Raw genomic sequence first — 111,499 nt, 5'->3', positions numbered from 1 at the left:
GAAGAACATCGCGTCGAGCGAGCCGTCGCGCAGATGGTCGACGGCCACCTCGGGATCGAGGTTCTCGACCTTGATCCTGTCGAGCGGAATGCCCGCTGCAGCCAGCACCAGCCGGGCGTCGACCAGGGTGCCGGATCCGGTGCGGTCGAGCGATACCCGCTTGCCGACCAGATCCTTGAGATCGGTGATGCCGGCGCCGACCCTTGCCACCACATGCAGGCTCTCAGGGTAGAGGCTCGCGATGGCGCGCAGATCCGGCATCGAGGGCGCGCCGATTTCGGCGCCGCGACCGGCCTCGGCCAGAACCGCGATATCGGCCTGGGAGAGGCCGCTGTCGACCTGGCCGTCGTTCAGCAGGTTGAGATTGTCGACCGACCCGCGGGTGGTGACCGCCACGGCGACCAGGTTCGGAATGCCGCAGGCGCCGCCATCCTCGCAGGGGCGGGAACCGGGCGGGTTGCTGACCGCATTGGCGATGATGCCGCCGATCGGGAAATAGGTCCCGCCGGTCGATCCCGTGCCGATGCGGAAGAAGCGCATCGCCTCTTCCTGGGCGGCGGCCTGACCCGATGCCGAGAGCAGGCCGGCGACGACGGTTGCAGCGGCCCATCGTCGCAGCGCCACCAGTCTCATCAACCCCAGGTAGATAATCTGCATGAAGTCCGGGGCGGGGACGGGACAGGCGGACACGGCGGTCCGGGTGCTGCGGGCCATGATGCACGGATCTCCGCTGGCGAGACGAGGCGTCGCAGGGGGCCGCACGACCCTTGTCCGGTGTGTGCGGAGTGCGACTTGCTTGTCCGGTCGATCCTAGCCACACTCGCGGCATCCGTCGAGCCGCCGTGACACACGTCACGGAACGGTCGCAGGCCCTGCCGCAGGATGGCCCGCCCGGCCGCCCGTGCGGCCGTCCGACATGCCGGAGAGAACGCGCCCCATGTCCCTGCTCACCAAGCCCGTCGACCTGATGGCGGCACGCCTGCGTGCCCGTGGGATCGATCCGCTGCTCCCCTTTCTGGGGGCCGCCAGCCTTGCCCTGCTGGCGGGCGCGCTCAGTTTCCAGGTCCTGGGCGGGCTGGAGCCCTGCGTGCTCTGCCTGCAGCAGCGCTGGCCGCATCTGGGCGTGGTGGTGGCGGCAGGTGCGCTGACGGCGCTCGGGCCCTCGCGGCGGGTGCAGGGCTGGGGGCTGCTGCTGATCACGGTGCTGCTGCTGGTGACCGGCGGCATCGGCCTCTATCATGTGGGTGTCGAGCAGGGCTGGGTGGAGGCAAGCGCCGCCTGTACGATGAGCACGGCCCAAGGCGGCGGTGCCCAGGATCTGGCCGCGCTGCGGGCCGCCATTGCCGGCGCACCGCGTGCCGCCTGCACCGATATCGTCTGGTCGTTGCTGGGGATCAGCATGGCGGGGTGGAATGCGCTGCTGTCGATTCTGCTGGCGGGGATTGCCGCGGGCGGCGCGCGGCGTATCTTCAGGCATGGCTGACGAGCCGACCGGAGACCGCCTTGAGATGACAGACGAACCCAGCCCGACCGACCGCCGCCCCACCGCTGCACGCAGCCTGCCCGGCGATCCCGATCCCCGCACCCTGGTCGAGCGGATGATCCGGGTCGATCAGGCGGGGGAATATGGTGCTGCCCGGATCTATGCCGGGCAGCTGGCGGTGATGGGCAAGGGCCCGCACGGTGCCACGATCCGACATATGGCAGATCAGGAACGGGTGCATCTGGAGACCTTCAACCGGATGATGGTGGACCGCCGGGTGCGCCCGACCCTGCTGTCGCCGGTCTGGCATGCCGCGGGTTTTGCGCTGGGGGCGGTGACCGCCGCCATGGGGCCGCGGGCGGCGATGGCCTGCACGGTTGCGGTCGAGGAAGAGATCGACCGCCACTACCGCGCCCAGTCTGCCGCACTTGGCCCCGACGAAGCGCCGCTCCGCGACACGATCGAGCGTTTTCGCGCGGAAGAGCTGGAGCATCGCGATACCGGCCTCGCCCATGGCGCCGAACAGGCGACCGGCTACAAGGCGATGAAGGCGCTGATCGGTGCAGGCTCCCGGCTTGCGATCTGGCTGTCGACCCGACTCTGATCGGCGCTGTTGACACCGCGCCCGGGCGGCGCGCAGTCTGAAGACCTCACCAGGGGTGTCCCGACAAGGGGCTGAGATTCTGCCGGGCCGCAAGGCAGCGCAGGGACCCGAAGAACCTGATCCAGTTCATACTGGCGGAGGGATGGTGCGGATGGCCGGCCCCTGCAACCCATGCGGTGCGGGGGAGACGGCGTTTCGGAACCTCTCCCCTCGCTGCCGGTGCGGGCCGGGTCGATCAAGACCGAGAGAGGGAGGAACCGGAATGACCTCGCAGAAGACCGCCGGTGCCGCTGAACTCCATGCCCGCATGCGGCAGACTGCGCCGCTGGTGCAATGCATTACCAATTACGTGGCGATGAACGTGGCGGCGAATGTCCTGCTCGCCGCCGGCGCCTCTCCGGCCATGGTCCATGCCGAGGAAGAGGCGGGCGAGTTCGCCCGCATCGCCGGTGCGCTGACCGTCAATATCGGCACCCTTTCCCCCGGCTGGGTTGGTGGCATGAAAACGGCGATTGCGGGTGCCATGGCGGCCGGTCGGCCCTGGGTGCTGGACCCCGTCGCCCATTTCGCGACCGGCTACCGGCGGCGTGTGGCCGCTGAGCTGCTGGCCTTGCGGCCGACGGTGGTGCGCGGCAATGCGTCCGAGATCATCGCGCTCGACGGCGGGGTCAGTGCCGGCCAGGGGGCGGATGCCGGCGACCCGGTGGAACAGGCGGAAGAGGCGGCCCGGCGGCTGTCGCGGGCCCATGGCGCGGTGGTGGCGGTGACCGGCCCGGTCGATTTCGTGACCGACGGCAGGCGGGCGGCGCGGATCTCGGGCGGCTCGGCGCTGATGCCGAAGGTGACGGCGCTCGGCTGCTCGCTCACCTGCCTGGTCGGCGCCTTTACGGCCGTGGCTCCCGACGCCCCGTTCGAGGCCACGGTTGCGGCGCTCGCCACCTTTGCGGCGGCGGGGGAGGCGGCGGACCAGGGCGCAGGCGGTCCGGGGTCTTTTGCCGTGCGCTTCCTTGATGCGCTGCATGGTCTTGACTCTCAGGCGCTCGAGGTGGGGGAAAGGATCCGGCCGGCATGAAGCGTTTCGATCTCTCGCTCTATCTTGTTCTCGACCCCGATCTCTGCCGGGCGCGATCGATGGTGGAGACCACCCGCGCCGCCGTTGCCGGCGGGGCCACGATCGTTCAGCTGCGCGACAAGGCGGCCGGCACGGCCGGGCTGATCGAGACGGGCCGGGCGCTCATGTCGGTGCTGGACGGAACCGGCGTGCCGCTGATCGTGAACGACGATGTCGATGCCGCGGTGGCGATCGGTGCCCATGGGCTGCATGTCGGCCAGGGCGACATGCCCGCGGCAGAGGCCCGTCGGCGGGTCGGGCCGGGGATGATCCTGGGCCTGTCGGTCGAGACCGAGGCGGCGGTGCGGGCGGTCGATCCCTCGGTGGTCGACTATGTGGGGGCTGGCCCTGTCTTCGCGACCCAGACCAAGCCGGATCACGAGCCGCCGACCGGTTTCGACGGCCTTGCCCGGCTGGTGGCGCTGTCGCCCGTGCCGGCGGTGGCCATCGGCGGGCTGAAGGCGGAGCATGTGGCGCCGGTGCTGGCATCGGGCGCCAAGGGCCTGGCGGTGGTCTCGGCGATCTGCGGACAGCCCGATCCCGAGGCCGCGGCCCGGCTGATCGCCGACGCCATCCGGGACTGTCGCCGGGGCTAACCCTGCCGGGTGCCGGCAAAGAAGGCGTCGAGCCGCCGGGCCGCCTCGGCGGCGAGCGCCGGATCGATGGCGAAGCACAGGCGCAGATAGCCGCTGCCGCCGGGGCCGAAGGCGGAGCCGGGGGCGAGCCCGACGCCCGCTTCGCGCAGGATGCGCACGGCGGTGGAGAAGGCATCGTTCATGCCGCGCACGCCGAAGAACAGGTAGAAGCCGCCATCGGGCTTCACCACCGTGATCTCGGGGATGCCGGCCAGCGCATCGAGCAGCACGTCGCGGGCGGCCATGGTGCGGGCGACCAGCGCCCTGACGCCGGGATCGCCCTCGTTCAGGGCCGAGATGGCGGCCTGCTGAATGAAGGTGGCGACGCCGGTGGTGTTGTACTGGGACAGGTTCTCGAACACCCGCGACATGCCGTCGGGGAAAATCACCCAGCCGGCACGCCAGCCGGTCATGCACCAGTTCTTGGAGAAGGTGTTGGTGACCAGCAGACGGTCATCGGGCTCCGCTACCTCGAGGAAGGAGGGTGCCGGCCGATCGCCGTCGACGAACAGGCCGTAGACTTCGTCCGACAGGATCCAGAGCCCGCGGGTGCGGGCGATGCGCACCAGCTCGGCCATCTGCTCTCTCGGCATCACCCAGCCGGTCGGGTTGGAGGGCGAGTTGATCGCGATCGCCCGGGTCCGCGGGCCGATCGCCGCCACCAGATCGTCGAGCTCAAGCGAGAAGCGGCCGTCGCTCACCCGGAAGGGCACGGGCACCAGCCGGCCGTGATTGATGCGCACGATCGCGCCCAGGTTGGGCCAGGTCGGCACCGGGGCGATCACCTCGTCCCCCGGCTCCAGGATCGCCTGGAAGGCCTGCATCATCGCCTGAACGCCGCCGGCCGTAACGCTGAACCGCCCGGGATCGACGGCCACGCCCCAATGACGGGCGTGATAGTCGGCGAGCGCCCGGCGCAGCGCCGGCAGGCCATGGCCGTAGGTGTAGCGGGTCTGTCCGGCCTGCATGGCCTGTTCGGCGGCCCCACGGATGAAATCCGGGGTCGGCAGGTCGCCTTCGCCGATCCACAGCCGGATCACCGACGGATCCTCGCGGGCCAGATCGGCGATATCGGCGATCTGGTTGGTCGGCATGGCGGCTATTCGTGTCGACAGTCCAAGCCTGCCGGCCACGCCCGTATTCGCCCCGCTCTCATGCCCGCTCATGACGCCCCACATCTGTCGACACCGTCTCAGGGTGCCGATCCTCGCGGATCGCGGGCATGAACGCAACGGGCGATCAATCGTCTTCCAGCTGGACCCCCCAGTACTCACCCTCGGTCATGTCCCGGGGGAAGGCGCGGCCCTGGGCCTCGCTCTGGATGGCGCGCAAGGTGGTATGCGCGGCCAGAGCCCCGTCGACCGCATCCTCGTCCGAGCGGATCTCGGACAGCCCGGCGAAGTTCAGATAGTCTCGCCAGCTTGGATGCAAATTGCCGGGCGGAAAATGGCGCCCGGCTTCCTGGAGTTCGGTCAGGTCCGGGGCTTTGGGCACCGACCTGAGGGTCAGACCGCACTGCTCGGGCGTTCGGGCACCCTTGGCGGTATTGCAGGCCGTGCAGGCAGTGACGACGTTCTGCCAGGTGGTGGTGCCGCCGCGGGCGCGGGGGACCACATGGTCGAAGGTCAATTCTTCCGTGGCGAAACGCCGGCCGCAATACTGGCAGCGGAAACGGTCGCGCAGGAAGACGTTGAAGCGGGTAAAGGCCGGGCGACGGTTCACCGGCACATAGCTGCGCAGCGAGATCACGCTGGGCAGACGCATCTCCAGGCGCGGGCTGTGCACCACGGAGTCGTATTCGGAAAGGATGTTCACGCGATCGAGGAATACTGCCTTGATCGCGTCCTGCCACGACCACAGGGACAGCGGGAAGTAGCTGAGTGGTCGGTAATCGGCGTTCAGTACCAGCGCCGGACAGGTGCTCGCGGATAGGCCCACAGGCTCCGTCTCCCCCTGAACCGGGCGGGCGTGGAGGACGCCCGCCTCGCGACCATATGGTATCAATGATTTGTGATGCTTGCATGAAAGATCAAGAGCCTGTGCGCGGGCCGGACTGGGGCCGGCACGGCACGGTTTCAACTGCAGGGGGATGCAGTCCGGTCGTTCACCGGGGGAATATCGGCTCAGGCGACGGGGAGTCTGAGGGTGATCGCGGTGCCGATGCGGCGCTGGCGCTCGATCGTCACGCTCCCCTCCATGGCTTCGGCCAGGCGCCGGCTGATCGCGAGGCCGAGCCCGGTGCCTTCAATGCTCCGCCGGATGACGTTGCCGCCACGCTCGAAAGGCTCGAACACCCGGTCGATCGCCTCGGGAGGAATGCCGATGCCGTCATCGGTGACGGTGATCGCGACCATCTGGCGGCCCGGTCCGGACGTCCGGTGTGCGGCGATGGTGATATGGCCGTCCTCGGGCGTGAACTTGACGGCATTGCCGAGAAGATTGTTCAGGATCTGACCGAGCGCGCGATGATCGGCTGCCACGGCCGGCAGGTCCGGGGGCAGGTCGACCCGCAGCGACTGCCGTTTGGCGGCCGCCTGCGGACGAATGGCCGTCAATGCGCCCTCAATCGCCCGGGAGACATCCACTCTGCCGATCTCGACCTCGGTGCGGCCGCTCTCGATCCTGGCGACATCGAGCAGATCCTCGATCAGCGCCTTCAGCATCTGCCCGGACTGGTGAATATAGCCGGCCTGTTCGGAATAACGGCGGAAGGTGGCGGCATCCGACCCGAACATCTGGTCGCGGATGATTTCGGAATAGCCGAGGATCGCGTTCAGCGGCGTCCGCAGCTCGTGGCTGACCTGGGCCAGGAAGCGGCTCTTGGCGTCGTTGGCCGCCTGGGCATCGTGCAGCGAGCGTTCCAGCCGGGTATTGGTGACGGTCAATTCATCGACCAGGGCCCGGATCCGCCCCGCATCGCGGGCCTGGCGTTCCAGCAGCTGCCGGTTTTCGATGTTGAGCCGCAGCATGTCCGCGATCCAGCGGTGATGGCGGCTGGCGAAACTCCCGAAGATGACCAGATAGACGACATAGCACGCGGCCATCGTCAGATCCTGCCCCTCGTGACGGGCGAGCAGGAAGACGATCGGCGGAATGGCCAGCGGTACCATGAAGGCCACCAGCATCGCCCGATCCATCACATAGGCGATGCCCACCGACGAAATCGCAAGCAGGACCACGACGGCAATCGTCGTGGCCCCTGCGGTACCGAGCCCCAGGCCCGCGGCAACCCCAAGCCCCCAGCCGAAGGACGCGACGGCGATGCCGCCGGCGACCATGGTTCTCTGGGCTTCGGTGACGGCGTCGGCTTCGGCTGCGCGCAGGGCCAGAAGGGCGACCGGAATGCGGATCGCCGAGATCGCCCACATCAGCACCACCCAGCCGATCGCCCAGAGATGGTCGACATAGGGCCACATCAAGGCGGTGGCCGCAGCCGCCCCCGGGAAGGTGGCGATCGCGGCGCGCCTTGAGAGTTCGGCCTCCATCGCCACCCGGGCGTTGCGCAGGCCGTCGCGTATGTCCCGCTCTCCCATCCGTCTCCGTCGTCCACCGCCATGATCAGGTGCGTACATCATGGCGACAGCCGGGGATCGAAAGTCAATCGGGACCGGTGGAAACCGCGCAAAGCAGGAGGGGGCGGCCCGGCTCGGGCCGATCGGTCAGGGCCGGGGTTCGACCTTGAGGGCGAAGCGGTTATAGCCGTGGCGGCGGCGTGCCTCGGCCAGGGGGATGCCGGCGCGGACATCGGCGATCACCCGCGCCTCCATCGCCTCCACCTCGCGCACCAGCCCGGCCACTTCCGCGCGCCGGGCCGCCGGCACGGCAACCACGCCCGAATCGTCGCCGACCAGCCAGTCGCCCGGCTCCACCTGCGTGCCGCCCATGGTCACCGGCACCTGGGTCGCCACCATGCGCACCCGGTTCTTGCCCGACTTCATATAGGCGGTCAGCGAGAACATCGGGTAGTCGAGCGCCATGATCTCGGTGGCATCGCGGCAGGCGCCGTCGATGACGGTACCGGCGATGCCACGGCTCTGGGCCAGCGCCGACAGGATATCGCCCCAGACGGTGCACCAGGTGCGGCCGTCATTGGCCAGCGCCACCACATGGCCCGGCGGCACCTGTTCGATATAATCGGCGGCCGGTGCCGGCTCGCCCGGGGCCACCGGTTCGAAGGCCACGGTGAAGGCCGGGCCGCAGACCCGATGGCCAGGCTTCAGCGGGCGGATGCCGAGCAGGCCGTTATTGTAGCCCAGCATGTCGAGCACGTCAGAGACCGCGGCGGTCGAAGCGCGCGAGAGCACGGCATAAACGCCGGCATCGTCGAGCGGCAGGGTTTCGGCAGCGGCGGCGGGGCTCTGGTCGGTCATGGGATGGTTCTTCCGTTGTCGTCGGGTGCGGGGGTGCGGGGCCGGGGGCCGGGGTCGGCTGATCAGGCGGCGTCGGAGGCGAGGCCGGCGGCACGGCGCGGCTCCGCCACCCGGACCGCAAGCTTGCGGCCACCCTGGAATACGTTGACCCGTTCGTTGTTGCTGGCCTTGGCGCCGAAGCCGATGAAACGGCCACCGAAGACGAAGGTGTCGAGGCTGACCTTCATCGGCACGCAGGTGCCCGTCGCCGGGTCGGTCAGGATCGGATAGGTCAACGGCGGCACATAGCGCTGGGCGATATTGCCCTCGGCGAAGCCCTGTTCGATCTTCGCGATCCAGGTGACGTGATCGGTGTCGCGGCCGATGGTGACGCCGTCGCCGCGGATGTCGTAGGGCTCTTTCAGCACCCAGTCCTGCGGGCGTTCCATCAGCAGGTCGCGCAGATCGCGCGCGGTGCCCTCGAACAGCACCTGCTTGCCCGGCTCCAGCTTCGAGGCCCAGGGGAGCAGACGCTCGGCCAGCGCGCGTTCATCCTCGGTGAAGTGATGGGCGAAGCGCGGCTCGCGCACCAACGCCAGAGTGCGCTTGCTTTCGGCCACATAGCGGGCCGGGAAGGGGTTGAGGTGCAGGATGGCGCGCGCCTCGATCGCCGCCACCCAGCGTGGCAGCAGATCGGGATGGTCCGCGGTCAGCCGGCGCCAGTAGACGGTGTTGATCTTGTTCCAGCAGAGATCGATGCGGGTATCGCCCGCCCAGGCGGCGCCATCGCGGAACTCGACCGCCCGCGGATCGACCACCAGGGTCCTTGTGCCGAGCGCCGTATAGGCGGCCGCCATTTCGACCGATTCGACATTGGCCTTGCCGTCTTCCTGCAGCACGGCCAGCACCGGATCCGGATTGGTGCCGCCCCAGAGCCGGTAGTCTTCCAGGAAGCGCTCCAGCAGCGGCGCACCCTTGTCGAGCGGCAGCTTGCAGATGCCGAGCCCGGCGGCGGCGAGCGGCGCCTCGACCAGATCGTCGATCACGGCGTTGATCCGGCCGGTGAACATGGTGCCGGCCGGGCTGTCGGCATTGTTCTCCAGCACCACCACCCGGCCGTCAGGCAGGGCGGGGTAGCCGTCGATCCGGCAGACCCGAACGGTGGAGGGCAGATGATGGGGTGCCAGCGATGCGGCTTCTTCCGCAGGATCGAGCGCGATATAGGCCCGGACCTCGGGGTCGGCGCGATAGGCTTCGACCGCCGATTCCAGCAGCGCCACATAGGCCTCCAGGTCGCGGGCATGAGCCTCCACCCGGTCGGCGCGCACCATCAGCGGCGCCGGGGCCAGGTCGAAGGCCTTGTTCTGGAAACGGGGGGCTGCGGCGACGGCGGCGGAGACGCGCCGGGCGAGGCCGGCCCCCTCGGCGGTCAGCCCGGCGAGGACGGTGGCGGCGGCATGCCAGTCGATCATGGCTCTGGACCCTTCTTCGGGGATGTATCCCTGACGAGGCGTGCGGCGGTCAGGCGACGGCGGCCGCATCGGGAAGCGGCAGGATCAGATCGCCCGCGGCGGCCCGGATGTCGCGCGCGCGCTCGAAATAGCGCGCAATGATCTGCTGCGAGATCGGGGCCGCGTCGGCCCGCTTCAGCACATGGCCGTCGATCTGGCCGATCAGCGCGTATTCAAGCCCGGTGCCGCAGAGGAAGGCTTCGTCCGCCGTCCAGGCATCGGCGCGGGTCAGCCGGGTTTCGACCGCGGGAATGCCGAGTTCGGCGGCAATGTCCAGGGTCAGCGCCCGGGTGATGCTGGGCAGCACGCCTTCCGACAGTGCCGGGGTCATCAGCCGGCCGTTCTTCACCAGGAACAGGATCGCGGTCGGCGCCTCGGACAGATAGCCGTCGGCATTGGCGAGCACGACGTTGTCGAAGCCCTGAGACTTCGCCTCCAGCATCGCGATGCGCGCCCCCGCATAATTGGAGATGTTCTTCGCCGCCGACGGGAAGGCCAGGTCATGGGCGCGCTGCCAGGCCGAAAGCTTGACCTTCATCCGCCTGTCGTCGGCGAGCCAGGTCTTGCGCCCCTGGGCGGTGATGGTGACGGTCAGCAGCGGCTGAGCCGCCTGGCCCAGCTCCCCCGGATTGCCGGCCGAGATCGAGGGACGGACATAGGCGTCGTCGGTGACGACGTTCTGCGCCACCAGTTCGGCGATGATGTCGGGGATGCGGTCGATCCCGGGATCCGGCAGCCACATCATGCCGGCCGAAGCCGCCAGACGGTCGAGATGCGGGTGCAGTTCCAGCACCTTCAGCCCGCGGCCATCGGCCGTGCGGTAGATGCGGATGCCCTCGAAGACCGAGACGGCATAACGCAGCGCAAGGCTGGCGGCATGCAGGGTCGCGGTTTCCCAGGGCACCAGGGCACCGTCGTGATGGCAGAGCGGAAAGGTCTTCGATGAACGCACGGGTGTGGGCATGGAGCGGCTTCCGGGGCGGGGCGTCGGGGTGGGGGCGTCGGGAGTGAAGGGTCCGGGTCCGCCGCATGACGGCGGACCCGGACCCGGTCATCTCAGGCGGCGACGTCCTGGTAGCGGAACGGCGCTTCGGCCGGGTCGTAGAAGTTGCGCAGCATCGCGTCGAAATGGGCGTGGCGCAGATCCAGCGCCCGGCCCAGCATGCGCACGCACTGGTCCTGCAGCTCAGGGGTGTTGGCGTAGCGGCGCAGCAGCTCGCGCGCGACCGTGGCATGCTCGTCCTCGAGCTCGCTCACATGGTCGTCGCCCTCGGTCGACGACGCATGATGAACGAAATAGTCATAGCCCTCGGGCGGCAGCTGATAGACGTCGCGCATCACGTCGAGCATCGAACGCTTCTGCGGGTTCACGATCGGCGGCTGGCCTTCCATCAGCAGCAGCACCGAGGCGACGCCGGCCGTGAAATGGACGGCGGTGTTGTTGCAGACGCCGACATTGTGGTCGATCACCGCCTGGGTCTCGGGCAGCAGCGGGGCGGCCTGAATGTCATCCATGGTGACGCCGACCGAGTTGCCGAAATCGACGAAGGAGAGCAGGTGGCGGCGGCTGTCGGTCAGCCGGCCGGTCTCTTCCTCGTAGATGTTCTCGACCAGCGAGATGCGCAGCTCGTAATCGTCGATCCGCGAGGCGATGCCCAGGATGTTGCGGGTCCAGAAGTTCTTGATCGGCCAGCGGTGGATGACGAAGTTCTGCAGCAGCCGCTGCGTCGCCTTGCCGCTCATGATCAGCTGATAGAGGGGGCTGGTCATCTTCTTGCGCTCGGCAATCATGCGGTCGAGCGTTTCGACGAAGTCCGTCATGTCGAACCTTCCAGTCGTCGCGTGGGTGGATCGTTTGGTGAGAACGGGAAAAGAGCCAGGGCGGTCGAGGCTCAGGCCGCGCCGCGGGCCAGGGTGCCTGCTTCCGCCGGCTGCATCAGACCGGCCAGCCGGCCGGCAAGTACATCCAGGAAGGCACGGCCGTCGCGGGCCGCGTCTTCGCGCAGCGCCCGAAGATCGTCGAGATTGAGGTTCATGGATGCGGCCAGGCAGTTCTCGTAGAGCGCGAAGGCCCGCCGGTCGACCCAGTCGAGCAGATGCTCCGAGATCAGCCGCGCCAGCCGCTCATGGGTGAATGCCCGGCCCTGGCCACGATGCAGATGGACGGCCAGCGCCTCGGTCTGGCAGTTGCCGCCGCCCTTGCCCATGCCGCCGAGAGACCCATCGACGATAACGGCGCCGGCCTCGATGGCAGCCAATGTGTTGGCGAAGCCGAGGCGGAGCCCGTCATGGGCATGAAAACCAATGCCCGGGCCGCCGGGACCTGCCGCTTCCGCGATGTCGGCAATGCGGCGTGAGACCTCGTGCGGATAGAGGCCGCCATTGCTGTCGGCGATGTAGAACCAGTTGGCACCGGCATCCCGGGCACGCCGTGCCACGTCAGGCGCCAGATCCAGCGGCTGTTCCGATGCCCGAATCAGATTGATCGCCGCTTCCATGCCCAGAGAGCGGATGCGCTCGGCATGGGTGAGCGCGGCATCGAGCCGGGCCGGCGTTGCCGGCATGCGCACCAGCCGCACGCCCTGATCGGCGAGGCGGGCATAATCGTCCAGCATCACCTGATGGACATGCGCCATCACCGTCAGACCGGTGCGGTCCGACACCCTGCGCATCTGGTCGACATACCAGGCCGGGCAGCAGGCCGCCGGCCGACCGTCATAAAGGGCCTCGTCATGGGGCCGGTAATAGCCGATCTCCACATAGTCGAGGCCGGATGCCGCAAGGCCCGCCACCAGTGCTGCGGCCTGTTGTGGCGTAAAGCCGTGATCGTTGACATATCCGCCGTCGCGGAGTGTCACGTCGATGACCCTGATCGTCACGATACCACTCCTCAAGCTGGCGCCAGCCATGCGGTCTCCCGGATGAGACCGGCAGGCCCCGAAGGCGGGGCAGGCGCCGCCCGCGTCGCCCGTGATGGACATTCCGCGTCGCCTGGGGGTTTCATGGTCTTTGCTGCAGTCCCTTTGCAGCTTTATTGCAATATGAAACCAAACCCATAACGACTTCTGGTTGATATCCTCTGTCAGGACAGGACCGAGAGTCAATTATCGTTTTCATTAATCGTCCCACGGTTGCATATGCACATGAAAGACCCGGAGAAGGCCGGATGAGCCAGACCATCGATCCCGCGCCCCCGGCCGTGATGCCGGTCACCCGCTTCGCGCCGAGCCCGACGGGGCTGCTGCATCTGGGCCACGCATTATCGGCGATGCTGTCTCACGATTACGCCCGGGCGCATGGCGGACGTTTCATCCTGCGGATCGAAGATATCGACACCACCCGGTGCCGCCCCGAATTCGTCGATGCGATCTTCCGGGACCTGGACTGGCTGGGGCTGAGCTGGGATGGCGAGGTGCGCCGGCAATCGGAGCATTTCGACGTCTATCGCACCGTCCTGGACGAGTTGACGGCACGGGATCTGGTCTATCCCTGCTTCTGCACCCGGTCGGAGATCGAGGTCGAGATTGCGGCCAGTGCCTCGGCGCCCCACGGCCCCCCGCCTGCGGGACCCGACGGCCCGCTCTACCCCGGCACCTGCCGCAGGCTGACGCCTGCCGCGCGTGCGACCAGGCTGACGGCGGGGCACCCGCACGCCCTCAGGCTGGACATGGCGGCAGCGCTGGCCGCCCTGGGGACTGTCGCCTCGGACCTCAGCTGGACCGATATGGATGCGGGGCCGGTGAAGGCGACGCCCGCCATTCACGGCGACGTGGTGCTGGCGCGCAAGGACGTGCCGGCCAGCTATCACCTCGCGGTCACGCATGACGACGCATTGCAGGGCATCACCCACATCATCCGCGGCCGCGACCTTGAGGCGGCGACCCATCTCCACCGCCTGCTGCAGGCGCTGATGGGTTGGCCGGTGCCGGTCTGGCGGCATCATCGCCTGTTGACCGACGATCAGGGGCGGCGGCTGGCCAAGCGCACGCCCGGCGTGCGGCTTGCCGATCTGCGCGAGGCGGGTGTCACGCCGGCCGGCATCCGCCGACGGCTGGGTCTGGCTGATGCCGATTAGACCCGGCCGCCCCGGACGGAAAAGCCCGGCCGCGCGGTGGGGCGCCGCGGGCCGGGCCTCGGGGCCGGCATGTCATGGGGATCAGCGCGCACGATCCGGGGGAAGGGGGCGTGGATCGCGGGCGGAGACATGCCGCCACCATCCCGGGGCATCATCGGAGGGGCGGATGCCGGTCGGGACGGGTGCGGAGAGGGCGGGGCTTCAGTCGGCCACCGCCTTGAAGGTGATCAGCACCTGGCGGACCTCGACCAGCTGGCGGAGCTTGCGCGCCAGCTTTTCGGCCTCGCCCGGCACAACGTCGTCGAGCTGAACGTCGATATGAACCTCGTCCGCACGGCCACCGACCCGCTGGCTGTGCCAGCGCGACGGCAGCAGGCTGCGCAGGGCGAAGACTTCCAGCACCCGCGACATGGTGCCGACCTCGGCGGCGGCGACCACGAAGAAGCAGGCGGTGGCAGGCGCCACCGCTTCGGCTGCCGGGGCGAGATGGGCGGTGGTGGTGCTGAGGGTGGCGGTCAACATGGGGGCGGTCCTCGTCGTCGGTAACCGGGGCCCTGCTGTTGTCGGGGGCCGTTCTCCGGTCACGGTCTCTGTCCCGACATCCGCCTGCCGCAACCGTCACGGGCGGGCAGGGGATATCGCATGCCGTCATCTGGTCTCCCGGTTCTCAGTGGAGAACCGGGCCGATAATTCGAAGACCGGTCCAGCATGCAGTGTGACGCCGGCGGTGTCGGACAGAGACGCAGCTGCGGGGGGAGACGAAGACAGAAACGGTCATCGGGACCAACGCATCGATCTGGTGGCGGACCGCAGGCGCCGCAAGCCGGCAGCGACCCTCATCGCAAGACGGGAAAACCCCCGGCCCCCTCAGAAGAGGGCCGGGCCCGTAATTCGCGCAGAACCGCGCGTATGGCGATGTCCGATCATGCTCATGTCCGCGATGGTATACCGATGCGCCGGGCTGTCAAGCCCCGCGGGCGTTGCGCTACAGGATCTGGCCGGCCGTTGCCGGCCCGTCTAGGATAGGCACCGCATGCCCCGGCCCGTTCGGGCGGTGGCAGATCAAAGAGAGGCGCCCGCATCCCGCGAGGCGCCCGCACCCAGGAGACGCCCTCCCCCATGGCCCGTTCGGATTTCGATTTCCACTTCCCCTTCCGCATCCGCTATTCCGAGGTGGATGGTCAGCGCGTGGTATTCAATGCGCATTATCTGACCTATTTCGACACCGCGATCACGGAATTCCTGCGCTCGCGCGAGATCGGCTATAACGATCACTTCTCGCCGGATACTTTCGACTTCCACCTGGTCAAGGCGACGGTCGAATACAAGCGGCCGATCCGGTTCGACGACGAGATCGATGTCTGCGTGCGCATCGGCGCAGCCGGCCGGTCGAGCGTGACCTTTGCGATTGAAATCCATCCCAAGGGCGAGGACGCGCTGCTCTCCACCGGCGAGATCATCTGGGTCTATACCGATATGAAGGCCGGCCGCTCGGCGCCCGTGCCGGGCTGGTTTCTGGAGCGCATGGGCTGGCAGGGCGCCTGAGACGGAGCGCTGCGCCAGGGATCGGGGCGGTTCAATCCGCCTCGATCCGCTCCATATCCTCGTCGGAGAAGCCGTAATGGTGGCCGATCTCGTGGATCAGCACATGGCGGATCAGCTCGTAGAGCGTCGAGCCGGCGGCCTCGCCCTCTGTCTCGGCCCAGGCGTCGAGCAGCGGGCGGCGGTAGAGGAAGACCATGTCCGGCCAGGCCTGCGGCTGGGTCAGTGACCGCTCGGTCAGCGGCACGCCCCGATAGAGGCCGAGCAGGCCGAACGGGTCTTCGATGCCCATCTCCGCCAGGGTTTCGTCGTCGGGAAAATCCTCGACCCGGATGGCGACCGGGCCGATCGCCTCGCGGAAGGCGGCCGGCAGGCTGCCGAAGGCCTGATCGGCGATCGCATCGAACACATCGAGGCCGGGCGCCACGAGATTGCCATAGCGGCGGGCCGGATCGTCCTCGGCAGCGGTCATCGGGCTTGCGCCTCCGTTGGGATGTCACGTCTCTCGGGTTGACAGGCCCTGCGCCTGCTGGCCCTTCTGGTGGTCAGAGATCCGCGGGCGCCAGAGGCCCGTGGACGCGATATGGGGAGCCCCGACATGGTCGAAAAGCTCGACCCCGCCGCCCGTGCCGAACTTCTTGCCTCGCTCTCCGGCTGGACCGAGGTGGAAGGCCGTGACGCGATCGAGAAGACCTTCCGCTTCACCGACTTCAAGGCCGCCTTCGGCTTCATGACCCGGGTCGCCATTGCGGCCGACGGACAGGACCATCATCCCGAATGGTCGAACGTCTACAACCGGGTCACGATCCTGCTGACCACCCATGATGCCGACGGCCTGTCGGCGCGCGACGCGAAGCTCGCCCGGGTGATCGAAGAGGCGGCGGCCGGCAGCGGCCTGTCCACCTGACCGGTCATAGGGAAAGGGCCGCTCCCCGTCGCGGGGTAGCGGCCCTTTCCCTGTCGTTTTTGCGGCCCTGCCGGGTCCGGCGGCGGTTCAGCGCGCCGACATGCGGATGGCGCCGTCCAGGCGGATGACCTCGCCGTTCAGCATGCTGTTCTCGACGATGTGGCGGGCGAGTGCCGCATATTCCTCGGGCCGGCCGAGGCGCGAGGGGAAGGGCACGCTGGCGCCCAGGCTGTCCTGAACCTGCTGCGGCAGGCCGAAGAGCATCGGCGTGCCGAAGATGCCCGGGGCGATGGTGCACATGCGGATGCCGTGCTGGGCCAGTTCACGCGCAACCGGCAGCAGCAGGCCGACCACACCGCCCTTCGACGCCGAATAGGCCGACTGGCCGACCTGGCCTTCGAAAGCCGCGATCGAGGCGGTGTTGATGATCACGCCGCGCTCGCCGTCCTGGGTCACCGGATCGGCCTTCGCCATCTGGGCGGCGGCCAGGCGGATCATGTTGAAGGTGCCGATCAGGTTGACGTTCACCACCTTTGCGAAGGCGTCGAGCGAGGCCGGGCCTTCCTTGCCGAGCACCTTGAAAGCGGGCGCGATACCGGCGCAGTTGACCAGGATCCGGACCGGGCCGTGGGCCGCGGCGGCCGTCTCGAAGGCGGCCTCGGCGGCAGCCGGGTTGGTCACATCCAGCTTGATCGCCAGGCCGCCGATCTCGCGCGCCAGCTCTTCGATCGCCTCCTCGTTCAGGTCGACGACGGTCACCTTGGCGCCGGCGGCGGCGAGCGCCCGGGCCGTGCCGGCGCCCAGGCCGGAGGCACCACCGGTCACGACTGCGGCAACACCGTTGATCTGCATGGGTCCTGGTCTCCTCGATCGCTGTCGCTGCGGGGCCGGGGCGCGGGGCGGCGACCTCCGGAATGCTCCCCCATCGCCGGGCATTGATCCGCCATTCAGCGGCAGGGGTCAAGCCCGGCCGACCCGCGGGTCACCCTGCGACGGCCGGGTCGCGCCGCAGGCGGGCGCCCGGTTGCCGGATCAGGGCCGAAGCCATCGCGTGGCGTGAGGCCGGCGGTCAGGAGTCGAGGGTGCGGGTGCCGACCGGCGTCCAGCCGGCCCAGCCGGCCAGCCAGTCGATCAGGTCGTGGAAGGCATCGAGGTCGTCGTCGCCCGCAGGCGGCACCACCGTCGGGCGCCCGCCGCGTTCCACCACCCGGCTGAGGGCCAGCCGCCCGCGGCTTCGGTCCACCGCGACCACCGCCAGCCAGCGGGCACCGTCGCCCGCGATCAGTTCCTCGCCTTCGTCATCCTCGTGCTGGATCATCGGCCGCGAGGCGCCACCTGCCGAGGGCGCGCCTTCGAACACGCCCGAGAACACGATCGCGCTCGGGTTGGCCGCGACCGCGATCGCACGGGCGGCACGCTCGTCTTCCGGCCCGTCGCCGGGCAGGTCCAGCTCCAGCACCCGTTCGGCCTCTTCCTCGCCGCGATCCACTTCGGCCAGGAAGTCGGGGAAGTCCTCGCCCAGCGCATCCTGCAGGGCTTCGAGCCCGGCGTCCCCCATGCCGATGCGCGAGGCACCGAACCAGATCAGCCGCCAGAGCGGCCGGCCGTCGCCGGCTTCCACGCGCTCCACCGCCTCACGCTGATTGACGGCGAGAATGGTGGCGAGGGCGGGGCGGCTTGTCTCACGGTCGGTCATTTGTCCTCGGACGTGATTTCGGGGCGGTCGGGCTGTGGTGCCGTCGTGATCTGCCCGGCCGTGGGCCGGCTGGCCAGCCGCGCCTCGCGGCGGGTGATGTAGACGGCCGAGCCGATGATGACGGTTGCGCCGACCAAGGTCCAGGGGTCCGGTACCTCGTCGAAGAAGGCAAGGCCGATCAGCACCGCAAAGGGCAGGCGGGTGAAGTCGAACGGCATCACCGCCGAGGTGGGGGCGGCGGCATAGGCACGGGACAGGAAGATCTGGGCGATGATGGCGGTGGCGCCCACCAGAAGCAGCCAGGCCCAGCCTTCCCAGCCCGGCCAGGTCCAGACGAAGGCGGCCGGGATCAGCGAGATCGGCGTCATCACGATATTGGACCAGAAGGTGATCACCGCCGGCCCGTCATGGGCGGCCATGCGCCGGATCGAGATCGCCGACGAGGCCATGAACAGTGCCGAGGCGAGCGCGGCGATGGTGCCGGCCGACACCTCGGTAAAGCCGGGGCGCAGCACCACCAGCGTGCCGGCGAAACCCACCGCCAGCGCGGTCCAGCGCCGGGCCCGCACCGTTTCGCCCAGGGTGATGACGGCGAGCAGGGTTGCAAAGAGCGGCAGGGTGAAGTTCAGCGCCACCGCATCGGCGAGCGGGATGGTCGCCACGGCAAAGAACCAGGTGGACATCGCCAGGAAGCTGGTCAGTCCGCGCAGCCCGAACAGCGTCCAGCGCCGCCGGAAATCATAGGGCAGCGGCAGCCGGCGCAGCATGGGCACCATCAGCACCACGCCGAACAGGTTGCGGAAGAACACCACCTCCAGCGGGTGGACATGCTGGGCCGCCATGCGGATCTCGGCCGCAAGCAGGGCCAGCATGCCGCAGGCGGCGGTCATCCAGAGCCCGCCCACGATCAGGGCGCGGCCCGGATCGACCGGGGCGGACGGGACAGGACGGACGGGCATCTGGGGAACCTGACGGGCGGATCGCGGCGGGTGACGAGACAATAGACCCCCGATCGGCGGCGATGCCAATGGTCTGCGGATCCCCGCTTGCGCATGGCCGGAATGCAGGCGGCGGCGAACGCCGTATGGATGCGGCCCGCGATCCCGACAGCCGGACGCCCAAAGCCCGGCGGGCCAAGCACTTGCCGGATACCCGCGGTTTCGCCCCGGCCAGGGGCGGCGCTCATTGACAGCGTCGGCCCCGCCGCTTATCAAACGGGGACCGGGGGTATCATCGGGGGGAAACCCTCGCGAGAAAAGGCGGTATGCATGAGCAAGAAAGTCTACCCTGACGCGGTGGCGGCGCTCGCCGGCCTGCTCAGGGACGGCATGACCATCATGTCCGGCGGCTTCGGACTGTGCGGCATTCCGGAAAACCTGATCCTTGCGATCCGCGAGTCCGGCGTTCGCGACCTGACTGTCATCTCGAACAATGCGGGCGTCGACGGCTTCGGCCTCGGCATCCTGCTCGAGACCCGGCAGGTGCGGAAGATGGTCTCGTCCTATGTGGGCGAGAACAAGACCTTCGAGAAGCAGTACCTCGCGGGCGAGCTGGAGCTTGAGTTCAACCCGCAGGGCACGCTGGCCGAGCGCATCCGCGCCGGCGGTGCCGGTATCCCGGCCTTCTTCACCAAGACCGGCGTCGGCACCATCGTCGCCGACGGCAAGGAAGTCCGCGAGTTCGATGGCGAGCAGTACGTCATGGAGCGCGGCCTGGTCGCCGATCTGTCGATCGTGAAGGCCTGGAAGGGCGATACCGAAGGCAATCTGGTCTATCGGATGACCGCCCGGAACTTCAATCCGATGATGGCGACCGCGGGCAAGGTGACCGTGGCCGAGGTCGAGGAACTGGTCGAGCCGGGTGCCCTGGGCGCCGACGCGATCCATACCCCCGGCATCTTCGTCCAGCGGATCCTGGCCGGCAGCAATTACGAGAAGCGCATCGAGCAGCGCACCACTCGTGCCCGTGGGGAGGCGTGACCATGGCCTGGACTCGCGAAGACATGTGCCGTCGCGCGGCGAAGGAGCTGAAGGACGGCTTCTACGCCAATCTCGGCATCGGCATCCCGACGCTGGTCGCGAACTACATCCCCGACGGCGTGCATGTGGTGCTGCATTCCGAGAACGGCATGCTCGGCATGGGGCCCTTCCCCTATGACGACGAGGTCGACCCCGACCTGATCAATGCCGGCAAGCAGACGATCACCGAACTGTCCTATTCCAGCTATTTCGACAGTGCGACCAGCTTCGCCATGGTGCGTGGCGGCCATATCAACCTGTCGATCCTGGGCGCGCTGCAGGTCTCCGAGACCGGCGATCTCGCCAACTGGATGATCCCGGGCAAGATGGTCAAGGGCATGGGCGGCGCCATGGACCTGGTGGCCGGCGTTCAGCGCGTGGTGGTCATCATGGACCACAATGCCAAGGACGGGTCGGCCAAGCTGGTCAAGGAATGCAGCCTGCCGCTGACCGGCAAGGCCTGCGTCGACCTGCTGATCAGCGAGGTCGGCGTGTTCAGCTTCGAAGACGGTCTGACCCTGATCGAGCTGGCCCCGGGCCTGACGGTCGACGAGGTCAAGGCCCGTACCGAGGCCGAATTCAAGGTGGCGCCCGGTCTCGCCTGACTGGACGATCTCGCCTGACCGGACGATCTGCCTGACGACTGACAAGGCCGGCATCGCATCCCGCGGTGCCGGCCTTGTCTCGTTTCAGCCAAAGGCGTCCGATGGCCGGATCACGCCGACCTCGGCACCGGCCCAGCTGGTGATGCCGCGCCGGCTCCAGGGGGCGAGCGCATCCAGATCGGCGGCATCGAACACGCCGAGCCGGGCCAGCGTGGCCAGCAGGGCGGTTTCGGCGGCCCTGACCGCCCCGTCCTCGACCTTGAGCGCCACCCCGAGACCCAGGCCGGGCAGGGCTGCGGCATAGACGCCTTCGGCGCCGACCTTGGCCAGCACCCGGCCCTCGGCCTGACGGGCGATGGCGGAACAGAGCCGGCCTGTGCCGGCGATCATCTCGGGCGCCGACCAGACGGCCCGGCTCAACCGGGCCATGGCATCGCGCCGGGCGGCGGTTTCGCGCGAGGGGTCGGCAATGCGGGCGAAGGCGAGCGCGAGGGACCGAAGCGGCATGGCGATGACCGGGATGCCGCAGCCGTCGATCCCTTCGGGCGCATCATCCAGCGGATGATCGCCCAGCTCCGACAGGGCATCCCGCCAGCGCCGCTGTACCGGGTGGTCGCGATCTCCATAGCCGGTGATGGCCTCGCCCAGATGGCGGGCGGTGGCCAGGAAGCCGCAATGCTTGCCGGAGCAGTTGTTGTGGGCGCGGGAGGGCGCGCCGCCGTCGCGCGCCATGGCGCGGGCGGTTGCGTCGTGCGACGACCAGTGGGCACCGCAGATCAGGTCCTCGGTGCCGAGCCCCATACGATCCAGCCAGGCCGACACCCGGCCGACATGCATCGGCTCACCGTTATGGCTGGCCTGAGAGAGGGCCAGTTCCGCCGCGCTCAACCCCATCGCATCGGCCGCGCCGCTTTCGATCAGCTGCAGGGCCTGGATCGGCTTGGTGGCAGAGCGGGGAAAAACCGGCCGGTCGCCATCGCCCAGCGCCAGGATCACACGGCCCCGTGCATCGCACACCACGACAGCGCCGCGATGGCGGCTTTCGACGAAGCCGCCGCGGACCACTTCGACCAGAACCGGATCGCTCATCATCACCCTCTCCGCCTCCACTGTGCGTCCGGCGGTCAGGATGATGCCGCAATCCCCGCAGTTCAAGGCTTCGGGGTGGCGCTCAGAAGCGGATGAAGGGGTTGAGCAGCCGGCCGACGGTGCCGGTCAGCGAGATCGGGGCGTCGAGCACCGCAAGGCACAGACATTCGCCGTCGTCATGGGCGATGGGGCGATGATCCACCTCACCGGTGGAGATCGCGACATCGCCGGGGAAGAAGTCGCCGCTCTCGTCGCGATAGCCGCCGGCCAGGACCATCAATGCCTCGGTGCCCTTGTGGGTATGCTGGGGCATGGCGCGACCGGCGCCGATCTTCATCAGCACGGTACGGGTGCCCGGATGCCGGCCGACCGCAAGGTCGATGACATGGACGCCGGGACCGTTCCAGCGCCAGGGCAGATCCTGGGGTGCGGTGGGCAGATAGGCGAGCAATGGCCTCGGCAGGCGCAGCGTACCGTCGCCTGCCGGCAGCAGGGCGTCCAGATCCACAGTCTGGTGACCGGGCCGGTGACCGGGCCGCGCCGGCTCGGCCGCGGCATCCTCGGCATCGATCCGGGCAAAGAGTGTGGCCAGCGCGTCATCCGCCAGTGCGACCGGTGCCTGATCCTCGAGCAGGGCCCCGCCCGTCGCGTCGAGCAGGCGCAGCGTCTCGCGGCAGGTCGGGCACAGGGCGGCATGGCAGGCGACCAGCAGGGCGTTCGCCTCGTCCAGCGTGCCGGCCGCGTAATCGACCAGCCACGCCTCCGGCATGTGGTGCTGCGGACCCATCGTCTCGTGATGCTCCATCAGTGTACCGGCCCCAGCGCCGCCCTGAGTTTGGACAGCGCCAGTCTCAACCGTGACTTGACCGTACCGAGGGGAAGGTCTTCGCTCTCTGCAATGGCGCTGTGGGACTTGTCCTCGAAGAACGCCATATGCAGCAGGCGGGCCTGCTCCTCGGGCAGGGTTCCGATGGCCGCCTTCAGCCGTTCGGCCTCCTGGCCGGCGGCATAGGCAGTTTCGGCCGGCTGGGCCAGGCCGTCCCCGACCAGGGTCGGGTCGTCCAGCTCGATCTCCGGCCGCTTCTCGCGGCGCAATTCGTCGATGCTGCGGTTGCGGGCGATGGTGAAGATCCAGGTCGCCACGGATGCCTGGCGCCGGTCGAACCGGTCGGCCTTGCGCCAGACGGTCAGCATGGCTTCCTGGGTGACTTCTTCAGCCCGCTGGGCATCGAGGCCGCGCCGGATCAGGAAACCCTTCACACGGGGCGCGAACCACGCATACAGCTCGGCGAATGCCCGACGATCCCGGTCGTGTGCGACCAGGACCATCAGATCGGCCATGCGTTCAGATACCGTGCGCGATCCGTCGGACGGGCCGCCACGACCACTCACCGTGCTCATGGCGCCATCTAACAGGACTCCTTTCCGCGCCGCAAGGCGCGGACGGATGCAGGTCTCATCGGTCATGGACCGGCCTTTCAGGCCATTGGTTCCTTTGTCCGAGAGATACGCGGACCGGCGCTGAGCGGATCAGTGCAAAACGACGCCCCGCGAAAAAGTTCCGCGGGGCGTGGATGGGCGTGGGTCAGGCGATGGTGGCCCGGCCGGGGTCGGATCAGCGGGCGCTGCGGGTGCGGCGGCCGTCCAGACCTGCCTCGGCGCGGGCGATCAGCCGGCCGATATCCTCGCCCGGCTGCAGGGTCGCGCGCGAGACCGAGAGCGCGATCCGGCCCACCGCTTCCCGGTTGTCGCGACGCACGATCCGCCGGCCCGAGACGATGTTGCGGATCTGCTCGGCGATGGCCCCGGATTCACTTTCGGTGGTGTGGGGCAGGGCAACGGCGAAGCGCTGGGCACCGAAGCGGGCGGCGACGTCACGTCCGCGCACACCGTCGGCGAGCGTCTTGCCCACCAGCCGCAACACCTGGTCGCCGATGCCGGGCCCATGGGCGGCGGCGATGGCGTCGAAGCCTTCGACATCGACCAGCATGACGGTCAGCGGGTCGCCGGTCTCGCGGGCCAGTGCGATCTCCTCGCCCAGGCGCAGCTCGAAATGCCGGCGGTTGGCAAGACCGGTGAGCGGATCGGTGGCGAGTTCGCGCCGGACCTTGTCCAGATCGCGGCGGACACCGCCGATCTGATCGGTGGCGGCATCGAGCGAACGCACCGCGCCCTCGGTCCGCTGGGCCGTGCGCCGGGCCAACAGCGCCAGCCCCCGGGCCGCCTCGGCCAGGCGGCGGGGGTCGATCGTGTCGCCCTGCTCCAGCCGGTCAGCCAGGCGCTGGGCCTCGTCGGCGGCCGTATCGAGAGCCGAACGGGCGCCTTCTGCGGCGCTGAGCGCGCGTTCCGCCTCTGCTGCAAGCCGGGCACCACCTTCGCGGACCGCCTGGGCCTCGCGGGCCATTCCGAAATGCCGCTCGAAGGCTTCCCGCAGGAAATCCGGGGTCAGCTGCCCGCCATCGGTCAACAGCCCGTCGATCGCCCGGCTCAGTTCCGGATCGCGACCGGCCTCGTGGACATAGGCCACCGTATAATTGATCGGATTTGGCGCAACTGCGTGGGATTTGAGAAGTCCGAGGGCAGCCTGTGCGTGGGATTCCGACCGATCGGTCTGCTCCGCGTATTCCACGCGACCCCTCCGACAACTCTGCTGCATACGCGGCGCCGGCATCACCGGCGCAGGGTGCATCCGCCAATTCGGACGCACTCTGTAGCATAAGGGTTCAATTGTTTAAGAGTCGTTAACGCACATCGCAGTGCAAAAAATCGACGCCGGGCCTCAGTCTGCGGCGGTCGCGACGCCGGCCTCGGCAAAGGTGGCCATCCCGTTATGGGTGGCGATGGCCGCCTGGACCAGGGCCGAGGCCAGCACCGCGCCCGACGCCTCGCCGAGTGCCATATCGAGATCGAGCAGCGGCCGCTGGCCGATGGCGGCGGCCAGGCGCTGATGGCCGGGTTCGCGTGAGAGATGGGCGATGCGGCAATGGTCGAGGGCGGTGGGATCGAGCTTCCAGAGCACCGCTGCGGCGGCGGTGCAGGTGAAGCCGTCGAGCAGCACCGGCACACGGAGCATGCGGGCCGCGATCACCGCCCCGACGATGGCCGCCAGTTCGTGACCGCCGAGCCGGCGGAGAACCTGGAGCGGGTCGGCAAGGGCCGGGCCATGGAAGCCCAGAGCCTCGTCGATGACCGCGATCTTGCGGGCGAGGCCGGCGTCGTCGACGCCGGTGCCGCGACCGGCCCAATCGGCGCCCATGCCGCCGAAGAGAGCGGCGGCGATGGCCGAGCCGGCGGTGGTGTTGCCGATGCCCATCTCCCCCAGGCAAAGGATGTCGATGCCGGGCTCCACCGCCCGCATGCCGAAGGCGATGGCGCGCAGCACCTCGGCATCCTCCAGCGCCGGGCCGCGGGTGAAATCCGCCGTCGGCTGGTCGAGGCCCATCTCATAGACCGACAGCCCCGCCCCGAACGAGCGGCAGAGCTGGTTCACCGCCGCCCCGCCTTCGACGAAATTCGCCACCATCTGCCCGGTGACCGAGGCGGGATAGGCCGAGACGCCCCGTTCGGCGATGCCGTGATTGCCCGCGAAGACGCAGGCGAGCGGCCGGGCGGCCCGGGGCGGATGGGCGGCCTGCCAGGCGGCGGTCCAGATCGCCAGCTCTTCCAGCCGGCCGAGCGCTCCGCGTGGCTTGGTCAGTTCCGCGTCGCGGGCGCGGGCGCGCTCCATCGCTTCCTCGTCGGGGCCGGGAAAGGCGCGGACCAGCTCGGCGACGCCGGCGAGATCCGTGAACGGGATGGCGGAATGGTCGGCTGCCACGGCTCGGGGCCTCCTGAGGCGCGGGCCGCCGGCGCCCTCAGGGGCGTCGCGGCCGGTCGATGCGGACGGTCGTCCCGAACGATACCGGGACGCGATGGCCGGAACGATTGCGCGCCCGGCCCCTCCGGTCAAGCCTTCTGGCGTCGCTGACGAGCCGCAGACTGGTCGGGTGGCCGGGCTGCCGCTATCTTCGGGCGAGTTCCCCGTTCCGCAACCGACCTCGCAGGCTCATGACCGATCCGCTGCCCGTCCTGCCGCCGGCGCCACCCCCGCCACCCCCTGCGCCGCCGCCGGCACGACCGCTCGACGGGTTGTGGCTGGCGCTGGGGCTGGTGACCCGTCTGCCGGTTCCGGCGCCGCATGGTCTGCAGCCGGCCGCGCGCTTTGCCGGCTGGCTGGGGCCGGCCGGGCTGATCGCAGGCGGGCTTGCCGGGCTGGTGCTGGCGGGGGCGGCAGAGGTTTTCGCCGATCGCTGGATCGCGGCCCTGCTGGCCCTGATCGCCGCGGCGCTGATCGGCGGGCTGATCCACGAGGACGGCCTTGCCGATGTCGCCGACGGTTTCGGCGGCGGCCGCGACCGGGCGGCGAAGCTGGAGATCATGAAGGACAGCCGTGTCGGCACCTTCGGCGCCGGGGCGCTGATCCTGGGCTTCGGCTTGCGCGCGGCGCTCTATGCGGCGCTGGCTCCGCTGGGCCTCGGGGCGGCCGTGCTGGCCGCGGGGGCAGGCGGGCTGTCCCGCGCCGCCATCGGCCTTGCCATGGCCTGGATGCCACCCGCCCGGCGGGACCGGCCGGGCCTTGCCGATGCGGCGGGCCGCGGCCCCGCGGCCGCAGCCCTTACCGGTCTGGTCGCAACCCTGCTGATCACCGCCGGGTTTGGCTGGTGGGTGCTCGATCTCCAGGCCCTGCCGGCGGTGCTGGGGCTTTTGGCCGGTGCGGCGATCGGCGCGCTGGTGATCCTGCGCCTGGCGCTTCGCCAGATCGGTGGTGCCACGGGCGATGTTTATGGTGCACTTCAGCAGGTGGCCGAAATCGGCGCGCTGCTCCTGGCCTATGGAGGCTTGCTGTGGTGGCCGTGACCCGCTGGTACTGGTTGAGGCATGCCCCGCTTGCGGCATCGGCCCTCGGGCGCATCCATGGCGCGGGCGAGGCGCCGGTCGACCTGCCGGCGCCGATGCGGGCGGCACGGATCGCGCGCGCCCTGCCCGAGGGGATGCTGCTGGTGGCGAGCCCGCTTGCCCGTGCCCGCGACACCGCATCCGTGCTCCGGCCCGACCTGACGGCGCAGATCGAGCCGGGCTTCATCGAGCAGGATTTCGGCCTCTGGGAGGGCCGCGTGCATGCCGAGATCGAGGCGGCGGAGCCCGAGGCCTATGCCGCCTTCTGGCGCCAGCCTGCCCGCGCCCGCCCGCCCGGGGGCGAACGCTATGCTGATGTGATCGCCCGGGTCGCCGCGACCGTCGACCGGATCTCTGCCGAGGCCGACACGCGACCCGTGGTGGTGGTGGCCCATGCCGGGGTGGTGCGGGCCGCCCTTGCCCAGGCGCTGGGGCTGACGCCCGAGCAGAGCATCTCCTTCGTGGTCGATCCGCTGTCGCTCACCCGGATCGACCGGATCCAGATGGATGACGGCGCGGTGCTCTGGCGGGTGGAGACGGTGAACCGGCCGCTGCCGACAGGAGAAGACGAGCCATGCTGACCCTGGTTCTGGGCGGGGCCCGCTCGGGCAAGAGCGCGCTGGCCGAGCGGCTGACGCTGTCCGCAGCGGGAAACGCGCCGCCGCTCTATGTCGCCACGGCCGAAGCCTTCGACGACGAGATGCGGGACCGCATCGCCCGCCATCGCGCGGATCGTGGGCCTGGCTGGAGGACGGTCGAAGCCCCGGCCGACCCGGCGGCGGCGATTGCGGCGGCTGCGGACGCGGGGGCGGTTCTGCTCGACTGTCTGACGATCTGGGCGGCGACCCTGATGCATCTGGAGCGGGATCCGGATACCGAGACGGCACGTCTCGTGGCGGCCGCCCGCGATCTGGGCCGGCCGGTGGTGATGGTGGCGAATGAAGTCGGGCTGGGCATCGTGCCGGACAATGCGCTGGCGCGGCGGTTTCGTGATGTTGCGGGACGGATGAACCAGCAGGTGGCGGCCGCGGCCGACCGGGTGATCTTTGTGGCGGCGGGCCTGCCGCTGGTGCTGAAAGGGCCTTCTTTCGGTGCCGGAGAGGTCGCATCTTGATCGCACCCCTGTCACAGCCGGTCATGGCATAACAGCGGGGAAGAGGACGGCACGGAACCGATCCCCGCCGCTGTGGCTTCAGGGATCGGGGCTTCACAGATCAGGCGGAGCCCGCAGGCTCCCCGCCGCTGCCGTCGGATACGCACCCGCCGAGGAGTTTTCCCCATGTTCCGCATGCGCCTCAACGACCGCCGCCCGCTTGCGCTGACCGTCGCCACCATGGCTGCCATGGCGCCGCTGGCGATCGTGGCGCCCGCCTATGCCAACGATCAGCAGGAGACGGTCTCCAAGGCCGCCGCCACGGTCGAAGCGATCCGCAATTCACCCCAGGGCAAGGATTTCGAGGCCCAGCTGAAAAGCGCGCGGGCCGTGCTGATCGCCCCGAGCCTGGTCAAGGCCGGCTTCATCATCGGCGGCGAGGGCGGCGTCGGCGTGCTGATGGCCCGCGATTCGGGCGGCTGGCGCGGCCCGGTCTTTTACGACATCGCCAAGGGCGGCATCGGCCTGCAGGCCGGCGTGCAGGTGTCGGAGACGGTGCTGGTCGTGCGCACCGAGCGCGGCCTGCAGAAGCTGCTCTCCGACAAGGTTTCGCTGGGCGGTGACGTCTCGATCGCGGTGGCGACCGTCGGTGCCGGCGTCGAGGGCAGCACCACGACCAATATGGATGCCGACATCGTCGCCTTCTCCAACGCCAAGGGCCTGTTCGGCGGCGCCTCGCTCGACGGCACCGTGATCGTGCCCGAAGAGGACTGGAACCGCGCCTATTACGGCCAGTCGCTGACGGCGGAGAACATCCTGCGCACCAATGTTTCGGACGGCAAGGCCGACACGCTGAAGAGCACGCTCTCGGGCCGCTGAGCCGGCAGGCCGCCCCCTGGTCGAGCAGGATGGCCCGGTCGAGCAGGATGGCCTAGTCGAGCAGGGTGGTGAGCAGGGCCAGCAACGGCGCACCGGCCATGCAGGCACGCAGATACAGGGTGAGGGCCCGGTCGATATCGGCCGGGCCCGCTTCCGTGTCGCCGCGGCCCATCCAGGCATCGTCCACCACCCGGTTGCCATAGCGGCGCGGGCCGGCAAGCCGAAGCCCCAGGGCGCCGGCCATCGCCGCTTCCGGCCAGCCGGCATTTGGGGACCGGTGGCGGCGGGCGTCGCGGCGCATGGCGGCCATCGCCTCGCCGGCATCTCCTGGTCCGGGCAGGGCGGCGGCAAGAGCAATCAGCCCGCCGGCGATCCGGGCGGCCGGCCAGTTGACCAGATCGTCCAGCCGCGCCGCGACCCGGCCGAAGGCGGCATGGCGCGGGGTCATATGACCGATCATGCTGTCCATGGTGTTGATCGCCTTATAGGCGGCGATACCGGGCAGCCCCGCCACGGCGAACCAGAACAGCGGCGCCACCACCCCGTCGGAAAAATTCTCGGCCAGACTCTCGATCGCGGCCCGCGACACCCCGGCCTCGTCGAGGCTTTCAGGGTCACGGCCGACGATGCGGGCGACCATGCGCCGGCCGGTGGCGAGCCCGTCGCGGGCAAGCGCATCGGCCACGTCGCGGACATGTTCGTACAGGCTCTTCTGCGCGACGAGGGTCATGGCGATCAGCGCCTCGCCGACCCAGCCGAAGGGGAGGCTGCGCAGCAGCCCCGACAGGGCCCAGGCGATGAGCGCCGTGCCGCCCGCCACCAGGACCACGGTCAGCGCGCCGCGGCGCACCCGCTCCGCTTCGCTGCGCTCCGGGCGGTTCAGCCGGCGGTCGAGTGCTGAAATCGCCCGGCCGATCACCGCCACCGGATGGGGGATGCGCGCCCAGAGTCCGGGCGGGTCACCGATGAAGCCGTCGAGAACCGCGACCACCAGCAGCAGAAGGCCGGGATCGGGCGCGAAGACCGGACCGATGATGGCAGCGAGGGACAGCGTGTCCGCGGGCATGGAAACAGACCCCCCGGGGCGAAAAGGACGGAAGATCGCCGGAGTGTGCGGTGGCGGCAGGGGAGGGTCAATCGTCAGTGGGAGGATGGCGAGCGACGATCGGTCGCAGATGCGGCGGTTGCGGCTCCCGGCCCCGACTGCTATGGGGTGGAGACGTCTCCATCGCCGGCCCCGACCCCTGGTCCCGGCGGTGGTCCCGTCGGGGCTCTCCGGTCTCCCTCACCGGGCGCCCCTCGGCACTTCCCGACCGGTGGCCTTCCAGCCTTGCCGGCCTTCCCCGCGGATTGTGAACATCATGTCGAAGAAGGCCCCCCGCCGCCCGTCCATTCTGGCCGTCATCGCGATCGCCGCGGTGGTCGCGATCGGTGGTGTACTGGCGCTGCGCTGGGTGGAAATGTCGGCGGATCGCGCCGGCGGCGTTTCCTCGGGCCGGGCCCTGATCGGCGGGCCCTTCGCGCTCAACGATCAGACCGGCAAGCCGGTCACCGACCAGGATTTCCGTGGCCGGCTGATGCTGGTCTATTTCGGCTACACCTTCTGCCCGGACGTCTGCCCCACCGACCTTCAGAAGATTTCAGCGGTCATGGAGATGCTGGGCCCGGATGCCGACAAGGTGGCGCCGGTGTTCATCACCGTCGATCCTGAGCGTGATACCACCGATCAGATGGCGCGTTACCTCAGCCTGTTCAATGATCACATCACCGGCCTGACCGGAACGCCCGAGGCCATTGCGGCGGCGGCCAAGGAATATCGCGTCTATTATCAGGCGGTGCGCGACGACGCCAGCGCCACCGACTATCTCGTCGACCACAGCGCCTTCATCTATCTGATGGACCGCGAGGGGGCCTATCTCACCCATTTCAATCGCGGGGACACGCCCGATACGATCGTGGCGGCGATCAAACAGCGTCTTTGATGGCACCTTGCTGCATTTTGCAGCGCATCCAGGTCTGCCGGGTGACCGTTTCGGGTCGTTGTCGTGGATTTTCGGCAACGTCTTCGGAACTCGTTTACTTTTTCGGCGGATAATGCCTAATTGAAACAGATGTTTAACACGGGCGCTCTCCGGAAGCGCGCGAACGGGCCTTTCTGGCCCTCTGCGCAACGGATGCAAAGCCCGGACCGAAGACCGAACCAGCCTCGACCGACCGAGCCGGCGCCCGCGAATGGTGCCGGCCGTATCAAAGATCGACAGTGACAGACGGCATCGGCCACGAGGGAGGTGGACGATGCCGCCGCAGCCGGCGGCTTCCCCAGTTCCGCCGGACAGCGCGTGAGGGGTCATGCTTTACCAGCTCCACGAACTGCATGCCGCGACCGTGACGCCCATCCGTCTGATGGCGAAGGCCGCGCAGCGCATCCACAGTTCGCCGTTCAATCCGATGTCGTACTCGCCCTATGGTCGCATGGTTGCGGCCGCGGCCGAGGTGATCGAGCGCGTCACCGACCGCTACGAGAAACCCGCCTTCGGGCTTGACCACACCATCATCGACGGCCGCACCGTGCCGGTCGTCGAGGAGATCGTCCACGATCTCACCTTCTGCAAACTGCTGCATTTCCGCCGCGATACCGAGGGTCTGAACGACCCGAAGCTGCTGCTGGTGGCGCCGCTGTCAGGGCATTACGCCACGCTGCTGCGTGGCACGGTCGAGGCCCTGCTGCCCGACCACGACGTCTACATCACCGACTGGGTCGATGCCCGGATGGTGCCGGTCTTCGACGGGCCCTTCCATTTCGACGATTATGTCGAATACGTCATCGAATTCCTGCATCTGCTGGGCCCCGGCACCAATGTGATGGCGGTCTGTCAGCCGTCGGTGCCGGTGATGGCGGCAGTGTCGCTGATGAATGCGGCCGACGATCCGTGCGCGCCCGCCACCATGACCCTGATGGGCGGCCCGATCGACACCCGCGAGAGCCCGACCCAGGTCAACCAGCTGGCCATGACCCGGCCGCTGAAGTGGTTCGAAGACAATGTCATCCACTCGGTGCCGGGCATCTATCCGGGCGTGATGCGCCGGGTCTATCCGGGTTTCGTGCAGCTGACCGGCTTCATGACCATGAACCTGGAGCGCCATATCGGCGCCCATGTGAAGCTCTACGAGCATCTGGTCCGCGGCGACGGTGACAGCGCCGAGTCGCACCGGTCGTTCTACGACGAATATCTGTCGGTCATGGACCTGCCGGCGGAATACTACATCGAGACCATCGACCGTGTGTTCCAGCGCCATCTGCTGCCCAAGCGCGAGATGGTCGTGCATGGCAAGCTGGTCGACCCCTCGGCCATCACCCGGACCGCGGTGATGACGGTCGAAGGCGAGTTGGACGACATCTCGGGCATCGGTCAGACCCGGGCGTCGCACAAGCTGTGCGACAGGTTGCCGGAGCACATGCACGCCCATTACGAGCAGGCGGGCGTCGGCCACTACGGCATCTTCAACGGCCGCCGCTGGCGCGAACAGGTGAAGCCGCGCATCGCCGCCTTCATCCGGGCGCACGCCCCGGCCTGATCCGGGTTCCTGGCCTGACAGATCCGACGGCAGAAGGGCCGGCTTCCCCGAAGGAAGCCGGCCTTTCCTTTGCCCCATGTCCGCCCGATCACCCGTCTCCGCCCGATCAGCGGCTCCAGATGTCCTCGTCGATCTCGCCTGCGAGTTCGGGATAATCGGCGGCGTGGAAGACCGGGATCTGGCCGCCACGACGCTGTTCCAGATAGTCGCGGGTGAGCTTCGCGACCGTGCCCGAAAGCAGGACGATGGCGACCAGATTGATCACGGCCATCAGGCCCATGGAAGTATCGGCCGCGTTGAACACGGTCGAGACGCTCTCATAGCTGCCCCAGAGCACCATGGCGAGAGTGCCGCAGCGCAGGATGGTGATGCCGATGGCGCTGTCGGCCTTCACGAAGACCAGGGCGTTCTCGGCATAGGCGTAGTTGCCGATGATCGAGGTGAAGGCGAAGAAAAAGATCGCCACCGCCACGAACCAGGCACCGGCATCGCCGATATGGGCGGTCAGCGCTTCCTGGGTGAGCTGGGTGCCGGTGACGCCCGAGCCGGGCACCAGCCGGTCGGACAGCAGGATCATGATCGCGGTCGCGGTGCAGATCAGCAGGGTGTCGATGAACACGCCCAGCGACTGCACGAAGCCCTGCGAGGAGGGGTGGTGCGGATCGGGTGTTGCGGCGGCGGCGATGTTCGGCGCCGAGCCCATGCCGGCCTCGTTCGAGAACAGGCCCCGCTTCACGCCGTTGAGCATGGCGGCCGCCATGCCGCCGACGATGCCGCCGGCCGCCTGCTCGATACCGAAGGCGCTGCGCAGGATCATGCCGATCGCGGCCGGCACTTCGCTGATGTTGACCACGATGACATAGAGTGCCACGGCCAGATAGATCACCGCCATGAACGGCACCACCAGCTCCGCCACCCGGGCGATCTGGCGGATGCCGCCGAAGATGACGATCGCGGTCAGCACGGCGATGGCGAGGCCGATCCAGATCTTACCCAGGCCGAAGGCCGCCTCGCCGGCCTCGGCGATGGAATTCGCCTGCACCGCATTGAACACCAGGCCGAAGGTCAGGATCAGGAAGATCGAGAACAGCCAGCCCGCCCAGGGCGCCTTCAGTCCCTTGGCCATGTAGAAGGCCGGGCCGCCGCGATACTGGCGATGACCGTCGCGAACCTTGTAGAGCTGGGCGAGGCTGCTTTCGGCATAGGCGGTGGCCATGCCGATCGCCGCCACCACCCACATCCAGAAGATCGCGCCCGGCCCGCCCAGATACAGCGCCACGGCCACACCGGCCAGATTGCCGGTACCGACGCGAGAGGCAAGGCTGGTGCACAGCGCCTGGAAGGGCGAGATGCCCGAGCGGTCGTTATCCCCTGAGCCGATCACCGCCCGGATCATCTCGGGAAAATGCAGGATCTGGACGAAGCGCAGGCGGAGGGTGAAGTAGATGCCCACCCCCAGCAGGCCGTAGATCAGCACATAGCTCCAGAGCAGGGTGTTGAGAAAATCGATGATTGCATCCATACGGGCCGGACCCCTTTCGGCTGGTCGGACCCGTGGTTGGATGTTTCGAATTCAGGCCCGACCCCACCATTTGAACCGATGGCGCGAACTGGCGCCAGTGACACGGCGATCTCCGCCATGCCACCTTCCGGCAATCGGCATACGCAGATCTATAAATTCAGAACAGATTGAAGCTTTCTCCCGTGATCGAGACCGGCCAGCGCCCCCGTTCGTAGAGCCGGAATTTGAGCGCGAAGGGATGCTCGGCCCCCAGCCCCGCCGCCAGGACCAGGGCCGCCTGATGGCAGGCCTGAACCGCATGGCCGGCGGCAGCCCGGGCCAGCGCCTCGTCGTCCAGACCGCCGACCCGCATCGACAGCACGGCGGCCGGGCCGACCAGAGAGGCGGCCTGATGGGCGACATGAGAGAGCGCCACGTCGAGCGCCTCTTCATCGGTGATCTCGAGCGCGGTTTCATGGGCGACCGCGCGGAGATGCTCCTCCTCCTCCCAGGACAGGGAGTGCATGTCCAGTGCCTCGGCGCAGTCCGCCGCCTCGTACCAGTCGCCGACCGGGACCACCGCGGCGCCGGGGAAGCCCAGCGCCGACAGGTAGTCTTCGGCCGCAGCCCGGTCGTCGGCGTCCAGCCGGTCGCCGACGCGCGAGAACCAGGGGATGGTCTCGAGCATGCGGGCGAAGCGGGCGACCGCCGCCAGTGCCGGCTGATCCGCCAGCGGGTGATCGGGGTCGAAACGGTCGTCGTCGTCGTCGAAATCGTCGGGCAGGCGGGGCATGAGGCAGGGTATCCGGCAGGGGGTCAGGCGGCGGCTTCGGCGCGGGCAGCCCATGCGCGGGCGGCCTCTCCGAACGCCTTGAGGATGGCGTCATGGGCGGGATCGATCCGCCACAGGGCCTCGGGATGCCACTGCACGCCCAGGACGAAGCGGCGGCCGGGGATCGAAATCGCCTCGACCAGACCGTCCTCGGCCCGGGCTTCGACGCGCAGCCCCGGGGCCAGCCGGTCGATCGCCTGGTGGTGCAGGGAGTTGACCAGGAAGGGGGCGACACCGCCCTGGATCCGGGCGAGCAGGCCGCCGGCTTCGGGCATCACCGGATGGGCATGGCCGAAGCGCTCTTCCCAGGGCAGGCTGGCATCGTCGCGATGATCCATCATGCCCGGCACTTCGTGGACATGCTGGTGCAGGCTGCCGCCCAGGGCGACGTTCAGTTCCTGATGGCCGCGGCAGATGGCGAGCAGCGGCATGTCGCGCTCGATCGCGGCGCGGATCAGCGGCAGGGTGGTGGCATCGCGCGCCGGATCGCCCTTGTTGCCGGGCCGGGGCGCCGGGCCGCCATAGATCTCGGGCGCGACGTTCGAGGTGCTGCCCGTGACCAGCACGCCGTCGACCAGATCCAGCACCTGATCGATGTCGATGCCGGAGCCCAGCGCCGGCACGATCAGCGGCATGCCGCCGGCACCATCCGCCGCGGCTTCGACGTATTTCATGCCCGCCGCATGGGAGGGGCTGCCCTCGACCAGCTTGATGCAGGCGGTGACGGCGATGACCGGCCGGCGGCCGGAGGAGATGGGCGCGCTCGACAAGGCGATCGGCTCCGATGGCTGGTGCGGCCGCTGCGACAGGCCGCGAGGTGGCGTGCTCAGATGCTGGATCGTTGAGGCTGGGGCGAGAGGCGACGCCGACGGGCCAGATACCAGCCGGCCATCGCCAGGCCACGCGCCGCGAACAGGCCGAGGAAGGCGATCCACAACCCGTCCGCCCCCATCATATCGGGCAGAACCAGCGCCGGTCCAAGATGTATCGCGAAGGCGATGAGCATTGCATCGCGCATGGCGCCCGACCAGGTGACGCCGATGAACACCCCGTCCAGCCAGAAGCAGGCCCAGGCGATAAGCGGCAGGGCGACGACATAGGGCAGAAGATCGCCGGCCACCCGCCGGACCTCGTCGAGATCGGTGAGGGTTTGGATCAGCAGCGGGCCGGCGAGGGCGAAGACCAGAGCCGCCAGCACGCCCAGCGCCGCGGTCCAGATCCCGGTCATGCGCACGGCCCGGTCGAAGCCCGCCAGATCGCCGGCGGCAAGGGCGCGTCCGGCAAGAGATTCGGCCGCATAGGCCATCCCGTCCAGCCCCTGCGAGGCCATGCTGAAGAAGGTGAGCAGCAGGGCGGTGGCGGCAAGCTGGGTGGTGCCGAGCCGGCCGGCCAGGCTCATGAACAGGGCGAAGCCGCCGATCAGCAGCAGGGTGCGGACGAAGATGTCGCCATTGATCCGGGCCATGCGGGCGATGGCCGGCCAGTCGCCCAGGGCCCGTCTGCCGGGGCGGGGCGTGCGCTCGCGGGTCAGGGTGCGAAGCGCGGCCGCAAGGCCGATCAGACAGCCGGTCCAGTCCGCCACGGCACTCGCGATCGCCAGCCCGTCGAGGCCGAGGCCCAGATTCAGGGCCAGCAACAGGTCGAGCCCGGCATTGACCAGATTAGTCGCCAGGATCATGGCGAGCGGCAACCCTGCCTCTCCCCGGCCGACGAACCAGCCGACCAGCACCAGCACGGCCAGGGCGGCCGGCAGGCCGGCCAGGCGGATCAGGACATAGCCGGCCGCCAGGTCCCTGACCGCGGGCGCCGGGCCGAACAGGGCGAGCAGCCAGGGCAGGGTGACGGTAAGTCCCAGGCCGAGCAGAGCGGAGAGCCCGAGTGCCAGCGCCAGCCCGCGGCCCAGTACGGCGGCACCTTCCGGGCGGTCGCCCCGGCCGGCCGCGCCGGCGGAAAGCCCGGTGGTGCCCATGCGCAGGAAGCCGCAGCACCAGACGAAATACGACAGCAGCTGGCCGCCGATCGCCGCGGCGGCCAGGCTGCCCGCCGAGCCCAGATGGCCGGCGACGCCGGTATCGACGGCGCCTAAGGCCGCGACCGACAGGTTGGACAGGATCATCGGCCCGGCGATCCGCCAGATCGCACGGCTGTCGACCGCGGAGCCGGCCTCGGTCACAGGACCATCACTTCCCGGGCCTCGTCACTTCTTCGGGGCGAAGCGATTGAAGACGAAGAGGTCGCTGTCCAGCGTCGGATCCAGCTTCACATCGCTGAGCGTCACCCGGGTGACGCCGCGCTGCGGATCGGTCACCACCCACTGGCGCAGTTGCACCGGGTTGTCGGTGAAGACCAGGGCGAGCGAGCCCAGATCCGGGTTCTTGGCGTCGCGAAGCGTGATCGCAAAGGCATTGGCATCGCGCTCGTAGCCGGCGAATTCGAGCAGCGGATCATCGAAATCGAAAGTCTCGCGGGTCAGCAGCCCGGCGGGCGTCTGGCTGAGCGGGATGTAGGAGGGCTGATCGAGCTTGCGGTCGTAATGGATCAGTTGCGATCCGTTGGCGACCAGAAGCTGATCGACCGGCGGATCGTAATCGACCCTCAGCCGGCCCGGCCGGGACAGGTAGAAGGTGCCTTCCGAGGTCGAGCCATCGGCTGCGACCTGGGTGAAATGCGCCTTCATACGCCGGAAGCCGTTCAGATAGGCTTCGGCGCGGTCCATGTCGCGTCGGGCTTCAGCCGCGGCGACATTGGGTGCCTTCGCAGGAGCGGCAGCCGGCTTCTGCTGCGCGAGGGCGGCCTCGGGCAGGGCCGTGGCGATCACCGCGAGGGCACCCGCAGCGAAAGCGGCACGGCGAAGGGTGCCTGACAGGCGAAGGGACATGGGGGGAAACTCCTCGTATCGGCGCTCAGTCGTCGCGGGGCTCGCCGAGCAGTACCTCCCGGCGGCCGGTGCGATCGGCGCGGCTGACGACGCCTTCGTTCTCCATGCGCTCGATCAGCCGCGCCGCCCGGTTGTAGCCGATCTGCAGGTGGCGCTGGATGAAGCTGGTCGAGGCCCGGCGCTCGCGAAGCACGACGGCAAGGGCTTGATCGTAGAGATCGTCCTCGCCACCGCCGCCTCCGGCCCCACCACCCTGTATGATGTCGGCGGTGCTGCCGGAGGCAAGCTCCGGATCGTCGGTCACCGCTTCGATGTAGGTGGGCGCACCCTGTTCTTTAAGAGCCCGGACCACCTTCTCCACCTCTTCATCCGAGACGAAGGGGCCGTGGACGCGGGTGATCCGTCCGCCGCCTTCCATGTGCAGCATGTCGCCCTGGCCCAGCAGCTGCTCGGCACCCTGCTCGCCCAGAATGGTGCGACTGTCGATCTTGCTGGTGACCTGGAAAGAGATGCGGGTGGGGAAATTGGCCTTGATCGTGCCGGTGATCACGTCGACCGAGGGGCGCTGGGTGGCCATGATCAGATGGATGCCGGCGGCACGGGCCATCTGGGCCAGGCGCTGGATCGCCGCTTCGATGTCCTTGCCGGCCACCAGCATCAGATCGGCCATCTCGTCGACCACGACCACGATATAAGGCATGGGCTCGGTCTCGAGGGTCTGTTCCTCGAAGATCGGCTTGCCGGTTTCGGGGTCGAAGCCGGTCTGAACGGTGCGGGTCAGGATCTCGCCGGCGTCGCGGGCCTCGGCGACGCGCTTGTTGTAGCCGCCGATATTGCGCACGCCCAGGTTCGACATGGCACGGTAGCGGCCTTCCATCTCGCGCACCGCCCATTTCAGCGCCACCACCGCCTTGCCCGGCTCGGTCACCACCGGTGCCAGCAGATGCGGGATGCCCTCATAGACCGACAGCTCCAGCATTTTGGGGTCGATCATGATGAACTTGCACTGGTCGGGCGACAGCCGGTAGAGCAGCGACAGGATCATGGTGTTGATCGCGACCGACTTGCCCGAGCCGGTGGTGCCGGCGACCAGAAGATGGGGCATGCGGGCAAGATCGGCGATCACCGGCGCGCCGCCGATATCCTTGCCGAGCGCCAGCGCCAGCCGCGAGGCGGTGACCTCGTAGGCCTCGCTCGCCAGCAGCTCGCGGAGGAAGACCATCTCGCGCTTCGGGTTGGGCAGCTCGATACCGATGGCGTTGCGCCCCGGAATGACCGCGACGCGGGCCGATATCGCGCTCATCGAGCGGGCGATGTCGTCGGCCAGGCTGATCACGCGCGACGATTTGATGCCGGGCGCCGGTTCCAGCTCGAACAGCGTGACCACCGGGCCGGGGCGGACCTCGACGATGCGGCCCTTGACGCCGAAATCGTCGAGCACGCCTTCCAGCGCCCGGGCCTGTTCGGCCAGAAGCCCGGGATCCTGGCTGCCGGTGCCGCCGCGCGGCGCCAGCGCCAGCAGATCCAGGGCCGGCAGCCGGTAGTTGGACGCCTCGTCCAGGTTGAGCGGGTTGCGGCGGCGGGCCTCGGCGGCGGCCGCCTCGACATTGCGCCGGGGCGCGCCGATCCGCGGACCGCCGGCGGCCGGGGCCTCGGCGGGTTCTGGGGCACGGCGCCGGGGCGGGGCGGCGACCGGTGCTGCATCGTCGTCGAACCGCGGCTCGGCGGTCCGGCGGGCGGCCTGACCGCGCGCGGGGCGCCCGCGGGCCTCTGGTGTGTCGTCTGCCGCAGCATGGCGCCGCCGCAACAGGCCGGCCAGCCGGCTGCCGCCCCGGCCGGCCAGGCCGCCGGCGGAGCCGATGCCCCGGCCGATGCTGCGCCAGTCGCCCAGCCCCATGCCGGCCGCCGCCAGCATGCCGCCGAGCGCCAGCCCCAGGGTGATGACGAGATAGGGGCCGACGCCGGTGACGGCGGTGAGCCGGGCATAGAGCAGCATGCCCACCACCCCGCCGAGCCCGCTTTCCAGCGGCCAGCCTTCCGGCCGGCCAAAGGCGGCCGCAAGGCCCGCGGTCGCGACCAGGGCGACGGGCAGCACGGTCAGGTTCAGCCACAGCATCGGCAGGCCGCGGCCGCGCATCAGCCGCCATGACCAGCCGAGCATCACCATCGGCAGGATCACCGCCCCCAGACCCAGCGCCTGCAGGGACATGTCGGCAAAATAGGCGCCGGCCATGCCCATCACATTGGCGACGATGGGGAATTCCGCCGTGTGGTTCAGCGACGGATCGTTCTGGTCATAGCTCGCCAGGGCCAGGATCAGGCAGATCGCGATCACCGCCAGGACCAGCCCGCCGGCGGCGCGGGTCAGGCGCTGGGCAAGGCCGGCAGCCCCGGCGGGCAGGAAGCGGGTCGTCCGATCGGTTCCGGTCGAGCGTGCGGCCATGGGTCTCGGCTGATCGTGTCTGGAAGACGGGATGTCCACGAGGGAGCGGGACGGTGGCGGAAGGCGGCGGCGGTCAGCCGGCGAGGGTGCGGGCGATGCGGGTCAGCCCCTCCTCGACGACATCCGGTGCGTGGACCAGCGCGATGCGGACATAGCGGGCGCCGGGATTGTCGGGGGCGAAGCCATGGGCCGGATCGCCCTCGCGGGAAAGATAGGCGCCGGGCAGGACCTTGACACCGGCCTCGGCCCACAGCCGGCGCGCGGCCGCCTCGCCATCGCCCACATCGGCCCAGGCGAAGAAGCCGCCGGCCGGCATGGTCCAGCCGAAGGCCGGGCCCAGGATCCGCTCGGCCGCGGCCATCGAGGCTCGATAGCGGGTGCGGTTGATCTCGACATGGGCCTCGTCGGCCCAGAGTGCGGTGGCGGCGGCCATCAGCGGCGGCGACAGGAAGCCGGTCGAATAGGTGCGCATGCGCAGCAGGCCGGCGATCAGCTTCGGATCGCCGGCGATGAAGCCGGCGCGCAACCCCGGCGCGCCCGAGCGCTTGGACAGCGAATTCATGACCAGCAGATTGTCGAGGCCCAGCCCATGTTTCGCCGCCACTTCCAGCAGGCCCGGGGGCGGGGTTTCGACCCAGATTTCGGAATAGCATTCATCGGCGATCAGCACCGCGTCATGCGCACGCGCCAGGCGGATCAGATCCAGCATCGCCGCCTCGCTCAGCACCGTGCCCTGCGGGTTGGCGGGGGAGCAGACGATGGCGGCCGAGGCGCGCCGCCAGAGATCGGGCGAGACCGCCGCCAGATCCGGCTGGAAGCCGGTCTCTGCGGTCGCCGGCACGAAGACCGGCTCGGCCCCCGCCATCACCGCCCCGCCGGCATAGACCTGGTAGAAGGGGTTGGGCATCAGCACCACCGGGCGCACGCCGTCCTTCACCTCGGGTGTCACCGCCTGAAGGGTAGCGAACAGCGCCTCGCGGGTGCCGGCCGCGGCCAGGACCGAGGTTTCGGGGTCGAGAAAGCCGTCGGGCAGGCCGTAGCGGCGGGTGGCCCAGGCGGCGATCGCCCGGCGCAGATCCGGCGTGCCGGCCACGGCCGGATACTTCCCGAAACCCGCCGCCTCTGCCGCCACGATCTCGGCAATCAGGGCCGGGGCGCCACCCTGCGGCTCCCCCAGCGACATCATCAGCCGGGTGATCCCGTCCGGCGGCTCGGCGCCGGCGATCAGCGCGTCCAGGCGCCGGAACGGGTAGTCGGTGAGCGCGGCGAGCCGGGGATTGAGCATGGATGACGCCAGAGGATTGAAGTCGTTCCGAAACCGCCGTCCGTCGGTCGTGCCACCCGGGCGTTGGCCGGGGGCGTCCTGGGTGCGGGCCGCGGGGGTGCCGGGGCACCTTACGGCGCCTGACCGCTCTGCCGCAAGAGCGGACGCCCCGGCCTTCACCAGAAGGCCGGGGCGTCGCAGGCAGGACCGGCTGCCGGGGCAGCCGGGTGTGCGATGAGTGGTGGCGTCAGAGGGTCTGCGACCCGCGGCCGAACTCGGGGTAGGCTTCGAGGCCCAGCTCCGCCTTGTCCAGCCCGCCATGTTCGACCTCTTCCGAGACCCGGACACCGACGGTGAACTTGATCAGCAGCCAGGCGACGGCCGAGAACACCGCGGTGAAGGCGCCGATCGCGACGATGCCGACGATCTGGGTGCCGAAGCTGGCATCGGCATTGGTGATCGGCACGGCGATCGTGCCCCAGATGCCGCCGACGAGATGCACCGGGATGGCACCGACCACGTCGTCGATCTTCAGCTTGTCGAGCAGCGGCACCGTCAGGCTGGCGAGGACGCCGCCGACCGCACCGATCAGGATCGCCCCGCCGACGGAGGGGGTGTCGGGGCCGGCGGTGATCGAGACCAGGCCGGCCAGCGCGCCGTTCAGCGCCAGGGTGAGGTCGACCTTCTTGTAGAGGAGCTGCGAGAGGATCATCGCGGCGACGATGCCGCCGGCAGCCGCCATGCTGGTGTTGGCCACGACATTGGCCATGCCGGTGGCATCCGCGCCGGTGCCGAGCGCCAGCATCGAGCCGCCGTTGAAGCCGAACCAGCCGAGCCAGAGGACGAAGGTGCCGAGGGTGGCCAGCGCCAGGTTGGAGCCGGGCATCGGGTTCACCCGGCCGTCACGGCTGTACTTGCCGATGCGCGGGCCGATGATGATGGCGCCGACCAGGGCCGCCCAGCCGCCGACCGCATGCACCAGGGTGGAGCCGGCGAAATCGACGAAGCCCATCTCGGACAGCCAGCCGCCGCCCCAGACCCACGAGCCGGTGATCGGATAGCTGATGGTGGTCAGCAGCACGACGAAGAGCAGGAACGACCAGAGCTTGCTGCGTTCCGCGACGGTGCCCGACACGACCGACGCAGCGGTGGCGACGAAGACCATCTGGAAGAACCAGTCCGACGCCGAGGCATAGGTGCCGGCCTCGTAGACGATGGCGTCGCCCGTGGCGTCGCTCTGCGACCAGATGGCCAGGCTGCCGATCCAGCCGCCGTCGACGTTCATGTACATCAGGTTGTAGCCGACGAGGTAGAAGGTGATGCCGGCCACGGCGAAGAGCGAGATGTTCTTGAGCAGGATGGTGGCGACGTTCTTCGTCCGGGCCAGGCCGGATTCGAGCATCGCGAAGCCCGCGGCCATCCACATGACCAGGGCGCCGTTGATGATGAACGAGAAGGTGTTGAGGATATACTGAACCTCGGGGTCGACTTCGGCCCGCGCCGGTGCCGCAACGAGGGTGAGAGCGATCGCCGCAAGGGCGGCACGCCGGAAGTTGGTGGCCGTCAGCGCCATCTCTGGTGGGTCTCCTTCCCGTTGGCTCAGAGAGCGTCCTTGTCGGTTTCGCCCGTGCGGATGCGCACCACACGTTCGAGGTCGAACACGAAAATCTTGCCGTCGCCGATCTTGCCGGTCTGGGCATTGGTCTGGATCGCCTCGACCGCTGCTTCCAGCAGATCGTCGTTGAGGGCGATCTCGATCTTCAGCTTCGGCACGAAATTCACTTCGTACTCCGCGCCGCGATAGATTTCGGTCTGACCCTTCTGCCGCCCATATCCCTTCACCTCGGTGACGGTCAGGCCCTGGATGCCCAGATCGGTCAGCGCCTCGCGAACGGCTTGCAGCTTGAAGGGCTTGATGATCGCAGAGATCAGCTTCATGGCGCCCTGTTCCTTTCCCCCGCAGCCTTGATGTCCTGGCGGCCGGCACCCTGGGCGCCGGCGGTCCGGGCGTGACACTTCAAGACCCGTGCCAATTTCGTGTCATTGGCGGGATTCCGCGCTGCAATGCGCGATGGACGGGCAATCCGGCGGGATCGGGCACGCCGCGACGCGGGGGCAGCGAATCATATTGTCTGTTTTTTGTGCAGATCACCCGATGGTGGGCAATTCCTGGTCACGCCACCGAATTGGCGGGCATGGCTGGACTTTCGGAACCGGCGGGCCGATCTTGCGCGGCAGGGCCGGGCTCACCGGCCCGGCATCACCGAGCAGGCGTGGCGGAGCGGAGGCCGATGGAGATGGTGGCGGGCGACCTGGTGATCGTGGGCGGCGGGCTGGTCGGTATGACGCTGGGCGTTGCCGCCGCAGCAGCCGGCCTCGACGTGATCGTCGTCGATCGCGAAGATCCCACGGCGCAGCTCGATCGCGGGTTCGACGGCCGGGCCAGTGCCATCGCCCATGGGTCGAAGCAGGTGCTGGCCGCGATCGGTGTCTGGCCGCTGGTGGCGGAAACCGGCGCGATCGAACATATCCGGGTAACCGACGGGCCCAGCTTGATGCATCTGCATTTCGACCATGCCCAGGTGGGGGAAGAACCGCTGGGCTGGCTGGTCGAGAACCGCCACATGCGGGCTGCCCTGGCGCAGCGTGCCGCGGCACTTGCCGATCGGCTGACCGTGGTGGCCCCGGCAGGCGTGGTCTCGGTCGACCGGCAGGGCGCGCGGGCGACCGTTACCCTGGCGGATGGCCGGGTGCTGCGTGCGCCGCTGGTGGTGGCGGCCGACGGCCGCCGGTCACGGCTGCGCGACGAGGCCGGGATCGCGGTCACCGAATGGGGCTATGGCCAGACCGGCCTGGTCTGCACCGTGGCCCATGAATACCCGCATGAAGGTGTGGCCCATGAACGTTTCCTGACGCCGGGCCCCTTTGCGATCCTGCCGCTGGCCGGCAATCGCTCGTCGATCGTGTGGACCGAACGGCACGAGGATGCCGCCCGCATCCAGGCGCTGGACGATCTGCGATATCTGGAAGAGCTGCGGGCCCGCTTCGGCGATTTTCTGGGGCAGCTCCGGCTGGAAGGTCCGCGCTTCGCCTATCCGCTGGCACTGACCCTGGCGCGGCGCTTCGTCGACCGGCGCCTGGCGCTGGTGGGCGATGCCGCCCATGCCATCCATCCGATCGCGGGGCAGGGCTTCAATCTGGGCATCCGCGACGTGGCGGCCCTGGTCGAGGTGATGGTGCAGGCGCGGCGCCTGGGCGGCGATGTCGGCGCCCCGGATGTGCTTGCGGCATATGAACGCTGGCGCCGCACCGACACCATGGCGCTGGTGGCGGCGACCGACGGGCTGAACCGGCTGTTTTCCAACGATGTGGCGCCGGTACGCCTGGCACGCGATCTGGGGCTTGCGGCGGTGAACCGGCTGGGGCCGGTGAAGAAACTGGCCATGCGCCATGCGATGGGCGAACTGGGCCGCCTGCCGGCCCTGGTTCAGGGACGCATGCCCTGAGACGCATCCTGCGGGAAGATCGCATGTCCCCGGCCGCATTTTCAGGGCGCCCCCCATGATCGGGGGCTGGCCGTGCTTTGCTACCGCTGGTAATCATCACCCGAACTGACAACATGGCGGACCGGGTGGGTGCATCCTGTCGGGCCGATGTTCAAGGAATGCCCCCATGACCATGGTTCGCCCCCCGCGCAACCACGCCCACTCCGGCTCCGCAGCGCCCCGCATGGCTGCGCCGGCCCCCTATCCTGCCGGCCTGCGTGCTACGGCCGATGCGCCGCGGCGCGGCCGCACCTATCGCGGCCCCGGTACCGGCACGGGAACCGGCAGCCGCAACCCGCGTCGCCGCCGGGTTGCCCGCTGAGACCAGCCGGAACCGCAACGCCGCAGATTTCAGAATTAAGAAAGCTCGGGCCCGATCACCCGAAGCCTGGCCGTCGCGACATGCCCCGTCGCGGCGGCCACTTTTTTTTGTCGGCCCCCTGTTCAGCCCCGGCTCTGCTCAGTCCCGCGTCTGGCCGGCGGCGGCAAGGGCGTCGAGATAGCTTTCCCAGCGCCGGTCGTGCTCACGCGCGAGTTCCGCCAGATAGCCCCAGCCATAGATGCCGGTGGAATGGCCGTCGTCGAAGACGAGCCGCACGGCGTAGTTGCCGACCGGCTGAACGTCGACGATCGCCACATTGCGCTTGCCGGCCGGCACCTTCTTCTGCCCGGGGCCGTGGCCCTGCACTTCAGCCGAGGGGCTTTCCACGCGCAGGTACTCCGCCCCCAGCCGGACATGGTTGCCGTCGTCGAAGGTGACCTCCAGAACCCGCGCCGACCGCTTCAGGCGGATCTCGACCGGCCAGGGGGCGGCCGGTGCGGGGGCATGGACATGCTCGTGTTCATGGGCGCCGGCCATCGGATCAGGCTCCGGCCGCGTCGTCGAGCGAGCGGGCTTCGTCGACCAGCATGATCGGGATGCCGTCGCGGATCGGATAGGCAAGCTTCGCCGCATCGCTGATCAGCTCCTGGGCGGCGGCGTCATAGCGCAGCGGCTCGCGGGTCAGCGGGCAGACCAGAATCTCCAGCAGGCGCGGATCGACGCAGGCGGGCGGCACGGTGGGGGTGTCGGACATGGGATATATATCCTTGCGGTCAGTGACGCGGCGCGTCGTCGTCGTCCTCTCCGGTATGCAACGCCATCTCCATCATGTCGAGGATCAAGGCGGCGCGTTCCGGCAGGGAGGGTGCCTCGAGCAGGGCTTGCTTCTCTGCCTCCGAGAAGGGGCAGATCATGGCGAGCGAGGTGATCAGCGCCTGGTCCGAGGCCTGATCGATCGCCTGCCAGTCGGCAGACAGCCCCTGCAGGGCGAAATAGCGCTTCAGCCGGTCGGTCAGCAGGGCGCGGTCCAGCCCGGCCGGCGGCGGTTCGCCACGATCGGCCTCGAAGGCGGCAAAATCGGTGCGGACCTGGCGATAGGGCGTGGTGACGGCCAGTTCCTCGGCCACGCGGAAGCGGGCGACCCCGGTCAGCGTGATCAGATAGCGGCCGTCGCCGCTTTCCTGGAAACTGCTGATCCGGCCCGCACAGCCGACGCCGTAGATTTCGGGCGCACCGGAGACGAGGCCCAGATTGGTGCCGAGCCCGGCGCGGACCGGCTGGACCATGCCGATCAGCCGGTGGCTGCCCAGCGCGTCGTCGATCATCGCCAGATAGCGCGGCTCGAAGATGTTCAGCGGCAGCCGCCCCCCGGGCAGCAGGATGACGCCGCCGAGCGGGAAGACCGGCAGCACTGGCGGCAGGACGTCGTGGGCACGGATCATGGCAGCTTCGGGCTCTGCTCGGTCGGCCGGCGGGTTGCGGGCGCAGGATCCGGAAGGCGGGGGCGCGCCGGTCGCCCACCGCCCCGTCCGGGATCCGGCGGATCGTGTCGGCGGATCAGGCGAACAGGATCGAGGTCAGCTTGCGGCGGCCGCTCTGGGCCACCGGATCCTTGGGGCCCAGCGCATCGAAGATCTCGAACAGCTGAGTGCGGGCGGCATTCTCGTTCCACTCGCGGTCGCGGCGGACGATCTCCAGCAGCTGGTCGATCGCGGCCTTGGCATCGCCTGCGGCATAGAGCGCCATGGCGAGTTCCATGCGGGTGGCATGATCGGCCGGATCGGTGGCGAGCCTGGCTTCCAGCGCCGCGGTCTCTCCGGCACCGGCCGCCTTCTCGGCCAGGTCGATGGCGGTGCGGGCGCGGACCAGATGGGGGTCCTTCGCCATCTCTTCCGGCGCGTGGGCCAGTACCTCGCGCGCCTTCTCCAGGTCACCCATCTTCACATAGACCTGGGAGAGCCCGGCCAGGGCCTCGGTGCGCGACGGATCGGCCTGCAGAACCTGGGTGTAAAGACCGCCGGCCATGCGCACATCGCCGGCCTCCAGCAGCTCGGCCGCCTGGGCCAGTGCCTCGTCGATCATCCGGGTTTCGTCGTCGCCGCCGGCGCGGAGAAGGTTGTCGACGAACTGGCGGATCTGGCTTTCGGGCAGGGCGCCCATGAACCCGTCGATCGGCCGGCCGCCCACGAAGGCATAGACCGCCGGAATCGACTGGATGCGCATCTGCTGCGCCAGTTCCGGGTTCTCGTCGATGTTCATCTTGACCAGCCGCACCTTGCCCTTGGCGGCCAGGACCACCTTTTCGAGCACGGGGGTCAGCTGCTTGCAGGGGCCGCACCAGGGCGCCCAGAAATCGACGATGACCGGCGTTTCACGCGAGGTCTCGATGACGTCGGCCATGAAATGCGCGGTGTCGGTGTCCTTGATCACATCCGCCGGGGCGGTGCCCCCGGCGCCGCCGATGATGGTCTGCATGGCAACGGTCCCGTTCTTTTTTCGAAGCGCGATGGCGAAACTCTGCCGCGCCCGGAAGGCCGGCCGCGGCCTCCCGCTTGTAGCATGAAAGATGGCACGGCGCGCGTCTCCAGCAAGGGGCGCCCCTGCCGGATTACGCCTCGGACGCGATCCGGCCGGTGCGTCGCTGAGGTCGGTGCGTCGCTCAGGCCGGGGTGTCGAGATCGACGATCCGTACGTCGTGGCCGAAGCTCGACACGAAGCGTTTTAACCCCGCGCCCGTCACCACGGTCGAGGCGTCGTTGAACAGGGGATGGGCGTTGATCCGCTCCGCCTCGGCCACCCGGCGGTCGAGCGCAAAGACCACCCGGCGATCGGGATCGTTGATCAGCGCGAAAGGCGTGACGGAGCCCGGGGTGACGCCCAGTACCTCCATCAGCAGATCGGGCTTGCCGAACGAGAAGCGGCCGGCGCCGAGCAGCGCCTGCAGATGTTTCAGATCCACCCGCCGGTCGGCGGCGACGGTGGCCAGCCAGAGATCGCCGCGCTTGTCCTTCAGAAACAGGTTCTTGACGTGCAGCCCCGGCACATGGCCGGTCTCGGCCTCCGCCTCTTCGACGGTGAAAACCGGCGCATGGTCATAGGTCTCGTGCGCGATGCCAAGGGCATCGAGACGGGCGAAGAGGTCGGCGCGGGTGGCGGGCATGACGGATCCGGTGGTCTTTGAACGACATCAGGCGGGGCGAAGACGCGGATCATCGCCGCTTCTCCGCCCCGCCTGCAAGTCCGGATCCCGCGACCGGGACCCCGTCAGGGCTGGGCTGCGTACTTCGCCACCAGCGCCTTGGCTTCCTCGATCAGCGCCGGGCCGTCGATGCCGCGGGCGGTCATCCGCTCGGCCCAGGCCTTTTCGACCTCGGCACCGACGGCGCGGAAGCGGTCGGTTTCTGCGGACGTCAGCGCGATGATCCGGTTGGTCGTGGACTTTTCGATCGCGGCTACCACCGGCGCATCGGCCTGATCCATCACGCGGCCGATCGCGCGGGCCTCGGCGATGCCGGCATTGTCGTCGATGACCTTCTTCAGGTCGGCGGGCAGGCCGTCATATTTCGCCTGGTTCATCGCCACCAGCATCATGGTGGTGTAGAGCGCATTCTCGCCCGCGAACACCATGTGGCGGTGGACCAGTTCCTGCAGGCGCAGCGCATCCAGCCCTTCCATGGGCAGAACCGTGCCGTCGATCACGCCGCGCGACAGCGCCTCGGCCGTCTGGGGCACGGGCATGCCGACCGGCTCGGCGCCCAGCGCCTCGATGAAGGAATTGATCAGCCGCGACGGCCCGCGCAGCTTCAGCCCCTTCATGTCTTCGGGCGTGCGGACCTCGCGATCGCGGGTGTGGATCAGCCCGGGGCTGTGGGTGTGGGCTGCGATCACCTTCACGCCTTCGAAGCGGCTGGTGAGGTGCTTCATGGCGAATTCATGCGCGGCCTGGCTGGTGATCTCGGCCGAGCGCGGCAGGAAGGGCAGGTCGAAGACTTCGGCCTCGGGGAAGCGGTCGGGGGTGTAGCCGACCACCGTCCAGATGATGTCGGCCTGCCCGGTGCGCGCCTGATCGAACAGCGAGGGCGGGGTGCCGCCCAGCTGCATGGCCGGGTAGATCTTGACCTCGATCCGCCCGCCGGACTGGCTCTCCACCCGCTGCTTCCAGTCCGCGAAATACTTCGAATGGACCGCCGAGGTGGGCGGGAAGAAGTGGTGCAGGCGCAGCGTCACCTCGGCTGCGGCCGCCTGGCCGGCCATGCCTGCGGCCACCACCAGGCCCGCCACGCCCGCCGCCATCCGTGTGGCCAGCCGCCGCCAGCCGGTTGCGATATCCGTCATCGGTTTCTCCTCCCTGATCTGCCTGATGTGGGCTGGCTGCCGCTTCTGGGCGGGCGACATGCCTGGTTGATGCGGTCAGCCGACCGCGAAGACCTCGATTTCGACCCGCGCCGCCAGCCGGCGGCCGCGGGCCACGAACAGGGTCCGGTTCATCCAGCCGAGGGCCGGATGGCCGGTGGTGAAGCGTGGGGTGGTCCGGAAGTAATAGAGCGAGGGGTCGACATCCTCGCCCGCCGCCACCCGGGCCAGCACCTCGGCGGGGCCGTGGCGCATGCCGGGATTACGGATGTCGACCAGCGCATCCACGGCCGCGCCGTCGACCTCGGTCAGGGCCAGGGTGTAGCGGGCCTCGATCTCGGCCAGCCCGTCGGGCCGCACGGTCTGCCAGTCGGCCCCGCCCGGCAGCACCCGCCCGGCCAGCCGGGCGCCCGAGACCCGTCCTCCCAGGATCGGGATGATCCGGCGCTGGCCATCGGCCAGTGCGCCCAGTTCCTGCGGGGTGCCGATCTCGGCCTCGATCAGGGCGACCGGGGACAGGACGGGCGGGGTGGCGGGAAAGCCGGTGGTCATGGGCGGCGGACCTTTCCTGAAGATCAGTAGAGCAGGCGCATCAGGCCAAGCGTGATGCCCGGAAAGGCCACCAGCGCCAGGATGCGCAGCACGTCGGAGACGAGGAACGGGATCACGCCTGCGAAGGTGTCACGCATCGGCGTGCCGCCCGACATGGCGTTGATCACGAAGACATTCAGCCCGACCGGCGGCGTGATCATGCCGACCTCCACCACCACCAGGGCCAGAATGCCGAACCAGATGGCGGCTTCTGCGGGCGGCAGGCCGAAATCCAGCGCCATGATCAGCGGGTAGAAGATCGGCACGGTCAGCAGGATCATCGACAGGCTGTCCATGATGCAGCCGAGCGCCAGATAGAGCGCCAGGATCGCCGCCAGCACCACGATCGGCGGCACGTCGAGCCCGCCGATCGTCTCGGCCGCCTGCATCGGAAGGCCGGTGAGCGCCAGGAAGCCGTTGAAGGCGGCGGCCCCCAGCACGATCATGAAGATCATCGCGGTGCCCGAAGCGGTCTCCATCACCACCTCGGTGAAGGCACCGCGGCGGAGCCCGCCACGGACCAGCGCGAACAGCCCGGTGGCCGCGGCCCCCACCGCCGCCCCTTCGGTCGGTGTGAAGACGCCGGCATAGATGCCGCCGATCACCGTCACGAAGATCACGAAGACCGGCCAGGTGCGGGCGAGGCCGCGGAGACGTTCCGACCAGCCGATCCGGGGAACGGCCGGGGCGGCGTCGGGGTTCAGCATCACCTGCACCCGGATCGCCGCCATATAGCCGAGAGCGGCGAGCACGCCCGGCACCAGGGCCGCAATGAACATCCGGTCGATGTTCTGCCCGGTCAGCACCGCATAGATCACCAGCACCACCGAGGGCGGGATAAGGATGCCGAGCGTACCGCCGGCCGCCAGAACGCCGGTCGCCAGCCCGTCGTGATAGCCGTGGCGGCGCATTTCGGGCAGGGCGACCCGGGTCATGGTCGCGGCGGTGGCGAGAGACGAGCCGCAGATCGAGCCGAAGGCGGCGCAGGCGCCGATCGCGGCCATGGCGAGGCCGCCGCGGCGATGGCCCAGCCAGTCGCGGGCGGCATCGAACAGCAGCTGCGAGAGGCCGGCGCGGCCTGCAAAGGCGCCCATCAGCAGGAAGAGCGGCACGATCGAGAGCGCGTGGTTGGAGAACTGCTCCACCGGCAGGGTGGTGAGCCCGGCCATGATGCCCATGGGGCCTGCAACCGCCATGCTGCCCAGAATGCCGGCCACCAGCATGGCGAGCCCCACCGGCACGCGCAGCGCCATGGCGACGAGCAGGCCGGCAATGCCGAGAAGGCCGATGGTGGTATCGCTCATCGCCGGCTCTCCTCGCTGGCCGTTCCGGCCTCTGCGGCGGCAGCCTCGGCCTCGGTCGGCGGCACCGCACCGCGCAGCGTGGCGGTGAGCGTGGTCAGGCAGGCGAGGGCGGTCAGGGCCATGAAGGCCACCCCCGGCACATAGACCCACCATTGCGGCAGGCCCAGGATCATGGTGGTTTCGCCATAGGTCAGGCGCTCTTCAAGGCCGATGGTCAGCCGCCAGGCGAGCAGGGCGGTGGTGGCCGCGAACAGAAGATCGGCGACGACGCCCAGCGCCCGGCGCAGAGCTGGGCCGGCGCGCATGGTGAAGAGATCGACCGTGACATGGGCGCGGGCGAGCTGGGCCTGGGGCAGGAAGCAGAAGACCGCGATGGCGGTGCCCGTCTCGACCAGTTCGAAATCGCCCGGCACGGGCCCGAATTCCAGCCCGCCGATGCTGGTGCCGGCAAACCAGCGGCCGATGATGCTGATCACCGACATCGCGGCGATCGCGACCAGCATCAGCCCGCCGGCCATGGCGACCAGACGGCACAGGACCCCGACGGGGCCGAAACCGGTGCGGAAGGGGCCGCCGGACCGCGACGCCTTCTCACCGCGGCCCTGCACGCTGTGCGGGGCCGGGTCTGCCCTCGACATGGGGCGCCTCTCCTCCCTGGGCGGCGGGATCTTGTCGCCCCGCTCGTCTCCGGCACCCCTGTCTGCGGATGCCGCCTGATGTTGTCTCAAGCCGCGCGAGCAGCTCGCGTATTCAAAACCTCGCGAGCAGATCGCGTATTCAGAACCTCGCGAGCAGATCGCGGAGCGTGACCTTCTCCGCCTCGCTGAGCCGCGCCGAGACCCGGTCGTCATGGGCGCGGATCCGCCGGATCAGCTCGTCGAGCACCTCCTCGCCATGCGGGGTGAGGGCCAGCTGGTTGACCCGCCGGTCGCCGGGGGTGGGGCGGCGTTCGACATAGCCGGCGCGTTCCAGCCGGTCGACCAGGGCCATGGTGCCTGATCGGGCAATGCCCACCACCCGGCCGAGCCGGCTCTGGCTGAGGCCGGGATTGTTCCGGATCAGCACCATCGACGAGAACATCGGCGGCGTGATGTCCAGATCCGCGACGGTGGCGAAGAAATCCTCGTAGATGGCGATCTGGGCCCGGCGCAGCGCATAGCCCATCAGCTCGCGCAGCACCCCGAACTCAACGTCCTCCGGCCATTGCTCGAAAGCGTCACCGCGGCCGGCCGGCCGCGGCAGGACGCTGGAGGTCGTCCGCCGTCCGCGTGTCATTCCTGTCTCCCGATGATCCGGCCCGGGCTGGTCTCGTTCTGATCCCGGGCGGTGCATCGGCCACCATAAACCGGTTTTCTGCCGGTTTCCTCAGATTAGTTCGTAGAGCGGATGATCGTCAATTCGGATTGTAATGACATCGTACATTCTCCGGATATATCCTGACCCGAAACACGCAATGCACCCGGCTCCGAGCCGGTGCCCAGGGTGCGGGATGGGAGGAGAGGATCCGATGAAGGTCATCATTGCAGGCGCCGGCATCGGCGGGCTGACGGCCGCGCTCAGCCTGCATGCCGCGGGGATCGAGACCGTGGTTTACGAAGCGGTGCCCGAGATCCGGCCGCTGGGGGTGGGGATCAACCTGCTGCCCCATGCGGTCCGCGAGCTGACCGAACTGGGCCTGGCCGACGAGCTTGCCCGCACCGGCGTCGCCACCTCGACGCTGATCTATACCAACAAGCTGGGGCAGGAGATCTGGCGCGAGGCGCGCGGCCGCGACGCCGGGTATAACTGGCCCCAGTACTCGATCCATCGCGGTCGCCTGCAGATGCTGCTGTTCGATGCGGCGCGGGCCCGGCTGGGTACCGACCGGGTGCTGACCGATCATGCCGCCGCCCGCGTCGCCACCCAGGCCGACGGCCGGGCGCGGATCGATCTGGTCTCGCGCACCACCGGTGCCTCGCTCGGCCACGACACCGCCGATCTCATCATCGCCGCCGACGGCATCCATTCGGCGGTGCGGGCGCAGTTCCATCCGGACGAGGGCCTGCCCAAATGGAATGGCCGCATCCTCTGGCGCGGCGTCAGCGAGGCCCCGCCCTATCTGGACGGCCGCAGCATGGTCATGGCCGGCCACCAGGATCAGAAATTCGTCTGCTATCCGATCGATCCCGACATCGCGGCGCGCGGGGCGTCGCTGATCAACTGGATCGCCGAACTGAACCTGCCCGAGCGCAAGCTGGAGCGCGAGGACTGGAACCGGCCCGGCGTGCTGGAGGAATTCCTGCCGGCCTTTGAGAGCTGGAATTTCGGCTGGCTGGACGTGCCGGCGATCATTCGGGCCGCGATCCGGGTGTTCGAATTCCCCATGGTCGATCGCGATCCGCTGGAGGCCTGGACCCATGGCCGGGTGACGCTGATGGGCGATGCCGCCCACCCCATGTATCCGATCGGATCCAATGGCGCGTCGCAGGCGATTCTGGATGCCCGCACCCTGGTCTGGCGGCTGGCGACCATGGGCGATGTCGATGCGGCGCTTGCCGCCTACGAGGCGGAGCGGCTGCCTGCCACCGCGCGCATCGTGCTCGCCAACCGTGCCAACGGGCCCGAGAAGGTGATGCAGCTGGTCGAGGAGCGGGCGCCGGACGGGTTCAAGGCGGTCGAAAAGGTGCTGCCGGCGGCGGAACTCAACGGAATCATCGGCGATTATAAGCACATCGCCGGCTTCGATCGCGATGCCCTCAACGCGCGACCGTCGCTGCATCCGGTGCCCCTCGACGCTCCGGTCTGAAAATCGTCGTCAAACTGAAAAAAACCTCTTGCGCCAGCCGCCGCCGTGAATATTATCCCGCACACAGACGGCAGCGACGCTGCCTGACGGAGCGGGCGGGAGTAGCTCAGGGGTAGAGCACAACCTTGCCAAGGTTGGGGTCGAGGGTTCGAATCCCTTCTCCCGCTCCAGAGATTGCGGAAACGCAGATGAAACGGGCTGATCGGTGACGATCAGCCCGTTTTCTTTTGTCCCGTGTCTGGCGGCTTCTGTGGGTGTGACCGGATAATCATCGCGAAGGCTGTCGGCGAACGCGTCTCGCGGAAGCTCTGGCACGCAGTGCACGCTTCGGGATAGAATTTCCGGATCGTATTCCCGCAAGGGTTCCGGGCTCATGGGCGTTACCGCGCTTCTGTTCATCTCCACCGCCCTGCTCTGGGGGGCGGGGCGCTTGCCACCGCCTTTCAGGCGGGGCCCGTACCGGCGGTGGTGTCGGTGGGCTGGCGCATGGTCGCGGCGGGGCTGCTGATGATGGGCTGGGCGCATATCCGCGGCGTCCGGCTCAGGCTGACGGCGACGGACTGGCGATGGACGGTGCTGCAGGGCGTCGCCTTTTACGGTCTGGCCTTCGTCGCCTTCTACAGTGCCGTCCGCCTGATCCCCAGCGGCCCGGCGGCGCTGGTGCTCTCCACCTCGTCGGTCTTCGCCGGGTTGATCGGCCGGGCGCTGCTGGGCACCTCGCTGACCCGCCGTCATCTGGCCGGGCTGGCGCTCGGGATCGGTGGCGTCGCCCTGGTCTTCGCCCCCGATCTCGCCCGGCTGGGCGAGGGGCCGCGGGCGCTGGAAGGGCTGGCCTGGGCAGCGGTATCTGCCGTTGCGGCGGCGCTCGGCACGGTGATCGGCGCCCGACATCAGGCGCGAGGGCTGGCACCCGAGGCGGCCATCGCCTGGGGCGGGCTGATCGGCGGCATCACCGCCCTGACGGTCGCTTTGCTTCAGGGGGCACCCTTCGCCTTCGACTGGTCGTGGCGCTATGGGCTGAGCCTCGCCTATCTGGCCCTGCCGGCCTCGTGCCTCAACTTCCTGATCTATTTCGATCTGGTGCGGCGTGTCGGCCCCGGGCGGGCCGCCTATGCCATGACCCTGGTACCGGTGGTGGCCCTGGCGCTCTCCTGGGGGTTCGAAGGGCTGCTGCTCACACCGGCCATGCTGGCGGGGGCGGGGGTGATCCTGTGCGGCAATCTGCTCGTGCTCCGGCGCTGAGCGGTGCGCCTTGTCCACTCTCGTGGAAAATTCACGGCCTTGCTGCTGATCCGTCACGGGTCGGCGCTTGCGTCGAACGGCGTTCGATACCACCCTTACCCGGGCCGTCGACGTCCCATGACGGGACGTCGTTCCAGCAAGAGCCCGAAGGGGAGGAAACATGCCGGAGGCAAGTCAGGCTGGTGTCCAAGACACCGGAGCCGTGCCGATGGACGCGATCGCAGCGCTGATCGAGGCGCGCTTCGCACCCGAAGACGCCCGAGAGGCGATGGAGTTCGTGAAGGCCTATTACGCCGCGGGGCTCGACGAGCTGCCGGCGGGCGGGCCACGGCGCCTGGCGGGCGCCGCACTCGGCCATCTGGCCTTCGCCCGCAGGCGGGCGGCGGGCGAGACCCTGGTCGACGTCTTCAATCCCGACATCGACCGCCATGGCTGGCAGAGCCGCAACAGCGTGGTGATGGTCACCACCGACGACCGGCCCTTCCTGGTCGACAGCACGGTGGCGGCGCTGAACCAGATGGGGCTGGCCCTGCATGGCCTGATCCATCCGATCCTGACCGTCCGCCGGGATGCCGATGGCCGCTATCTGGGCCTGGGCGGTGCCGGTGACGAAGCGGCGGGTCCGGGCGGCCGGGCGGTACCTGAGAGCTTCATGCTGATCGAGGTCACCCGACGCCCCGACGCGGCGGCGCTGGATCAGGTCAGGCGCCGGCTGGTCGAGGTGCTGGACGATGTGGCGGCGGCCGTCACCGGCTGGCAGGCGATGCGCGACGAGATCGACCGCGCCATCGCCGATGTCGAGAGCCTGCCCGATGCGGTTCTGTCTGAGGATCTGCGCAGCGAGCATGCCGCCTTCCTGCGCTGGATCCGCGACGACAATTTCACCTTCCTGGGTTTCCAGGACTGCCGCTTCTCGGAAGCCGACGGCCAGGGACAGCGCCGGGTGGAGGTGCTGCGCACCCTGGGCGTGATGGAAGGGACCGGCGGCGATGACGGTCGCGAACGGCCCCGCGGCCTTGCCGGCTTCACGCTCCACGGCGACGAGAGCTTCGGCGACGAGCCGGTGACGATCACCAAGTCGCGTTTCCGTGCGACGGTGCATCGCGCGGTGCCGATGGACTATATCGGCGTCAAGATCTACGGCCCCGATGGCCGGGTCGAGGGCGAGCGCCTGTTCCTGGGCCTGTTCACCTCTGCCGCCTATCACAGCAACCCCCGCGCCATTCCGCTGATCCGCCGCAAGGTGCGCGGCATCATAGAGCGGGCAGGTTTTGCGCCCGGCAGCCACGACGCCAAGTCGCTGCTCAACGTGCTGGAGACCTATCCGCGCGACGAACTGCTCCAGATCGGCACCGACGATCTCTATGAGACCGCGATCGGCATCCTGAAGCTGCAGCTGCGCCAGCGTCTCCGGCTGTTCCTGCGCCGCGATGTCTTCGGCCGGTTCTGGAGCGCGCTGGTCTATGTGCCGCGCGACGCCTTCGACAGCCGGCTGCGGCGGCGTGTGCTCGCGGAACTGGAAGCGGCGACCCATGGCACGCTCGCCGAGGAAACCGCCGATCTGGCCGAGGTGCAGCTGTCCGAGGCGCCGCTGGTGCGGCTGCGTTTCGTGCTGATGGTCGACCCCGAGGCCGAGCCGGCGCAGGTCGATGCGGCGGCGCTGGAAGCCCGGCTGGCCCGCATGGTGCGCGGCTGGGCCGACGAACTGCGCGAGGCGCTGATCGATGCGGTGGGCGAAGAGCGGGGCCTGGCCCTCTTGCGCGGCGCCGGCCGCGGCCTGCCGGCGCTGTATGCCGAGCGTTTCGGCCCCGAACAGGCGGTGGCCGATCTGCTGCGGCTCGAGGCGCTGGCCGGCGATCCGCAGGCGATCTCGATTGCCTTCTATACCCCCGTCGGCGGTGGCGCCTCGGTGGCGCTGCGCCTGAAGCTCGGCCGGCCCGGCGGGCCGATCGCGCTGTCGGACGTGCTGCCGATGATCGAGAATCTGGGCTTCCGGGTGATCGACGAGCAGCCCTATGCGATCGAGGACGCGGAAGCCGGCGGCATCCGGGCCTGGCTGCACGATTTCGGCCTGGTCGACCAGCAGGGCGGCGCGGTCGATCCGGCGCGGCTGGGGCCCTTGCTGGAAGACACGCTCGCCCGCGTCTGGCGGGGCGAGGTCGAAAACGACCGGTTCAATGCCTTGGTGCTGCGCGCCGGCGTCACCGCCGATGAGGTGGTGATCCTGCGGGCGCTCTATCGCTATATGCGCCAGATCGGCCTGCCCTTTGCCCAGAACACGGTTGAGCAGACGCTTGCCCGTCATGGCGAGCTTGCCCGGCTGATCGTGCAGCTCTTCCATGCCAGGCTCGATCCTGCCCGCCACGAGACGGCGGAGGCCTCCGCCGCGGCCGAGGCGGAGGCTGACCGGCTGGTCGAGGCCTTCGCCCAGGGGCTGGATGCCGTTACCAATGTGGACGAGGACCGGATTCTCAGCCGGTACCGCGACGTGGTGCTGGCAGTGCTGCGCACCAATGCCTATCTGCGCGAGGCAGATGGCGGCCGCCGGCCGGTGCTGGCGATCAAGCTGGACGGGCAGAGCCTGCCCGACCTGCCGCCGCCCCGGCCGTTCCGCGAGATCTTCGTCTATTCGCCCCGGGTGGAGGCTGTGCATCTGCGCGGCGGCCGTGTCGCCCGTGGCGGCATCCGCTGGTCCGACCGGCTGGAGGATTTCCGCACCGAGATCCTGGGCCTGATGAAGGCGCAGATGGTCAAGAATGCGGTGATCGTGCCGACCGGCGCCAAGGGTGGCTTCATCGTCAAGCGCCCGCCCGCGACCCGGCCCGAACTGCAGGCCGAGGTGGTCGGCTGCTATCGCGCCTTCGTCGGCGGCATGCTGGACATCACCGACGATCTGAAGGCGGGTGAGCCGGTGCCGCCGCGGGGCGTGCACCGGCGGGATGGCGACGATCCGTATCTGGTCGTCGCAGCCGACAAGGGCACGGCGACTTTCTCGGACATCGCCAACGGCATTGCCGAGGAACGCGGCTTCTGGCTGGGCGACGCTTTCGCCTCGGGCGGATCCGCCGGTTATGACCACAAGAAGATGGCGATCACCGCGCGCGGTGCCTGGGTTTCGGTCCGGCGGCACTTCCGCGAGGCCGGCATCGACGTGCAGCGGGACCCGGTGACCGTTATGGGCGTCGGCGACATGGGCGGCGACGTCTTCGGCAACGGGCTGCTGCGCTCGGATTCGGTGAAGCTGGTCGGCGCCTTCAACCATCTGCACATTTTCCTGGACCCCAACCCCGATCCGGCGCGGAGTTTCGCCGAACGGGCCCGGCTCTTCGCCGCCCAGCGCTCGGGCTGGACCGATTACGACCCGGCGGTGCTGTCGCCCGGCGGGCGGATCTATGACCGGGCGGCTAAGACCGTCGAGACCACGCCCGAGATCCGGGCCCTGCTCGGCATAGCCGAAACCCGCATCACGCCCTCGGCCCTGATCCGGGCGATGCTGAAGGCCGAGGTCGACCTGCTCTGGTTCGGCGGCATCGGCACTTTCGTGCGCGCCTCGCAGGAGCGTGACGCCGATGCCGGCGACCGCAGCAACGACGCGCTGCGCATCACCGCCGCGGAGCTGCGGGCCAGGGTGGTGGGCGAGGGCGCCAATCTGGGCTTCACCCAGGCGGCGCGGATCGAGTTCGCGCTGAATGGCGGGCGGATCAACACCGATGCCATCGACAATTCCGGCGGCGTCGACTGCTCCGACCACGAGGTCAACATCAAGATCCTGCTCGGCCGCGTGCTCGAAGCCGGCGACATGACCCGCAAGCAGCGGGATCTGCTGCTGGCCGGGATGACCGAAGAAGTGGCGGCCCTGGTCCTTGCCAATAACGAGCTGCAGAACCAGGCCTTGTCGGTGGAAAGCCGCGAGGCCGGGCGCCGGCTGGACCGTCATGTCCGGCTGCTGCACGGGCTGGAGCGGGCCGGGCGGCTCGATCGGGCGCTCGAACGCCTGCCGGACGAGGCCGAACTCGCCCGGCGCGCGCGCGAGGGGCTGGGGTTGACCCGTCCCGAACTGGCGGTGCTGCTCGCCTATGCCAAGATCGAGCTGACCCATCAGGTGGCGGAAGATCCGCTGCTGGATGATCCGGCGCTGGCCGGTGATCTGGCGGCCTATTTCCCGCGGCCGATCCGGGCGCGCTTCCCCGAGCATATCGCGGCCCATCCGCTCCGGTCCGAAATCCTGGCGACCCATCTGGTCAACGAGATGGTCAATCGCGGCGGGCCCTGTCTTGCCCGCGAACTGGCCGACGAGACCGGCCAGGGACCGGCCGAGATCCTGCGTGCCTATGTCGTCGCCCGCGACGTCCTGGGCCTGCCGGCGCTCTGGTCGGCGCTGGATGCGGCCGAGGCGACGATGCCGGCCGATCGGCGGCTCGATGCGCTCGACCGGGTATCGCGGCGCCTGACCCAGGCCATGCGCTGGCTGCTGGTGCGGGGCGGCCGGGCGGCCACGGTGGGCGAGGTGATCGGCCGCTTCCAGCCGACGGCGGCGGCCCTTCAGGCCGTGCTTCCCCAGGTGCTGCCGACCGAGGTGGCCGAGGCCATCGGTGCTGATGCCGCAAGGCTGACCTCGGGCGGGCTTGAAGAGGGGGCGGCGGTCTGCCTGTCACAGCTGGGCTCGCTGGTCTCGGTCTTCGATCTCACCGCCCTGTCCGAGAACCTGGACCTGCCGGTGGAGAAGGTGGCGCCGGTCTATTATGCCGTCGACCCCCGGCTTCACCTGCATGCCCTGCGCCACGCCGCCCGCACCATCGTGGTCGACGACCCCTGGGAGCGGCTGGCGGTCAGCAGCGTCATCGACGACCTCTACGGCGTCCAGCGTCGGGCCACCCAGTCGATCTTCACCCGCGATGCGGCGGGCGATGTCGATGTCTGGGCCGAGGCGGAAGCGGCAGCCCTGGGCCGCGCTGCGGCGGCGGTCGACGAAGTGCTGTCGGCACCCGACGTGACGCTGGCGATGCTGATCGTCGCGGCCCGGCGATTGACGGCACTGGCCGGCGGCTGATCGGCGCGTCGCCGCACTTGATGTCCTTCTCATGCGAGACCATCTTGAGTCTCGTATGAGAAGGATCATCCCATGACCAGCATGACCGAGGTTGCAGAGGTTCTGGGGCTGCCGACGACGCCCGCCATCGGCTCCGGCTTCGCCCTGATCGCCCGGATCGAGGAGGGGCTGCCCCTCGACACACTCGAGCGCGTGGTGCGGTTGGTCGCGCCCGATGACGCCCGGTTCAAATACCGTCTGGTGCCGAAGGCGACCTATGAACGCCGCAAGGCGTCGCGGGTGCTGTCGCCTGAGCAGGGGACCCGGGTGGCACGGCTGGCCAAGGTGTGGAGCGCGGCCGTCGATGTCTGGCGGGACGAGGCGGCGGCGCGCGACTTCCTGTTTCGCCCGCATCCGATGCTGGAAGACGAACTCCCGGTGGATGTGGTGCTGCGCAGCGAGTTCGGCGCCGAACTGGTGATCGACATTCTGGGGCGGCTCAAATACGGCAGTGCTGCGTGACGGCGCAGATCCTTGACCGAACGCTCCGTGCCTGGCGGATCGGGGATCCGGATGGAACCTGGCCGATCTTCGACGCCACCGGATCGACCATCGCTCCCGGGCGATGGAATACCCGCGGCAGCCCGGTGATCTATGCCTCGGAGCACTATTCCACAGCCCTGCTTGAAAAGCTGGTCCATGGCAGCGGCAGGCTGCCGCCGAACCAGCATTTCATCGAAATCACCATTCCCGCCGGCACCAGCTACGAGATGTTCGCGCCCGAGGCCTGGCCCGGCTGGGATGCCATGCCACCCGTCATCAGCCGTCGCTTTGGCGAAGCCTGGAGCCGCGAACGGCGGAGTGCGGTGCTGATCGTGCCCAGTGTGGTCGCGCGGCTCGACCACAACATCCTGATCAATCCGGCCCATCCACAGTTCCGGACGATCACGGCCGGCCTGCACCATCCGGTTTTCTGGGATCACAGGCTGTTCGGCGCCTGAGCCGGTCAGTTCGCCGCCGCCTCGGGCTCGTCGGGTTTGTCCGGGCACGCAAAGCCCTCGGGCATCTCGCGGCCGGTGCCGTTCCCGTACCAGAACACCTGACCGGCATCCTGATGGCAGATCTCGGCCGCCGAGGCGTCGGGGGCCAGGATGACCACCCAGTTGTTGGCGCCGCAATTGTGGGTCTCGCAGCCCCAGGAATGGATCCGGTCCTTCAGCCGATAGACGGGTGTGCGCGGACCGTCGGGATCGAGCGCCCGGCGGACGACATCGGTGCCGGCCGGAGCGGCCGCGCGGATCGCCGCCCGCACCGTCTTCAGGGTAAGGAGCGGCGGCAGATGGCGGCCGCCGGCCGTCGTCACTTCTTCCCAGGGATAGGCGCCGACATAAAGGTCGAGATCGACCGGTGTCGCGGCGAGGGCGCCTGTCGATCCGATGCCCAGCAGGGCGATGAGGGTGATCTGCCGGCCAGGCATGGATGATCTTCCCATCTTGTTCCCTGAAGATGAACGGCCCCGGTCTTGAAGGGCCGGGGCCGTCGATCGGGCAGGTCTGCCCCGTCCGGTCAGTGCCGGAAGTGTCGCATGCCGGTGAAGACCATGGCCAGCCCGTGCTCGTCGGCGGCCTTGATCACCTCTTCGTCGCGCACCGAACCGCCCGGCTGGATCACCGCGGTGGCACCCGCGGCGGCCGCCGCCAGCAGGCCGTCGGCGAAGGGGAAGAAGGCGTCGGAGGCGACGACCGAGCCCTCGGTCAGCCGGCCGGTGCGGCCCAGCGCCTGGGCGGCATCCTCGGATTTGCGGGCGGCGATACGGGCGCTGTCGACACGGCTCATCTGGCCGGCACCGATGCCGACGGTGGCGCCGTTCTTCACATAGACGATCGCGTTCGACTTCACGTGCTTGCAGACCCGGAAGGCCATCAGCAGGTCGTCGAGTTCCTGTTCGGTCGGGGCACGCTTCGTCACCACCTTCAGGTCGGCGCGGGCGATGCGGCCGGAATCGCGGGTCTGGACCAGCAGGCCGCCGGCGATCGAGCGCACGGCGAGGCCGGGAGCCGCCGGGTCGGGCAGGGCGCCGGCTTCCAGCACGCGCAGGTTCTTCTTGGCCGCGAACACCTTGCGGGCGGCCTCGGTCACCTCAGGGGCGATGATCACTTCGGTGAAGATCTTCGCGATCTCGATCGCCACCGCCTCGTCCAGCGGCCGGTTGACCGCGACGATGCCGCCGAAGGCCGACACCGGGTCGCAGGCCAGCGCCGCCTCGTAGGCGGACTTGAGGTCGGCCCCCTCGGCGACGCCGCAGGGGTTGGCGTGCTTGATGATCGCCACCGCCGGACGGTCGAACTCGGCGACGAGTTCATAGGCGGCGTCCGTGTCGTTCAGGTTGTTGTAGGACAGCTCCTTGCCCTGAAGCTGGGCAGAGGACGTGACCCCGGGGCGCTTTTCGCCGGTGACGTAGAAGGCGGCCTGCTGATGCGGGTTCTCGCCATAGCGCAGCACCTGGCCACGGGCGCCGCCGACCGTCAGCCGCTCGGGCAGGGTGTCTTCGGCCTGCCCCGCGAACCAGCTGCCGATGGCGGTGTCGTAGGCGGCCGTGCGGCGATAGGCGCGGCCGGCAAGTGCCCGGCGCAGATGGAGGGTGGTGGCCCCGCCATTGGCCTGCATCTCGGCCGTCACCGCCGCATAGTCGGCGGCATCGACCACGACCGTCACCGAATCATGGTTCTTGGCCGCGGCACGGATCAGGGCCGGGCCGCCGATGTCGATGTTCTCGATCACGTCATCCCAGCCCGCACCCGAAGCGACGGTCGCCTCGAAGGGGTAGAGGTTCACGACCACCAGATCGATATTGCCGATGCCGTGCGCGGCCATGGCCTCGCGATGGCTTTCCAGGTCGCGGCGGCCCAGAATGCCGCCATGGACCTTGGGATGCAGGGTCTTCACCCGGCCGTCCAGCATCTCGGGGAAGCCGGTCATGTCGGCGACGTCGAGGACCGGCAGGCCGGCCTCGCGCAGCAGCTTGGCCGAGCCGCCGGTGGAGACGATCTCGACGCCGCTTTCCACCAGGAAACGGGCGAAATCGACCAGACCGGTCTTGTCGGACACCGAGATCAGGGCGCGCGAAATGCGGTTGCCGGCGGGTGCCATCCGAGGGGCCTCCGTTCGATGCATCAAGGGCTTGGGATACGCCAACAGGCGAATGGCCGGGGCTATAGCAGGAAATCGCCCGCGGCGCCAGACGGGCGGCACGCAGGTCAGTCGCCCGCCGGAAGCAACCAGGCCGCCAATCCGGCGATGCCGGCGGCAAGCAGCATCAACCCGAAGGCGATCGAGACGGCAAAGGCATCGGCCGCAGACAGGCCGGCAAGCGGCAGCAGAGCGACGGCGGCCCCTTCGCGCACACCCCAGCCGGCAATGGCGATCGGCAGGGTGGCGGCCGTGGCGAGCAGGATGCCGAGAGCGATGCCGGCCAGCGGGTCGAGATCCAGACCCAGTGCCCGGGCCACCGCCCAGAAGGCGAGGCCGGTGAGGGCGTGGACGACGAGCGTCGGCGCCAGCAGCTGCCAGGCGAGGCGGGGGCGCCGCCCCAGCCGGGCGAGATCGTCGAGGATCCGCCCCGCCCCTGCAGCCAGTCGGGCCCTGCGGGTGGGGGCGTAGGTACCTGCCTGCCGGCTGGGCCGGCGCCGGGCAAGCAGGGCCGCCGCCAGCACCGGGGCGAGGCCGATCACCGCAGCCGCAACCGGCAGCAGACCCAGTTCGGGGGCGGCTTCGGCATGAACGCCGATCCGGGGCAGAAGGGCGAGGGCGGCCGCCGCCGCGATCGCGAGCCCCGTCAACCCCGCGGCCCGGTCGAGCACGACACCCGAGACCAGCGCCGTCATCGGCCGGTCCGGGCGGCGGATCAGGGCGAGCCTGGCCGCATCGGTGCCGATCGAAGCAGGCAGCGCCTGGCCCAGCCCGTTGGCGACCAGCAGCGCCCGAAGCGCCGTGCGGGTGCGCAGCCGGATGCCGGTGGCACGGGCGGCCCGCCGCCAGCGATGGGCCGAGACGATGGTCTGCACCAGCACGATGGCGATCGCAAGCGCGATCCAGCCGGGCTCCGCCGCCGCCAGCCGGTTGGCGACGGCACGGCCGTCGGCATCCGGCAGGGCGACGACCAGCGCTGCGACGGTGACCGCCAGCTTGACGGCGAAGCCGCCCCAACGCCGCCGACGCGAGGGCCGGGCGGCGGTGGTCGGGCTCTGGGTATCGAGCGCCGGTGGCGGAAGCAGGTCGGCTGTCATCCCGAAGATTATGGAGCAGGCCGGGCCCAAGTCGAGGGGCTGCCAAGTCGAGGGGCGGACGGGCTTGCGGTGATGCGGGGCGCCGCCTAGCCTGACCGGCAGATCCGGCGGAAGGGACCGAGACCCATGTGCTCGCGCTATGAACTGACGGTGAATGCGGGGGATCTGGCCGCGGTGCTTTCCCGCCTGCTGGGCCGGTTGCCGCGCCTGCCCGGCACGCTCGACGCCGTCCTGGGCCTGCAGGCCTTCCGGCCGACCGACCGGGCACCGGTGCTGCTGATCGATGCCGCGGGCGAAGCGGCGGTCGGGCTGGTGCCCTGGGGATGGCCGGCGCCCTGGGATGGCAGCCCGCTGTTCAATGCCCGGATCGAACGCCTGGCCGAGGCGCCGAGCTTCCGGCCGCATCTGGGCCGGCGCTGCCTGGTGCCGGCCACGGCCTGGACCGAGGGCCGCGGCCGCGGCCGGGTCAGGATCGGCCGCAGCGATGGCGGCCTGCTGACGATGGCGGGACTCTATGGCCGGGATGCCGCCGGCAATCCGGCCTTTACGGTCATCACCCGGCCCGCCGTCCCCGCCATTGCCCATATCCATCCGCGCATGCCGGCGCTGATCGATGACGCCGGTCAGGCGATGGGCTGGCTGGACCCGGCCACATCGGCCGCGGCGGCGCTCGGCCTGCTGGATGCGGCCGTGGCGCCGGGCCTGTCGGTCGCGGAGGCGGCCCCTGCGGCTGCCATGCCGGATCTGTTCGGCGGCAGCGCCCCCAGCCCGTAGACCTCCAGCGGTTCCCGCCGGCCGCGGATATCGATGGTGCCCAGGCGGCGCATGGGCGTCGGGGACGGGATCTGCAGGCGCCGGACCAGGTCGGCGCTCGCCACGGCCGCTTCGCCGGTCGCACGGGCATGATCGACCAGCCGGGCGGTCACGTTCACCGCATCGCCGATGAGCACGATTTCCTGGCGGATGTCGCCCAGTTCGCCCACGGCGACCCGGCCGCAATGGAGAGCCGCGCGCCAGGCCGGGACCGTGCCGTAGGTGCGCTCGTAATGGGCCGCATACTGGGCGATGACGGCCTCGGCGAGCTGGAGCAGACGGAAGCAGCCCGCATTGCGCGCGGCGCGCTCCATGGGCCAGGTGACGATGATCTCGTCGCCGACATAGCGATAGATCTGGCCGCCGGTTTCCAGGATCGGTTCCGAGAGATCGGCATAGAAGCGGTTCAGGAAATCGAGGAAGCGCAGCGCCCCGATCTGCTCGGCGATGGCGGTGGACCCGCGGATGTCAAGGAAGAGGATCACGCGCTCCTCTTCGCGCGGGTGGTGATAGCGCCCGGTCAGGAACTGAACCATCACATCCGGGCCCAGAATGCGCCGGATCTGGAAGATCAGGTTCATCAGCAGCGAGATCGCGATGGCGAAGGCGAAGCTTTCGTCCGAAATGACGCCCAGAAGGCCTTTGGCCTTGTCGGCATCGTCGAACAGCACCGCACCGGTATGAAGACCGAACAGGATCGAGGTGAGATAGATCCCGCTGCTGATCAGCACGGTGACGGCGGCGCGCTGGCGTCGCACGAACCGGCCGATCGCCGCCGTCGACAGCCAGGTCTCCCAGAGGCCGATCGGGACCACGACCAGCAGGCCGGTGGTGATGCCTCGCAGCTGGGTGTGCAGATCGGCGCCATAGTTGAAGCTGTAAAGGAAGCCGTCGATTAGGCCGATCGCCAGGATCACCAGGAAGATCCGGATGCGGAAACGCTCGCGATGGGTGAGGGTCATCGGGTACCGGGTGCGGCGGTGCTGGGGGCAGACAGAAGAAGAGCCCGCCTCGAGGAGAGGCGGGCCCGATCATAGCACGGATCAGCGATCCCGAGCGTCAGTTGCGCTGGCTGCCCATGAACTGCAGCAGCAGCATGAACAGGTTCAGGAAGTCGAGATAGAGCCGGAGCGCGCCCATCACCTTGAGCTTGCCTGCGGTCTCGTCATCCATATTCGCCGCATACATCTGCTTCAGCTGCTGGGTGTCGTAGGCGGTGAGGCCGGCGAAGATCAGCACGCCCGCCACCGAGACCACGAATTGCAGCATGGTGGAGCCGATGAACAGGTTCACCAGGCTGGCGAGGATGATGCCGATCAGCCCCATGATCAGGAAGGAGCCGAGGCCCGACAGCGAGCGCTTGGTGGTATAGCCGTAGAGGCTGAGGCCGCCGAAGGCCGCTGCGGTCACGAAGAAGGTCCGCGCGATGCTGGAGCCGGTATAGACCATGAAGATGGTCGACAGCGACAGCCCCACCGAGGCCGCGTAGAGCCAGTAGAGGATCTGGGTCGTGGTCTTGCTGAACCGGTTGATGCCGGCCGACAGCGCCAGCACGAAGCCCAGCGGTGCCAGAATGGCGACCCAGCGGAAGCCGGTGCCCATGATCGCCATATAGACATCCGGCGAGCTTGCCACCGCAATGGCGACGATGCCCGTCAGCGCCAGCGCCGAGGCCATATAGTTGTAGATGCCGAGCATATAGGTGCGCAGCCCGGCATCGAAGGCCACCGCCCTCGACGCCGCCCCCGCGTCGTATGCCCTGCGGGTGTCGTAGGCCATGTGCCGCATCCTTGAAAACGTTTATGGGCCTGTGCGATAACCCCCGTGGCCGGGGGTCCGCTGCAAATATGGCCGGGCCCGGCCGGCCGATCAAGGGAGGCGGCCCTCCCGATCCGTGGCAACATCCGGACCCGTGCTTGAAATCCGGCCCCGTCGGGACCAGTCTTTCCGGGTCCGGCCGGCGGCTTCGGCGAGATGTATCGGGGCCGCCCCCGCGTCGCACTGCCTTTTCCCCTGCCCCGCTTCGGTGGACCCACCAACCTCCGGTGATCCGATGAACCGTCCGTCCGCTTCCGCCTTCCGCCGTCTTGCCATGGCCGCCGTCGTGGCGGCCGTGGGTCTTGTCGCCCTGCCCGCGACCGGCGTTGCGCCGGCCCAGGCGCAGGAAATCAGCCTGCTTGGTACCTTCGGCGACTGGACGGCGTTCAAGTCCGGCTCGGGCAAGGCCGTGTCCTGCTGGATCGCGAGCGCGCCCAAGCAGCGCCAGGGCGAGGTGAAGGGCCGCGGCGATGCCCGGGTGATGGTCAACCGCCGCAACAGCGGCGGCCGGATGGTCACCGAGGTCAGCGTCTTCGCAGGCTACGCCTACAAGCCCGGCAGCGAGGTGGCCGTGACCATCGGCGGCAACAACTTCTCGCTGTTCACCGACGGCGAAACCGCCTGGGCCCGCGATGCCGACACCGACCGCAAGCTTCTGGATGCCATGCGTGCCGGCGCCAACATGGTCGTGAAGGGCACCGCCCGCGAGGGCAGCGTCTCCACCACCGACACTTACAGCCTGAGTGGCGTTACCGCCGGCATGAGCGAAATCGCCAAATGCGGCAGCTGACGCCCGCCTGCGGCAGCTGATCCCGGCTGCCGCTGTCCGACACCTCCAACCCTGGCAGACCTTTCCATGACCATCGTCGTCCAGCCGGTGCCCGAGGGCACCACCGCCACCGCGGCGCTCCGGCGCCCGGGTGCGGCCGAAAAGATCGCGCAGACCACCGCCCCGGTCACGCTGGTGCCCGGCAACGGCCGGCGCACGCTGATCGGGCTGGACCGCCAGGAACTGGAAGCCGAGATGGCGGCCCTGGGCGAGAAGCCGTTCCGGGCCAAGCAGCTCTGGCACTGGATGTATTTCCGCGGCGCCCGCGACTTCGACGACATGACCAATGTGCCGAAGGCATTCCGGGCGAAGCTGGCCGAGCATTTCGTCATCGGCCGGCCCGAGATCACCACCGACCAGCTGTCGAGCGACGGCACGGCCAAGTGGCTGCTGCGTTTCGCCGACGGCCGCGAGGTGGAAACGGTGCACATCCCCGATGACGGCCGCGGCGCGCTTTGCGTCTCGTCGCAGGTGGGCTGCACCCTGACCTGCAAGTTCTGCCATACCGGCACCCAGACCTGGGTGCGCAACCTGTCGGCGGCCGAGATCACCGCCCAGATGCTGGTCGCCCGCGACCGGCTGGGCGAATGGCCGACGCCGACCGATGCCAACCGGCTGATCTCGAACATCGTCCTGATGGGCATGGGAGAGCCGCTGTACAATTTCGATGCGGTCGCCAAGGCGATGCGCATCGTGATGGACGGCGAGGGCGTGGCGCTGTCGCGGCGCCGGATCACCCTCTCCACCTCGGGCGTGGTGCCGATGATGCAGCGCTGCGGCGAGGAGCTGGGGGTCAATCTGGCGGTGTCGCTGCATGCGGTGACCGACGATGTCCGCGACGTGCTGGTGCCGATCAACCGGAAATACCCGATCGCCGAGCTGATGGAGGCCTGCCGGACCTATCCGGCCGCCAGCAATGCCCGGCGGATCACCTTCGAATACGTCATGCTGAAGGGCGTGAACGACAGCCTGGCCGATGCCCGCGAACTGGTCCGGCTGCTCGACGGCATTCCGGCCAAGGTCAATCTGATCCCGTTCAACCCCTGGCCGGGCTCCACCTTCGAATGCTCGTCCTGGACCCAGATCCGCAATTTCGCGACCTATCTGAACGATCAGGGCTATTCCTCGCCGGTGCGCACGCCCCGTGGCCGCGACATTCTGGCCGCCTGCGGCCAGCTGAAATCGGCCAGCGAGCGCGCCCGCAAGAGTCGCGAGACCGTGGCGGCCCCCGAGCCCGAGGTGATGGACGCGGCCGAGCGCGAGGCAATGGCGGCGGCGCTCGCCCTGCATTGAGGGCGGCTTCCGGGAACGGCTTCTGGGAACCCGCCCGGCTTTCCGCAGGTTGGGGGTGTCGACGGCGCATGGCGGCTCCATATGGAGTCGGGTGGGCCACCCACCTCATCGCGGAGATCCTGCATCATGAACTGGACCACACCCCAGATCGTCGAGACCCGGATCGGCATGGAGATCAACGGCTACATGCCGGCCGATTTCATCACCCCGGAAGACGCGACCGACGCGGAGACCACCGGCGCAGAAGGCTGACGGCGGGTGCGGATCCTCGTGCTCGGTGCCGCGGCGGGTGGCGGCTTCCCGCAATGGAACTGCCGCTGCCCGGTCTGTGCGCTCGCCTGGGCGGGTGACCGGCGGGTGCAGCCGCGCACGCAGTCGAGCCTGGCGCTCTCGGGCGATGACGGCCGGTCCTGGGTGCTGCTCAACGCCTCACCCGATCTTCGGACCCAGATCCTGGCGACGCCGGCCCTTCATCCGGCAGAGGGGGCCCGGCACAGCCCGATTGCCGAGGTGGTGCTCGCCAATGGCGATGTCGACCATACGGCCGGTCTGCTGAGCCTGCGCGAGCGACAGCCCTTCCGTCTGCATGCGGCCCAGGCCACGCTGGACATCCTGGCCGCCAACCGGATCTTCGACGTGCTGGCCGAGGATATCGTGGCGCGGCAGCCGCTGCCCCTCAACCGGCCGGTCGATCTGGCGGGCGGGCTGACGATGACGGCCTTCCCCGCCCCGGGCAAGGTCCCGCTCTATATGGAAGGCGGCACGGTCGATCCGGCGGAGACGACGATCGAAGACGGCCGGGTGCTGGGTTTCCTGTTCGAAGCCGGCGGCCGGCGGGCCGTGTGCCTGCCCAATTGCGCCGCGGTCACGCCCGCGGTGCTGGCGCGTGTGCGGGGGGCGGATGTGCTGGTCTTCGACGGCACGACCTTCACCGACGACGAGATGCCGCGGCTCGGCCTGTCGCCGAAGACGGCCGGGCGCATGGGGCATCTGGCGATCGACGGGCCCCGGGGCTCGCTGGCCGGCCTTGCCGATATCCGCGCCGGCCGACGGGTCTATGTCCACATCAACAACACCAACCCGATCCTGATCGAGGGCGGGCCCGAACGCCGCCTGGTCGAGGCGGCGGGCTGGGAGGTCGCCCATGACGGAATGGAGATCGTGCTGTGAACGACCCGCTACCCCGGATCGATGCCCCGCTGACGCCTGACGGGCTGGAGGCGGTGCTGCGCGAGGTGGGGCGGCGGCGATATCACGACCGCCATCCCTTCCATCGCCGCCTGCATGGCGGCGGCTGCACGCGCGCCGAGGTCCAGGCCTGGGCGCTGAACCGGTATCTTTATCAGGCGGCGATCCCGCGCAAGGACGCCACCATCCTGGCCCGGATGGAGGATCCGGCGCTGCGCCGGGCCTGGCGGCAGCGGATCATCGATCATGACGGCGAGGCGGAGGGCGAGGGCGGTATCGCCCGCTGGCTGCATCTCACCGATGCGCTGGGGCTGAACCGGGCATTGGTGGTCTCAGGGCGGGCCGCCCTGCCGGCGACGCATTTTGCAGTCGAGGCCTATGTGCAGTTCTGCGCCACCCGGCCGCTGCTCGATGCGATTGCCTCGTCGTTGACCGAGCTCTTTTCGCCCAGGGTGATCGGCGAACGGGTGAGCGGCATGCTCGCCCATTACGACTTCGTCGACGACCGGGCGCTCGCCTATTTCACCGCCCGGCCGCCCCAGGCGGAGCGCGACGTGATCTTCGCCCTCGACCATGTCCGCCGCCATGCCACCACCGTGGAAACCCAGCGGGCGGTGGTCGAGGCATTGATCTTCAAGACCGGCGTGCTCTGGGCGCAGCTCGATGCGCTCTGGCACGGCTATGTCACGGGGCAATTGCCTCCCGGTGCCTGGACGCCTGATGACGAGGGCGTCTGGACATGAGCGGCGCGGATCTGCCCGCTCCCGAGGCCCGTCCGCTTCTGGCCCGGGGGGTGCGGCTGCGGCACGATCCGGTGCGCGACCGGGTCGTTCTTCTGGCGCCCGAAAGTGTGATCGAGGCCAATCCTACGGCGCTGGCGGTGCTGAAGGCCTGCACCGGCGAGGTGACCATCGCGGCCATGGCCGCGGATCTGGCCACCCGCTTTGGTGCCGATCGGGCCCTGGTGGAGGCCGACATCCGGCGGCTGATCGCCGATCTGGCCCGGCGCCGGCTGGTGGTGCTGGCATGATCGAAGACCTTCAGCCTCCTCTGGGCCTGCTTGCCGAGCTGACCCACCGCTGCCCGCTCGCCTGTCCCTATTGCTCCAATCCTTTGATGCTCGAACACCGTTCCGATGAACTCGACACCGCCACCTGGTGCCGGGTCTTCGATCAGGCGGCAGCCCTGGGCGTCCTGCAGCTGCATCTTTCGGGCGGCGAGCCGGCGGCGCGGCCCGATCTGGTCGATCTGGTGGCCCATGCCGCCCGCGCCGGGCTCTACACCAATCTCATCACCTCGGGGCTGGGGCTGGCCGCCGCGCGGATCGACGCGCTGGCGGCGGCCGGGCTCGACCATGTTCAGCTCTCGATCCAGGATGCCGACGATCCGTCGGCCGACCGGATCGCCGGCCGGCAGGGCGCGGCCCGGACCAAGCGGCGGGTCGCGGCCGATGTGGTGGCGGCCGGCCTGCCGCTGACCGTCAATCTTGTGGTCCACCGGGCCAACCTGCCCCGGCTGGCGGAGATGATCGCGCTGGCCCGCGAGATGGGGGCCGGGCGGGTGGAGATCGCCCATGCCCAATATCACGGCTGGGCAGCGGTGAACCGGGCGGCGCTTTTGCCCGACCGGCAGGCGGCGCTGGACGCCGTCCGGCTGGTGGAGCGGCTGGCGCCCGGGGCCGGCATCGCCGTCGACCATGTCGTTCCCGACCAGTTCGCCGATACGCCCAAGCCCTGTATGGGCGGCTGGGGGCGGCGGGTGATCAATCTGACGCCGTCGGGCCGGGCGCTGCCCTGCCACGCCGCCGAAACCATTCCGGGGCTGACATTCTGGTCGGTGCGCGACCATGCGCTCGACCGGATCTGGGCGGAGTCTCCCGCCTTCCGGCGCTTCCGCGGCACGGCCTGGATGCCGGAACCCTGCCGATCCTGCGACCGTCGTTCGGTCGATTTCGGCGGCTGCCGGTGCCAGGCCCTGGCGCTGACCGGCGATGCCGCCGCCACCGATCCGGTCTGCCACCGCTCGCCGCATCACCACCGGGTGGCGCCGCCGCCACGGCCGGTGGAGAGCTACGTCTATCGGGGGCGGTGACCCCTCAGACCCGCCGCCAGATCGCTTCCAGCCCCGGCGCGCCCTCCGCGGTCACCAGACCGCGGTCATGCATATGCAGCAGATGGGCCAGCACCGAACGGGCGGCCGCCGGATGCAGCCGGGGGTCGACCGCGGCATAGATCTCCCGCACCATCCCCATGATGCCGGCAGGGCCTGGCGCCAGCCGGTCCAGGATCTGGGTCTCGCGTTCGGCGCGGTGGGCGATGAAGGCCCGGACATGGGCATGGGCATCGGTGATCGCCGGACCGTGGGTCGGCCAGTAGACCGTTTCGGGCCGGTCGAGCAGCCTGGTCAGGCTGTGCAGATAGCTGCCCATCTCGCCGTCGGGCGGGGCAATCACGCTGGTCGACCAGCCCATGACATGGTCGCCCGAAAACAGGATCCCGGCCTCTTTCCAGGCGAAGCAGAGGTGGTTGGAGGTATGACCGGGGGTGTGCACCGCCTCGATCGTCCAGCCGTCGCCCTGCACGATGTCGCCGTCGGCCAGGCGATGGTCGGGATCGAAATCCAGGTCGCCGCCTTCTTCGACCCGCGCTCCACCGTCGTCGCGCCCGGCGCCATGGGGGCCGAATCCCCAGCTTCGGGCGCCGGTCGCGGCCTTCAGCAGGGCGGCGGCAGGGGAGTGGTCGGTATGGGTGTGGGTCACCAGGATATGGCTGACCGTCTCGTCCCCCAGCCCATCGAGCAGGGCATCGACATGGGCGGCGATGCGCGGCCCCGGATCGATAACCGCCACCCGGCCCCGGCCGACCACATAGGTGCCGGTGCCGTAATAGGTGAAGGCCGAGGGATTGCGGGCGACGATCCGGCGCAGGCCCGGCGCCACCTCTTCCAGGCGGCCGTAGTCGAAGCTCATCTCGCGGACATAGGGGATCTCGACGGCCATCCGGCTCAACCTTTCAGGGGCGCGCGGAGGTCGGTGAGCACGGTGCCGGTCGCGGCGATATCGGCCTCGTGTGCGGCATCGCGCCAGGGTTCGGCCAGGCCTGCGGCATACCAGTCGGCCATGGCCGGCTGGGCGAGCAGGTGACGGGCGTAGACGTCGGCCACACCGCCCGGAACCAGGCCATAGCTTTGGATGCGGAAGGCCACCGGGGCGAAGAAGGCATCGACGGCGGTGAACCGGTTGCCGGCGAGGAAGGGACCGCCGAAGCGGCGGAGACCCTCGGCCCAGAGTTCCGCCAGCCGGGCCAGGTCGCGGGCGAGCGCCGGGGGATGGTCACGAAGCCTGACCCGCACCCCCACCGCCATGGGGCAGCGGTTGCGCAGGGTGGAGAAGCCGGCATGCATTTCAGCTGCGGCGGCGCGCGCCCAGGCACGGGCGGCCGGATCGGCCGGCCAGACGCCGGCATGACGTTCGGCCAGGAATTCGACGATGGCGAGCGATTCCCAGACCACGATGTCGCCGGCTTCCAGGCAGGGAACGGTGCCGGTGGGAGAGAAGGCCCGGAAGCGGTGCCAGTTCATCGCGCCGTCGAAGGGGGTGAGCACCTCTTCGAAGGGGATGTTCAGCGTCCGCATCAGCACCCAGGGGCGGAGCGACCAGGATGAATAGTGCTTGTTGGCGATGTGCAGACGATACATGGGGGCGGTATCTCCTGATCGGGGCGGCGCCACATGATGCGGCCGAAACGTGGTCGCTGTCGACGGGGACGGTCTCACCCTTGGCCCCGAAACCGGCTCGCCCTAAGCTCGGAGCGCGACAAGGCTGCGCGGGGGGCGAGGGATGAGGTTCGGATGGGTACGCCGGCCGCCGGGCAACATGCCGGCGCGGTTGCAGATGGCGATCGCCGAGGCCGAGGCCGGGGCCGAACGTCTGGTCGGCTGGGCGCAGGTCGGCATCATCCTGCTCTTCGGCACGCTTTATCTGGTCAGCCCCAAGGCCGGGGGCTCGGACCTCATGTTCATGCCGGTGCCCTGGGCGCTGGGCATCTATACCGTCTTCACCGTCATCCGGCTGAAGCTCGCCTATCTGGGGCCGCTGCCGGGCTGGTATCTGGCCCTGTCGGTGGTGGCCGACATGGCGCTGCTGATCGGGCTGATCTGGAGCTTCCACATCCAGTACCACCAGCCGGCCGCCTTCTATCTGAAGGCGCCGACCTTCATCTATGTGTTCATCTTCATCGCCCTGCGCTGCCTGCGCTTCGAGCCGCGCTATGTGCTGCTGGCGGGGATGGCCGCGGCAGGCGGCTGGCTGGCGCTGCTGTTCTACGCCCTCTGGGAGGGGGGCGGCATGGGGGTGATCACCCGCGACTATGTCGCCTATATGAGCGGGCCGCTGGTTCTGATCGGCGCCGAGATCGACAAGATCGTGGTCATCCTGGTGGTGACGGTGGTGCTGGCGGCGGGCCTCGCCCGGGCGCGGGCCCTGCTGGTGCGTGCCGAAGAAGAGGGTGCGGCCCGGGCCTCGCTCGCCCGGTTCTTCGCGCCCGACGTCGCCCGGCGCATCGCCGAGACCGGGCTGGCGATGACCCCGGGTTCGGGGGCCGAGCGCGAGGCGACGATCATGATGATCGATATCCGCGGCTTTACCCGGATGAGCGAGCGGCTGGCGCCGGATGCGCTGATGAGCCTGCTGGCAGAATACCAGGCCCGGCTGGTGCCGGTGATCCAGGCCGAGGGCGGTGCCATCGACAAATTCCTGGGCGACGGCATCATGGCGACCTTCGGCGCCGTCGCGCCCGATCCGGCCCATGGCGCCCGGGCGATGGCGGCGGCCACCGCGGTGCTGGATGCGGTGGCCCGCTGGAACGAGGCCCGCCGGCTGGGTGGGCTGGATGCGGTGGCGATCGGCATCGGCATTGCCGGAGGCCGGGTGGTCTTCGGTGCGGTCGGCGATGAAAGCCGGCTGGAACTGACCGTGATCGGCGCCCCGGTCAACCTGGCGGCCAAGATCGAGAAGCACACCCGCAAGGCCGGTGTCGCGGCCCTGGCCGAGGCGGCGGTGGTCGATGCCGCGGAAGCGACTGGCTGGCGGGTGGGGCCGGGCGTCGGCCTCCGGCGACTTGGGGCTGCGCCGGTCGACGGGCTCGACGGCGCGGTCACACTGGTGGCGATCGAAGTGACCCCATAGTGGGGGCGGATCGCCGACGGGTCACGGAAAGGTCGCTGTTCCGGATGCGGCGCTGCGGGCTTGAATGACCTGTCCTGAGCTTCCGGAAGTGCCTGTCAGATGATCCGTCGTCTCGTTCCGCTGTCACGTCGCCTGGCGGGTGCTCTCGTGATCAACGGGCTGCTGTTCCTGTCATGGCCGACGGGTGCGGCGGAGGATCCGGGCCGGCGTGACGCGGCGCTGGAAGAGGCGATCGGCACTGCCGATGCACGAGGGCGCCGGGCCGAGGCGGTCGAGCTGTCGCGCGAGCTGGTGGCGCTCAGGACCGGGGTGCTGGGGGCGGATGCGACGGCGACGCTTGCGGCGCGGCTGACACTCTCCATCATGCTGGAACAGGCCGGAGAGACCACGGAGGCGCGGGCGCTGCGCGATGCCGCCTTCGACCGGCTGGCCGAGGTGGACCCCGAGCGTCTGCCGCCGATCCTGAACAACACGGCGATCGCACTTCAGAACACCGGTCATCCCGACAGCGCCGTGCCGGTTTTCGACCGGCTGGTGGCGGTGATGGCCGGCGCCGGCGAGAGCGTGCCCCTTGCGATCACCCATTTCAACCTGGCCGCCCTGCATCGCGACCGGCGCGATTACGACGCGGCGATTGCCGAGGGGCGCATCGCGGCCGAGATGTTCGAACGTCTGGAAGGCCCGGACGCCGAAGACACGATTGTGGCGATCGGCGCCCTGGGCCAGACCTACGGCATGGCCGGGCGGCCTGCCGCCGCCCTGCCGCATCTGCGCGAGGCCTGGACACGCGCCGGCCAGGCGCTCGGCCCCTCGGACGAGACCATGCGTCAGGCCAACAATCTGGCGGCGGTGCTGCGCGATCTCGGCCGCCATGACGAGGCCGAGCCGCTCGACCGGGCGGCCCTCGACTGGCGGCGCGCGAATCTTGGGCCTGCCCATGGTGCAACGCTGATCAGTGCCCGCAATCTCGCCCTGGATCTCATCGGGCTCGACCGGGCGGAAGAGGCGGCGGGGCTGTATGATCAGGTCGTCGAGACGCTGGCACGCACACGCGGCCCGGATCATCCCGAGACGCGTCGCATTGCCCGGGAGCGCGACATGATCGCGGTCCTGACCGGGGCGGCGCCGTCCGGGGACCCGGGCGATCTCGCGGCGCTTGAAGCGCAGCTGACCGCCGGGACGGTCGATGCCGATGCGGTGTATCTGGCCAACCGTCTGGCCGGCATCGCCGAACGCCGGGGCGAGCCTGCGGCCGAGCTGCGCCTGCACCGGCTGTCGCTCGACCTGGCCGAGCGGCATTTCGGCCCGCTGCATCCGGTGGCAATTTCGATGGCGACCAATGTCGCGCGGGCGGAACGTGCGCTGAAGACCGCCGAGGCTACCCCGGCTTATAGCCGGCTGGAGGAAAGGTTGCGGCTCTGGGCGCGGCGCGAATATGCCTCGACCTCGGATCAGGCGGTGATTGAGCAGGTCGCCGCGACCACCCGCGAAACTCTGGGCGACATCCTGTCCTACGGATATGCCGCCGGACGTTCGGACCCCCGGGCAATCGCACTGGTCGCCCGGGTGATGCTGAACTGGAAGGCTCCGGGCTCGTTGGAGCGCGCCCTTCTCGACCGGGCGGCTGCGGAACTCCCGGCGGCGGATCGGGCACTCGTGGCCGAGATCCGGAATCTGACGGCACAGAGCCTGCGCCCCGGTGCCGACCGTCAGGCCATCGAACGCCGGCTCGATCTGGCCGAGGCCGCCCTCGCCGACCGGGTCTCGGGTCTGCGCCGCCTACAGGCGCAACAGGCGCTCGATTATGGGGAGATCCTCTCGGCCTTCCGGCCGGGCGATGCCGTGCTCGACTATATGACCGTGCCGATGCGCATGGCACCGGACCGGGTGGAGGAGCGCATCCTGGTCATGCTCGGCCGGGCCGGGGGAGAGATCCGGCTTTTCGACCTTGGGCCGGTGGCGGCGGTGTCGGAGCTGATGGCGGATTCTGGTGCGGCCGCAGAAGAGGACACCCGCCGCCGGCTCTATGACCAGCTGATCCGGCCGGTGATGTCCGAACTCGATGGGGTCGACCGCCTGACGGTGGTGCCGGACGGGCTGCTCACCCTGGTGCCGTTCGACGTGCTGGTCGATCAGGCGGGGTGGCCTTTGATCGCCGGCCTGGATCTTCGCATCGCCCGCAGCGGCCGGGCGCTGGCCGGCGGGGACCATGACATGCCTCAGGATACCGATCGCAACGGTGTGCTTCTGGTGGGCGATGTGGATTACGGCGGGACGGCATCGCCGCTGCCCTTCACCGCGGCCGAAATCGACGGCATCGCCGCCACCGCCCGGGCCGGGGGCATACCGCCCGTCGTGCTGCGCGGACAGGATGCCCGTGCCGGCGCTGTCCGTCGGGCGGCCGCCGGGCAACGGGTCCTGCATTTCGCGACGCATGGCTTCTTCGAACCCTTGCACCCGGGAGCGGATGATCCGCTCGACCGTGCCGGGGTCCTGCTTGCGGCGGGCGACGGAGATGATGGTCGGCTGACGGCCGCAGAACTTGCGACCTGGCCGCTGGACGGCATCGATCTGGTGGTCCTGTCGGCCTGCGACACGGCGGAGGGCGACCGCAGCTATGCCGAAGGTCTGGCAGGCCTCCCCTCGGCGCTGGCGACCGCTGGTGTCCGACGCAGCCTGCTTGCCCGCTGGCCTGTCTCCGATCGCGGCGCCGCCCGGTTCATGGCCCGGTTCTACGACCATCTTGCGGCGGGCGAAAGCTACGAGACCGCCTTCAGGGCAACCAAACTCGATGTGCTGGAGGGGCGTCTCGCCGGCGTGCCCGAGGAGACCTGGGCTGCGTTCACGTTGATCGCGAACTGACCGGGAGCATATCCGTCCGCCAGAAACACGGGGCGACCTGCACCGGTTGCCGCCGCGCGCGTTTGCACTATACTGCGCCGATCCGCGGCCCCTCGGGGGCCTGGGCGGCGCGCTTGCGGCCGTCCGTATGGTTCCTGGCGCCGCGATGCCCGCACCTTCCGCCCACATCCTGTCGTTCCCGGGGGCTTCAGATCATGAGCCGCGACGTCAAGAAAGTCGTCCTCGCCTATTCCGGCGGTCTCGACACCTCGATCATCCTGCGCTGGCTGCAGGAGAATTACGGCTGCGAGGTCGTCACCTTCACCGCCGATCTCGGCCAGGGCGAGGAGTTGGAGCCGGCGCGCGCGAAGGCCGAGATGATGGGCGCCTCCGAGATCTTCGTCGAGGATCTGCGCGAGGAGTTCGTGCGCGATTACGTCTTCCCGATGTTCCGCGCCAATGCCCTTTACGAGGGCGTCTATCTGCTCGGCACCTCGATCGCCCGGCCGCTGATCGCCAAGCGCCAGATCGAGATCGCCCGTCAGGTCGGCGCCGATGCGGTCGCCCATGGCGCCACCGGCAAGGGCAATGATCAGGTCCGTTTCGAGCTTGGCTATTACGCGCTCGAGCCCGGCATCAAGGTGGTCGCGCCCTGGCGCGAATGGGATCTCAACTCCCGCACCAAACTGATCGACTATGCCGAGAAGCATCAGATCCCGATCGCCAAGGGCAAGCGCGGCGAGGCACCGTATTCGACCGACGCCAATCTGCTGCACATCTCGTATGAAGGCCGCGCCCTGGAAGATCCCTGGGTCGAGCCGGACGAGGAGATGTTCACCCGCTCGGTCTCGCCCGCCGCGGCCCCGGACGAGCCGACCTATGTCGAGATCTCGTTCGAGCGGGGCGATGCGGTCGCGATCGACGGCGAGGCGCTGACGCCTGCGGCCCTGCTGACCCGCCTGAACGATCTGGGCGGCGCCAACGGCATCGGCCGGCTCGATCTGGTCGAAAACCGCTTCGTGGGCATGAAGTCGCGCGGCGTCTACGAGACCCCGGGCGGCACCATCCTGCTGGTCGCGCATCGCGCGATGGAGAGCCTGACCCTCGACCGCGGTGCCTCGCACCTCAAGGACGAGCTGATGCCCCGCTATGCGGAGCTGATCTATAACGGCTTCTGGTTCTCGCCCGAGCGCGAGATGCTGCAGGCGCTGATCGACCGGAGCCAGGAGAACGTCACCGGCACCGTCCGGCTGAAGCTGTTCAAGGGCAATGTGATCGTCGTCGGCCGCAAGTCGCCGAAGAGCCTCTATGACGAGGCCTTTGCGACCTTCGAAGCCGACCAGGTCTACGACCAGCGCGATGCCCAGGGCTTCATCAAGCTGAACGCCCTGCGTCTGCGTCTCGGTGCCCGCCGCGGCGATCGCCGCTGAGCGGACCCGGCGGGGGCGGCGCCGGTTTCGTGAACCGGTCCCGCCCGCATCGCTTGATGACAAAGCCTTGAAATCTGTGACGCGCGCGGTGGACAAGCCGCGCGCGTCGCCGTTCCATAGAGAGCTGACCGTCCGCATCCGCGGACGGACGGACGGCCGGCGCCGCCGGCGTCTCCCAAGGAGTGCATTTCGCATCATGACCAAGCACGCCGCACTTCCCGGCCGCCTGCTGATGCTCGGCTTCGGCAGCATCGGACAGGGTGTCCTGCCGCTGATCCTGCGCCATATCGACATCACCCCGGACCGGATCACGATCATCTCGCCCGACGATGCCGGCAAGGCCGTCGCGGAGGAATACGGCGTCACCTTCCTGAAGATGGCGCTGACCCGCGAGAACTATGCGGCCGAGCTGGAGCAGCGGCTGGGCCAGGGCGATTTCCTGTGCAACGTCTCGGTCGAGGTGTCGAGCGTCGCCCTGATCCGCAAGTGCCGCGAGCTGGGTGCGCTTTACGTCGACACCTGCGTCGAGCCCTGGCCGGGCGGCTATACCGACCCCGATCTCTCGCCCTCGCAGCGCAGCAACTATGCCCTGCGCGAGAGCGCGCTCGACGTGAAGCGCGAGCTGGGTGCCGGGCCGACCGCGGTCATCGCCCATGGCGCCAATCCGGGCCTGGTGTCGCACTTCCTGAAGGCGGCGCTGCTGGACATCGCCAAGGCGAGCGGCATGGATGCGACGCGGCCCGAGAGCCGCGAAGGCTGGGCGGCGCTGGCCCGGGATCTGGGCGTGAAGGTCGTCCATATCGCCGAGCGCGACACACAGAAGGGCCTGCCGCCCAAGGAGCGCGGCGAGTTCGTCAACACCTGGTCGGTGAACGGCTTCGTGGGCGAGGGCTGCCAGCCGTCGGAACTCGGCTGGGGCACGCACGAGCCGGAGCTGCCGCCGGAGGGCCGCCGCCACGAGTTCGGCTGCGACGCGGCGATCTATCTGATGCGTCCGGGTGCCGGCACCCGCGTGCGCACCTGGGTCCCGAGCGAAGGCCCGATCCACGGCTGGCTGATCACCCATAACGAGTCGATCTCCACCGCCGACTATTACACGCTGCGCGACGAGGCCGGCGAGGTGGTCTATCGGCCGACCTGCCATTACGCCTATCACCCCTGCGACGAGGCCGTGCTGTCGCTGCACGAATTCGCCGGCAAGAACTGGGAGCTGCAGCCCCGCGTCCGCATCCTGATGGACGAGACCCAGCCCGGCGGCGTCGACGAACTGGGCGTGCTGGTCAACGGTCCGGCCAAGGGCAGCTACTGGTACGGCTCACAGCTGACCATCGACGAGGCCCGCGAGCTGGTCCCGCACAACAACGCCACCAGCCTGCAGGTGACGGTGTCGGTGCTGGCGGCGATGATCTGGGCGATCGAGAACCCGAATGCCGGCGTGGTCGAGCCCGAAGAGATCGACGAGCGCCGCATCCTCGAAATCTCGACCCCCTATCTCGGCACCATGGCCGGCTATTGGACCAACTGGACCCCGCTTGAGGACCGCGAGACCCTCTTCCCCGAGGATCTGGACCGGAACGAGCCCTGGGCGTTCAAGAACGTCATCGTGCGCTGATCCGCAGCCCGGATCGGTTCTGACGACAAAGCCCGGCCCGCGATTGCGGGCCGGGCTTTTGTCTGGCCGGGGGCAGTGGGGACTTGACGGATGTTCAACGGAATACAAAATTTGTAAGACAATTCACCGGTCCAGCCACCCGCAGGAGGGATATGCCATGGCGCCGGAAACCGTGCAGGCAGCCGTCGAACCGGACGAGGATCTCGCGCGAGCCCGCCGGAAGCTCGCCTTCGAGGCCGCTGACGCAGAAGGGCTGCTCGGCGCCCGCGATACGGCGGTGGGCGGGCGTGTGCCATCGAAGCTCCTTGCGGCGGCCAGGGCCCGCAGCGGTGCCGCAAGCACCAGCGAGTTGCTTCTTTACGCCCTGAGCAAGGTTGCGCTGGAGGATGATTTCGGCCGGCAGCTTCTGGCCCGGCGGGGGCGGGTTCCCAAGGGCACTCTGGAAGGCTGACCCTTTTGCGCGTCGGCCTCGCCCGTTCATTGCGCCGCCTCCGGCCCGAGACGTGGTCCGGCACGCTCACCCGCCGTGCCCGCACGGACCTGCCCTTTGCCGATCGGGCTCAGAGGCTTGGGCCGCCCTTGCTGCTCGACACGTCGGTCTATGTCGACATGCTGGAAGGATCGGCCAGTCCTGCACTTGATGCGCTTCTGGAGACCCGCCAGATCCAGCACAGTGCCATTGCCGTGGGGGAACTCTGTCACAATTTCGGGCGCCTGACCCCTGATCATCCCGGCAGCGCCGACGTCCTTCGAGAGCTGAGCCAGGTCGTCGACGCGATTCCAGGCCACCGTCTTGATGCGCCGACCTCTGGCGTTCTGCTGGAAGCCGGAATTCTGGCCGGTCTGCTGTTCCGCCTGGGGCGGCTTCCGAAAGGACAGGAAGTCGCCGCGTTCAACGACGCCGCCATTTATCTCCAGGCGCTGGAGCAGGGGTATACCGTCCTGACCAGAAACATCCGCGACTTTGATCTCATGAATCAGATCCTGCCGGCGGGCAGGATCCTGTTCTATGACCGTACGTCCTGAGGGCATGCCTCGCCGGTTGCGCCCTTTTCGGCCAAGAGGACACTTCCGGCCAGGGGGACGCGCGTCAGGCGGTCAAGACGTCCCTCCAGCAGCTGAACGATCTCTACCGCATCCACATGGCCCCGCACCGGCAACGGCCAGGCGTCGGCGGCGAAAGCCGCGGCGGCTGCCGTGACCGGCTCCGCTTCCGGGGCGCCGGTCAGGGTCAGATGCGGATCGAAGGGGGTGTCCGGGCGGCGGGTCGGCAGGCCCGAGCCGTCATGCAGGGCGGCGTGAAGGCGGGCGAGAGGCCCCGTGCCGTCGAGTGCGCGCAGATAGAAGGCGTATTCGCGCCGTCTGTCGTCCAGATGGGTGTGCGGATCGCCCAGGGTCAGATCGAAGGCCGGTTCCGTGGCCGCAACGGCAGCCAGGGCGGTTTCAAGGGCCGGCCGACAGGCCATGGCCGCACCGAAGACCAGTGTCAGGTGCGGGGGCACCAGGGTGGCCCGTGCCGGTTCGTGGCGGCGGCGGAAGGCATCGATCCGGTCTGCATCGGCGGCAGCGAAACGCGGGAGGCAGAGGACATAGAGCATCGACCGTCGCTCCCCTCCCCTGATGTTCCGCTCAGAGCTGGGTCATGTCGATGCCGCGGCGGGCGCAGGCGGCCTGCAGCGTGTTCGAGAGCAGGCAGGCGATGGTCATGGGGCCGACGCCGCCCGGCACGGGCGTGATATGCGCCGCCACCGCCTTGGCCTCGTCGAAGGCGACGTCGCCGACCAGGCGGTCCTTGCCGCCTTCGGTCGCCGGCGGCAGGCGGTTGATGCCGACATCGATCACGGTCGCACCCGGCTTGATCCAGAAGCCGCGCACCATCTCAGGCCGGCCGACGGCGGCGACCACGATATCGGCGGTGCGCACCATTTCGGGCAGATCCTTGGTGCGCGAATGCGCGATGGTGACGGTGCAGTCGCGGCCGAGCAGCAACTGGCCCATCGGCTTGCCGACGATGTTGGAGCGGCCGATCACCACGGCATGCCGGCCGGCCATGTTCTGGCCCAGGGTCCGGTCGAGCAGCATCAGGCAGCCGAGCGGGGTGCAGGGCACCAGGGCCGGCTGACCGGTGGCCAGACGGCCGGCATTGACCGGATGGAAGCCGTCGACATCCTTGGCCGGATCGATCGCCTCGATCACCTTCTGGGCATCGATCTGGCGGGGCAGCGGCAGCTGGACCAGGATGCCGTCGACCTCCGGGTCGGCGTTCAGCTGCGCCACCAGGTCGAGCAGGGCCGCTTCGGAGGTGTCGGCCGGCAGCTTGTGTTCAAGGCTGCGCATGCCGGCCGCTTCGGTCTGGCGATGCTTGTTGCGGACATAGACCTGGCTCGCCGGATCTTCGCCGACCAGCACCACGGCGAGGCCGGGGCGGATGCCATGGCGGGCATAGAGGCCGCCGACGCGGGCCGCGGTGGCGGACCGCAGATCCGCAGCGACGGCCTTGCCGTCGATGAGTTCAGCTGAAGCCATGGGATGTGTCTCCTTCGGGAGTCGGGCTCAGATACCGAGGTCGGGCTCGGTTACCGAGGTCGGGCTCAGGCGCCAAGGCCGCGGGCGCGGGCGGCGATGTCTTCGGCATCGGCGAAACCCTCGCCCTCGATGCCCAGCCGCTTGGCCCGATCGGTCACGCCCTGGACGACGCGAACCCGGTTGCGGGCGATGCCGAGCGCCTCGGCGACCAGCCGCTCGACCGCGGCATTGGCCTTGCCGTCCTCTGGGGCGGCGGTCACCTTCACCTGCAGCCGCATCCGGCCATGGCCGTCATCGCGGGCAGGTTCTATCGCGGCCTTGCGCGCCTTGGGCTGCACCTTCACGAAGATCGAGACATTGGCCGGCCCCTCGCGTTCGACCGCAGGAGCCGCCATGCCGGTCATATCGTCGCTCATCGGATCAGTACATCATCCCGTAGGCATAAGGCGCGAGCCAGCCATTGACCACGATCTTAAGGAAGTTCAGCAGCAGCAGCAGGATCAGCGGCGACAGGTCCAGCCCGCCGAGGCTGGGCAGGAAGTTGCGGATCGGGCGCAGCACCGGTTCGGTGATCCGGTGAATGAAGCTGCCGATCGCGTAGACGACCTGATTGTTGGTGTTGACGACGTTGAACGCCACCAGCCAGCTCAGGATGACACTCGCGATCAGGATCCAGGTGTAGATCTCGATCGCGGCATTGAACAGGAAGAGCAGGCCTTGGAGAAGCGACGCCATGCGGGGCTCCCTCGTACTCGGGCTGCCGCATGTCCGATGCGGCGTTCTGACGGGTCGGGGCGGAGTATAGCGCAGCCGTCGCGGGCGGCCAGTCGATTGTGACGATTCTCTGAGAGAGGCGCTTGACAGCATCCCGCCCTCACGCCAATATCCGCGCCGTTCACCACCGGTGCCCGACGGGCTTCCGGCGGGGCGGGTGCGGGGCCGTAGCTCAGTTGGGAGAGCGCTAGAATCGCACTCTAGAGGTCGAGGGTTCGACTCCCTTCGGCTCCACCAATTCCCGCATGAACGTTGCGAAAAGGCCGGCATCTGCCGGCCTTTCGTGTTTCTGACCTTTCGTTTTTGGGCCGTTCGTATTGGGGGCTTCCGTGACCGGACCGTCCGAAACCATCTATGCCGGGCTGGAACAGCTGGGACGGAGCACCGACCTGCCGGCCTCTCCGGATCAGGCGGTGCTGGAACGGGTGGCGAACCCGCATCCGGGTACGCGCTATGCGGTGCGCTTCGTCTGCCCGGAATTCACCTCGCTCTGCCCCATCACCGGCCAGCCGGATTTCGCGCATCTGGTGATCGACTATGTGCCGGGCGACTGGCTGGTCGAGAGCAAGTCGCTGAAGCTCTATCTGCACGCCTTCCGCAACCATGGCGACTTCCACGAGGCCTGCACGGTGGGCATCGGCAAGCGTCTGGCGGAACTGCTTGCGCCGGAGTGGCTGCGGATCGGTGGCTACTGGTATCCGCGCGGCGGCATTCCGATCGACGTGTTCTACGCCACGGGGCCGGTGCCGGCCGATCTCTGGATCCCGGATCAGGGCGTGCCGCCTTATCGCGGCCGGGGCTGAGGACGGAAAAAACCGGGCTGAGGACGGAAAGCCCGACCGTCGGGGCCGACGGCCGGGCTTTGCGTGCGGATATAAGGGGTGTTGCCGGCCTACTTGAACGGCAGCGGCACGTATTTGCCGTTCTCGACCACCGTCATCTGGAAGGCGCTGGCCATGTTGTTTTCGGCGTCGACGCCGGTCAGCTCATAGGGGTTGCGGTCGGCCGGCAGGGTTTTGGAGGCTTCGGCCAGCGCGCCCATGATCTTCTCCGGATCCTCGGTGGTACCGGCAAGTTCCATCGCCCGCACGAAAACCATCAGCGCCGTATAGTTCAGGCCGATTTCCGCCACCGCTTCCTCGTTGGCGCCATACTTCTCCTGGTATTTCTTGATGAAGGCCGGCGCGTTCTTCGAAGGATAGTATTCGAGCGGCAGATTGCCGACCAGGCCGTTCATCATCTCGATGGGGACGATGTTGTCCATCTCCTCGGGCTTGGCCTGATCCATGATCACGAAGCCGCCCTTGAAGCCCTGTTCGCGTGCCGCCTGCACGATCAGCGCGGTCGGCTGCGACGGGCCGCCGATGAACAGCACATCGGGCTTTTCCGACAGCGCCTTGGCGACCGCGCCCGAGAAGTCGGTGGTGGTGCGATAGTCGACGGCGTTGTCCGTCAGCACCTCGCCGCCCATCTCCTTCCAGGTGGCGCTGAAGCCCTTGGTCCATTCCTTGGCATAGGCGTGGGTGCCGGGGATCATGCCCAGCCGCTTACCGAACCGGCTCATCGCCGCCTCGGCATAGGGCTTGAACAGAGCATTGTAGCGCGGCGGGATCATCATCTGCAGCGGGTTGCCCTGCTTCAGGATCGCGGGCTCGCTGGTATAGGCGCCGATGATGAACTTCTGCGGCCCCTTGGTGTTGAAGCCCTGCGCCGCCAGGATGCCGCCCGAATGGGGGATGAACACGATCCGCGCGCCGTTCTGATAGACCAGGCGCTGGGCGTTCACCGCCGTCTCGTTGGGCAGGTAGCGGTCGTCCAGAGACTGGATTTCCAGCTTCACCTTCTGACCGCCGATATCCATGCCGCCGGCCGCGTTCACATCGTCGGCCGCCATCTCCAGGCCGCGGAGCGCGTTGCGGCCATAGAGCGCCGCACCGCCCGACAGCGGGCCGGAATAGCCGATCACGGCGCTGTCGGCGGCCTCGGCTGCGCTGCCGGCGAACAGCGTGGCGCCGGGCAGCGCCATCACCGCCGCCACGGCCGCCGCGATCAGAACCCGGCGGCGGGTCGTCTTCCGGATCTCGTCGATGACCATCTTCATGACATCTTGCCTCCCTTGACTGTCCCGGTTCCGTGCCGGGTTTGCCGATCCCTGGTGCAATTCGAGCGTCGTCGTCCTGTCTGCGTCAGGCGCCGACATAGGCGCGGCGGACCTCGTCGTCGGACATCAGCGCCTCGCGCGTGCCCTCGGTGGTGATGCGGCCGGTCTCGATCACATAGCCGCGGTCGGCGATGGCGAGAGCGGCATGGGCGTTCTGTTCGGCAAGCAGCACCGTGGTGCCGCTGCGGCAGATCTCGGCCGCCGCGTCCAGCACCTGGCGGACCACCAGCGGTGCCAGGCCCAGCGTCGGTTCGTCGAGCATCAGCAGGCGCGGTCGGCCCATCAGGGCGCGGCCGATCGCCACCATCTGCTGCTGCCCGCCCGACAACGAGCCGGCCGGCTGGTCGGCCTTCTCCACCAGAATCGGGAACAACTCGTGGACCCGGGCGAGGGTGCGGGCGACGGCGGCCTGGTCGCCGCGGCAGGTATAGGCGCCGAGCATCAGGTTCTTGGCGACCGACAGATCGGGGAACAGCCGCCGGCCTTCGGGGCAGTGGGCGATGCCCCGGCCCACGATCTTCGCCGGCGCCGCCTTGGAAATGTCGTCGCCGTCGAAGACGATCCGGCCGCGGGTGATACGGTGCAGCCCGCTGATCGTGCGGAACAGTGTGCTTTTGCCGGCGCCGTTGGCGCCGAGCAGCACCACCAGCTCCCCCTGACCCACCGTGATCGAGATGTCTTGCAGCACCCGGAAGGCGCCGTACTGGACCGAAACCCCGTCAAGCGTGAGCATGGGCGTCGCTCCCCAGATAGGCGGTGATCACCGCATCGTCGGTGCGGATCTGGTCGGGCGTGCCCTCGGCGATCTTGCGGCCGTGATGCAGCACCATGATCCGGTCGCAGAGCCCCATCACCATCTTCATCTTGTGCTCGATCAGGCAGACGGTGACCCCGGCCTCGGCGATGCGCCGGATCAGCCGGCCCAGATCATCGGTCTCTTCCGGATTGATGCCGGCGGCGGGCTCGTCGAGCAGCAGCAGCCGGGGGCCGCCGACCAGGCCGAGCGCAATCGCGGCGCGCTTCTGCTGTTCCTGGCTGATCAGCCCGGCCGGGCGGTGGGCGACATCGGCAAGGCCGACGAAATCCAGCGCCTCCATCGCCCGCCTGCGGGCCTCGGCGATCTCGCGGCGCTCGCGCGGGCTTGCGATGAGGGCATCGAGCAGACCTGCCCGGGTGCGGTGGCGATAGCCCACGATCACATTCTCGAGCACGCTCGCCTCGGCGAAGAGATGCGTGGTCTGAAAGGTGCGGGCCATGCCGCGCGGCGGCATGTCGTGGGTGCGCAGCCGGGTGACGTCCTCGCCGCGGAAGGTGATGGTGCCCGACGTCGATCGGTAGAACAGGCTGATCAGGTTGAAGAAGGTCGACTTGCCGGCGCCGTTGGGGCCGATGATGCCGGTGATGCCGCCTTCCTCGACGGCAAAATCCACATCACCCACCGCAACGAGGCCGCCGAAGGCCTTGGTGAGGCCGCGGGCTTCCAGGATGGCGGTCATGGACGGACGGTCTCCCCGGTCTGGCCGCGGACGGGGGCGGCGCTGCGTGGGCGCGGCCGGTCGGGCATCAGGCGGTGCAGGATCAGACTGGCGGCGCCGGCGATGCCATAGGGCATGAAGATCACCAGTGCGATCAGCGCCGGGCCGAAGGCCAGCATCTGGTACTGCTGGAAGGCCTGGAGGAACTGGGTGAGGGTGTAGACCAGCAGCGTGCCGATCAGCGGCCCCGAGATCGAGGCGATCCCGCCCAGCAGCACGTAGAGCAGCATGTTGAAGGTGATGTCGACCGAGGCGATGTCGGGGCCGAGGAAGCCGATGAAGCTGGAATAAAGCCCCCCCGCCACACCGGCATAGATGCAGGCCATGGTGAAGGCCAGCCGCTTGGCCGACATCACGTCGATGCCGGATGCCGAGGCGAGCGGCTCGCTCATCCGCACCGCGAGCAGGGTGCGGCCGAAAAGCGACGACTTGATCCGCCAGGCGCAGAGCATGGCGAGCAGCAGGAAGCCCGCGGTCAGATAATAGCGCGAGGTGAAGTCGTCGAAGGTGATCGGCCCGATCGGGCTGGGGCCCGGAATGCCGACCACGCCGATCGGGCCGTTGGTCAGGCTCTCCCACTTGTCGAGCACCTGATAGATGATCATGCCGACGGCGAGGGTGAAGATGGCGAGGTAGTGGCCCTTGGCACGCAGGCAGATGCTGCCGACCACGAAGCCGATCGACCCGGTGACCAGAATGGCGACCACCAGCGACGGCCAGAAGGGCCAGCCGAGATCGGTGGTCAGCAGGGCCACGGCATAGGCGCCGATGCCGAAGAAACCGGCATGGCCGAGCGAGAGCAGCCCGGTATAGCCGAGCGCGATGTTGAGCCCGTAGGCGCCGATGGCGAAGATGAAGCCGGTGAGCACCACCTGCATGTGATAGGGGTTGGTGACGACCAGGGGCAGGGCCAGCACGGCCACCAGGAACAGGCCGAGCCAGACCCGGCTGACCAGCCGGCGGGCAGGGTTGACCGGCGGGCGGGGATCGGGACGTGTCATGACCTCAGGCCCCCTTCGCGAACAGGCCGGAGGGACGAACGGTCAGCACGAGCGCCAGGATCGCGAAGGCGATCAGATCCTGATAGTCGGTCGCGAGATAGGTACCGCCCAGGCTTTCGGCGAGGGCGAGGCCATAGCCGCAGACGATGGCGCCGGCAACACTGCCCATGCCGCCGATCACCACGATCACGAAGGCCTTGAGGCCCACGACCAGCCCCATGGAGGGCGAGATCAGGTTGATGGGTGCGATCAGTGCCGCAGCAGCCGCGGCGAGGCCGGCGGAGAGCGCGAAGGTGATCATCGAGATCCGCTCGGGATCGATGCCGACCAACTGCGCGCCCACCCGGTCCTGCGACACCGCTTCGATCGCAGCACCGAGGGCGGTGCGCTTCAGGAACAGGAACAGCACCGCCATCAGCCCCATGCCGGCGACGATCAGAATCAGCTTCTGTTCGGTGACCGTGGTGCCCCAGAGATCGACGACCGCGCCATAGGGCGAGGGCAGCCGGCGGAAATCCGCTCCCCAGACCAGCTGCGCGAAGGCCTCGAGGAACAGCATCAACCCCACGGCGGCAATCATCATGTTCACATGGGGGGCGTGACGCAGTGGCCGGAAGGCCAGCCTTTCGACCAGGATGCCGACCACGGCGAGAGCGGCCACCGCCAGCACCATGCCGATCCAGTAGTGCAGGTCCAGCCCGGTGACGGCGGCAAAGGTAACATAGGCGCCCAGCATATAGAGATGCCCGTGGGCGAAGTTCGGGATCTCCATCGTTCCGTAGATCAGTGTCACGCCAAGGGCCACAAGGCTGTAGACACTGCCCAAGACCAGACCATTCATGACCTGTTGGGCAAACAGCTCCATCGCGCGCATCCCTCCCAGGGTGTACCCGGCAGGCCTCGGGTGGTGGCGGCTGCGTGGCGCGCGCACGTCTTCCCGGCCCTCCGGTGGCCGGGCGCGAAACACGCCGGCCATTTGTCCCGGAAGCTTAGCGACGGATTTTCATCTCGGTCAAACGTCTAATTGAAATAGATGCCCATGGCGAAATTCTGCATTGCACAAAAATTTCGCGCTCGGTGATCAGATCGGCGCAGGATTGCGCGACTCGTGGGCGGACATGCAGCGCAATATGTCTCGGATACCGATGTCAGCGCCGGCGTCGGCTGCGGCCGTGGCGGCCCGGCAGTTCGGGCCAGTCGACCAGCTCCGGCGGCCGCTTCGCGATCCAGCGCAGGAAGCCCTGCATCTCGGGCGCGGCCCGCAGCGCCTCGGCGGTGTTCAGGTCGCGGGCCAGGCGCTTCTCGTCGAACAGGCGGTGGATCATGCGATGGCAGATCCGGTGCAGTACGGCCTGTTCGCGCCCGCCTTCCGAGACCGGCACCCAGTGGTGCCGGTCGGTGGCCGCCGCCAGATCGGGCAGCGGCCGGCGGCAGATGGGGCAGATCGGGGTCAGCGGCGGGCCATGTGGCGGTTGAGCCGGGCCTCCACACGGGCGAAGACGCGGGTCAGCAGCAGGGTGATGACGAGATAGATCACGCCGGCGGCCAGGAACAGTTCAGTCACGGCGAAGGTCCGCGAGATCAGGGTGCGGGTGACCCCCATCAGGTCGAGGATGGTGATGGTGCTGGCGAGTGCACTCGCCTTGATCATCAGGATCACCTCGTTGCTATAGGCCGGAAAGCCGTAGCGGATCGCGATCGGCAGGATGATCCGGCGGAAGGTGAGCGCCCGGCTCATGCCCAGCGCCTGGGCCGCCTCGATCTGGCCGCGGGGCACGGCCTGGATGGCGCCGCGCAGGATTTCTGCGGTATAGCCGCTGGTGTTGAGCGCGAAGGCGATGATCGCGCACCAATAGGGCTCCCGCAGGATCGGCCACAGAAAACTGCTGCGGATCGCCGGAAACTGCGACAGGCCGTAATAGATCAGGAACAGCTGCACCAGCAGCGGCGTGCCGCGGAAGAAGAAGATGTAGCCGCGACCGGCCCAGGCGAGCAGCGGGTTCTGCGAGATGCGCGCCATGGCGACCACCAGGGCGAGGGCCGCCCCGATGATGAGCGCCAGGGCGACGAGCTGGAAGGTGGTTCCCAGACCGCCGGCCAGCCGCTCCCAATTGTCGAAGATGACTTCCCATCGCATTGCTCAGGCCCTCGCGCCGGGGGCGGGCACCGGTGCGGCGCGCCGGCCGGTGCCGCGGGCGGCCCAGCGTTCCATACGGGCGATGCCGATCTCCGCGATCAGGGTGAAGAACAGATAGATGATTGCCGCGGCGAAGAAGAAGGTGAAGGGCTCCCGCGTGGCGCCGGCGGCGACATGGGCCTTGCGCATCAGCTCGTCGAGGGCCACCACCGACACCAGGGAGGTATCCTTCATCATCACCAGCAGCAGATTGCCGAGGCCCGGCAGGGCCAGCCGCCAGACCTGCGGCAGGACGATCCGCCGGAAGGTCAGGCGTGGGCTCATGCCCAGCGCCCGGGCGGCTTCGATCTGGCCCTTGGGCAGGGCTGCAAGCGCGCCGCGGAACACCTCGGTCGCATAGGCGCCATAGGCGAGTCCCAACGCCACCACACCGGCGACGAAGGGGCTGACCGAAACCTGGGTCTGGGCGCCGGCGGCGGTGAGGGCGTTGTTCACGATCACCGGCAGGGCGAAGAACACGAACAGCACCACCAGCAGCTCGGGAATGCCGCGGATGACGGTGGTGTAGGTCTGGCCGATGCCGCGCAGAACCCGCGACCGGCTGGATTTGGCGAGAGCGCCGGCAAGGCCCAGCACCAGCCCCAGCGCCAGCGAAGGCGGGATCAGGGCGAGCGTGATGGCCGCCCCCTCGATCAGCAGGCCGCCATAGCCCTTGAAGTCGAACATCGAAGCGGGACCGTTCCCTGAAAGCGGTGCATCGGCCCGGCGTCAGGCCGATACCATCGAACCGCGAAGGCCGGGACATCGCTGCCCCGGCCATCCGACGGTTCCGGTCGACAGGCCCCGGCCATGGGCCGGGCAGACGGTCACTCGCCGTAGATGTCGAAGTTGAACCACTTGTCGTTGATCTGCTTGAAGGTGCCGTCGGCGCGGATCGCGGCGATCGCCTCGTTGAACTTCGTCACAAGCGCGGTATCGCCCTTGCGGACCGCAACGCCGATGCCTTCGCCGTACCACTTCGGATCGGCAACCGGCTTGCCCACGAAGTGGAAGCCCTGGCCGTCGCTGGTCTTAAGCCAGTCACCCAGGATCGGCTGATCGGCAAGCGTGAGGTCGGCGCGGCCCGACACCATGTCCAGATTGGCCTGGTCCTGGGTGTCGTAGAGCCGGATATCACTGTCCTTGTAGTTGTCTTCCAGATAGGTGACGTGGGTCGTCGACCGCTGGACGGCGATCACCTTGCCGGCCAGTGCCTTGGGCGAGGTGTCGTCATAGGTCTTGTCCTTCGGCGCCACGAACTGGCCGGCCGACAGGGCGTACTTGCTGGAGAAATCCACCGACTGCTTGCGATCCTCGGTGATCGACATCGCCGCGATGATCGCATCGTATTTGTTGGCGAGCAGGCCCGGAATGATGCCGTCCCAATCCTGGGCGACGATCTCGCAGTCGGCCTTCATCTTCGCGCAAAGAGCATTGGCGATGTCGACGTCGAAGCCGTCGAGCTTGCCCTGCTCGTTCACGAAGTTGAACGGGGGATAGGCACCCTCGGTCGCGATGCGGATCTTGTCGGCCGCGGCAGCGCTGCCGGTGGCCAGCCCCAGTCCGATGACGGCGGCGCTCAGGATACGGAAAATGCCCACGTGTCGATCTCCCTCGACGATACTCGACCCTCTGCACCGCCCGGGACCGGCCTTCAGGCGCGGCCCACCGGCTCCCCCGAACCGGCGGCCGAACCCTGGGGGCCCGCCGCTGACGGATGCGGTGTTGCTAAGATCTAGTAAAGCCGGGCCGCAGGGGCCGGTTCAACGACAAAACGCGGGCAAGGCCTGTGAAACGTCAGGATGCGTGGGCCGTGGCCCCATGCTCGTGATGGGCGCGACCGGCAACCCGCATCGTGGGACGATCGATCTGGCCAAGCCGGGTCGGGTCGGCCGCCAGAACCTCCATCACCTGCCGCCAGGCTTCCGCAGCACCGGGGCCGACGGCCGCGAAGGCCTTATCGAGATAGCCGGTCTGCAGGGCCGACAGCCGGGCTTCGAGCTTCGCGCCTTCGTCGCTGAGCCGCACATTCAGCATCCGTCGGTTCGACGGCACCGGCGTCAGCAGAACCAGCCCCTGATCCAGCAGCTGGCGCATCGGCCGATGCAGCGCCTGACGCGACACCCTGAGCTTGTCCAGCAGGTCGGTCAGCGTCATGTCGGGGCCGCCATGCCCCACGAAATACAGAATCCGATGGTGCGACCGGTTCAAGCCCCGCTCGGCCAGAATGCGATCAGGTTCCTCGACGAGAAACCGAAACGCGAAGTGGAACAATTCCAGATCACGATCGTTGCTGCCGCCCTCAGTGCAGGATGCCATCAGCTTTGCTCCATGCGTTCGTTATGTTTCTTGCGCAACTGATTTCGGGCAGATCATGAAGCGATACGCCTGATCAGTCACGACCTGTACACAAGATATAACACGAGAGTTAACTATGTGTATCCGGCGCTCCAGAATTATCGCAGCCGGCTTGCAAGAAACTGACGACAACGGTCGTTGACTGGATTTTCGAAGACCTGTTCAGGCGGACCGTCTTCGGCGATGACCCCCTGATCGAAGAATGCGACCCGCGAAGACACCTCCCGCGCAAAACCCATCTCATGCGTGACGATCAACATCGTCCGGCCTTCTTCGGCAAGACTGCGAATGACACGCAATACTTCGCCGACCAGTTCGGGATCGAGTGCCGAGGTCGGCTCGTCGAACAACATCACGCGGGGATCCATGGCCAGCGCCCGGGCGATGGCCGCGCGCTGCTGCTGCCCGCCTGAAAGTTCCGCAGGATAGTGCCCGGTCTTGTCGCCGATGCCGACCTTCTCGAGCAGGCGACGGGCGGTCTCGGAGGCCTCGTCGCGGGGGCGGCCGAGCACATGGACCGGCGCCTCGGTCACATTCTCGAGCACCGTCAGATGCGGCCAGAGATTGAAGCTCTGGAACACCATGCCCAGCCGGGCGCGGATGCGGTCCAGCTGGCGTGGATCGGCCGGCTCCATGCCGCCGCCACGTGCCGGCTTCAGCCGGATCTCCTCGCCATCGACACGGACGACGCCCTGATCGGGCATTTCCAGCATGTTGATGCAGCGCAGGAAGGTGCTTTTGCCCGATCCGCTGCTGCCGATGATCGAGATCACATCGCCTTCGGCCGCCTGGAGAGAGACCCCCTTCACCACCTCCAGATCACCGAAGCGCTTGTGCAGGCGCTCCACCTCCAGCGCCCAGCGTGTCGTCGTCATGTGCCCCCTTCATGGCCGCCGCCGGCCGTTCTGGTTTCGCCGCCCCCCGCCGCCCCTTCGGACGAGGCCTGTCTCTGAGACGGGATTATGACGGGCGGGCGGCCCGGAGGAAACCGGCAGTGGCACCGATCACTCGGCAGGGGGCGGCACGTCGCCGGTGGTGTCGTCGAGTGCTGTGATCCGCGCCTCTACCTGACGCCGGTCGGGCGAATCCTTGGGCAACACGTCCAGCAGGCGGTGCCACAGGGCGCGGGCCTGATCCAGTTCGCCGTCGCGGGCATGGACCTCGCCCCCCAGCCAGAGCGCCATGTCGTGTTCGGGCGCCAGCGCCAGCGCCCGGTCGCGGGCGGCCCGGGCAGCGGTGATGATCCGCGGGTCGAGGTCGCCGTCGTCCGGAACCTCGACCCGTGCCTGCATCAGGGCGAGCTGCAGGTCCATCACCCGCGGATTGGCTTCGGCGCCGCGGGCAAGGGCCGCGCGTGCCGCGGCAGGATCACCGAGAACGGTATAGGAGCGGGCGAGACGCAGCCAGCCGTCGGGATCCTCGGGCGCGTTTTCCAGGCGCGAGGCCAACCCCTGAACCATGCCGCGGATCATTTCGGCCTGGGCGGGCGGCACGGCCATGCCGCCGGGTGCCTCTGCGGCCTCGCCCGGGTTGCGCCAGCTTTCGGGGATGAGGCTTGCGACCGGCCGGCCCAGATCGCCGGCGGCGCGGCGGATCTGACGTTCCAGCTCAGCCCGCCACGGGGCGTCGGCGGGGGTGTCGGCGGCAAGCGCCACCCAGCGTTCCAGCGCCTCGGCGATCCGGCCGGCCTGGGCGTCGGCAAGGCCCAGATAATAGCGGGCTGCGGCATTGCCGGGATCGCGGGCGACGGCACGGTCGAACAGCACCCGGGCATGCTCGTCCACCTGCCCGCCGCGGGCGATCACCTCGGCGGCGGCGGCACTGGTCAGCAGGTCGACGTCATCGGGGGCCAGGGCCAGCGCCCGGGCGAAGGCGCGGGCGGCCTCGTCATGGCGCCCCAGGCTGCTCAGCGCGCGGCCGAGCAGGGTCCAGCCACGGGGGTCCTCGCTGTCGGCGCCTTCAAGTTTGGTCGCAAGCTCTTCGGCCAGCTTCGCCAGATCGGCATCACTCGCCTGGGCGAGCGGCCGTTCCGCCGCCGGATGGTCGGGCAGGCCGGGCTGGCCCAGATGCAGATAGACGCCGACGGCGATCATCGGCACCAGCAGGATCAGGATCGCCGCCAGGCGGTTGGCCCGGCGTCGTTCCTTGCGGCCCGAGGGCGCGTGATGCGGTTCCGCCCCGCGGGCGGCATCGGCCGCAAGCAGCCGGCGCTGGATCTCGAGCCGCGCGGCCGTCGCCTCCTCGGCCGTCAGCCGGCCCTGGGCGAGTTCGGTATCGACCTCGGCCAGCTGATGGCGGTAGATCGCGATGTCCCCCAGCCGGGCGGCCCCGCGTTCGCGGGCGCGACCTTTCAGCACCGGCAGCAGCAGCACGGTCAGGGCAAGCAGGGTGACCAGGGCGATGACCGCCCAGAACCAGAGACCGGTCATGTCTGGGGGCGTCCGTCCTTGGGCGGCGTGTCGTCTTCGTCGGATCCGGAGGCATCGGGGGCGCCGTCATCCGCGCCGGCTGCCCGGGTCGTGTCCGGCGCCGGATCGAAGACTTCGTCCGTGCCGGATGGGGCGGGACCGGTTTCGTCGAGCAGCCGGGCCAGGCGCCAGGCCTCGTCGTCGTCGAGCGGGCGGGCGAAGCCATCCTCGGCGGCGCGGGCGGCATAGGCGCGGCGCTGGCGGCGGATGAAGCCGATCGCGATCGCAGCCCCGATCAGCAGGGCCAGCGCCGGGGCGCCCCAAAGCAGATAGGTGGTCGACTTGACCGGCGGCCGCATCAGAATCCAGTCGCCATAGCGGTCGACCATGAAGGTCAGAATGTCGTCGCGGCTGCGGCCGGCCGCCACCTGCTCGCGCACCACCTGACGCAGGTCGCGGGCCAGTTCGGCATTGCTGTCCTCGATCGACTGGTTCTGGCAGACCAGGCAGCGCAGTTCCTTCGAGATCTCGCGCGCCCGTTGCTCTTCGGCCGGGTCGGCCAGCGGAACCTCGGGCTGGGCGAGCGGGCCGGGGGCCACGCTGCCGGGGGCCGGCATTTCCTGGGGCGAACGCTGTGCCGGGGCGTCGGTCTGCTGGGCCAGCACCTGCGGGGCGGAGACGACCAGCAGGGCGGCGATCGCGAGGCAAGCCGCGCGGGTCATTCGGCCGCCTCCTTCAGCAGCGGACGGATGCGGTCTTCCAGCGCCTCTTCGGTCAGCACGCCGATATGCTGGGCCAGGATGCGGCCCCGGCCGTCGACCACGAAGGTTTCCGGCACGCCCGAAATGCCGAACTCGATGCCGGTCCGGCCGTCGATATCGGCACCGATGCGGGTATAGGGATCACCATGGCGATCCAGCCAGCGGCGGGCATCCTCGGGCCGGTCCTTGTAGTTGATCCCGACGATGCGCACGCCTTCTTCGCGGGCCATCTTCATCAGCAGCGGGTGTTCGGCCAGGCAGGGGACACACCAGGACGCGAAGAAATTGACCAGCACCGGCCGGCCGTCAGCCAGATCTGCCGCGGCGAGCCCCTGCTCCCGACCCTCGATCGGCCCGAGCGCGAAGGCCGGGACCGGTTTGTCGATCCGGCCCGAGGGCACGGCCCGGGGGTCGAGGTCGAGCCCGGTGAGAAACACCCCGGCCAGTGCCAGGAACACCAGCACCGGCAGGACGTAGATCAGACGCTTCAGCATCGGCGCGGCCACTCACTCGGCGGGGGCGGGGGGCAGGGAGCCGGTGGTCTGCGGGGTCCGGGCGCGGCGCGGCGCCCCGACCCTGAGGCGCCGGTCGCTCAGCGATATCATGCCGCCGAGTGCCATGACCAGCGCGCCGCCCCAGATCCAGGGCGTCAGCGGGTTGTGGTAGAGCCGGAAACTCCACTTCCCGTCCACGGGTTCGGCGCCGGCGAGCGCCACATAGACGTCAGCGACGCCATTGGTGCGGATGGCGGCCTCGGTGGTTGTGGTGCCCTGGGCGGGATAGAAGCGGATCTCGGGGCTGAGCTTCGCCACCGCCCGTGCGCCGGGCCCGTCGCCCGACATCAGACGCAGATCGCCGATGGTGCTGCGGTAATTCGGCCCCGGCTGCTGGGTGACGCCACGGAATTCAACCACCCGGCTGCCGATTTCGGCCCGGTCACCGGGGGCGAGTGTTACGGTCTTCTCTGCCTGCCAGATCGACGCACCGGTGATCCCGAGTACCAGAATGCCGACGCCCAGATGGGCGACCGCCGTGCCCCAGGCTGCACGCGGCAGGTTACGTGCCCGGCGCCAGGCGGTGCCCGCACCCTTCGCGATCTGGATGCGCTCTGCGACATCGGCCAGGCTGGCGGCCACCAGCCAGACGCCGAGCATCAGGCCGAGCGCGCCGAGCGCACCATCGACCGAAATGCCGCCGACGAAGAACCCGGCCGCCGCGGCAAGCAGGGCCGCGACCATGGCGAAGCGCAGCCGCTGGAGCACGGCCCCCAGATCGCCACGCTTCCAGGCCAGCGACGGGCCCATGCCGGCCACGATCAGCAGCGGCACCGCGAGTGGCACGACCGTGGCATCGAAGAAGGGTGGGCCCACGGTGACCTTGGCGCCGGCGAAGGCATCCAGGAACAGCGGATAGAGCGTGCCGATCAGCACGGTGGCGGCCAGAGCCGACAGCAGCAGGTTGTTGACCACCAGCCCGCTTTCGCGGCTGACCGGGGCGAACAGCCCGCCGGGCTTCAGCGTCGGCGCCCGCCAGGCATAGAGGGTGAGACCGCCGCCCACCACCACGCACATGAAGCCGAGCACGAAGACGCCGCGGGTCGGGTCGCTCGCGAAGGCGTGGACCGAGGTGATGACGCCCGAGCGGACCAGGAAGGTGCCGAGCAGGCTGAGCGAGAAGGTCAGGATCGCGAGCAGGATGGTCCAGGATTTCAGCGTGTCGCGCTTCTCGACCACGATCGCGGAATGCAGAAGGGCGGTGCCGGCCAGCCAGGGCATCAGCGAGGCGTTTTCGACCGGGTCCCAGAACCACCAGCCGCCCCAGCCGAGCTCGTAATAGGCCCACCACGAGCCGAGCGCGATGCCGATCGTCAGGAACACCCAGGCCGCCAGCGTCCAGGGCCTGACCCAGCGCGCCCAGGCGGCATCGACCTTGCCTTCGATGAGGGCTGCGATCGCGAAGGCGAACGCGATCGAGAAGCCGACATAGCCGAGATAGAGGAAGGGCGGATGGAAGGCGAGGCCGGGGTCCTGGAGCAGCGGGTTGAGGTCGCGCCCCTCTGCCGGCGGCGGCATCAGCCGGTCGAAGGGGTTGGAGGTCAGCAGCATGAACAGCAGGAAGCCGATCGCGATCATGCCCTGGACCGCGAGCACCCGCGCCCGAAGCGAGGGCGGCAGATTGCGGCCGAACAGCGCCACCGCGCCGCCATAGAGGGCCAGGATCGTGGCCCAGAGCAGCAGCGAGCCCTCGTGATTGCCCCAGACGCCGGTGATCTTGTAGAGCAGCGGCTTGGCGGTGTGGGAATTGGCCGCGACCAGCAGCACCGAAAAATCGCTCTGGATGAAGGCGGTGGTCAGCGCGGCGAAGGCCCCCAGGATCGACAGCATCTGGGCCATCGCGGCCCCGCGACCGGCGGCCATCAGCGCCGCATCGCCGCGCGCGGCCCCGATCAGCGGCACCACCGCCTGGACGATGGCCATGGCGAGCGCCAGGACCAGGAGGTAGTGGCCGAGTTCGGCGATCATCAGCTGGGATCCCCGCTGCCGGTCTTCAGAAGCTTCTGATGGCTGCCCTCGGGCGTACCTTCGCCGTGCCAGGTGCCGGCACGTTTCATGGCGTCGACCACCTCGGGCGGCATATAGGTCTCGTCATGCTTGGCCAGAACCTGTTCGGCCGTGACCGTGCCATCGGGCTCCAGCCGGCCTTCGGCGACGATGCCCTGGCCTTCGCGGAACAGATCCGGCAGCAGGCCGTCGTAATGGATGACCAGGGTCTTGGCACCGTCCGAGACGGTGAAGGCGACATTGGTACCGGGGCCTCGGATCACGCTGCCGGCCTCGACCAGGCCGCCGACCCGAAGCCGGGTACCGGGTTCCACCTGCTTCGCCTGAATGTCGCTCGGGCTGTAGAAGAACAGCAGATTGTCGCGGAAGGCGCCCAGAACCAGGGCGACCGCCACGGCGACCAGCAGCAGGATGCCGCCCAGCGCATACATCCGGCGACGCTTGCGGTTGAAGCGTCGTGGGGCAGGCGTGCGGGCGGCGGTGCCGCGTCCGGCGGCGGAAGCTTCAGGCGCGGGCGGCATCGTCGGTGGCTCCGTCGGTGCGGGCGGCGGTGCCCGGTGCGGAAGGGGCGGGGCGGCGGCGGCGTGCGCGCCGGTCCAGCCCCAGCGCCTCGAGCCGGGCCAGGCGGGCCTCGGCGCGGCGCAGCGCCACGCGGGCCTGCAGCCACACCCCCGCCAGCACCACAAGGGCGAAGCCGAAGGAGGGCCACACATAGGCGGCATAGCCGCCCATCGCCAGGAAGGTTTCGAGGTCGTTCACCGCCGTCATGTCCTCAACAATGATCGTCGTCCGGCAGGCCCGGCGCGATCTTGCGCAACAGATAGTGTCAGGCCGGGGCCCGCGTCCAGTGCTGCGGCAGGCTTGCGCCGCTATGTCGCGGAAGTTGCGTGACAAAAATCCGCGGCGGCCCGGCCTGTTCCGGTCATTTGCCTCTTCCGGTCACTCGGCGCGGCCGAGCGCCGCCTGCATCTCCAGGCTGCGCGCCCGGCGTTCCAGAAGTTCCGTCCGCGCGCGCAGGCAGACGATCGCCACGAAGATCAGCGTGAAGCCCAGCGCCATCGCCAGCAGCGGCCAGAGCATGGACGGATGGATCGAGGGCGCGTCGAGCTTCGAGATCGTCGCCGGCTGGTGCAGCGTGTTCCACCAGTCGACCGAAAACTTGATGATCGGCAGGTTGACCACACCCACCACCGCCAGGATGGCCGCCGCCTTGGCACCGCGTTCGGGCGCATCGAAGGCGTCCCGCAGCACCATGTAGCCCAGATACAGGAAGAACAGCAGCAGCACCGAGGTCAGCCGCGCGTCCCAGACCCACCAGGTGCCCCACATCGGCTGACCCCAGAGCGAGCCTGTGACCAGCGCGATGGCGGTGAAGGCGGCCCCCGCCGGCGCGATCGCCTTGGCGGTGACGTCGGCCACGCCATGGCGCCAGATCAGGTAGACCGCACTCGACACCGCCAGGCCGGCATAGGAGAACATCGCCATCCACGCCGCCGGCACATGGACATACATGATTCGGAAGCTTTCGCCCTGCTGATAGTCGGGCGGCGCCACGAACAGGCCGAGATAGAGCCCGACCAGAATCAGCGCCAGCCCCGCCAGCCCGGCCGGCGGCGGACGCGGTCGACGATGCGGCCATAGAGGGTGGGATTGGCGTAGCGATGCATCGCGGACGGGACCCCGCCGGCTGAGGGAACAGATGGAACACGGGTTCCGGAACCCGCACCCGCGAGGAGGTGCACGCCTGGCGGCCGGGCGTCAAGCCTTGCCGGGCCTGCGCGACCATCGGACGCGGTCCGGAACGCCCAAGTGTCGCGCGCAGGCCCCGATCAGTCCAGCCCCGCGCGCAACCCGGCAGCCGCGGCCAGCGGCGCCAGGGCGAGGGCAAGCACCGAGCCCGCGGCGAGCAGCATCAGATGCGGCCCCATGGGCAGACCGTTCGCCGCCGCTTCGACCGCGCCGACCCCGAAGATCAGCACCGGAACATAGAGCGGCAGCAGCAGCAGCGGCATCAGCGCCGCCCCCCGCCGGGCGCCCAGGGTGAGGGCCGCACCGATTGCGCCGATCAGCGACAGCGCCGGCGTGCCGAGGGCGAGCGAGGCCATCAGGGCGGGGACCAGCCGCAGCTCCGCCTGCAGCATGATCGCGACCAGCGGTGCCATCAGGATCAGCGGCAGGCCCGTGGTCAGCCAGTGGGCCGCGGTCTTGGCCAGCACCACGATCGCGAGCGGCGCGGGGGAGAGGGCCAGACCTTCGAGCGCCCCGTCATTGCGGTCGGCATCGAACAGCCGGTCGAGCGAGAGCAGCACGGCAAGCAGCGCCGATGCCCAGACCACACCCGAGGCGATCCGCGCCAGCACCTGCGGGCCGGGGCCCACACCCAGTGGGAAGAGGGTGGCCGCCACCACGAAGAAGGCGAGCACGGCCACGACATCTCCGGACCGGCCGGCGGTGCGGGCCAGATCGCGGATCAGGATGGCGCTGAAGGTGCCGGCCAGGCTCATGGCGCCGCCTCCTCGATATCGAGCGGCACGACCCGGTCGTCCAGGCCGAGGGCCAGATGGGTGGCGGTGACGACCATGCCGCCCTGGTCGAGATGATCGCCGATCAGCCGGGCGACCAGCGCCTGACCGTCGCGGTCGAGCGCGGTGGTGGGTTCGTCCAGCACCCAGAGCGGACGCCGGGCGAGCAGCAGGCGGGCGAGGGCCAGGCGCCGGCGCTGGCCGGCCGAAAGGACCCGCACCGGCAGCTCGGCCAGATGCGGGATGTCGAGGGCCTCCAGCGCTTCGGCCACCCGTGCCGCCCGCAGCGGCCGTGGCACGCCCAGGATCGCTGCCCAGTGCCTGAGATCGGCGCCGGCTGCGAGTTCGGCGGCGATGCCGTCGCGATGGCCCAGATAGTGGAGCCGTTCCCGCCAGGGGATGTCGTGATCCTCGCGATCGACGCCGTTCCAGAGCACCTGCCCCGCATCGGCGCGCACGAAGCCCGCCAGGATGCGCAACAGCGTCGATTTGCCGGCGCCGTTGCGGCCGGTGACGACCAGCGCATGGCCGGCCTCCAGCTCCGCATCCAGGCCGATGAAGATCGGCCGGTCGCCGCGGAAGCATGCCAGCTCTTGCAGCGTCAGCCGGTCTGGGGTCTCATCCAGCGGGTCCGTGGTCACGCGATCCTCATGAAACGGCCTCGGTCGACGGCTTCCGGGCTTGCCTTCGGGGCGCCACAATGCATAGACCAAAGGGCGCTTTGCGAAAAGGCCGGGATCCGATCCAGATGGCAAAGACGACAGGAGGACAGATGGCGGAGCGGACGATCGGCGCATGATCCTGTCCAGCTTCCTCGCGGGCATCGGCATCGGTCTGGTGGTCGCGGCCCCGGTGGGGCCGGCGGCGGTGATGGTGATCGGGCGCAGCCTGGACCGCGGCTGGCGGGTGGGCTTCGTGACCGGCCTGGGCGTCGTGCTGGCCGATCTGGTCTATGCCGGCATCGCCGTGGCGGGGCTCGGCTGGATCGAGCAGATCTATGCCTTCGAGCGGCCCTTGCAGCTGTTCGCTGGCCTGCTGCTGCTGATCATGGGGCTGGTGACCGCGACCGGTGCGCTCAGCCGCGACGGCGGCCAGATCACCGCCTTGCCCAACCCGACCTATCACGGCCGCAACCGGGTGATGGCCGCCTGTTCCGGCTGTATCGCCACTTTCGCACTTACCATCGTCAACCCGACGGCGGTTGCGGCCTTCCTTGCCCTGTTCGCGACCCTCGGCCGCTTCGCCGAAGACAAGATCCCGCTTCTGGGCGGCATTGCGGCGGGTGGTGCATTGTGGTGGGCGGGTCTTGCCTGGGGCGCTGCCCATGCCGGCCGCAAACTCGCGCCGCGCTGGCCGATGCGCATCAAGCGCGGCGCCGGTGCCGTGCTGGCGGCGATCGGCGCGGGTGTGCTGGTCTATACCGGGATCGACTACTGGTCCTGACTGGTCCTGACGCGGGCGGACATGCCCTCAGAAATAGTCGGGATGGCGCTCCATGATCCGGGCGACGGCGCTGAGCGTGCCTGAAAGATGGCCGCGCACCGCCTCTTCCACGCCGGCGGTATCGCCCGCATCGATCCGGTCCAGGATGCGGCCGTGATAGTCCAGAATGCCCTGGGCCTTGCCCGGATCGACCAGGTTCAGCGCGCGAAGCCGGTCGATATGGCCGGAGCGTTCGGCGATCATGTACCAGAGATCGGGATGGCCGACGGCGTCGTAGAGCGCCAGATGGAAATGCCGGTCCAGGATGGAGAACCGCTCGATATCCCCATCGGCGAAGGCCTGGCCCTGCAGATGCAGCAGGCGACGGGCATAGGCCGTCAAGTCTGCCGGTATCTGGTGGCGGGCGATGGTTTTGGCGACCTCGATTTCGATCGCGAGCCGCAGGAACTGGGTCTCGCGGGCATGGGCGATATCGATCTTGGCAACCACCGTGCGCGACTGGGGGAAGATCTCGACCAGCTTCTCCCGCTCCAGCCTGAGGAAGGCGTCCCGCACCGGCGTCTGGCTGACGGCATATTCCTCGGCCAGCTGGGTGCGCGACAGCAGGGCCCCCGGCTTCAGCTCCAGGTCGATGATCCGGCGCCTGAGTGCGGCATAGATGCCCTGCGACGCCAACGGCCGCCGGTCCAGATCGGCCAGCGTGGCGATGTCGGTGAAGTCGGGCAGGACGGATCGCCTGGGGGACATGGGCGGCGGGCTCCCTGAAGCACTCTCTTCCCGGACCATATCAGATGTTGCGTCAGGGCAACTAATATATTAGTGCTTTTGTCAACGAGGTGATCAAACCCTCGATGCCCAGGGAGGATATGGAATGCGCCCGACGATCACGGCCCTCGCGGGCCTGGTGGCCTGCGCCTTCGTGGCACCGGCCACGGCCGCGACCTATACCGTCCAGACGTCGTTCAATGCCGGCGACTTCTCGACTCAGTACCTCACCGAACACTGGTTGCCGAAGATCGCCGAGATGACCGGCGGCCGGGTGGAAATCGCCCTCACGCCCAACGGATCTGTGGTGCCGGCCAAGGAGACGCCCCATGCCGTCGGGCTGGGCGTGATCGATGGCGACTGGACCTCGGTCAACTATTTTTCGGGGCTGGAGCCCGCCTTCGCCATCCTGGGCGATCTGATCTCGGGCTACGACACGCCGCAGCAGATGGCCGGTTTCTGCGAAAACGGCCCCGGCGAAGCGGTCTGGCAGAAGGCGCTGGACGAGGTTTCCGACGGCGAGGCGCATCTGGTCGGCTGCGCGCCTTACAGCCGCGAGGCCCTGCCGGCGCGGGTGCCGATCCGGACCTTCGACGACCTGAAGGGCAAGAAGATCCGGGCGCCCGAGGGGCTGGCCTCGGCCGTGTTCCAGGCGGCCGGCGCAAGCCCGGTCTCCATTCCGTTCTCGGAAGTCTATGGTGCGCTTGAAAAGGGCATCGTCGATGCCGCCGACGCCTCGGCCTATGTCAACAATGCCAGCACCGGGCTGAACGACGTCGCGCGCTATCCGCTCTATCCCGGCATCCATTCGATGCCGTCGATGCAGCTCTCGTTCAATCGCGAGAAATGGGAAGACCTTTCCGAGGCCGACCGGAAGGCGCTGCGCGACTGGTTCTACATGGCTATGGCCGATCTGACCCGGGTGGTCGCCGAACAGGATGCGGCGCTGGCCGCGAAGGATGCCGCCGCCGGCAAGGTCGAGGTCATCGACTGGGCCCAGGCCGATCGCGACAGGCTGCGCGACGTCGCCCGCATCGAATGGGAGAAGTTCGCCGCCAAGGGTCCGCTCGCCAAGGAGGCCCTGGACGCCAACCTCGCCTACATGAAGCAGATCGGCCTGCTGAAGTGATCGCCGGCCGGTCGCGGTGTCGCCCTGGCGGTGCCGCGACCGGCCTGGAGTGGGTTCCGTCAGCGGGAGGCCCGATGAGACGGTTCTTCGCCTGCTGCGCCGCGGCCATGGACCGGGTGAGCGTCTTCACCGGCCAGGCCTGTGCGTCGCTGCTCTTCGCCTGCATCGCCCTCTCGGCCCTGGAGGTGGTGATGCGCTACGGCTTCGATCACCCCACAAGCTGGTCGATCGAGGTGACCATGGCGCTCTGTGCCACGGCCTGGGTGCTCTCGGTCGGCTATGTCACCGAGCGCAACCGCCACATCTCGATCACCATGCTCGAAATCCTGGTCGGCCCGAAGCTCTGGCGCCGTTTCCGCCTGATCCAGATCCTGGTGTCGATCGGCGCCGTAACCGGCCTGATCCTGGCGATCTGGAGCCCGGCGATGCGCGTGATCGCGCGGCCGGAATATTCCGGCACGGCGCTCAACTCCATCCAGCCCAGCTACCTCAAGGTCGTGCTGCTGGCGGGGTGCGTGCTCTATGTCGCGCAGCTCTTCGCCAACCTGATCCGCTGGTTCCAGGGGACCGAGAAGGAAGACGGCGGTGGGCATTGAGATCATCACCATCCTGATCGTCCTGGGCCTGCTGGCCCTGATGGCGATCGGCATTCCGCTCGGCGTCACCACGCTTACGGTGTCGCTGGTGACGGCAGTGCTCTATTTCGGCGAGCGTGCCGGCTTCTTCATCGTTTCGGCCAATGTCACCGAGGTCCTGCACAAATACGAACTGATCGCGGTGCCCTTCTTCGTGTTCATGGCCAATGTGCTGGAACGATCGGGGATCGCGCATACGCTGTTCGAAAGCATGGCGATCCTGGGCGGGCGTTTCCGCGGCTCGGTCGCCGTACAGACCACCGTAGTGGCCGTTGTCCTGGCCGCGATGAGCGGCATCATGGGCGGCGAAATCGTGATGCTGGGGCTGATCGCCCTGCCGCAGATGCTGCGTCTCGGCTATGACCGCAAGATGTCGATCGGCATCATCTGTGCGGCCGGCGCGCTGGCGACCCTGATCCCGCCCTCGGTGGTGCTGATCGTCTACGGCCTGGCCGCCCAGGTCTCGATCACGAAGCTGTTCGCGGCCTCGGCCGTGCCGGGGCTGCTGCTCGCCTCGCTGTTCATCGCCTATGTGCTGGTGCGGGTGCGGCTCAACCCGTCGCTGGCGCCGATCTACGACATCCCCGAAACCGGCCTGCCCTTCGTGCAGCGGCTGCGTTTTCTGAACGGCGCCATCCTGCCGGCCGTGCTGATCATGGCGGTGCTGGGGGTCATCTACAGCGGCGTCGCCACGGTGACCGAGGCGGCGGCGATCGGTGCGGTCGGATCGCTCGTGGTCGCCGCGGTGCGGGGCGAGCTGTCCTGGACCATGGCCCGCGACGCCATGCGGCGCACGGCACTGACGGTCGGTTCGATCATCTGGCTGGTGCTGGGGGCGGTGTCGCTGATCGGCATCTACAACCGGATCGGCGGCGGCGACTTCCTGCGCGGCATGCTCACCTCGCTCGACATCGCGCCGATCTGGGTGATCGTGGTGATGATGGCGATCGTGATGGTGCTGGGCACCTTTCTTGAATGGATCGCTATCCTGTTCATCACCGTGCCGATCTTCGCCCCCGTGGTCCAGGATCTGGGCTACGACCCGGTCTGGTTCGGCGTGCTGTTCGCGATGAACATCCAGATCTACTACCTGTCGCCGCCCTTCGGTCCGGCCTGTTTCTTTCTGAAATCGGTGGCGCCCAAGGATGTCGAGCTGCAGGAGATCTTTGCCGCGGTGATGCCGTTCATCGCCCTGCAGGCGATTGGTCTGCTGCTGGTGCTGGCCTTCCCCGACATCGCCCTCTGGCTGCCCTCGCTGGTGGAATGAGGAGGCATCGATGCGACCCGACGACCCGATCCAGGATCAGGACGAGGCGGTGACCGCCGCCGATTTTGCCGCGGAAGAGGCGGCCGACGGCTTCGATTTCGGCAACTGGCCGGAAATTGCCGGCGGCCTCGCCGCCGCTGCCCTCACCTGGCTGATTTTCGCCTTTACCGGATGACCCCCATGACCAGGACCTATGACGAGCTGCGCTCGGCGCGCTGGTTCGCGCCCGACAATTTCCGCGGCTTCGGGCACCGCTCCCGAACCCTGCAGATGGGCTATGACGAGCAGGACTGGGCAGGCAAGCCGGTGGTGGCGATCCTGAACACCTGGTCCGACATCAATCCCTGCCATCAGCATTTCAGGCAGCGCGTCGACGACGTGAAGCGCGGCGTGTTTCAGGCCGGCGGCTTCCCGATCGAGCTGCCGGCCCTGTCGGTCAGCGAGAATTACGTCAAGCCGACGACGATGCTCTATCGCAACATGCTGGCGATGGAGACCGAGGAGCTGATCCGCTCCCACCCGGTCGACGGCGTGGTGCTGATGGGCGGCTGCGACAAGACCACCCCCGGCCTGGTGATGGGCGCGATCTCGGCCGGCCTGCCTGCGATCTATCTGCCGGCCGGGCCGATGCTGCGCGGCAATTGGGAAGGGCGCACCCTGGGCTCCGGTTCGGATGCATTCAAATACTGGGACGAACGCCGCGCCGGCACCATCACCGAGGCGCAGTGGAAGGGCATGGAGCGGGGCATCGCGCGCTCTTACGGCCATTGCATGACCATGGGCACGGCGTCGACCATGACGGCGATCGCCGAGGCGCTTGGGTTGACGCTGCCGGGAGCCTCGTCCATTCCGGCCGCCGATTCCAACCACATCCGCATGTCGGCCGACTGCGGGCGGCGGATCGTAGGCATGATCTGGGAGGATCTGACCCCGGCCAGGATCCTGACCGCGGCGGCCTTCGACAATGCGGTGACCGTCGCCATGGCCACCGGCTGCTCGACCAATGCGGTGGTGCATCTGATCGCCATGGCCCGGCGGGCCGGGGTCGATCTCACCCTCGACGACCTGGATGCCAAAAGCCGGGTGACCCCGGTGATCGCCAATATCCGCCCGGCCGGATCCACCTATCTGATGGAGGATTTCTTCTATGCGGGCGGCCTGCGGGCGCTGATGGCGCGGCTGGGCGACCGGTTGCACCGCGACTGTCTGACCGTGACCGGGCGCACGCTGGGCGAGGGGATCGACGGTGCCGAGGTCTGGAACGACGACGTCATCCGCACGGTCGACAACCCCATCTACAACGAGGGGTCGCTCGCGGTGCTGAAGGGCAACCTCGCCCCCGATGGTGCGGTGATCAAGCCGGTGGCCTGCGATCCCAGATTCCTGGTCCATGAAGGGCCGGCCATAGTCTTCGACAGCTATCCCGAGCTGAAGGAAAAGCTGGACGACGAGGATTGGGACATCACCCCCGATGCCGTGCTGGTGCTGCGCAATGCCGGCCCCAAGGGCGGACCGGGCATGCCCGAATGGGGCATGATTCCGATGCCCAAGGCGCTGCTGAAACAGGGCTGTCGCGACATGGTCCGGCTGTCGGATGCGCGGATGTCGGGCACGTCCTTCGGCGCCTGCGTGCTGCATGTGGCGCCCGAATCCTATGTCGGCGGGCCGCTGGCCCTGTTGCAGACCGGCGATATCGTGCGCCTCGACGTGCCCGGCCGTCGGCTGGACATGCTGGTCGATGACGAAGAGATCGCCCGGCGCCGGGCCGCCTGGACCCCGCCGCCGCCGCGCTTCCACCGGGGCTGGGGCTGGATGTTCACCAACCACATCCAGCAGGCGGATAAGGGCTGCGATTTCGACTATCTGGAGACGTCCTTCGGGGCGCCCGTCGACGAACCCGTGATCTATTGAAGGCAGGCCGCCAGATGACCGGACACCCGCTGAAGGACGAGACGCGCGCGAAGCTCGCCCGCGTTTCGACCGCCTCGCTCGCGACCGCGCTGTTCAAGCGCGGCCTGCGCAATCAGTTCATCCAGGGTGCCGTGCCGGTGGCCTGGAAAGGGCGGAGCATGGTCGGCCCGGCCTTCACGCTCCGCTACATCCCGGCGCGGGAGGATCGCAACCCGATCACGGTCTTCCGCGATCCGGAGCACAAGCAGCGTGTGGCGGTGGAAACCTGCCCGCCGGGCCATGTGCTGGTGATCGACGCCCGTAAGGATGCCCGCGCCGCCTCGGCCGGCTCGATCCTGGTCACCCGGCTCCAGATGCGCGGCTGCGCCGGCATCGTCACCGATGGCGGCTTTCGCGATGCCGAAGGGATCGGCCGGCTGGAGATGCCGGCCTATCACGCCCGTCCCTCGGCGCCCACCAACCTCACCTTGCACGAGGCGATCGAGATCGACGGGCCGATCGCCTGCGGCGATGTCGCGGTCTTCCCCGGCGACGTACTGGTCGGCGATGCCGATGGCGTGATGGTGATCCCGGCCCATCTTGCCGACGAGCTGGCGGCGGAGTGCTCCGCCATGGAGAGCTACGAGGATTTCGTGCTGGAGCGGGTGAAAGCGGGAGACACGATCATCGGCCTCTATCCTGCGACGAAGCAGGAGAACCTCGACGCCTATGAAGACTGGCGGCGCGACACCGGGGAATGATCCTGGAGGGTGAGCCGCCCTTCATCCATCCGCTCAAAAAAAGCGGGGCACGGCCCTGGGCCGGCCCCGCGAGATGGGCTGCGGGAGGATGGAAAGGAAGGCTCACTCAATCATAGATCCGGGCATCTTCGATGACCTTGCCGTCGCCGGGGAGGGCACCCGGGGTCACCAGTTCCACCTCGGCCCGGAGGTTGGCTGCCGTGCGGAAGGCGTCGGCCAGCCGGCCGGCGAGGTCATCGGCACCGGCCTCCGGCACCTCGCAGCGCAGGACCGCCGTGTCCCGGCCCTCGGGGTTGGTGACCACCAGCCGGGCGCGCGAGATGCCGCCCACGGCCTTCAGCGCCTGGGCGACCTGCCCGGGATGGACGAACATGCCGCGGATCTTGGTGGTCTGATCGGCCCGGCCCAGCCAGCCGCGCAGGCGCATGCCGGTACGTCCGCAGGGGCTGGTGCCGGCCATGAAGGCCGACAGGTCTCCGGTTGCGAAGCGGATCAGCGGATAGGTGCCGCTGAAGGTGGTGACGACCACCTCGCCGATCTCGCCCTCGGGCACCGGATCCCCCGTGCCGGGGCGGACGATCTCCACAATCAGATCCTCGTCCAGGATCATGCCTTCCGAGGTCGGGCCCTCATAGGCGATCTGGCCCAGATCCGCCGTGCCGTAAACCTGACCCACGGTGACCCCGCGCCGCCCCAGTTCCTGACGCAGTGTCTGGGTGAGGGCTTCACCGGTCACCAGCGCCTTGGTGATGGTGGCAGCCTGTCCGGCCTCTTCCTGCCGCTCCAGCAGCAGCTTCAGGAAGGAGGGCATGCCGGTGAAGGCGGTGGGCTTCAGCTGGGCGATGGCCGCCAGCTGCTGTTCCGTGTTGCCACCACCGGCCGGGATCACTGCGCAGCCGACGGCACGGGCGCCGGTGTCGAACATCCAGCCGCCGGGGGTGAAGTGGTAGGCGAGCGTGTTGTGCACCACGTCGCCGGGCCGGAAACCCGCCGCCCAGCAGGCGCGGGCGAAGCGGAAGGGATCAGGCCCCGAGCCCTGCGGGTCGTAAATCGGCCCCGGAGACATGAACAGATGGGCAAGTTCGCCCGGTCCCTCGGCATTGAGCCCACCGAACGGCGGTTCTGCGGCCTGACGGGCGGTCAGTTCGGATTTGCGCAGCACGGGCAGCGTGGCGAGGGCGGTGCGATCCCGGATCGCCGGGGCGTCCACCTCGGCCAGAAGCCGGGCCATGGCAGGCGCCTTGGCCTTGGCGAGAGCGATCTGCGCCGGCAGCCGTGCGAACAGTCCCGCCTCCCGCCGCTCGGGATCCATGGTCTCACGGTCGTCGTAATGG

General features: G+C 68.8%; 114 protein-coding genes, 2 tRNA genes, 2 pseudogenes and 1 riboswitch (2 of these 119 running past the window's edge). Of the genes and pseudogenes, 46 read left to right on the top strand and 72 right to left on the bottom strand.

The window, feature by feature from the left end; translation table 11 throughout:
* A protein-coding gene (locus TMO_RS16030) for a TAXI family TRAP transporter solute-binding subunit (protein WP_228382238.1) crosses the window boundary here: on the bottom strand, window positions 1-657 show its 5' portion. It extends 567 nt beyond the left edge of the window; 657 of the gene's 1,224 nt are visible here — the first part of the coding sequence; its start codon is at window positions 655-657; its stop codon lies off the left edge, out of view.
* A 280-nt stretch (window positions 658-937) separates the two neighbouring features.
* Here TMO_RS16030 and TMO_RS16025 point away from each other — a divergent pair, with 280 nt between their 5' ends.
* The 4 genes from TMO_RS16025 (at window position 938) to thiE (ending at window position 3,794) form a co-directional block, all read left to right on the top strand.
* Entirely contained in the window at window positions 938-1,483 is a 546-nt protein-coding gene (locus TMO_RS16025; protein WP_014746695.1) for a disulfide bond formation protein B, read from the top strand.
* Between the two features lie 25 nt (window positions 1,484-1,508).
* On the top strand, window positions 1,509-2,087 hold the full coding sequence (locus TMO_RS16020; protein ID WP_014746694.1) for a demethoxyubiquinone hydroxylase family protein: 579 nt from the start codon (window positions 1,509-1,511) through the stop codon (window positions 2,085-2,087).
* A 41-nt stretch (window positions 2,088-2,128) separates the two neighbouring features.
* A riboswitch (TPP riboswitch) is annotated at window positions 2,129-2,248 on the top strand.
* A gap of 101 nt (window positions 2,249-2,349) precedes the next feature.
* The gene (gene thiM / locus TMO_RS16015; RefSeq protein ID WP_014746693.1) at window positions 2,350-3,159 is read left to right on the top strand and encodes a hydroxyethylthiazole kinase; all 810 of its coding nucleotides are present in this window, start codon (window positions 2,350-2,352) and stop codon (window positions 3,157-3,159) included.
* Window positions 3,156-3,794 carry a thiamine phosphate synthase gene (gene thiE, locus TMO_RS16010; RefSeq protein WP_014746692.1) on the top strand — a complete coding sequence of 213 codons (639 nt, stop codon included), beginning with the start codon at window positions 3,156-3,158 and terminating at the stop codon, window positions 3,792-3,794. Before thiM ends, thiE begins: the two co-directional genes overlap by 4 nt.
* On the opposite strand, the gene TMO_RS16005 is transcribed toward thiE, so the two are convergent.
* The 8 genes and pseudogenes from TMO_RS16005 to TMO_RS15965 all read right to left on the bottom strand — a co-directional run bounded on the left by TMO_RS16005 (window position 3,791) and on the right by TMO_RS15965 (window position 12,572).
* Window positions 3,791-4,999, bottom strand: coding sequence for a pyridoxal phosphate-dependent aminotransferase (locus TMO_RS16005; RefSeq protein WP_051045529.1), 1,209 nt, complete (start codon window positions 4,997-4,999; stop codon window positions 3,791-3,793). The genes thiE and TMO_RS16005 overlap by 4 nt on opposite strands.
* A 238-nt stretch (window positions 5,000-5,237) precedes the next feature.
* Window positions 5,238-5,771, bottom strand: a pseudogene (locus TMO_RS16000) (HNH endonuclease); the annotation flags it as partial.
* Between the two features lie 185 nt (window positions 5,772-5,956).
* Window positions 5,957-7,366 carry a sensor histidine kinase gene (locus TMO_RS29565; RefSeq protein ID WP_014746689.1) on the bottom strand — a complete coding sequence of 470 codons (1,410 nt, stop codon included), beginning with the start codon at window positions 7,364-7,366 and terminating at the stop codon, window positions 5,957-5,959.
* Between the two features lie 126 nt (window positions 7,367-7,492).
* Window positions 7,493-8,203 carry an RraA family protein gene (locus TMO_RS15990; protein ID WP_014746688.1) on the bottom strand — a complete coding sequence of 237 codons (711 nt, stop codon included), beginning with the start codon at window positions 8,201-8,203 and terminating at the stop codon, window positions 7,493-7,495.
* A gap of 62 nt (window positions 8,204-8,265) precedes the next feature.
* Window positions 8,266-9,654 (bottom strand): hypothetical protein, encoded by a 1,389-nt coding sequence (locus tag TMO_RS15980; protein ID WP_014746687.1) that lies wholly within the window; start codon window positions 9,652-9,654, stop codon window positions 8,266-8,268.
* Between the two features lie 49 nt (window positions 9,655-9,703).
* A complete protein-coding gene (locus TMO_RS15975) occupies window positions 9,704-10,657 on the bottom strand; it encodes an aminotransferase class IV (protein ID WP_014746686.1) in 954 nt (317 codons plus the stop codon).
* A 92-nt stretch (window positions 10,658-10,749) separates the two neighbouring features.
* Window positions 10,750-11,514 carry a TenA family transcriptional regulator gene (locus tag TMO_RS15970; protein WP_014746685.1) on the bottom strand — a complete coding sequence of 255 codons (765 nt, stop codon included), beginning with the start codon at window positions 11,512-11,514 and terminating at the stop codon, window positions 10,750-10,752.
* Between the two features lie 71 nt (window positions 11,515-11,585).
* Entirely contained in the window at window positions 11,586-12,572 is a 987-nt protein-coding gene (locus TMO_RS15965; RefSeq protein ID WP_014746684.1) for a pyruvate carboxyltransferase, read from the bottom strand.
* A gap of 287 nt (window positions 12,573-12,859) precedes the next feature.
* Here TMO_RS15965 and gluQRS point away from each other — a divergent pair, with 287 nt between their 5' ends.
* Window positions 12,860-13,768 carry a tRNA glutamyl-Q(34) synthetase GluQRS gene (gene gluQRS, locus TMO_RS15960; protein WP_014746683.1) on the top strand — a complete coding sequence of 303 codons (909 nt, stop codon included), beginning with the start codon at window positions 12,860-12,862 and terminating at the stop codon, window positions 13,766-13,768.
* A 201-nt stretch (window positions 13,769-13,969) separates the two neighbouring features.
* On the opposite strand, the gene TMO_RS15955 is transcribed toward gluQRS, so the two are convergent.
* On the bottom strand, window positions 13,970-14,290 hold the full coding sequence (locus TMO_RS15955; RefSeq protein ID WP_014746682.1) for a hypothetical protein: 321 nt from the start codon (window positions 14,288-14,290) through the stop codon (window positions 13,970-13,972).
* A 597-nt stretch (window positions 14,291-14,887) separates the two neighbouring features.
* Between TMO_RS15955 and TMO_RS15950 the strand changes: the two genes are divergently transcribed.
* Window positions 14,888-15,313: an acyl-CoA thioesterase gene (locus tag TMO_RS15950; protein ID WP_014746681.1), complete on the top strand. Its 426-nt coding sequence runs from the start codon at window positions 14,888-14,890 to the stop codon at window positions 15,311-15,313.
* Between the two features lie 31 nt (window positions 15,314-15,344).
* Here the strand turns inward: TMO_RS15950 and TMO_RS15945 are convergent, their stop codons facing one another.
* Window positions 15,345-15,782, bottom strand: coding sequence for a metallopeptidase family protein (locus tag TMO_RS15945; RefSeq protein WP_014746680.1), 438 nt, complete (start codon window positions 15,780-15,782; stop codon window positions 15,345-15,347).
* Window positions 15,783-15,908: 126 nt separating this feature from the next.
* Between TMO_RS15945 and TMO_RS15940 the strand changes: the two genes are divergently transcribed.
* A complete protein-coding gene (locus TMO_RS15940) occupies window positions 15,909-16,217 on the top strand; it encodes a 4a-hydroxytetrahydrobiopterin dehydratase (protein ID WP_014746679.1) in 309 nt (102 codons plus the stop codon).
* An 87-nt stretch (window positions 16,218-16,304) separates the two neighbouring features.
* On the opposite strand, the gene TMO_RS15935 is transcribed toward TMO_RS15940, so the two are convergent.
* The 3 genes from TMO_RS15935 to TMO_RS15925 all read right to left on the bottom strand — a co-directional run bounded on the left by TMO_RS15935 (window position 16,305) and on the right by TMO_RS15925 (window position 18,872).
* Entirely contained in the window at window positions 16,305-17,069 is a 765-nt protein-coding gene (locus tag TMO_RS15935; RefSeq protein ID WP_014746678.1) for an SDR family NAD(P)-dependent oxidoreductase, read from the bottom strand.
* Window positions 17,070-17,286: 217 nt separating this feature from the next.
* The gene (locus tag TMO_RS15930; protein ID WP_014746677.1) at window positions 17,287-17,913 is read right to left on the bottom strand and encodes a hypothetical protein; all 627 of its coding nucleotides are present in this window, start codon (window positions 17,911-17,913) and stop codon (window positions 17,287-17,289) included.
* The gene (locus tag TMO_RS15925; protein ID WP_014746676.1) at window positions 17,910-18,872 is read right to left on the bottom strand and encodes a DMT family transporter; all 963 of its coding nucleotides are present in this window, start codon (window positions 18,870-18,872) and stop codon (window positions 17,910-17,912) included. Before TMO_RS15925 ends, TMO_RS15930 begins: the two co-directional genes overlap by 4 nt.
* Window positions 18,873-19,181: 309 nt before the next feature.
* On the opposite strand from TMO_RS15925, the gene TMO_RS15920 reads away from it, so the two are divergent.
* Window positions 19,182-19,892: a CoA transferase subunit A gene (locus TMO_RS15920; RefSeq protein WP_041605027.1), complete on the top strand. Its 711-nt coding sequence runs from the start codon at window positions 19,182-19,184 to the stop codon at window positions 19,890-19,892.
* 2 nt (window positions 19,893-19,894) lie between these two features.
* The gene (locus TMO_RS15915; RefSeq protein WP_014746674.1) at window positions 19,895-20,536 is read left to right on the top strand and encodes a CoA transferase subunit B; all 642 of its coding nucleotides are present in this window, start codon (window positions 19,895-19,897) and stop codon (window positions 20,534-20,536) included.
* Window positions 20,537-20,620: 84 nt separating this feature from the next.
* Here the strand turns inward: TMO_RS15915 and TMO_RS15910 are convergent, their stop codons facing one another.
* From TMO_RS15910 to cobT, 5 genes are all read right to left on the bottom strand, one after another.
* Window positions 20,621-21,628, bottom strand: a complete 1,008-nt coding sequence (locus TMO_RS15910; RefSeq protein ID WP_014746673.1) for an asparaginase — start codon at window positions 21,626-21,628, stop codon at window positions 20,621-20,623.
* Window positions 21,629-21,707: 79 nt separating this feature from the next.
* Entirely contained in the window at window positions 21,708-22,412 is a 705-nt protein-coding gene (locus TMO_RS15905; protein WP_041605025.1) for a ChrR family anti-sigma-E factor, read from the bottom strand.
* 17 nt (window positions 22,413-22,429) lie between these two features.
* Window positions 22,430-23,092 (bottom strand): sigma-70 family RNA polymerase sigma factor, encoded by a 663-nt coding sequence (locus TMO_RS15900; RefSeq protein ID WP_272481404.1) that lies wholly within the window; start codon window positions 23,090-23,092, stop codon window positions 22,430-22,432.
* 148 nt (window positions 23,093-23,240) lie between these two features.
* Entirely contained in the window at window positions 23,241-24,152 is a 912-nt protein-coding gene (locus tag TMO_RS29560) for a sensor domain-containing diguanylate cyclase (RefSeq protein ID WP_014746670.1), read from the bottom strand.
* Between the two features lie 252 nt (window positions 24,153-24,404).
* Window positions 24,405-25,442, bottom strand: a complete 1,038-nt coding sequence (gene cobT, locus TMO_RS15890; protein ID WP_014746669.1) for a nicotinate-nucleotide--dimethylbenzimidazole phosphoribosyltransferase — start codon at window positions 25,440-25,442, stop codon at window positions 24,405-24,407.
* Between the two features lie 230 nt (window positions 25,443-25,672).
* Between cobT and TMO_RS15885 the strand changes: the two genes are divergently transcribed.
* From TMO_RS15885 to TMO_RS15870, 4 genes are all read left to right on the top strand, one after another.
* Window positions 25,673-26,521 (top strand): adenosylcobinamide-GDP ribazoletransferase, encoded by an 849-nt coding sequence (locus tag TMO_RS15885; protein WP_014746668.1) that lies wholly within the window; start codon window positions 25,673-25,675, stop codon window positions 26,519-26,521.
* Entirely contained in the window at window positions 26,512-27,141 is a 630-nt protein-coding gene (locus TMO_RS15880) for a histidine phosphatase family protein (protein WP_014746667.1), read from the top strand. Before TMO_RS15885 ends, TMO_RS15880 begins: the two co-directional genes overlap by 10 nt.
* Window positions 27,135-27,674: a bifunctional adenosylcobinamide kinase/adenosylcobinamide-phosphate guanylyltransferase gene (cobU, locus tag TMO_RS15875; RefSeq protein WP_014746666.1), complete on the top strand. Its 540-nt coding sequence runs from the start codon at window positions 27,135-27,137 to the stop codon at window positions 27,672-27,674. Before TMO_RS15880 ends, cobU begins: the two co-directional genes overlap by 7 nt.
* Before the next feature lie 165 nt (window positions 27,675-27,839).
* A complete protein-coding gene (locus TMO_RS15870; RefSeq protein WP_014746665.1) occupies window positions 27,840-28,532 on the top strand; it encodes a lipid-binding SYLF domain-containing protein in 693 nt (230 codons plus the stop codon).
* A gap of 52 nt (window positions 28,533-28,584) precedes the next feature.
* On the opposite strand, the gene cbiB is transcribed toward TMO_RS15870, so the two are convergent.
* Window positions 28,585-29,598 (bottom strand): adenosylcobinamide-phosphate synthase CbiB, encoded by a 1,014-nt coding sequence (gene cbiB / locus TMO_RS15865; protein ID WP_014746664.1) that lies wholly within the window; start codon window positions 29,596-29,598, stop codon window positions 28,585-28,587.
* Window positions 29,599-29,893: 295 nt separating this feature from the next.
* Between cbiB and TMO_RS15860 the strand changes: the two genes are divergently transcribed.
* Both TMO_RS15860 and TMO_RS15855 read left to right on the top strand, forming a co-directional pair.
* Window positions 29,894-30,514 carry an SCO family protein gene (locus TMO_RS15860; protein ID WP_014746663.1) on the top strand — a complete coding sequence of 207 codons (621 nt, stop codon included), beginning with the start codon at window positions 29,894-29,896 and terminating at the stop codon, window positions 30,512-30,514.
* Window positions 30,515-30,881: 367 nt separating this feature from the next.
* Window positions 30,882-32,108, top strand: a complete 1,227-nt coding sequence (locus TMO_RS15855; protein ID WP_014746662.1) for a polyhydroxyalkanoate depolymerase — start codon at window positions 30,882-30,884, stop codon at window positions 32,106-32,108.
* A 106-nt stretch (window positions 32,109-32,214) separates the two neighbouring features.
* On the opposite strand, the gene TMO_RS15850 is transcribed toward TMO_RS15855, so the two are convergent.
* The 9 genes from TMO_RS15850 to TMO_RS15810 form a co-directional block, all read right to left on the bottom strand.
* Complete coding sequence (locus tag TMO_RS15850) at window positions 32,215-33,630, bottom strand: alanine/glycine:cation symporter family protein (protein WP_014746661.1); 1,416 nt, start codon at window positions 33,628-33,630, stop codon at window positions 32,215-32,217.
* 157 nt (window positions 33,631-33,787) lie between these two features.
* Complete coding sequence (locus TMO_RS15845) at window positions 33,788-34,402, bottom strand: hypothetical protein (RefSeq protein WP_014746660.1); 615 nt, start codon at window positions 34,400-34,402, stop codon at window positions 33,788-33,790.
* Between the two features lie 23 nt (window positions 34,403-34,425).
* On the bottom strand, window positions 34,426-35,211 hold the full coding sequence (locus tag TMO_RS15840) for a gamma-glutamyl-gamma-aminobutyrate hydrolase family protein (RefSeq protein WP_014746659.1): 786 nt from the start codon (window positions 35,209-35,211) through the stop codon (window positions 34,426-34,428).
* A gap of 56 nt (window positions 35,212-35,267) precedes the next feature.
* Window positions 35,268-36,614: an MATE family efflux transporter gene (locus TMO_RS15835; RefSeq protein ID WP_014746658.1), complete on the bottom strand. Its 1,347-nt coding sequence runs from the start codon at window positions 36,612-36,614 to the stop codon at window positions 35,268-35,270.
* A 24-nt stretch (window positions 36,615-36,638) separates the two neighbouring features.
* Window positions 36,639-37,319, bottom strand: a complete 681-nt coding sequence (locus tag TMO_RS15830) for a LolA family protein (protein WP_014746657.1) — start codon at window positions 37,317-37,319, stop codon at window positions 36,639-36,641.
* Between the two features lie 25 nt (window positions 37,320-37,344).
* Window positions 37,345-39,762, bottom strand: coding sequence for a DNA translocase FtsK (locus tag TMO_RS15825; RefSeq protein WP_014746656.1), 2,418 nt, complete (start codon window positions 39,760-39,762; stop codon window positions 37,345-37,347).
* 73 nt (window positions 39,763-39,835) lie between these two features.
* Entirely contained in the window at window positions 39,836-41,047 is a 1,212-nt protein-coding gene (locus TMO_RS15820; protein ID WP_014746655.1) for an aminotransferase class I/II-fold pyridoxal phosphate-dependent enzyme, read from the bottom strand.
* A 226-nt stretch (window positions 41,048-41,273) separates the two neighbouring features.
* Window positions 41,274-42,599 carry an ammonium transporter gene (amt, locus tag TMO_RS15815; RefSeq protein WP_014746654.1) on the bottom strand — a complete coding sequence of 442 codons (1,326 nt, stop codon included), beginning with the start codon at window positions 42,597-42,599 and terminating at the stop codon, window positions 41,274-41,276.
* A gap of 26 nt (window positions 42,600-42,625) precedes the next feature.
* Entirely contained in the window at window positions 42,626-42,964 is a 339-nt protein-coding gene (locus TMO_RS15810; RefSeq protein ID WP_014746653.1) for a P-II family nitrogen regulator, read from the bottom strand.
* Between the two features lie 353 nt (window positions 42,965-43,317).
* Between TMO_RS15810 and TMO_RS15805 the strand changes: the two genes are divergently transcribed.
* Both TMO_RS15805 and TMO_RS31265 read left to right on the top strand, forming a co-directional pair.
* Window positions 43,318-44,532, top strand: a complete 1,215-nt coding sequence (locus TMO_RS15805; protein ID WP_014746652.1) for a UbiH/UbiF/VisC/COQ6 family ubiquinone biosynthesis hydroxylase — start codon at window positions 43,318-43,320, stop codon at window positions 44,530-44,532.
* Window positions 44,533-44,698: 166 nt separating this feature from the next.
* Window positions 44,699-44,893 carry a hypothetical protein gene (locus TMO_RS31265; protein WP_145978154.1) on the top strand — a complete coding sequence of 65 codons (195 nt, stop codon included), beginning with the start codon at window positions 44,699-44,701 and terminating at the stop codon, window positions 44,891-44,893.
* Between the two features lie 138 nt (window positions 44,894-45,031).
* Here TMO_RS31265 and TMO_RS15800 read toward each other — a convergent pair whose 3' ends face one another.
* The 10 genes from TMO_RS15800 to TMO_RS15755 all read right to left on the bottom strand — a co-directional run bounded on the left by TMO_RS15800 (window position 45,032) and on the right by TMO_RS15755 (window position 52,416).
* Window positions 45,032-45,430: a gamma-butyrobetaine hydroxylase-like domain-containing protein gene (locus TMO_RS15800; protein WP_014746651.1), complete on the bottom strand. Its 399-nt coding sequence runs from the start codon at window positions 45,428-45,430 to the stop codon at window positions 45,032-45,034.
* 4 nt (window positions 45,431-45,434) lie between these two features.
* Window positions 45,435-45,647 (bottom strand): Trm112 family protein, encoded by a 213-nt coding sequence (locus TMO_RS15795; RefSeq protein WP_014746650.1) that lies wholly within the window; start codon window positions 45,645-45,647, stop codon window positions 45,435-45,437.
* A 19-nt stretch (window positions 45,648-45,666) separates the two neighbouring features.
* The gene (locus TMO_RS15790) at window positions 45,667-46,335 is read right to left on the bottom strand and encodes an LON peptidase substrate-binding domain-containing protein (protein WP_014746649.1); all 669 of its coding nucleotides are present in this window, start codon (window positions 46,333-46,335) and stop codon (window positions 45,667-45,669) included.
* Between the two features lie 115 nt (window positions 46,336-46,450).
* Window positions 46,451-47,368, bottom strand: coding sequence for a thioredoxin (gene trxA / locus TMO_RS15785; protein WP_014746648.1), 918 nt, complete (start codon window positions 47,366-47,368; stop codon window positions 46,451-46,453).
* A gap of 184 nt (window positions 47,369-47,552) precedes the next feature.
* The gene (locus TMO_RS15780; RefSeq protein ID WP_014746647.1) at window positions 47,553-48,053 is read right to left on the bottom strand and encodes a prolyl-tRNA synthetase associated domain-containing protein; all 501 of its coding nucleotides are present in this window, start codon (window positions 48,051-48,053) and stop codon (window positions 47,553-47,555) included.
* A gap of 104 nt (window positions 48,054-48,157) precedes the next feature.
* Complete coding sequence (locus TMO_RS15775; RefSeq protein ID WP_014746646.1) at window positions 48,158-49,228, bottom strand: TRAP transporter substrate-binding protein; 1,071 nt, start codon at window positions 49,226-49,228, stop codon at window positions 48,158-48,160.
* 75 nt (window positions 49,229-49,303) lie between these two features.
* Window positions 49,304-49,798, bottom strand: a complete 495-nt coding sequence (locus TMO_RS15770; RefSeq protein ID WP_014746645.1) for a DUF3237 domain-containing protein — start codon at window positions 49,796-49,798, stop codon at window positions 49,304-49,306.
* 23 nt (window positions 49,799-49,821) lie between these two features.
* Entirely contained in the window at window positions 49,822-51,141 is a 1,320-nt protein-coding gene (locus tag TMO_RS15765) for a TRAP transporter large permease (protein WP_014746644.1), read from the bottom strand.
* Window positions 51,138-51,779: a TRAP transporter small permease gene (locus TMO_RS29555; RefSeq protein ID WP_014746643.1), complete on the bottom strand. Its 642-nt coding sequence runs from the start codon at window positions 51,777-51,779 to the stop codon at window positions 51,138-51,140. The genes TMO_RS15765 and TMO_RS29555 overlap by 4 nt, the downstream gene beginning before the upstream one ends.
* Before the next feature lie 139 nt (window positions 51,780-51,918).
* A complete protein-coding gene (locus tag TMO_RS15755) occupies window positions 51,919-52,416 on the bottom strand; it encodes a MarR family winged helix-turn-helix transcriptional regulator (protein WP_014746642.1) in 498 nt (165 codons plus the stop codon).
* A 232-nt stretch (window positions 52,417-52,648) separates the two neighbouring features.
* Between TMO_RS15755 and TMO_RS15750 the strand changes: the two genes are divergently transcribed.
* The 6 genes from TMO_RS15750 to TMO_RS15725 all read left to right on the top strand — a co-directional run bounded on the left by TMO_RS15750 (window position 52,649) and on the right by TMO_RS15725 (window position 61,198).
* Window positions 52,649-53,926, top strand: coding sequence for a flavin-dependent oxidoreductase (locus tag TMO_RS15750; RefSeq protein ID WP_014746641.1), 1,278 nt, complete (start codon window positions 52,649-52,651; stop codon window positions 53,924-53,926).
* A gap of 95 nt (window positions 53,927-54,021) precedes the next feature.
* Window positions 54,022-54,096 (top strand) — tRNA-Gly (locus tag TMO_RS15745).
* A gap of 304 nt (window positions 54,097-54,400) precedes the next feature.
* Complete coding sequence (locus TMO_RS15740) at window positions 54,401-55,168, top strand: DMT family transporter (RefSeq protein WP_322111255.1); 768 nt, start codon at window positions 54,401-54,403, stop codon at window positions 55,166-55,168.
* Window positions 55,169-55,376: 208 nt separating this feature from the next.
* The gene (locus TMO_RS15735; protein WP_014746639.1) at window positions 55,377-60,218 is read left to right on the top strand and encodes an NAD-glutamate dehydrogenase; all 4,842 of its coding nucleotides are present in this window, start codon (window positions 55,377-55,379) and stop codon (window positions 60,216-60,218) included.
* 72 nt (window positions 60,219-60,290) lie between these two features.
* Window positions 60,291-60,719 (top strand): antitoxin Xre/MbcA/ParS toxin-binding domain-containing protein, encoded by a 429-nt coding sequence (locus TMO_RS15730; protein ID WP_014746638.1) that lies wholly within the window; start codon window positions 60,291-60,293, stop codon window positions 60,717-60,719.
* On the top strand, window positions 60,716-61,198 hold the full coding sequence (locus TMO_RS15725) for an RES family NAD+ phosphorylase (protein ID WP_014746637.1): 483 nt from the start codon (window positions 60,716-60,718) through the stop codon (window positions 61,196-61,198). The genes TMO_RS15730 and TMO_RS15725 overlap by 4 nt, the downstream gene beginning before the upstream one ends.
* Before the next feature lie 5 nt (window positions 61,199-61,203).
* Here the strand turns inward: TMO_RS15725 and TMO_RS15720 are convergent, their stop codons facing one another.
* The 3 genes from TMO_RS15720 to TMO_RS29550 form a co-directional block, all read right to left on the bottom strand.
* Window positions 61,204-61,674: a hypothetical protein gene (locus TMO_RS15720; RefSeq protein ID WP_014746636.1), complete on the bottom strand. Its 471-nt coding sequence runs from the start codon at window positions 61,672-61,674 to the stop codon at window positions 61,204-61,206.
* Between the two features lie 89 nt (window positions 61,675-61,763).
* Window positions 61,764-63,347 (bottom strand): bifunctional phosphoribosylaminoimidazolecarboxamide formyltransferase/IMP cyclohydrolase, encoded by a 1,584-nt coding sequence (purH, locus tag TMO_RS15715; RefSeq protein ID WP_014746635.1) that lies wholly within the window; start codon window positions 63,345-63,347, stop codon window positions 61,764-61,766.
* Window positions 63,348-63,454: 107 nt separating this feature from the next.
* Window positions 63,455-64,483: a lysylphosphatidylglycerol synthase transmembrane domain-containing protein gene (locus tag TMO_RS29550; RefSeq protein ID WP_014746634.1), complete on the bottom strand. Its 1,029-nt coding sequence runs from the start codon at window positions 64,481-64,483 to the stop codon at window positions 63,455-63,457.
* A gap of 126 nt (window positions 64,484-64,609) precedes the next feature.
* Here TMO_RS29550 and TMO_RS32285 point away from each other — a divergent pair, with 126 nt between their 5' ends.
* Complete coding sequence (locus TMO_RS32285) at window positions 64,610-65,257, top strand: SOS response-associated peptidase family protein (protein WP_081598949.1); 648 nt, start codon at window positions 64,610-64,612, stop codon at window positions 65,255-65,257.
* Between the two features lie 56 nt (window positions 65,258-65,313).
* On the opposite strand, the pseudogene TMO_RS32930 reads toward TMO_RS32285, so the two are convergent.
* Window positions 65,314-65,832 (bottom strand): annotated as a pseudogene (locus tag TMO_RS32930) (adenylate/guanylate cyclase domain-containing protein); the annotation flags it as partial.
* A gap of 523 nt (window positions 65,833-66,355) precedes the next feature.
* A complete protein-coding gene (locus tag TMO_RS15705) occupies window positions 66,356-67,075 on the bottom strand; it encodes a Bax inhibitor-1/YccA family protein (RefSeq protein WP_014746632.1) in 720 nt (239 codons plus the stop codon).
* A gap of 274 nt (window positions 67,076-67,349) precedes the next feature.
* On the opposite strand from TMO_RS15705, the gene TMO_RS15700 reads away from it, so the two are divergent.
* The 7 genes from TMO_RS15700 (at window position 67,350) to pqqE (ending at window position 72,515) form a co-directional block, all read left to right on the top strand.
* Window positions 67,350-67,904 carry an invasion associated locus B family protein gene (locus tag TMO_RS15700; protein ID WP_014746631.1) on the top strand — a complete coding sequence of 185 codons (555 nt, stop codon included), beginning with the start codon at window positions 67,350-67,352 and terminating at the stop codon, window positions 67,902-67,904.
* A 66-nt stretch (window positions 67,905-67,970) separates the two neighbouring features.
* Window positions 67,971-69,236, top strand: a complete 1,266-nt coding sequence (gene rlmN / locus TMO_RS15695; protein WP_014746630.1) for a 23S rRNA (adenine(2503)-C(2))-methyltransferase RlmN — start codon at window positions 67,971-67,973, stop codon at window positions 69,234-69,236.
* A gap of 126 nt (window positions 69,237-69,362) precedes the next feature.
* Entirely contained in the window at window positions 69,363-69,488 is a 126-nt protein-coding gene (gene pqqA, locus TMO_RS30505) for a pyrroloquinoline quinone precursor peptide PqqA (protein ID WP_014746629.1), read from the top strand.
* Between the two features lie 6 nt (window positions 69,489-69,494).
* A complete protein-coding gene (gene pqqB, locus TMO_RS15690) occupies window positions 69,495-70,406 on the top strand; it encodes a pyrroloquinoline quinone biosynthesis protein PqqB (RefSeq protein WP_041605021.1) in 912 nt (303 codons plus the stop codon).
* 17 nt (window positions 70,407-70,423) lie between these two features.
* The gene (gene pqqC / locus TMO_RS15685) at window positions 70,424-71,167 is read left to right on the top strand and encodes a pyrroloquinoline-quinone synthase PqqC (RefSeq protein ID WP_041606642.1); all 744 of its coding nucleotides are present in this window, start codon (window positions 70,424-70,426) and stop codon (window positions 71,165-71,167) included.
* Window positions 71,164-71,454 (top strand): pyrroloquinoline quinone biosynthesis peptide chaperone PqqD, encoded by a 291-nt coding sequence (gene pqqD / locus TMO_RS15680; RefSeq protein WP_014746626.1) that lies wholly within the window; start codon window positions 71,164-71,166, stop codon window positions 71,452-71,454. Before pqqC ends, pqqD begins: the two co-directional genes overlap by 4 nt.
* Window positions 71,451-72,515 (top strand): pyrroloquinoline quinone biosynthesis protein PqqE, encoded by a 1,065-nt coding sequence (pqqE, locus tag TMO_RS15675; protein ID WP_014746625.1) that lies wholly within the window; start codon window positions 71,451-71,453, stop codon window positions 72,513-72,515. The genes pqqD and pqqE overlap by 4 nt, the downstream gene beginning before the upstream one ends.
* Before the next feature lie 4 nt (window positions 72,516-72,519).
* Here pqqE and TMO_RS15670 read toward each other — a convergent pair whose 3' ends face one another.
* Both TMO_RS15670 and TMO_RS15665 read right to left on the bottom strand, forming a co-directional pair.
* A complete protein-coding gene (locus TMO_RS15670) occupies window positions 72,520-73,422 on the bottom strand; it encodes an MBL fold metallo-hydrolase (protein ID WP_014746624.1) in 903 nt (300 codons plus the stop codon).
* 5 nt (window positions 73,423-73,427) lie between these two features.
* Entirely contained in the window at window positions 73,428-74,120 is a 693-nt protein-coding gene (locus tag TMO_RS15665) for a glutathione S-transferase family protein (protein ID WP_014746623.1), read from the bottom strand.
* A 142-nt stretch (window positions 74,121-74,262) separates the two neighbouring features.
* On the opposite strand from TMO_RS15665, the gene TMO_RS32595 reads away from it, so the two are divergent.
* The 6 genes from TMO_RS32595 (at window position 74,263) to TMO_RS15635 (ending at window position 82,518) form a co-directional block, all read left to right on the top strand.
* Entirely contained in the window at window positions 74,263-75,609 is a 1,347-nt protein-coding gene (locus tag TMO_RS32595; protein ID WP_145978153.1) for an adenylate/guanylate cyclase domain-containing protein, read from the top strand.
* A gap of 99 nt (window positions 75,610-75,708) precedes the next feature.
* A complete protein-coding gene (locus tag TMO_RS15655; RefSeq protein ID WP_014746621.1) occupies window positions 75,709-78,471 on the top strand; it encodes a CHAT domain-containing tetratricopeptide repeat protein in 2,763 nt (920 codons plus the stop codon).
* Window positions 78,472-78,665: 194 nt separating this feature from the next.
* The gene (locus tag TMO_RS15650) at window positions 78,666-79,880 is read left to right on the top strand and encodes an argininosuccinate synthase (protein WP_014746620.1); all 1,215 of its coding nucleotides are present in this window, start codon (window positions 78,666-78,668) and stop codon (window positions 79,878-79,880) included.
* Window positions 79,881-80,076: 196 nt separating this feature from the next.
* A complete protein-coding gene (locus TMO_RS15645; protein WP_014746619.1) occupies window positions 80,077-81,492 on the top strand; it encodes a homospermidine synthase in 1,416 nt (471 codons plus the stop codon).
* A gap of 157 nt (window positions 81,493-81,649) precedes the next feature.
* The gene (locus TMO_RS15640; RefSeq protein ID WP_014746618.1) at window positions 81,650-81,943 is read left to right on the top strand and encodes a hypothetical protein; all 294 of its coding nucleotides are present in this window, start codon (window positions 81,650-81,652) and stop codon (window positions 81,941-81,943) included.
* A gap of 5 nt (window positions 81,944-81,948) precedes the next feature.
* A complete protein-coding gene (locus TMO_RS15635) occupies window positions 81,949-82,518 on the top strand; it encodes a type II toxin-antitoxin system VapC family toxin (RefSeq protein ID WP_014746617.1) in 570 nt (189 codons plus the stop codon).
* Here TMO_RS15635 and TMO_RS15630 read toward each other — a convergent pair.
* From TMO_RS15630 to TMO_RS15615, 4 genes are all read right to left on the bottom strand, one after another.
* The gene (locus tag TMO_RS15630) at window positions 82,500-83,090 is read right to left on the bottom strand and encodes a 2'-5' RNA ligase family protein (protein WP_014746616.1); all 591 of its coding nucleotides are present in this window, start codon (window positions 83,088-83,090) and stop codon (window positions 82,500-82,502) included. The genes TMO_RS15635 and TMO_RS15630 overlap by 19 nt on opposite strands.
* A gap of 31 nt (window positions 83,091-83,121) precedes the next feature.
* Window positions 83,122-84,018, bottom strand: a complete 897-nt coding sequence (gene folD / locus TMO_RS15625; protein ID WP_014746615.1) for a bifunctional methylenetetrahydrofolate dehydrogenase/methenyltetrahydrofolate cyclohydrolase FolD — start codon at window positions 84,016-84,018, stop codon at window positions 83,122-83,124.
* A 65-nt stretch (window positions 84,019-84,083) separates the two neighbouring features.
* Complete coding sequence (locus tag TMO_RS15620; protein ID WP_014746614.1) at window positions 84,084-84,434, bottom strand: DUF167 domain-containing protein; 351 nt, start codon at window positions 84,432-84,434, stop codon at window positions 84,084-84,086.
* A 4-nt stretch (window positions 84,435-84,438) separates the two neighbouring features.
* Window positions 84,439-84,753 carry a YggT family protein gene (locus tag TMO_RS15615; protein ID WP_014746613.1) on the bottom strand — a complete coding sequence of 105 codons (315 nt, stop codon included), beginning with the start codon at window positions 84,751-84,753 and terminating at the stop codon, window positions 84,439-84,441.
* Between the two features lie 200 nt (window positions 84,754-84,953).
* On the opposite strand from TMO_RS15615, the gene TMO_RS15610 reads away from it, so the two are divergent.
* Window positions 84,954-85,029, top strand: a tRNA-Ala gene (locus TMO_RS15610).
* A 92-nt stretch (window positions 85,030-85,121) separates the two neighbouring features.
* Window positions 85,122-85,595: a preQ(1) synthase gene (gene queF / locus TMO_RS15605; protein WP_014746612.1), complete on the top strand. Its 474-nt coding sequence runs from the start codon at window positions 85,122-85,124 to the stop codon at window positions 85,593-85,595.
* An 89-nt stretch (window positions 85,596-85,684) separates the two neighbouring features.
* Here queF and TMO_RS15600 read toward each other — a convergent pair whose 3' ends face one another.
* From TMO_RS15600 to ccmA, 20 genes are all read right to left on the bottom strand, one after another.
* The gene (locus tag TMO_RS15600; RefSeq protein WP_014746611.1) at window positions 85,685-86,893 is read right to left on the bottom strand and encodes an ABC transporter substrate-binding protein; all 1,209 of its coding nucleotides are present in this window, start codon (window positions 86,891-86,893) and stop codon (window positions 85,685-85,687) included.
* A gap of 85 nt (window positions 86,894-86,978) precedes the next feature.
* Window positions 86,979-87,686: an ABC transporter ATP-binding protein gene (locus tag TMO_RS15595; protein ID WP_014746610.1), complete on the bottom strand. Its 708-nt coding sequence runs from the start codon at window positions 87,684-87,686 to the stop codon at window positions 86,979-86,981.
* Entirely contained in the window at window positions 87,673-88,449 is a 777-nt protein-coding gene (locus tag TMO_RS15590) for an ABC transporter ATP-binding protein (protein WP_014746609.1), read from the bottom strand. Before TMO_RS15590 ends, TMO_RS15595 begins: the two co-directional genes overlap by 14 nt.
* On the bottom strand, window positions 88,446-89,489 hold the full coding sequence (locus TMO_RS15585; protein WP_014746608.1) for a branched-chain amino acid ABC transporter permease: 1,044 nt from the start codon (window positions 89,487-89,489) through the stop codon (window positions 88,446-88,448). Before TMO_RS15585 ends, TMO_RS15590 begins: the two co-directional genes overlap by 4 nt.
* Window positions 89,490-89,493: 4 nt before the next feature.
* Window positions 89,494-90,354: a branched-chain amino acid ABC transporter permease gene (locus TMO_RS15580; RefSeq protein WP_014746607.1), complete on the bottom strand. Its 861-nt coding sequence runs from the start codon at window positions 90,352-90,354 to the stop codon at window positions 89,494-89,496.
* 283 nt (window positions 90,355-90,637) lie between these two features.
* A complete protein-coding gene (locus TMO_RS15575; protein ID WP_228382237.1) occupies window positions 90,638-90,814 on the bottom strand; it encodes an HNH endonuclease in 177 nt (58 codons plus the stop codon).
* A 125-nt stretch (window positions 90,815-90,939) separates the two neighbouring features.
* Window positions 90,940-91,626, bottom strand: coding sequence for an ABC transporter permease (locus tag TMO_RS15570; protein ID WP_014746605.1), 687 nt, complete (start codon window positions 91,624-91,626; stop codon window positions 90,940-90,942).
* 3 nt (window positions 91,627-91,629) lie between these two features.
* Complete coding sequence (locus tag TMO_RS15565; protein WP_014746604.1) at window positions 91,630-92,352, bottom strand: ABC transporter permease; 723 nt, start codon at window positions 92,350-92,352, stop codon at window positions 91,630-91,632.
* Between the two features lie 140 nt (window positions 92,353-92,492).
* Complete coding sequence (locus TMO_RS15560; protein WP_014746603.1) at window positions 92,493-93,266, bottom strand: ABC transporter substrate-binding protein; 774 nt, start codon at window positions 93,264-93,266, stop codon at window positions 92,493-92,495.
* Window positions 93,267-93,462: 196 nt separating this feature from the next.
* Window positions 93,463-93,984: a MarR family winged helix-turn-helix transcriptional regulator gene (locus tag TMO_RS15555; protein WP_014746602.1), complete on the bottom strand. Its 522-nt coding sequence runs from the start codon at window positions 93,982-93,984 to the stop codon at window positions 93,463-93,465.
* A gap of 137 nt (window positions 93,985-94,121) precedes the next feature.
* Complete coding sequence (locus TMO_RS15550; RefSeq protein ID WP_014746601.1) at window positions 94,122-94,898, bottom strand: ABC transporter ATP-binding protein; 777 nt, start codon at window positions 94,896-94,898, stop codon at window positions 94,122-94,124.
* 129 nt (window positions 94,899-95,027) lie between these two features.
* Window positions 95,028-96,452: a c-type cytochrome biogenesis protein CcmI gene (gene ccmI / locus TMO_RS15545; protein ID WP_014746600.1), complete on the bottom strand. Its 1,425-nt coding sequence runs from the start codon at window positions 96,450-96,452 to the stop codon at window positions 95,028-95,030.
* A complete protein-coding gene (locus TMO_RS15540; RefSeq protein WP_014746599.1) occupies window positions 96,449-97,153 on the bottom strand; it encodes a cytochrome c-type biogenesis protein CcmH in 705 nt (234 codons plus the stop codon). The genes ccmI and TMO_RS15540 overlap by 4 nt, the downstream gene beginning before the upstream one ends.
* Window positions 97,150-97,686, bottom strand: a complete 537-nt coding sequence (locus TMO_RS15535; protein WP_014746598.1) for a DsbE family thiol:disulfide interchange protein — start codon at window positions 97,684-97,686, stop codon at window positions 97,150-97,152. Before TMO_RS15535 ends, TMO_RS15540 begins: the two co-directional genes overlap by 4 nt.
* A 12-nt stretch (window positions 97,687-97,698) precedes the next feature.
* Entirely contained in the window at window positions 97,699-99,714 is a 2,016-nt protein-coding gene (locus tag TMO_RS15530; protein WP_014746597.1) for a heme lyase CcmF/NrfE family subunit, read from the bottom strand.
* Window positions 99,714-100,274 carry a cytochrome c maturation protein CcmE gene (gene ccmE, locus TMO_RS15525; RefSeq protein ID WP_014746596.1) on the bottom strand — a complete coding sequence of 187 codons (561 nt, stop codon included), beginning with the start codon at window positions 100,272-100,274 and terminating at the stop codon, window positions 99,714-99,716. The genes TMO_RS15530 and ccmE overlap by 1 nt, the downstream gene beginning before the upstream one ends.
* Window positions 100,258-100,512: a heme exporter protein CcmD gene (gene ccmD / locus TMO_RS15520; protein WP_323755106.1), complete on the bottom strand. Its 255-nt coding sequence runs from the start codon at window positions 100,510-100,512 to the stop codon at window positions 100,258-100,260. The genes ccmE and ccmD overlap by 17 nt, the downstream gene beginning before the upstream one ends.
* 180 nt (window positions 100,513-100,692) lie before the next feature.
* On the bottom strand, window positions 100,693-101,307 hold the full coding sequence (locus tag TMO_RS15515) for a heme ABC transporter permease (RefSeq protein WP_322111254.1): 615 nt from the start codon (window positions 101,305-101,307) through the stop codon (window positions 100,693-100,695).
* Window positions 101,308-101,582: 275 nt separating this feature from the next.
* On the bottom strand, window positions 101,583-102,257 hold the full coding sequence (gene ccmB, locus TMO_RS15510) for a heme exporter protein CcmB (protein ID WP_014746593.1): 675 nt from the start codon (window positions 102,255-102,257) through the stop codon (window positions 101,583-101,585).
* On the bottom strand, window positions 102,254-102,916 hold the full coding sequence (gene ccmA / locus TMO_RS15505) for a heme ABC exporter ATP-binding protein CcmA (protein ID WP_014746592.1): 663 nt from the start codon (window positions 102,914-102,916) through the stop codon (window positions 102,254-102,256). Before ccmA ends, ccmB begins: the two co-directional genes overlap by 4 nt.
* A gap of 154 nt (window positions 102,917-103,070) precedes the next feature.
* On the opposite strand from ccmA, the gene TMO_RS15500 reads away from it, so the two are divergent.
* The gene (locus tag TMO_RS15500) at window positions 103,071-103,718 is read left to right on the top strand and encodes a LysE family translocator (protein WP_014746591.1); all 648 of its coding nucleotides are present in this window, start codon (window positions 103,071-103,073) and stop codon (window positions 103,716-103,718) included.
* A gap of 27 nt (window positions 103,719-103,745) precedes the next feature.
* Here the strand turns inward: TMO_RS15500 and TMO_RS15495 are convergent, their stop codons facing one another.
* On the bottom strand, window positions 103,746-104,465 hold the full coding sequence (locus TMO_RS15495) for a GntR family transcriptional regulator (protein WP_014746590.1): 720 nt from the start codon (window positions 104,463-104,465) through the stop codon (window positions 103,746-103,748).
* 124 nt (window positions 104,466-104,589) lie between these two features.
* Between TMO_RS15495 and dctP the strand changes: the two genes are divergently transcribed.
* The 6 genes from dctP to TMO_RS15470 all read left to right on the top strand — a co-directional run bounded on the left by dctP (window position 104,590) and on the right by TMO_RS15470 (window position 110,165).
* The gene (gene dctP, locus TMO_RS15490) at window positions 104,590-105,612 is read left to right on the top strand and encodes a TRAP transporter substrate-binding protein DctP (protein ID WP_014746589.1); all 1,023 of its coding nucleotides are present in this window, start codon (window positions 104,590-104,592) and stop codon (window positions 105,610-105,612) included.
* A 74-nt stretch (window positions 105,613-105,686) separates the two neighbouring features.
* Window positions 105,687-106,208, top strand: coding sequence for a TRAP transporter small permease subunit (locus tag TMO_RS15485; protein WP_014746588.1), 522 nt, complete (start codon window positions 105,687-105,689; stop codon window positions 106,206-106,208).
* Entirely contained in the window at window positions 106,198-107,514 is a 1,317-nt protein-coding gene (locus TMO_RS15480; protein ID WP_014746587.1) for a TRAP transporter large permease, read from the top strand. The genes TMO_RS15485 and TMO_RS15480 overlap by 11 nt, the downstream gene beginning before the upstream one ends.
* A 10-nt stretch (window positions 107,515-107,524) precedes the next feature.
* Entirely contained in the window at window positions 107,525-107,689 is a 165-nt protein-coding gene (locus TMO_RS31705; protein WP_014746586.1) for a hypothetical protein, read from the top strand.
* A 5-nt stretch (window positions 107,690-107,694) separates the two neighbouring features.
* A complete protein-coding gene (araD, locus tag TMO_RS15475) occupies window positions 107,695-109,425 on the top strand; it encodes an L-arabinonate dehydratase (protein ID WP_014746585.1) in 1,731 nt (576 codons plus the stop codon).
* Window positions 109,426-109,439: 14 nt separating this feature from the next.
* Entirely contained in the window at window positions 109,440-110,165 is a 726-nt protein-coding gene (locus tag TMO_RS15470) for a ribonuclease activity regulator RraA (RefSeq protein WP_041606624.1), read from the top strand.
* Between the two features lie 106 nt (window positions 110,166-110,271).
* On the opposite strand, the gene TMO_RS15465 is transcribed toward TMO_RS15470, so the two are convergent.
* Window positions 110,272-111,499, bottom strand: the 3' portion of a protein-coding gene (locus tag TMO_RS15465; protein ID WP_014746583.1) for a phenylacetate--CoA ligase family protein. It continues 14 nt past the right edge of the window; only the last 1,228 of its 1,242 coding nucleotides appear in the window; its start codon lies beyond the right edge, outside the window — the gene reads right to left on this strand; its stop codon occupies window positions 110,272-110,274.

Source organism: Tistrella mobilis KA081020-065 (assembly GCF_000264455.2).
Classification (GTDB): domain Bacteria; phylum Pseudomonadota; class Alphaproteobacteria; order Tistrellales; family Tistrellaceae; genus Tistrella; species Tistrella mobilis.
The sequence above is the reverse complement of the archived record's forward strand: the minus strand, read 5'-3'. Positions and strand labels throughout refer to the sequence as shown.

Coding starts and splice junctions, on each gene's coding strand:
- TMO_RS16025 (WP_014746695.1), top strand. CDS start 938: ATGTCCCTGCTCACCAAGCCCGTCGACCTGATGGCGGCACGCCTGCGT.
- TMO_RS16020 (WP_014746694.1), top strand. CDS start 1,509: ATGACAGACGAACCCAGCCCGACCGACCGCCGCCCCACCGCTGCACGC.
- thiM (WP_014746693.1), top strand. CDS start 2,350: ATGACCTCGCAGAAGACCGCCGGTGCCGCTGAACTCCATGCCCGCATG.
- thiE (WP_014746692.1), top strand. CDS start 3,156: ATGAAGCGTTTCGATCTCTCGCTCTATCTTGTTCTCGACCCCGATCTC.
- TMO_RS16005 (WP_051045529.1), bottom strand. CDS start 4,999: ATGAGCGGGCATGAGAGCGGGGCGAATACGGGCGTGGCCGGCAGGCTT.
- TMO_RS29565 (WP_014746689.1), bottom strand. CDS start 7,366: ATGGGAGAGCGGGACATACGCGACGGCCTGCGCAACGCCCGGGTGGCG.
- TMO_RS15990 (WP_014746688.1), bottom strand. CDS start 8,203: ATGACCGACCAGAGCCCCGCCGCCGCTGCCGAAACCCTGCCGCTCGAC.
- TMO_RS15980 (WP_014746687.1), bottom strand. CDS start 9,654: ATGATCGACTGGCATGCCGCCGCCACCGTCCTCGCCGGGCTGACCGCC.
- TMO_RS15975 (WP_014746686.1), bottom strand. CDS start 10,657: ATGCCCACACCCGTGCGTTCATCGAAGACCTTTCCGCTCTGCCATCAC.
- TMO_RS15970 (WP_014746685.1), bottom strand. CDS start 11,514: ATGACGGACTTCGTCGAAACGCTCGACCGCATGATTGCCGAGCGCAAG.
- gluQRS (WP_014746683.1), top strand. CDS start 12,860: ATGAGCCAGACCATCGATCCCGCGCCCCCGGCCGTGATGCCGGTCACC.
- TMO_RS15955 (WP_014746682.1), bottom strand. CDS start 14,290: ATGTTGACCGCCACCCTCAGCACCACCACCGCCCATCTCGCCCCGGCA.
- TMO_RS15950 (WP_014746681.1), top strand. CDS start 14,888: ATGGCCCGTTCGGATTTCGATTTCCACTTCCCCTTCCGCATCCGCTAT.
- TMO_RS15945 (WP_014746680.1), bottom strand. CDS start 15,782: ATGACCGCTGCCGAGGACGATCCGGCCCGCCGCTATGGCAATCTCGTG.
- TMO_RS15940 (WP_014746679.1), top strand. CDS start 15,909: ATGGTCGAAAAGCTCGACCCCGCCGCCCGTGCCGAACTTCTTGCCTCG.
- TMO_RS15935 (WP_014746678.1), bottom strand. CDS start 17,069: ATGCAGATCAACGGTGTTGCCGCAGTCGTGACCGGTGGTGCCTCCGGC.
- TMO_RS15930 (WP_014746677.1), bottom strand. CDS start 17,913: ATGACCGACCGTGAGACAAGCCGCCCCGCCCTCGCCACCATTCTCGCC.
- TMO_RS15925 (WP_014746676.1), bottom strand. CDS start 18,872: ATGCCCGTCCGTCCTGTCCCGTCCGCCCCGGTCGATCCGGGCCGCGCC.
- TMO_RS15920 (WP_041605027.1), top strand. CDS start 19,182: ATGAGCAAGAAAGTCTACCCTGACGCGGTGGCGGCGCTCGCCGGCCTG.
- TMO_RS15915 (WP_014746674.1), top strand. CDS start 19,895: ATGGCCTGGACTCGCGAAGACATGTGCCGTCGCGCGGCGAAGGAGCTG.
- TMO_RS15910 (WP_014746673.1), bottom strand. CDS start 21,628: ATGATGAGCGATCCGGTTCTGGTCGAAGTGGTCCGCGGCGGCTTCGTC.
- TMO_RS15905 (WP_041605025.1), bottom strand. CDS start 22,412: ATGGGTCCGCAGCACCACATGCCGGAGGCGTGGCTGGTCGATTACGCG.
- TMO_RS15900 (WP_272481404.1), bottom strand. CDS start 23,092: ATGACCGATGAGACCTGCATCCGTCCGCGCCTTGCGGCGCGGAAAGGA.
- TMO_RS15885 (WP_014746668.1), top strand. CDS start 25,673: ATGACCGATCCGCTGCCCGTCCTGCCGCCGGCGCCACCCCCGCCACCC.
- cobU (WP_014746666.1), top strand. CDS start 27,135: ATGCTGACCCTGGTTCTGGGCGGGGCCCGCTCGGGCAAGAGCGCGCTG.
- TMO_RS15870 (WP_014746665.1), top strand. CDS start 27,840: ATGTTCCGCATGCGCCTCAACGACCGCCGCCCGCTTGCGCTGACCGTC.
- cbiB (WP_014746664.1), bottom strand. CDS start 29,598: ATGCCCGCGGACACGCTGTCCCTCGCTGCCATCATCGGTCCGGTCTTC.
- TMO_RS15860 (WP_014746663.1), top strand. CDS start 29,894: ATGTCGAAGAAGGCCCCCCGCCGCCCGTCCATTCTGGCCGTCATCGCG.
- TMO_RS15855 (WP_014746662.1), top strand. CDS start 30,882: ATGCTTTACCAGCTCCACGAACTGCATGCCGCGACCGTGACGCCCATC.
- TMO_RS15850 (WP_014746661.1), bottom strand. CDS start 33,630: ATGGATGCAATCATCGATTTTCTCAACACCCTGCTCTGGAGCTATGTG.
- TMO_RS15845 (WP_014746660.1), bottom strand. CDS start 34,402: ATGCCCCGCCTGCCCGACGATTTCGACGACGACGACGACCGTTTCGAC.
- TMO_RS15830 (WP_014746657.1), bottom strand. CDS start 37,319: ATGTCCCTTCGCCTGTCAGGCACCCTTCGCCGTGCCGCTTTCGCTGCG.
- TMO_RS15825 (WP_014746656.1), bottom strand. CDS start 39,762: ATGGCCGCACGCTCGACCGGAACCGATCGGACGACCCGCTTCCTGCCC.
- TMO_RS15820 (WP_014746655.1), bottom strand. CDS start 41,047: ATGCTCAATCCCCGGCTCGCCGCGCTCACCGACTACCCGTTCCGGCGC.
- amt (WP_014746654.1), bottom strand. CDS start 42,599: ATGGCGCTGACGGCCACCAACTTCCGGCGTGCCGCCCTTGCGGCGATC.
- TMO_RS15810 (WP_014746653.1), bottom strand. CDS start 42,964: ATGAAGCTGATCTCTGCGATCATCAAGCCCTTCAAGCTGCAAGCCGTT.
- TMO_RS15805 (WP_014746652.1), top strand. CDS start 43,318: ATGGAGATGGTGGCGGGCGACCTGGTGATCGTGGGCGGCGGGCTGGTC.
- TMO_RS31265 (WP_145978154.1), top strand. CDS start 44,699: ATGACCATGGTTCGCCCCCCGCGCAACCACGCCCACTCCGGCTCCGCA.
- TMO_RS15800 (WP_014746651.1), bottom strand. CDS start 45,430: ATGGCCGGCGCCCATGAACACGAGCATGTCCATGCCCCCGCACCGGCC.
- TMO_RS15795 (WP_014746650.1), bottom strand. CDS start 45,647: ATGTCCGACACCCCCACCGTGCCGCCCGCCTGCGTCGATCCGCGCCTG.
- TMO_RS15790 (WP_014746649.1), bottom strand. CDS start 46,335: ATGATCCGTGCCCACGACGTCCTGCCGCCAGTGCTGCCGGTCTTCCCG.
- trxA (WP_014746648.1), bottom strand. CDS start 47,368: ATGCAGACCATCATCGGCGGCGCCGGGGGCACCGCCCCGGCGGATGTG.
- TMO_RS15780 (WP_014746647.1), bottom strand. CDS start 48,053: ATGCCCGCCACCCGCGCCGACCTCTTCGCCCGTCTCGATGCCCTTGGC.
- TMO_RS15775 (WP_014746646.1), bottom strand. CDS start 49,228: ATGACGGATATCGCAACCGGCTGGCGGCGGCTGGCCACACGGATGGCG.
- TMO_RS15770 (WP_014746645.1), bottom strand. CDS start 49,798: ATGACCACCGGCTTTCCCGCCACCCCGCCCGTCCTGTCCCCGGTCGCC.
- TMO_RS15765 (WP_014746644.1), bottom strand. CDS start 51,141: ATGAGCGATACCACCATCGGCCTTCTCGGCATTGCCGGCCTGCTCGTC.
- TMO_RS29555 (WP_014746643.1), bottom strand. CDS start 51,779: ATGTCGAGGGCAGACCCGGCCCCGCACAGCGTGCAGGGCCGCGGTGAG.
- TMO_RS15755 (WP_014746642.1), bottom strand. CDS start 52,416: ATGACACGCGGACGGCGGACGACCTCCAGCGTCCTGCCGCGGCCGGCC.
- TMO_RS15750 (WP_014746641.1), top strand. CDS start 52,649: ATGAAGGTCATCATTGCAGGCGCCGGCATCGGCGGGCTGACGGCCGCG.
- TMO_RS15735 (WP_014746639.1), top strand. CDS start 55,377: ATGGACGCGATCGCAGCGCTGATCGAGGCGCGCTTCGCACCCGAAGAC.
- TMO_RS15730 (WP_014746638.1), top strand. CDS start 60,291: ATGACCAGCATGACCGAGGTTGCAGAGGTTCTGGGGCTGCCGACGACG.
- TMO_RS15720 (WP_014746636.1), bottom strand. CDS start 61,674: ATGCCTGGCCGGCAGATCACCCTCATCGCCCTGCTGGGCATCGGATCG.
- purH (WP_014746635.1), bottom strand. CDS start 63,347: ATGGCACCCGCCGGCAACCGCATTTCGCGCGCCCTGATCTCGGTGTCC.
- TMO_RS29550 (WP_014746634.1), bottom strand. CDS start 64,483: ATGACAGCCGACCTGCTTCCGCCACCGGCGCTCGATACCCAGAGCCCG.
- TMO_RS32285 (WP_081598949.1), top strand. CDS start 64,610: ATGTGCTCGCGCTATGAACTGACGGTGAATGCGGGGGATCTGGCCGCG.
- TMO_RS15705 (WP_014746632.1), bottom strand. CDS start 67,075: ATGGCCTACGACACCCGCAGGGCATACGACGCGGGGGCGGCGTCGAGG.
- TMO_RS15700 (WP_014746631.1), top strand. CDS start 67,350: ATGAACCGTCCGTCCGCTTCCGCCTTCCGCCGTCTTGCCATGGCCGCC.
- rlmN (WP_014746630.1), top strand. CDS start 67,971: ATGACCATCGTCGTCCAGCCGGTGCCCGAGGGCACCACCGCCACCGCG.
- pqqA (WP_014746629.1), top strand. CDS start 69,363: ATGAACTGGACCACACCCCAGATCGTCGAGACCCGGATCGGCATGGAG.
- pqqD (WP_014746626.1), top strand. CDS start 71,164: ATGAGCGGCGCGGATCTGCCCGCTCCCGAGGCCCGTCCGCTTCTGGCC.
- pqqE (WP_014746625.1), top strand. CDS start 71,451: ATGATCGAAGACCTTCAGCCTCCTCTGGGCCTGCTTGCCGAGCTGACC.
- TMO_RS15670 (WP_014746624.1), bottom strand. CDS start 73,422: ATGGCCGTCGAGATCCCCTATGTCCGCGAGATGAGCTTCGACTACGGC.
- TMO_RS15665 (WP_014746623.1), bottom strand. CDS start 74,120: ATGTATCGTCTGCACATCGCCAACAAGCACTATTCATCCTGGTCGCTC.
- TMO_RS32595 (WP_145978153.1), top strand. CDS start 74,263: ATGAGGTTCGGATGGGTACGCCGGCCGCCGGGCAACATGCCGGCGCGG.
- TMO_RS15655 (WP_014746621.1), top strand. CDS start 75,709: ATGATCCGTCGTCTCGTTCCGCTGTCACGTCGCCTGGCGGGTGCTCTC.
- TMO_RS15650 (WP_014746620.1), top strand. CDS start 78,666: ATGAGCCGCGACGTCAAGAAAGTCGTCCTCGCCTATTCCGGCGGTCTC.
- TMO_RS15645 (WP_014746619.1), top strand. CDS start 80,077: ATGACCAAGCACGCCGCACTTCCCGGCCGCCTGCTGATGCTCGGCTTC.
- TMO_RS15640 (WP_014746618.1), top strand. CDS start 81,650: ATGGCGCCGGAAACCGTGCAGGCAGCCGTCGAACCGGACGAGGATCTC.
- TMO_RS15630 (WP_014746616.1), bottom strand. CDS start 83,090: ATGCTCTATGTCCTCTGCCTCCCGCGTTTCGCTGCCGCCGATGCAGAC.
- folD (WP_014746615.1), bottom strand. CDS start 84,018: ATGGCTTCAGCTGAACTCATCGACGGCAAGGCCGTCGCTGCGGATCTG.
- TMO_RS15620 (WP_014746614.1), bottom strand. CDS start 84,434: ATGAGCGACGATATGACCGGCATGGCGGCTCCTGCGGTCGAACGCGAG.
- TMO_RS15615 (WP_014746613.1), bottom strand. CDS start 84,753: ATGGCGTCGCTTCTCCAAGGCCTGCTCTTCCTGTTCAATGCCGCGATC.
- TMO_RS15600 (WP_014746611.1), bottom strand. CDS start 86,893: ATGAAGATGGTCATCGACGAGATCCGGAAGACGACCCGCCGCCGGGTT.
- TMO_RS15595 (WP_014746610.1), bottom strand. CDS start 87,686: ATGCTCACGCTTGACGGGGTTTCGGTCCAGTACGGCGCCTTCCGGGTG.
- TMO_RS15590 (WP_014746609.1), bottom strand. CDS start 88,449: ATGACCGCCATCCTGGAAGCCCGCGGCCTCACCAAGGCCTTCGGCGGC.
- TMO_RS15585 (WP_014746608.1), bottom strand. CDS start 89,489: ATGACACGTCCCGATCCCCGCCCGCCGGTCAACCCTGCCCGCCGGCTG.
- TMO_RS15580 (WP_014746607.1), bottom strand. CDS start 90,354: ATGGAGCTGTTTGCCCAACAGGTCATGAATGGTCTGGTCTTGGGCAGT.
- TMO_RS15575 (WP_228382237.1), bottom strand. CDS start 90,814: ATGATCCACCGCCTGTTCGACGAGAAGCGCCTGGCCCGCGACCTGAAC.
- TMO_RS15570 (WP_014746605.1), bottom strand. CDS start 91,626: ATGCGATGGGAAGTCATCTTCGACAATTGGGAGCGGCTGGCCGGCGGT.
- TMO_RS15565 (WP_014746604.1), bottom strand. CDS start 92,352: ATGTTCGACTTCAAGGGCTATGGCGGCCTGCTGATCGAGGGGGCGGCC.
- TMO_RS15555 (WP_014746602.1), bottom strand. CDS start 93,984: ATGGCATCCTGCACTGAGGGCGGCAGCAACGATCGTGATCTGGAATTG.
- TMO_RS15550 (WP_014746601.1), bottom strand. CDS start 94,898: ATGACGACGACACGCTGGGCGCTGGAGGTGGAGCGCCTGCACAAGCGC.
- ccmI (WP_014746600.1), bottom strand. CDS start 96,452: ATGACCGGTCTCTGGTTCTGGGCGGTCATCGCCCTGGTCACCCTGCTT.
- TMO_RS15540 (WP_014746599.1), bottom strand. CDS start 97,153: ATGACCCGCGCGGCTTGCCTCGCGATCGCCGCCCTGCTGGTCGTCTCC.
- TMO_RS15535 (WP_014746598.1), bottom strand. CDS start 97,686: ATGCTGAAGCGTCTGATCTACGTCCTGCCGGTGCTGGTGTTCCTGGCA.
- TMO_RS15530 (WP_014746597.1), bottom strand. CDS start 99,714: ATGATCGCCGAACTCGGCCACTACCTCCTGGTCCTGGCGCTCGCCATG.
- ccmE (WP_014746596.1), bottom strand. CDS start 100,274: ATGCCGCCCGCGCCTGAAGCTTCCGCCGCCGGACGCGGCACCGCCGCC.
- ccmB (WP_014746593.1), bottom strand. CDS start 102,257: ATGAGCCTGGCCGGCACCTTCAGCGCCATCCTGATCCGCGATCTGGCC.
- TMO_RS15500 (WP_014746591.1), top strand. CDS start 103,071: ATGATCCTGTCCAGCTTCCTCGCGGGCATCGGCATCGGTCTGGTGGTC.
- TMO_RS15495 (WP_014746590.1), bottom strand. CDS start 104,465: ATGTCCCCCAGGCGATCCGTCCTGCCCGACTTCACCGACATCGCCACG.
- dctP (WP_014746589.1), top strand. CDS start 104,590: ATGCGCCCGACGATCACGGCCCTCGCGGGCCTGGTGGCCTGCGCCTTC.
- TMO_RS15485 (WP_014746588.1), top strand. CDS start 105,687: ATGAGACGGTTCTTCGCCTGCTGCGCCGCGGCCATGGACCGGGTGAGC.
- TMO_RS31705 (WP_014746586.1), top strand. CDS start 107,525: ATGCGACCCGACGACCCGATCCAGGATCAGGACGAGGCGGTGACCGCC.
- araD (WP_014746585.1), top strand. CDS start 107,695: ATGACCAGGACCTATGACGAGCTGCGCTCGGCGCGCTGGTTCGCGCCC.
- TMO_RS15470 (WP_041606624.1), top strand. CDS start 109,440: ATGACCGGACACCCGCTGAAGGACGAGACGCGCGCGAAGCTCGCCCGC.